This window comes from Metapseudomonas otitidis (assembly GCF_900111835.1).
In the GTDB taxonomy this organism is placed as follows: Bacteria; Pseudomonadota; Gammaproteobacteria; order Pseudomonadales; family Pseudomonadaceae; genus Metapseudomonas; species Metapseudomonas otitidis.
On sequence record NZ_FOJP01000001.1, the window covers coordinates 1 to 109,235 of the forward strand.

The 109,235-nt window shown below is 68.9% G+C and carries 107 protein-coding genes (1 of these 107 running past the window's edge); 51 read left to right on the plus strand and 56 right to left on the minus strand.

The annotated features are described in order from the left end of the window. Positions 1-184 (plus strand): hypothetical protein (locus BM198_RS30270; RefSeq protein ID WP_208610340.1); only part of this gene is annotated, 184 nt, incomplete at its 5' end. Positions 185-367: 183 nt separating this feature from the next. Here BM198_RS30270 and BM198_RS00005 read toward each other — a convergent pair. The 5 genes from BM198_RS00005 to BM198_RS00025 all read right to left on the minus strand — a co-directional run bounded on the left by BM198_RS00005 (position 368) and on the right by BM198_RS00025 (position 7,199). After that, the gene (locus BM198_RS00005) at positions 368-1,399 is read right to left on the minus strand and encodes a DUF5924 family protein (protein ID WP_074966902.1); all 1,032 of its coding nucleotides are present in this window, start codon (positions 1,397-1,399) and stop codon (positions 368-370) included. A 78-nt stretch (positions 1,400-1,477) separates the two neighbouring features. Beyond that, positions 1,478-2,851 (minus strand): M16 family metallopeptidase, encoded by a 1,374-nt coding sequence (locus tag BM198_RS00010; protein WP_074966904.1) that lies wholly within the window; start codon positions 2,849-2,851, stop codon positions 1,478-1,480. A gap of 69 nt (positions 2,852-2,920) precedes the next feature. After that, positions 2,921-4,504 (minus strand): methyl-accepting chemotaxis protein, encoded by a 1,584-nt coding sequence (locus tag BM198_RS00015; protein WP_074966906.1) that lies wholly within the window; start codon positions 4,502-4,504, stop codon positions 2,921-2,923. Continuing rightward, positions 4,501-6,732 (minus strand): putative bifunctional diguanylate cyclase/phosphodiesterase, encoded by a 2,232-nt coding sequence (locus BM198_RS00020; RefSeq protein WP_139233533.1) that lies wholly within the window; start codon positions 6,730-6,732, stop codon positions 4,501-4,503. The genes BM198_RS00015 and BM198_RS00020 overlap by 4 nt, the downstream gene beginning before the upstream one ends. A 152-nt stretch (positions 6,733-6,884) precedes the next feature. Beyond that, positions 6,885-7,199 (minus strand): hypothetical protein, encoded by a 315-nt coding sequence (locus BM198_RS00025; protein ID WP_074966910.1) that lies wholly within the window; start codon positions 7,197-7,199, stop codon positions 6,885-6,887. A 179-nt stretch (positions 7,200-7,378) separates the two neighbouring features. Between BM198_RS00025 and BM198_RS00030 the strand changes: the two genes are divergently transcribed. After that, on the plus strand, positions 7,379-8,290 hold the full coding sequence (locus BM198_RS00030; protein ID WP_074966912.1) for a bile acid:sodium symporter family protein: 912 nt from the start codon (positions 7,379-7,381) through the stop codon (positions 8,288-8,290). After that, complete coding sequence (locus tag BM198_RS00035) at positions 8,278-9,225, plus strand: SDR family oxidoreductase (protein ID WP_074966914.1); 948 nt, start codon at positions 8,278-8,280, stop codon at positions 9,223-9,225. The genes BM198_RS00030 and BM198_RS00035 overlap by 13 nt, the downstream gene beginning before the upstream one ends. An 11-nt stretch (positions 9,226-9,236) precedes the next feature. Here the strand turns inward: BM198_RS00035 and BM198_RS00040 are convergent, their stop codons facing one another. Together BM198_RS00040 and BM198_RS00045 are read right to left on the minus strand one after the other, a co-directional pair. Next, on the minus strand, positions 9,237-10,274 hold the full coding sequence (locus tag BM198_RS00040; RefSeq protein ID WP_074966916.1) for an AraC family transcriptional regulator: 1,038 nt from the start codon (positions 10,272-10,274) through the stop codon (positions 9,237-9,239). A 42-nt stretch (positions 10,275-10,316) separates the two neighbouring features. After that, a complete protein-coding gene (locus BM198_RS00045; protein ID WP_044401442.1) occupies positions 10,317-12,014 on the minus strand; it encodes a Na/Pi cotransporter family protein in 1,698 nt (565 codons plus the stop codon). A gap of 314 nt (positions 12,015-12,328) precedes the next feature. On the opposite strand from BM198_RS00045, the gene recC reads away from it, so the two are divergent. Genes recC through recD form a run of 3 tightly spaced genes read left to right on the plus strand, consistent with a single transcriptional unit; the run spans position 12,329 to position 20,975 of the window. After that, positions 12,329-15,577, plus strand: a complete 3,249-nt coding sequence (gene recC / locus BM198_RS00050) for an exodeoxyribonuclease V subunit gamma (RefSeq protein WP_074966918.1) — start codon at positions 12,329-12,331, stop codon at positions 15,575-15,577. After that, positions 15,574-19,113: an exodeoxyribonuclease V subunit beta gene (gene recB / locus BM198_RS00055; RefSeq protein ID WP_074966921.1), complete on the plus strand. Its 3,540-nt coding sequence runs from the start codon at positions 15,574-15,576 to the stop codon at positions 19,111-19,113. Before recC ends, recB begins: the two co-directional genes overlap by 4 nt. After that, positions 19,110-20,975, plus strand: a complete 1,866-nt coding sequence (gene recD / locus BM198_RS00060) for an exodeoxyribonuclease V subunit alpha (protein ID WP_139233534.1) — start codon at positions 19,110-19,112, stop codon at positions 20,973-20,975. Before recB ends, recD begins: the two co-directional genes overlap by 4 nt. A 125-nt stretch (positions 20,976-21,100) precedes the next feature. Here recD and BM198_RS00065 read toward each other — a convergent pair whose 3' ends face one another. The 5 genes from BM198_RS00065 to BM198_RS00085 all read right to left on the minus strand — a co-directional run bounded on the left by BM198_RS00065 (position 21,101) and on the right by BM198_RS00085 (position 26,159). Further along, positions 21,101-22,441 (minus strand): hemolysin family protein, encoded by a 1,341-nt coding sequence (locus BM198_RS00065; RefSeq protein ID WP_074966925.1) that lies wholly within the window; start codon positions 22,439-22,441, stop codon positions 21,101-21,103. Positions 22,442-22,553: 112 nt separating this feature from the next. Next, positions 22,554-23,858: a phosphate regulon sensor histidine kinase PhoR gene (gene phoR / locus BM198_RS00070; protein WP_044401457.1), complete on the minus strand. Its 1,305-nt coding sequence runs from the start codon at positions 23,856-23,858 to the stop codon at positions 22,554-22,556. Between the two features lie 27 nt (positions 23,859-23,885). Continuing rightward, positions 23,886-24,575: a phosphate regulon transcriptional regulator PhoB gene (gene phoB, locus BM198_RS00075; RefSeq protein WP_044401460.1), complete on the minus strand. Its 690-nt coding sequence runs from the start codon at positions 24,573-24,575 to the stop codon at positions 23,886-23,888. Between the two features lie 110 nt (positions 24,576-24,685). Next, complete coding sequence (ubiA, locus tag BM198_RS00080; protein WP_074966926.1) at positions 24,686-25,576, minus strand: 4-hydroxybenzoate octaprenyltransferase; 891 nt, start codon at positions 25,574-25,576, stop codon at positions 24,686-24,688. A 28-nt stretch (positions 25,577-25,604) separates the two neighbouring features. After that, a complete protein-coding gene (locus BM198_RS00085; RefSeq protein ID WP_074966928.1) occupies positions 25,605-26,159 on the minus strand; it encodes a chorismate--pyruvate lyase family protein in 555 nt (184 codons plus the stop codon). Positions 26,160-26,320: 161 nt separating this feature from the next. Between BM198_RS00085 and BM198_RS00090 the strand changes: the two genes are divergently transcribed. From BM198_RS00090 to BM198_RS00115, 6 genes are all read left to right on the plus strand, one after another. Then, on the plus strand, positions 26,321-26,488 hold the full coding sequence (locus BM198_RS00090) for a rubredoxin (RefSeq protein WP_044401468.1): 168 nt from the start codon (positions 26,321-26,323) through the stop codon (positions 26,486-26,488). Between the two features lie 169 nt (positions 26,489-26,657). Next, positions 26,658-26,825 (plus strand): rubredoxin, encoded by a 168-nt coding sequence (locus tag BM198_RS00095; protein ID WP_044401471.1) that lies wholly within the window; start codon positions 26,658-26,660, stop codon positions 26,823-26,825. Positions 26,826-26,891: 66 nt separating this feature from the next. Then, positions 26,892-28,040 carry an NAD(P)/FAD-dependent oxidoreductase gene (locus BM198_RS00100; protein WP_074966930.1) on the plus strand — a complete coding sequence of 383 codons (1,149 nt, stop codon included), beginning with the start codon at positions 26,892-26,894 and terminating at the stop codon, positions 28,038-28,040. Positions 28,041-28,228: 188 nt separating this feature from the next. Further along, positions 28,229-28,501, plus strand: coding sequence for an HU family DNA-binding protein (locus BM198_RS00105; protein ID WP_044401477.1), 273 nt, complete (start codon positions 28,229-28,231; stop codon positions 28,499-28,501). 127 nt (positions 28,502-28,628) lie between these two features. After that, a complete protein-coding gene (locus tag BM198_RS00110; protein ID WP_074966932.1) occupies positions 28,629-29,021 on the plus strand; it encodes a helicase in 393 nt (130 codons plus the stop codon). Positions 29,022-29,115: 94 nt separating this feature from the next. Beyond that, positions 29,116-29,847: a hypothetical protein gene (locus BM198_RS00115; RefSeq protein ID WP_074966934.1), complete on the plus strand. Its 732-nt coding sequence runs from the start codon at positions 29,116-29,118 to the stop codon at positions 29,845-29,847. A 61-nt stretch (positions 29,848-29,908) separates the two neighbouring features. Here the strand turns inward: BM198_RS00115 and BM198_RS00120 are convergent, their stop codons facing one another. The 6 genes from BM198_RS00120 to exbB form a co-directional block, all read right to left on the minus strand. Next, positions 29,909-31,309 carry an aminoacyl-tRNA deacylase and HDOD domain-containing protein gene (locus BM198_RS00120; protein WP_074966935.1) on the minus strand — a complete coding sequence of 467 codons (1,401 nt, stop codon included), beginning with the start codon at positions 31,307-31,309 and terminating at the stop codon, positions 29,909-29,911. Positions 31,310-31,399: 90 nt separating this feature from the next. Continuing rightward, positions 31,400-33,475, minus strand: a complete 2,076-nt coding sequence (recG, locus tag BM198_RS00125; protein ID WP_044401489.1) for an ATP-dependent DNA helicase RecG — start codon at positions 33,473-33,475, stop codon at positions 31,400-31,402. After that, the gene (locus tag BM198_RS00130; RefSeq protein WP_044401492.1) at positions 33,472-34,410 is read right to left on the minus strand and encodes a hydrogen peroxide-inducible genes activator; all 939 of its coding nucleotides are present in this window, start codon (positions 34,408-34,410) and stop codon (positions 33,472-33,474) included. The genes recG and BM198_RS00130 overlap by 4 nt, the downstream gene beginning before the upstream one ends. An 87-nt stretch (positions 34,411-34,497) precedes the next feature. After that, the gene (locus BM198_RS00135) at positions 34,498-35,244 is read right to left on the minus strand and encodes an energy transducer TonB (RefSeq protein ID WP_074966937.1); all 747 of its coding nucleotides are present in this window, start codon (positions 35,242-35,244) and stop codon (positions 34,498-34,500) included. Beyond that, a complete protein-coding gene (exbD, locus tag BM198_RS00140; protein WP_044400642.1) occupies positions 35,245-35,667 on the minus strand; it encodes a TonB system transport protein ExbD in 423 nt (140 codons plus the stop codon). Between the two features lie 3 nt (positions 35,668-35,670). After that, positions 35,671-36,816 carry a tonB-system energizer ExbB gene (gene exbB, locus BM198_RS00145; RefSeq protein WP_074966939.1) on the minus strand — a complete coding sequence of 382 codons (1,146 nt, stop codon included), beginning with the start codon at positions 36,814-36,816 and terminating at the stop codon, positions 35,671-35,673. A gap of 196 nt (positions 36,817-37,012) precedes the next feature. Between exbB and BM198_RS00150 the strand changes: the two genes are divergently transcribed. The 3 genes from BM198_RS00150 to BM198_RS00160 all read left to right on the plus strand — a co-directional run bounded on the left by BM198_RS00150 (position 37,013) and on the right by BM198_RS00160 (position 39,377). Further along, complete coding sequence (locus BM198_RS00150; RefSeq protein ID WP_074966941.1) at positions 37,013-37,870, plus strand: NAD-dependent epimerase/dehydratase family protein; 858 nt, start codon at positions 37,013-37,015, stop codon at positions 37,868-37,870. A 1-nt stretch (position 37,871) separates the two neighbouring features. Continuing rightward, entirely contained in the window at positions 37,872-38,672 is an 801-nt protein-coding gene (locus tag BM198_RS00155; RefSeq protein WP_074966943.1) for an AraC family transcriptional regulator, read from the plus strand. Between the two features lie 84 nt (positions 38,673-38,756). Then, positions 38,757-39,377, plus strand: a complete 621-nt coding sequence (locus tag BM198_RS00160; protein WP_044400653.1) for a LysE family translocator — start codon at positions 38,757-38,759, stop codon at positions 39,375-39,377. A 13-nt stretch (positions 39,378-39,390) separates the two neighbouring features. Here the strand turns inward: BM198_RS00160 and BM198_RS00165 are convergent, their stop codons facing one another. The 6 genes from BM198_RS00165 to BM198_RS00190 all read right to left on the minus strand — a co-directional run bounded on the left by BM198_RS00165 (position 39,391) and on the right by BM198_RS00190 (position 44,752). Further along, a complete protein-coding gene (locus BM198_RS00165) occupies positions 39,391-40,128 on the minus strand; it encodes a putative periplasmic lipoprotein (RefSeq protein WP_044400656.1) in 738 nt (245 codons plus the stop codon). Between the two features lie 61 nt (positions 40,129-40,189). Continuing rightward, the gene (locus tag BM198_RS00170; RefSeq protein ID WP_044400660.1) at positions 40,190-40,570 is read right to left on the minus strand and encodes a RidA family protein; all 381 of its coding nucleotides are present in this window, start codon (positions 40,568-40,570) and stop codon (positions 40,190-40,192) included. A 120-nt stretch (positions 40,571-40,690) separates the two neighbouring features. Continuing rightward, entirely contained in the window at positions 40,691-42,799 is a 2,109-nt protein-coding gene (gene spoT, locus BM198_RS00175) for a bifunctional GTP diphosphokinase/guanosine-3',5'-bis pyrophosphate 3'-pyrophosphohydrolase (RefSeq protein ID WP_044400662.1), read from the minus strand. A 61-nt stretch (positions 42,800-42,860) separates the two neighbouring features. After that, on the minus strand, positions 42,861-43,124 hold the full coding sequence (gene rpoZ / locus BM198_RS00180) for a DNA-directed RNA polymerase subunit omega (protein ID WP_044400664.1): 264 nt from the start codon (positions 43,122-43,124) through the stop codon (positions 42,861-42,863). 132 nt (positions 43,125-43,256) lie between these two features. Then, the gene (gene gmk, locus BM198_RS00185) at positions 43,257-43,877 is read right to left on the minus strand and encodes a guanylate kinase (protein WP_044400666.1); all 621 of its coding nucleotides are present in this window, start codon (positions 43,875-43,877) and stop codon (positions 43,257-43,259) included. Between the two features lie 11 nt (positions 43,878-43,888). Beyond that, complete coding sequence (locus BM198_RS00190; protein WP_074966945.1) at positions 43,889-44,752, minus strand: YicC/YloC family endoribonuclease; 864 nt, start codon at positions 44,750-44,752, stop codon at positions 43,889-43,891. 131 nt (positions 44,753-44,883) lie between these two features. On the opposite strand from BM198_RS00190, the gene rph reads away from it, so the two are divergent. Further along, complete coding sequence (gene rph / locus BM198_RS00195; RefSeq protein ID WP_074966947.1) at positions 44,884-45,603, plus strand: ribonuclease PH; 720 nt, start codon at positions 44,884-44,886, stop codon at positions 45,601-45,603. Positions 45,604-45,632: 29 nt separating this feature from the next. Beyond that, complete coding sequence (locus BM198_RS00200; protein WP_044400674.1) at positions 45,633-45,998, plus strand: DUF4870 domain-containing protein; 366 nt, start codon at positions 45,633-45,635, stop codon at positions 45,996-45,998. A gap of 54 nt (positions 45,999-46,052) precedes the next feature. Here the strand turns inward: BM198_RS00200 and BM198_RS00205 are convergent, their stop codons facing one another. Continuing rightward, positions 46,053-46,832 carry an exodeoxyribonuclease III gene (locus BM198_RS00205; RefSeq protein WP_044400676.1) on the minus strand — a complete coding sequence of 260 codons (780 nt, stop codon included), beginning with the start codon at positions 46,830-46,832 and terminating at the stop codon, positions 46,053-46,055. Between the two features lie 84 nt (positions 46,833-46,916). Between BM198_RS00205 and pyrE the strand changes: the two genes are divergently transcribed. Together pyrE and BM198_RS00215 are read left to right on the plus strand one after the other, a co-directional pair. Continuing rightward, positions 46,917-47,558, plus strand: a complete 642-nt coding sequence (gene pyrE / locus BM198_RS00210) for an orotate phosphoribosyltransferase (protein WP_044400679.1) — start codon at positions 46,917-46,919, stop codon at positions 47,556-47,558. A 26-nt stretch (positions 47,559-47,584) separates the two neighbouring features. Further along, a complete protein-coding gene (locus tag BM198_RS00215) occupies positions 47,585-48,169 on the plus strand; it encodes a DUF4124 domain-containing protein (RefSeq protein ID WP_044400682.1) in 585 nt (194 codons plus the stop codon). A 1-nt stretch (position 48,170) separates the two neighbouring features. On the opposite strand, the gene BM198_RS00220 is transcribed toward BM198_RS00215, so the two are convergent. The 5 genes from BM198_RS00220 to coaBC all read right to left on the minus strand — a co-directional run bounded on the left by BM198_RS00220 (position 48,171) and on the right by coaBC (position 53,981). After that, a complete protein-coding gene (locus tag BM198_RS00220) occupies positions 48,171-48,614 on the minus strand; it encodes an acyl-CoA thioesterase (protein ID WP_074966949.1) in 444 nt (147 codons plus the stop codon). A 109-nt stretch (positions 48,615-48,723) separates the two neighbouring features. Continuing rightward, positions 48,724-49,629 carry an acetylglutamate kinase gene (argB, locus tag BM198_RS00225; RefSeq protein WP_044400686.1) on the minus strand — a complete coding sequence of 302 codons (906 nt, stop codon included), beginning with the start codon at positions 49,627-49,629 and terminating at the stop codon, positions 48,724-48,726. Between the two features lie 15 nt (positions 49,630-49,644). Then, positions 49,645-51,039 (minus strand): phosphomannomutase/phosphoglucomutase, encoded by a 1,395-nt coding sequence (gene algC / locus BM198_RS30275; protein WP_201774858.1) that lies wholly within the window; start codon positions 51,037-51,039, stop codon positions 49,645-49,647. Positions 51,040-52,310: 1,271 nt separating this feature from the next. Then, positions 52,311-52,766, minus strand: coding sequence for a dUTP diphosphatase (gene dut / locus BM198_RS00235; protein WP_074966953.1), 456 nt, complete (start codon positions 52,764-52,766; stop codon positions 52,311-52,313). A 6-nt stretch (positions 52,767-52,772) separates the two neighbouring features. After that, positions 52,773-53,981, minus strand: coding sequence for a bifunctional phosphopantothenoylcysteine decarboxylase/phosphopantothenate--cysteine ligase CoaBC (coaBC, locus tag BM198_RS00240; protein ID WP_074966954.1), 1,209 nt, complete (start codon positions 53,979-53,981; stop codon positions 52,773-52,775). A gap of 141 nt (positions 53,982-54,122) precedes the next feature. Here coaBC and radC point away from each other — a divergent pair, with 141 nt between their 5' ends. Continuing rightward, positions 54,123-54,797: a RadC family protein gene (radC, locus tag BM198_RS00245; RefSeq protein ID WP_069559568.1), complete on the plus strand. Its 675-nt coding sequence runs from the start codon at positions 54,123-54,125 to the stop codon at positions 54,795-54,797. Here radC and BM198_RS00250 read toward each other — a convergent pair. Together BM198_RS00250 and BM198_RS00255 are read right to left on the minus strand one after the other, a co-directional pair. Beyond that, entirely contained in the window at positions 54,794-55,354 is a 561-nt protein-coding gene (locus BM198_RS00250) for a DUF2867 domain-containing protein (RefSeq protein ID WP_074966956.1), read from the minus strand. The two genes, radC and BM198_RS00250, sit on opposite strands and share 4 nt — an antisense overlap. Further along, positions 55,351-56,928 carry an ABC transporter substrate-binding protein gene (locus tag BM198_RS00255; protein WP_074966958.1) on the minus strand — a complete coding sequence of 526 codons (1,578 nt, stop codon included), beginning with the start codon at positions 56,926-56,928 and terminating at the stop codon, positions 55,351-55,353. The genes BM198_RS00250 and BM198_RS00255 overlap by 4 nt, the downstream gene beginning before the upstream one ends. A gap of 340 nt (positions 56,929-57,268) precedes the next feature. On the opposite strand from BM198_RS00255, the gene rpmB reads away from it, so the two are divergent. Together rpmB and rpmG are read left to right on the plus strand one after the other, a co-directional pair. After that, complete coding sequence (gene rpmB, locus BM198_RS00260) at positions 57,269-57,505, plus strand: 50S ribosomal protein L28 (protein ID WP_044400708.1); 237 nt, start codon at positions 57,269-57,271, stop codon at positions 57,503-57,505. Positions 57,506-57,515: 10 nt separating this feature from the next. Continuing rightward, positions 57,516-57,671 (plus strand): 50S ribosomal protein L33, encoded by a 156-nt coding sequence (gene rpmG / locus BM198_RS00265; RefSeq protein ID WP_012703270.1) that lies wholly within the window; start codon positions 57,516-57,518, stop codon positions 57,669-57,671. A 132-nt stretch (positions 57,672-57,803) separates the two neighbouring features. Here rpmG and BM198_RS00270 read toward each other — a convergent pair whose 3' ends face one another. After that, complete coding sequence (locus BM198_RS00270; protein WP_044400718.1) at positions 57,804-58,166, minus strand: cupin domain-containing protein; 363 nt, start codon at positions 58,164-58,166, stop codon at positions 57,804-57,806. A gap of 314 nt (positions 58,167-58,480) precedes the next feature. On the opposite strand from BM198_RS00270, the gene BM198_RS00275 reads away from it, so the two are divergent. Together BM198_RS00275 and BM198_RS00280 are read left to right on the plus strand one after the other, a co-directional pair. Further along, a complete protein-coding gene (locus BM198_RS00275; RefSeq protein WP_044400721.1) occupies positions 58,481-59,974 on the plus strand; it encodes an aldehyde dehydrogenase in 1,494 nt (497 codons plus the stop codon). A 178-nt stretch (positions 59,975-60,152) separates the two neighbouring features. Then, entirely contained in the window at positions 60,153-61,310 is a 1,158-nt protein-coding gene (locus BM198_RS00280; RefSeq protein WP_044400724.1) for an MFS transporter, read from the plus strand. A 3-nt stretch (positions 61,311-61,313) separates the two neighbouring features. Here BM198_RS00280 and BM198_RS00285 read toward each other — a convergent pair whose 3' ends face one another. Together BM198_RS00285 and dadR are read right to left on the minus strand one after the other, a co-directional pair. Further along, positions 61,314-62,645, minus strand: a complete 1,332-nt coding sequence (locus BM198_RS00285) for an NAD(P)/FAD-dependent oxidoreductase (RefSeq protein WP_074966960.1) — start codon at positions 62,643-62,645, stop codon at positions 61,314-61,316. Between the two features lie 114 nt (positions 62,646-62,759). Beyond that, complete coding sequence (gene dadR / locus BM198_RS00290; RefSeq protein WP_044400730.1) at positions 62,760-63,248, minus strand: transcriptional regulator DadR; 489 nt, start codon at positions 63,246-63,248, stop codon at positions 62,760-62,762. Positions 63,249-63,404: 156 nt separating this feature from the next. Here dadR and dadA point away from each other — a divergent pair, with 156 nt between their 5' ends. The 5 genes from dadA to BM198_RS00315 all read left to right on the plus strand — a co-directional run bounded on the left by dadA (position 63,405) and on the right by BM198_RS00315 (position 67,442). Continuing rightward, on the plus strand, positions 63,405-64,703 hold the full coding sequence (gene dadA / locus BM198_RS00295; protein WP_044400733.1) for a D-amino acid dehydrogenase: 1,299 nt from the start codon (positions 63,405-63,407) through the stop codon (positions 64,701-64,703). Continuing rightward, on the plus strand, positions 64,678-65,031 hold the full coding sequence (locus BM198_RS00300; protein WP_044400736.1) for a RidA family protein: 354 nt from the start codon (positions 64,678-64,680) through the stop codon (positions 65,029-65,031). The genes dadA and BM198_RS00300 overlap by 26 nt, the downstream gene beginning before the upstream one ends. 60 nt (positions 65,032-65,091) lie before the next feature. Continuing rightward, complete coding sequence (gene alr, locus BM198_RS00305; protein WP_074966962.1) at positions 65,092-66,159, plus strand: alanine racemase; 1,068 nt, start codon at positions 65,092-65,094, stop codon at positions 66,157-66,159. Between the two features lie 184 nt (positions 66,160-66,343). Continuing rightward, positions 66,344-66,892, plus strand: coding sequence for a cupin domain-containing protein (locus tag BM198_RS00310; protein WP_044400741.1), 549 nt, complete (start codon positions 66,344-66,346; stop codon positions 66,890-66,892). Between the two features lie 127 nt (positions 66,893-67,019). Next, positions 67,020-67,442, plus strand: a complete 423-nt coding sequence (locus BM198_RS00315) for a c-type cytochrome (RefSeq protein ID WP_044400744.1) — start codon at positions 67,020-67,022, stop codon at positions 67,440-67,442. Between the two features lie 110 nt (positions 67,443-67,552). Here the strand turns inward: BM198_RS00315 and BM198_RS00320 are convergent, their stop codons facing one another. Further along, positions 67,553-68,125 (minus strand): xanthine phosphoribosyltransferase, encoded by a 573-nt coding sequence (locus BM198_RS00320; protein WP_074966964.1) that lies wholly within the window; start codon positions 68,123-68,125, stop codon positions 67,553-67,555. A gap of 115 nt (positions 68,126-68,240) precedes the next feature. After that, positions 68,241-70,253, minus strand: a complete 2,013-nt coding sequence (rep, locus tag BM198_RS00325; RefSeq protein WP_044400749.1) for a DNA helicase Rep — start codon at positions 70,251-70,253, stop codon at positions 68,241-68,243. A gap of 281 nt (positions 70,254-70,534) precedes the next feature. Between rep and BM198_RS00330 the strand changes: the two genes are divergently transcribed. Beyond that, on the plus strand, positions 70,535-72,208 hold the full coding sequence (locus tag BM198_RS00330) for a putative bifunctional diguanylate cyclase/phosphodiesterase (protein WP_074966966.1): 1,674 nt from the start codon (positions 70,535-70,537) through the stop codon (positions 72,206-72,208). 3 nt (positions 72,209-72,211) lie between these two features. Here BM198_RS00330 and BM198_RS00335 read toward each other — a convergent pair whose 3' ends face one another. Continuing rightward, positions 72,212-73,603 (minus strand): NorM family multidrug efflux MATE transporter, encoded by a 1,392-nt coding sequence (locus BM198_RS00335; RefSeq protein ID WP_074966968.1) that lies wholly within the window; start codon positions 73,601-73,603, stop codon positions 72,212-72,214. A gap of 137 nt (positions 73,604-73,740) precedes the next feature. Here BM198_RS00335 and BM198_RS00340 point away from each other — a divergent pair, with 137 nt between their 5' ends. Together BM198_RS00340 and BM198_RS00345 are read left to right on the plus strand one after the other, a co-directional pair. After that, positions 73,741-74,658, plus strand: coding sequence for a LysR substrate-binding domain-containing protein (locus BM198_RS00340; protein ID WP_044400758.1), 918 nt, complete (start codon positions 73,741-73,743; stop codon positions 74,656-74,658). A gap of 161 nt (positions 74,659-74,819) precedes the next feature. After that, positions 74,820-76,796: a methyl-accepting chemotaxis protein gene (locus BM198_RS00345; protein WP_074966970.1), complete on the plus strand. Its 1,977-nt coding sequence runs from the start codon at positions 74,820-74,822 to the stop codon at positions 76,794-76,796. Positions 76,797-76,836: 40 nt separating this feature from the next. Here BM198_RS00345 and BM198_RS00350 read toward each other — a convergent pair whose 3' ends face one another. The 3 genes from BM198_RS00350 to BM198_RS00360 all read right to left on the minus strand — a co-directional run bounded on the left by BM198_RS00350 (position 76,837) and on the right by BM198_RS00360 (position 80,727). Next, positions 76,837-78,816: a BCCT family transporter gene (locus tag BM198_RS00350; protein WP_074966971.1), complete on the minus strand. Its 1,980-nt coding sequence runs from the start codon at positions 78,814-78,816 to the stop codon at positions 76,837-76,839. 113 nt (positions 78,817-78,929) lie between these two features. Beyond that, a complete protein-coding gene (locus BM198_RS00355; RefSeq protein ID WP_074966973.1) occupies positions 78,930-80,426 on the minus strand; it encodes a YifB family Mg chelatase-like AAA ATPase in 1,497 nt (498 codons plus the stop codon). Between the two features lie 37 nt (positions 80,427-80,463). Further along, entirely contained in the window at positions 80,464-80,727 is a 264-nt protein-coding gene (locus BM198_RS00360) for an accessory factor UbiK family protein (protein ID WP_044400771.1), read from the minus strand. Between the two features lie 410 nt (positions 80,728-81,137). Here BM198_RS00360 and glnK point away from each other — a divergent pair, with 410 nt between their 5' ends. From glnK to sutA, 4 genes are all read left to right on the plus strand, one after another. Further along, entirely contained in the window at positions 81,138-81,476 is a 339-nt protein-coding gene (gene glnK / locus BM198_RS00365) for a P-II family nitrogen regulator (RefSeq protein WP_003457590.1), read from the plus strand. Between the two features lie 34 nt (positions 81,477-81,510). Continuing rightward, the gene (locus BM198_RS00370; RefSeq protein ID WP_044400778.1) at positions 81,511-82,830 is read left to right on the plus strand and encodes an ammonium transporter; all 1,320 of its coding nucleotides are present in this window, start codon (positions 81,511-81,513) and stop codon (positions 82,828-82,830) included. Positions 82,831-82,947: 117 nt separating this feature from the next. After that, complete coding sequence (locus BM198_RS00375) at positions 82,948-83,373, plus strand: secondary thiamine-phosphate synthase enzyme YjbQ (protein WP_044400781.1); 426 nt, start codon at positions 82,948-82,950, stop codon at positions 83,371-83,373. Between the two features lie 75 nt (positions 83,374-83,448). Then, positions 83,449-83,769: a transcriptional regulator SutA gene (sutA, locus tag BM198_RS00380; protein ID WP_074966975.1), complete on the plus strand. Its 321-nt coding sequence runs from the start codon at positions 83,449-83,451 to the stop codon at positions 83,767-83,769. Between the two features lie 57 nt (positions 83,770-83,826). Here the strand turns inward: sutA and BM198_RS00385 are convergent, their stop codons facing one another. From BM198_RS00385 to lptM, 6 genes are read right to left on the minus strand one after another with little or no spacing between them, the layout of a single operon-like run. Continuing rightward, positions 83,827-84,531 (minus strand): HAD family hydrolase, encoded by a 705-nt coding sequence (locus BM198_RS00385; protein ID WP_074966977.1) that lies wholly within the window; start codon positions 84,529-84,531, stop codon positions 83,827-83,829. Beyond that, a complete protein-coding gene (xerC, locus tag BM198_RS00390) occupies positions 84,528-85,430 on the minus strand; it encodes a tyrosine recombinase XerC (RefSeq protein WP_044400790.1) in 903 nt (300 codons plus the stop codon). Before xerC ends, BM198_RS00385 begins: the two co-directional genes overlap by 4 nt. A gap of 22 nt (positions 85,431-85,452) precedes the next feature. Further along, on the minus strand, positions 85,453-86,154 hold the full coding sequence (locus tag BM198_RS00395; RefSeq protein ID WP_074966979.1) for a DUF484 family protein: 702 nt from the start codon (positions 86,152-86,154) through the stop codon (positions 85,453-85,455). A 13-nt stretch (positions 86,155-86,167) separates the two neighbouring features. Beyond that, positions 86,168-86,998: a diaminopimelate epimerase gene (dapF, locus tag BM198_RS00400; protein ID WP_044400797.1), complete on the minus strand. Its 831-nt coding sequence runs from the start codon at positions 86,996-86,998 to the stop codon at positions 86,168-86,170. 4 nt (positions 86,999-87,002) lie between these two features. Beyond that, the gene (lysA, locus tag BM198_RS00405) at positions 87,003-88,250 is read right to left on the minus strand and encodes a diaminopimelate decarboxylase (protein WP_044400800.1); all 1,248 of its coding nucleotides are present in this window, start codon (positions 88,248-88,250) and stop codon (positions 87,003-87,005) included. A 9-nt stretch (positions 88,251-88,259) separates the two neighbouring features. Continuing rightward, positions 88,260-88,385 carry an LPS translocon maturation chaperone LptM gene (lptM, locus tag BM198_RS00410; RefSeq protein WP_074966982.1) on the minus strand — a complete coding sequence of 42 codons (126 nt, stop codon included), beginning with the start codon at positions 88,383-88,385 and terminating at the stop codon, positions 88,260-88,262. Between the two features lie 150 nt (positions 88,386-88,535). Here lptM and BM198_RS00415 point away from each other — a divergent pair, with 150 nt between their 5' ends. The 4 genes from BM198_RS00415 (at position 88,536) to rnk (ending at position 90,684) form a co-directional block, all read left to right on the plus strand. Further along, the gene (locus BM198_RS00415) at positions 88,536-89,573 is read left to right on the plus strand and encodes an AraC family transcriptional regulator (protein WP_074966984.1); all 1,038 of its coding nucleotides are present in this window, start codon (positions 88,536-88,538) and stop codon (positions 89,571-89,573) included. A 39-nt stretch (positions 89,574-89,612) separates the two neighbouring features. Next, positions 89,613-89,945: an iron donor protein CyaY gene (gene cyaY / locus BM198_RS00420; protein ID WP_044400810.1), complete on the plus strand. Its 333-nt coding sequence runs from the start codon at positions 89,613-89,615 to the stop codon at positions 89,943-89,945. Beyond that, complete coding sequence (locus BM198_RS00425) at positions 89,926-90,129, plus strand: DUF1289 domain-containing protein (RefSeq protein WP_044400811.1); 204 nt, start codon at positions 89,926-89,928, stop codon at positions 90,127-90,129. The genes cyaY and BM198_RS00425 overlap by 20 nt, the downstream gene beginning before the upstream one ends. 147 nt (positions 90,130-90,276) lie before the next feature. Beyond that, complete coding sequence (gene rnk, locus BM198_RS00430; RefSeq protein WP_074966986.1) at positions 90,277-90,684, plus strand: nucleoside diphosphate kinase regulator; 408 nt, start codon at positions 90,277-90,279, stop codon at positions 90,682-90,684. Positions 90,685-90,702: 18 nt separating this feature from the next. Here the strand turns inward: rnk and BM198_RS00435 are convergent, their stop codons facing one another. The 4 genes from BM198_RS00435 to BM198_RS00450 form a co-directional block, all read right to left on the minus strand. Further along, positions 90,703-93,549 (minus strand): class I adenylate cyclase, encoded by a 2,847-nt coding sequence (locus BM198_RS00435; RefSeq protein ID WP_074966989.1) that lies wholly within the window; start codon positions 93,547-93,549, stop codon positions 90,703-90,705. A gap of 85 nt (positions 93,550-93,634) precedes the next feature. Continuing rightward, a complete protein-coding gene (locus BM198_RS00440) occupies positions 93,635-93,889 on the minus strand; it encodes a TIGR02647 family protein (protein ID WP_044400821.1) in 255 nt (84 codons plus the stop codon). 67 nt (positions 93,890-93,956) lie between these two features. Further along, positions 93,957-94,727, minus strand: coding sequence for a substrate-binding periplasmic protein (locus BM198_RS00445; protein ID WP_074966991.1), 771 nt, complete (start codon positions 94,725-94,727; stop codon positions 93,957-93,959). Between the two features lie 68 nt (positions 94,728-94,795). Continuing rightward, positions 94,796-95,071 carry a hypothetical protein gene (locus BM198_RS00450; RefSeq protein WP_044400827.1) on the minus strand — a complete coding sequence of 92 codons (276 nt, stop codon included), beginning with the start codon at positions 95,069-95,071 and terminating at the stop codon, positions 94,796-94,798. A gap of 144 nt (positions 95,072-95,215) precedes the next feature. Here BM198_RS00450 and BM198_RS00455 point away from each other — a divergent pair, with 144 nt between their 5' ends. Further along, the gene (locus BM198_RS00455; protein ID WP_074966993.1) at positions 95,216-95,881 is read left to right on the plus strand and encodes a glutathione S-transferase family protein; all 666 of its coding nucleotides are present in this window, start codon (positions 95,216-95,218) and stop codon (positions 95,879-95,881) included. Here the strand turns inward: BM198_RS00455 and BM198_RS00460 are convergent. Further along, on the minus strand, positions 95,859-96,455 hold the full coding sequence (locus BM198_RS00460) for a P-loop NTPase family protein (RefSeq protein WP_074966995.1): 597 nt from the start codon (positions 96,453-96,455) through the stop codon (positions 95,859-95,861). The two genes, BM198_RS00455 and BM198_RS00460, sit on opposite strands and share 23 nt — an antisense overlap. Positions 96,456-96,483: 28 nt before the next feature. After that, on the minus strand, positions 96,484-97,878 hold the full coding sequence (gene argH / locus BM198_RS00465) for an argininosuccinate lyase (protein ID WP_074966997.1): 1,395 nt from the start codon (positions 97,876-97,878) through the stop codon (positions 96,484-96,486). Between the two features lie 225 nt (positions 97,879-98,103). Between argH and BM198_RS00470 the strand changes: the two genes are divergently transcribed. The 6 genes from BM198_RS00470 to BM198_RS00495 all read left to right on the plus strand — a co-directional run bounded on the left by BM198_RS00470 (position 98,104) and on the right by BM198_RS00495 (position 104,141). Beyond that, a complete protein-coding gene (locus tag BM198_RS00470; protein ID WP_044400836.1) occupies positions 98,104-99,183 on the plus strand; it encodes a sensor histidine kinase in 1,080 nt (359 codons plus the stop codon). Beyond that, on the plus strand, positions 99,180-99,926 hold the full coding sequence (locus BM198_RS00475) for a LytR/AlgR family response regulator transcription factor (RefSeq protein WP_044400839.1): 747 nt from the start codon (positions 99,180-99,182) through the stop codon (positions 99,924-99,926). Before BM198_RS00470 ends, BM198_RS00475 begins: the two co-directional genes overlap by 4 nt. 91 nt (positions 99,927-100,017) lie before the next feature. Continuing rightward, the gene (hemC, locus tag BM198_RS00480; RefSeq protein ID WP_074967000.1) at positions 100,018-100,956 is read left to right on the plus strand and encodes a hydroxymethylbilane synthase; all 939 of its coding nucleotides are present in this window, start codon (positions 100,018-100,020) and stop codon (positions 100,954-100,956) included. Further along, on the plus strand, positions 100,953-101,723 hold the full coding sequence (locus tag BM198_RS00485) for a uroporphyrinogen-III synthase (protein ID WP_074967002.1): 771 nt from the start codon (positions 100,953-100,955) through the stop codon (positions 101,721-101,723). Before hemC ends, BM198_RS00485 begins: the two co-directional genes overlap by 4 nt. A gap of 16 nt (positions 101,724-101,739) precedes the next feature. Beyond that, entirely contained in the window at positions 101,740-102,912 is a 1,173-nt protein-coding gene (locus BM198_RS00490; RefSeq protein ID WP_074967004.1) for a uroporphyrinogen-III C-methyltransferase, read from the plus strand. Next, positions 102,909-104,141: a heme biosynthesis HemY N-terminal domain-containing protein gene (locus BM198_RS00495; protein WP_074967006.1), complete on the plus strand. Its 1,233-nt coding sequence runs from the start codon at positions 102,909-102,911 to the stop codon at positions 104,139-104,141. The genes BM198_RS00490 and BM198_RS00495 overlap by 4 nt, the downstream gene beginning before the upstream one ends. On the opposite strand, the gene BM198_RS00500 is transcribed toward BM198_RS00495, so the two are convergent. Further along, a complete protein-coding gene (locus tag BM198_RS00500; protein ID WP_074967008.1) occupies positions 104,129-105,214 on the minus strand; it encodes a PQQ-dependent sugar dehydrogenase in 1,086 nt (361 codons plus the stop codon). The two genes, BM198_RS00495 and BM198_RS00500, sit on opposite strands and share 13 nt — an antisense overlap. Before the next feature lie 104 nt (positions 105,215-105,318). Here BM198_RS00500 and BM198_RS00505 point away from each other — a divergent pair, with 104 nt between their 5' ends. Both BM198_RS00505 and BM198_RS00510 read left to right on the plus strand, forming a co-directional pair. Then, on the plus strand, positions 105,319-105,810 hold the full coding sequence (locus BM198_RS00505; protein ID WP_044400857.1) for a disulfide bond formation protein B: 492 nt from the start codon (positions 105,319-105,321) through the stop codon (positions 105,808-105,810). A 241-nt stretch (positions 105,811-106,051) separates the two neighbouring features. Next, complete coding sequence (locus BM198_RS00510; protein WP_074967010.1) at positions 106,052-106,516, plus strand: Rsd/AlgQ family anti-sigma factor; 465 nt, start codon at positions 106,052-106,054, stop codon at positions 106,514-106,516. Here BM198_RS00510 and BM198_RS00515 read toward each other — a convergent pair whose 3' ends face one another. Next, entirely contained in the window at positions 106,517-107,158 is a 642-nt protein-coding gene (locus tag BM198_RS00515) for an FKBP-type peptidyl-prolyl cis-trans isomerase (protein WP_074967012.1), read from the minus strand. Between the two features lie 128 nt (positions 107,159-107,286). On the opposite strand from BM198_RS00515, the gene BM198_RS29295 reads away from it, so the two are divergent. Beyond that, a complete protein-coding gene (locus tag BM198_RS29295; protein ID WP_083422287.1) occupies positions 107,287-108,240 on the plus strand; it encodes an AlgP family protein in 954 nt (317 codons plus the stop codon). Here the strand turns inward: BM198_RS29295 and BM198_RS00530 are convergent. Beyond that, on the minus strand, positions 108,237-108,695 hold the full coding sequence (locus BM198_RS00530; protein ID WP_074967015.1) for a TIGR02444 family protein: 459 nt from the start codon (positions 108,693-108,695) through the stop codon (positions 108,237-108,239). The genes BM198_RS29295 and BM198_RS00530 overlap by 4 nt on opposite strands. A gap of 50 nt (positions 108,696-108,745) precedes the next feature. Between BM198_RS00530 and BM198_RS00535 the strand changes: the two genes are divergently transcribed. After that, on the plus strand, positions 108,746-109,235 hold the beginning of the coding sequence (locus BM198_RS00535; protein WP_074967017.1) for an ATP-binding cassette domain-containing protein. The gene runs 1,427 nt beyond the window's last position; the window shows 490 of its 1,917 coding nt (coding positions 1-490); the start codon lies at positions 108,746-108,748; the stop codon falls past the right edge of the window.

A 109,235-nucleotide genomic window follows, 5' to 3' on the forward strand; every position in this document is an offset into this window, starting at 1 on the left:
GGTGCGGTACTTGCCGTTGGGCTGCAGGGTGGCGAGGTCAAAGGTGTGTTTGGCGATGTCGATGCCGATGACGCTGGGCATGGATTCTCCTCTCGATCCGTTCAGACGCGATCATCACTGCACCCGGCCCAACCTTGTGAATGCGAGCTCAAGGCTCTGGATACCGTTCGGGCTGTTCGAGTGAGTGTGGAGGGGCGGAGCACTATCTACGTTGCAGGCTCGCGGCCTAAGGGTGGGCACGGCTTCCTATCCCTCCCCCGATGATCAGTCGGGGACTATGCCCCTGGGGTGGGGCTGTAGTCGAGATACAAGGGTGGGCTTCAGCCCACCGCCACGGCATCCCACCGCCGCTGGGCCGTGGATCCGCTCAACGAGGCTTGGGCGGCAACGGGTCTTCGGTGACCTCGAAACGCAGGGTGCCGATCATCTGGCCGGCCTCGGTCACCACCCGCACCTGCCATTTGCCCACCGGGTTGGCGGGGAAGCGCTGCTTGTGGGTCCAGGCGCGGTAGCCGGCCTCGCGGCCGCCGTGGATGTCGAGGGCGATGCGGTCCACCTCGCGGCCCTCGAAGCGCCACACGTGGTATATGCGCTCGTTCAGCCCGCGCGGGGCGTTGATCGCGGTGTAGGCGTAGAGGCCGTCGGCCCGCAGCTTGGCGGCGGAGATCTGCTCCACGCCCTGTCCCGGGGTGCGCTGGTTCATCTCCGGCGTTACCGCCACCTCGGTCAGCCACAGGGTGGCCGGCGGCACCATCACCCGGCCCAGCCAGCCGGCGGCGCCCAGGGCCAGGGTCAGCCCCACCAGGGCCAGGCCCCGGCGCAGGCTGCGCACGCGCATGGCGCTGCACAGGCTGAGGAACGACAGCAGCACGGCGATGCCCAGGGCCCACTGGAAGCTCTGCGCCGTGGTCAGGTGCAGGATGATCGGCAGCGCCGTGAGCAGCACGGCGAACAGCGCCAGGGAGTGGTAGGCCAGGTACAGCCAGCGGCGCGGTGCCAGGGCGTTGTTGTAGACCGGGTCGGTGATGGAGAACAGCGCCGCCAGCCCCAGCACCCCGGTGAACAGGGCCTGGCCGCTGTTCCAGCTGGTGGTGATGAAGAAGAACGGCAGCACGAAGAAGAAGCTTTCCTGGTGGATCAGCTGGGTCAGGAAGCGCGTCAGCGCCGGCGGCAGCTCGATCTTCAACCAGCGCTCGATGGCCCGGCGGAACAGGTTCTCCGCCAGCAGCCAGACCCAGCTCACCAGCACCAGCACCGCCACCACCTTGGCCAGGCGCGCGCCGCGGTCCACCAGGATGAAACTGCCCACCCCCGAGCAGAACCCGTACAGCGCCACCAGGCGCGGGTGGCGCTGGATGAAGGCGATGAGGGCGAACAGGCGGTCTTTCCAGAACGTCATGGCAGGGCGGCGTGGCAGGCGGGGGGCGGAAGGATACTGCCGTCGGCTGCAGGCTGAGAAGCCGGGTCGACGGCCTGTTCAGCGCCGCAGGCGGCGGTGCAGCCACCAGCCGGCCAGGGCCAGCAGGGCGAGCAGCGCGGCCAGCAGCCAGGCCAGTTGCTCGTAGGTCAGCAGCGGTGCCTCGATGCGCAGGTAACCCGGCTCGGCGAACAGCGCGCGGACGGTGCTGTCGACCTGCTCCGGGGTGACCTCGGCGAAGGCCTTGGCGGTGCTCTCGAAGCGCCCGTCCTGGTAGGTCCCGAGGGCGCCCCAGTAGTAGTCCGCCAGGGCCACGTCGCCCTGGGAGGCCCAGGCCTGGCGGTCCACCGCCAGCCGGCGCAGGCGCTCGAAGCTGGTCCGGTCGACGCCGTGCTCGCGCAGGCGCCGGGTGGTGTCCTGCAGCACCTGCACCGCTTCGTCGAGGTCCTCGCGCTCCAGGTCGGCGTTGAGGCTGGTGAAGCTCTGCCCGCCATAGGCGCGGCGGTCGGTCCAGGGGCCGTAGGAGAGGCCGCTGCGGATGCGCAGCTGCTGGTACAGCTCCCAGTCCAGGTAGTCCTGCAGCAGCTCCAGGGTGGCGTAGTCGGCCCCGTCCTCCAGCGGCTCGGGGAAGATCCAGTGCAGGGTGGCGCCATTGCCCACCAGGCCCTTGCGCAGGGTCAGGCGTGGCGCGGCCTCGGTGCTGATGGTGGGCAGCGCCGGGTGCTCGCGCACCTCCACCGGCGGCAGTTCGCCGTAGCGGCGGTCGAGGTAGGCGGGCAGGCGCGGGTCGAGGTCGCCGACCACGATCAGGGACATGTTGTTGGCGCCGTACCAGGTGTCACGCACATCCTGCAGGCGTTCCAGGGTCAGCCCCTCCACCGAGGGGCGCTCGGCGCAGGCCAGGCCCAGCTCCACGGCGAGCTGCTCGTGGGCCTCGCGGCCCAGGGACTGGTGGTCCAGCAGGCGCTCCAGGTGCGAGTAGTGGCCGCCCCCCTCGCGCTGCACCACGCGCTTGGCGGCGGCGACGCGGCCTTCGTCCAGGGGCGTTTCGCGGAGGATCGCCAGCAGCAGGTCGAGGGCCTGGCGCTGGTTGCGCGCGGCCACTTCCAGCACGAAGGCGGTGTCGCTGTCGCTGGTGAAGGCGTTCCATTCGCCGCCCAGGGCCTGCATGCGCGCCTCCAGGTCGGCCTCGCCGTTGCCGGGCAGGCCACTGAAGAACAGGTGCTCCAGCAGGTGCGGCAGCTCTTTCTCGTCGCAGGCGAAGTCGTCGAAGCCGACCCCCACCACCAGGCGGATGGAGACGTGGCCCCGGTTCGGGGTGGGCTTGAGGATGACCTGCAGGCCGTTCTCCAGCAGGTAGCCCTCGACCTGGTCACGGTCGAAGGCGTGGGCCGGGGTGCCGAGCAGGAGCAGCAGGCAAAGCAGGTAGCGCATGGCGGGCGGGGACGGCGGCTGGCGGGAACGAAGCGCCGAGCATAGCGGATCGTCCGCCCCCGTGCCCGTCTACGACAGGCTGCGCCGCCCGCTCCAGAACTGCAGCGCCAGCTGCCGCAGGTTGACCGCCAGCCCCGCCACCTCGCCGGCGCTGTGGTGGCTGCACTGGCCGCTGGCGGCGTTCTGGTCGGCCGCCAGGCGGATGGCCTCCAGGCTGCGCTGGATCTCGTCGCCGGCGGCGCCCTGCTGCTCCACCGCGCTGGCGATCTGCAGGCTCATGTGGGTGATCGCCGCCACCTGCTGGTTGACCTGCTCCAGCGCCTGGCTGGCGCGCCGGGCCTGCTCCAGGCTGTCACCGGCACGTTCACCGCTGCGGCGCATGGCCTGCATGGCCTGTTCGCTGCAGCTCTGCAGGGCGCTGATCATGCGGTGGATCTCGGCGGTGGACTGCTGGGTGCGCCCGGCCAGGGCCCGCACTTCGTCCGCCACCACGGCGAAGCCACGCCCGGCCTCGCCGGCACGGGCCGACTCGATGGCGGCGTTGAGCGCCAGCAGGCTGGTCTGCTCGGCCACGCCCCGGATCACGTCGAGCACCTGGCCGATCTCGCCGCTGCGGGCCTGCAGGGTTTCCACCACCCAGCTGGCCTCGCGCACCTCGCGGTCCAGTTCGGCGATCCGCTCGCAGGTGGCCTGCACTTCCTCGCGGCCCAGGCGGGCGGCGTCGTCGGTGCGGTCGGCGGCGCTGGCGCTGTGCTGGGCGCTGCGCGCCACCTCCTGCACGCTGCTGGCCATCTGGCTCATGGCGCCGGCCACCTGGTCGGTCTCCTCCAGCTGGCGCTGGCTGCCGGCGCTGCCCCGGCTGACCGCCTCGGCCAGGCGCTCGGCGTGCTCGGCCAGCAGGTGGGAGGATTCGGCGATGCGCCCCACCAGGGCGCCGGCCTCGGTCTCCAGCATCTGCAGGCACAGCGCCAGGCGGCCGAATTCGTCGTGGCGCTGGCAGTACACCGCCTGGCTCAGGGGGTTGTCGGCGATGGCGCCGGCCCGCGCCAGCAGGGCGTCCAGCGGGCGCAGCTGCCAGCGCAGCCAGGCGCCGGCGGTGAGCACCGCCACCAGCAGCGAGGGCAGCGCGGCCCACTCGCCCTCGGGGGCCAGCACGGCGTGGGTCAGCAACCCGAGCACGCCACCCAGCAACGGGCCGCCCAGCAGGCGCAGGTGCAATGGCAGGGGCGGCGGGCGCAGCGGGCGCCCGCCGGACAGCTCGGCATAGAGCCGCTCGGCCCGGACCACCTGCTCACGGGTGGGGCGGGTGCGCACCGACTGGTACTCCACCACCTGGCCTTCGCGCACCACCGGGGTGACGAAGGCGCTGACCCAGTAGTGGTCGCCGTTCTTGCAGCGGTTCTTCACCAGGCCCATCCAGTTGCGGCCGGCCTTGAGGGTCTGCCACAGGTGCTCGAAGGCCGCCGGCGGCATGTCCGGGTGGCGCACCATGTTGTGGCTGTGGCCCAGCAGCTCCTCGCGGGTGAAGCCGCTGATGTCGATGAAGTCCTGGTTGACGTGGGTGATCACGCCCTTCAGGTCGGTGGTGGAGAGGATGTTGGCGTCGGCGGGGAAGTCCACCGCGCGTCCGGTGACGGGCAGGTTGCGCTTCATCGCTGGGCCCCCTCGAAGGCGCGGCTGGGCTGGCCGTGCAGGCAGGCGAGGCTGTCCTCGCCGTCCAGCAGGCGCTGCAGGTGGTCCGGGTCGCGCGGCTGGCTGAACCAGAAGCCCTGGGCGTAGCGGCAGTCCTCGTCGAGGAGGAAGTCCAGCTGGGCCGGGCTCTCCACGCCCTCGGCGATCACCTCCAGGCCGAGGCTGGCGCCCAGGCCGATGATGGCGCGGGAGATGGTGCGCAGCTCGGCGTCGTCGGGTACGCCGGCGATGAAGCTGCGGTCCACCTTGAGGATGTGCAGGGGGAAGCGCTTGAGGTAGCCGAGGGACGAGTAGCCGGTGCCGAAGTCGTCCAATGCCAGGCGCACGCCCTGGCAGGCCAGCTCGCGCAGGCAGGCGAGGGTGTCGGCGCCGTCCTGCATCAGCAGGCTCTCGGTGATCTCCAGCACCAGGCTGGCCGGGTCCAGCCCGGTCTCGGCGAGGATCGCCCGCAGCCGCTGGGCGAAGCCCGGCTGGTGCAGCTGGCGGCTGGAGAGGTTGACCGAGCAGCGCAGGTCGGCCTGGCCGGCCCGTTGCCAGGCGCGGGTCTGGCGGCAGGCCTCGCGCAGCACCCAGTCGCCCACGGCGATGATCTCGCCGGACTCCTCCAGGGCCGGGATGAAGCGCGCCGGGGACACCAGGGCATCGCCCTGGCGCCAGCGCAGCAGGGCCTCCACCGCCACCAGGCGCGGCTGGCCCTGGTCGACTTGGCAGATGGGCTGGTAGTGGAGGAAGAACTCCTGCCGCGCCAGGGCCTGGGCCAGGGCGCTTTCCAGCTCCAGGCGCTGCTTGGCGGCGGTCTGCAGGTCCTGGCTGAAGCGGGCGATCTGCGCCTTGCCGGATTCCTTGGCGCGGTACAGCGCCAGGTCCGCCGCCTGCAGCGCGTCGATGGTCTGGCCTTCGGCCTGCAGGGCGGTGAAGCCGATGCTGGCGCTGACCACCAGGGTGCGGTCGTCCAGGTGCAGGGGCTGGTGCAGGCTTTCCAGCATGCGCTTGGCCACCTGTTCGGCATCGCCCAGGTGGGCCAGGTCGTCCAGCAGCACGACGAACTCGTCGCCGCCGAAGCGCGCCAGGTGGTCGCCGGGGCGCAGGCAGCGCTTGAGGCGCTGGGCCACCTCCACCAGCACGCGGTCGCCCACGGCGTGGCCGAGGCTGTCGTTGATCAGCTTGAAGCGGTCCAGGTCGATGAACAGCAGCGCCGCCTGCCGTGCGCCGGGCTTGAGCTGGCGCTGCAGGGCCTGTTGCAGCAGTTCGTCCAGGCGCAGGCGGTTGGCCAGGCCGGTGAGCGGGTCGTGGCGGGCGGCATGGCTGAGCTGGTGCTCGGTGGCCTTGCGCTGGCTGATGTCGCTCTGGGAACCGGCCATGCGCTGCCCTTCGGCGACGCCGCGCACCTGCACCCAGAGGTAGCCGCCAGCCTGCTGGCGGATGCGGTACTCGTGGCTGAGCCAGGGCGCGTCGCCACGCAGGTGGGCGTCGATGGCCTGGCGCAGGGCCGGCAGGTCGTCGGGGTGGACGCGGGCGAACCAGGCGGCGCTGGTCTCGCCGAGGGCGTCCCGGGGCAGGCCGAGCATGCTCGCCCAGCGCTCGGAGACGTAGAGCCGGTCGTGGGCCAGGTCCCAGTCCCAGATGCCGTCGTGGGCGCCGCGCAGGGCGCGGGCGAAGCGCGCCTCGCTGTCCTCCAGGGCCTGGCGCTGGGCGGCGCTGTAGGTGTCCACCGCCAGGGAGATGTCGAAGAACACCACCTTCAGCAGGCTGCCCAGGGTGCGGGTGGCGTCGCTGTCGCCCAGCAGGCTTTCGACCATCTGCGCCAGGTACAGGCGGTAGGCACCCAGGTACCACTTCAGGTCCACGCCGACGTGCTGGTGCACCAGCCCCACGCGCAGCCGGTTGAGTACGTAGTCCGGGTCGTAGGGGCCGCTCCACAGGCGCTTGTAGTAGTCCAGCTGGCTGGCCTTGAGCCGGGCCAGGGTGGCCGGGTTGCGCAGGATGCTGGCCAGCGGCGGGAACGCCTCCAGGTGCGCGTAGAGGTGCTCGACGAAGGCCAGGTGGACGGCCTCCATGGCGTCGGCATGGCGGTTCAGGCGCTCCGCGTCCAGGGCCTGCCAGTCCAGGTAGCGGCAGCGCTGGTCGATCTCGCGGTTGCTCAGGCCGATGCGTGCGCGCAGGCCTTCCAGTTGTCCTTTCAGCTCCATAGCGTCTCCCATGGATCACGGGCAATAAAAAAGGCGCCACGGGAGGCCGTTCCAATTGGAACGGCCTCCCGTGGCGCCTTGTCTTGCAGGCCCTTCGTCCTGCCCGGCAAAGCCGGCCCCCGCTGCCTGCGGGGCCTTCGCAGCGCTGGGTTTTACACCAGCGGGGCGGGGTGCGACAACTCTTCCCGCGCCTCTTCCAGGCGCCGGCGCAAGTGCCCGAGTTCACGGGATTTGAAGGCATGGCGGGTGCGTTCGAGCACCGCGATGACCTCGTCCAGCAACAGGCGCAAACGGATCGCGTCGCTCAAGGACGCGTCATTGAGCCAGCGGCAAAGTGGTGCGCGGGAGCAGTCGGCAGCGTCCTCGACGACCTCGCAGACGATGCCCATGGCCGGCAGCATGTCGCGCAGCAGGCAGGCCAGCGCGGGGTCGTTGATGGCGACGAGCGGTGGTTCGGAGCGATCCATGGGCAGGAGCTTCAGGCTGATGGCAAAAGGCTACGCACTCTAGGCAGCGGCCCCTGGTCGAATATTGACCCGCGTCAGTCTGTCGCGATTCGCCATGACCGCTGGCCGGACCGGTCACTGCCGGTGGCCACGGGGGGCAGGTAGAGTGCCCGGCACAACGACAATGACAGGCGCCCTGCATGAACTACGACGCGAACCAGCAACTGGTGCTCGGCCTGGTGCTGGCGGTGATGATCTTCGGCGTGTCCCTGGAGCTGCGCACCGCCCATTTCCTCGCCGTGCTCCGGCAACCGCAGCCGGTGCTGGCGGGCATGCTCGGGCAGTGCCTGATCCTGCCCTGGGCGACCCTCGGGGTGACGCTGCTGGTGGACCTGCACCCGGGCCTGGAGCTGGGCCTGCTGCTGGTGGCCTGCTGCCCCGGTGGCAACCTGTCCAACGTGATGACCCACCTGGCGCGGGGCAACACCGCGCTGTCGATGAGCATGACCGCGCTGTCCAGCCTGCTGGCGCTGGTGCTGCTGCCGTTCAACTTCGCCCTCACCAGCAGCCTCAACCCCGAGGGCGCGGCCTACCTGGCCGGGCGCCTGGATGCCCTGGCGATGGACCGCGGCGGCCTGCTGGTGAGCGTGTTGCTGCTGCTCGGCCTGCCCCTGGCGCTGGGCATGCTGGTGGGCAACCTGTGGCCGCGCTGGGCGACCCGGGCGATGCCCTGGTTCAAGCGCTTCGCGCTGCTGGCCTTCGTGGTCTTCGTGGCCGGCGCGGTGGCCGGCAACTGGCGGCTGTTCGTCGACAACCTCGGGCTGGTGTTCCTCATCGTGGTGCTGCACAACGCCAGCGCCATCGTGCTCGGCTGGCTGATGGCCGTGCTGGCCCGCCAGCACGGCGCCAACCGCCGGGCCATGGTGATCGAGATCAGCATGCACAACTCCGGGCTGGCGCTGGGGCTGATCTTCGCCCAGTTCGGCGGTGAGCCGAACATGGCCCTGGTGGCGGCCTTCTGGGGCACCTGGCACCTGGTCAGCGGCCTGCTGCTGGTGGCGTACTGGCGCAACCGCCCGTTGCCCGAGGAGGTGCCGGCATGCGCGTCCTGATCACCGGCGGCGGCGGCTTCATCGGCCGGCAACTGGTGGAGGCCCTGGCCGCGCGCCACCCGGACTGGCCGCTGCTGGCCACCGACGTGCGCGAGTGGCCGGCACCCGAGGGCGTGGCCCGTGCCTGGCTCGACGTCAGCCAGGCCCGGGCGGTGCATGACTGCATCCGCGCCTGGCGCCCGGACGCCATCGTCCACCTGGCCTCGGTGGTGACGCCGCCGCCGGGCATGGACGAGGCCACCCTGCACGCCATCGACGTGGGCGGCACCCGCGCGGTGCTGGACGCCGCCATCGCGGCAGGCGTCGGGCAACTGGTGGTGACCAGCTCCGGCGCCGCCTACGGCTACCACCCCGACAACGCCGAGTGGATCGACGAGGACCAGCCCCTGCGCGGCCACGACGCCTTCGCCTACGCCCGCCACAAGCGCGAGGTGGAGCGGCTGCTGGCCGAGGCGCGCCGGGCGCACCCGCAGCTGCGCCAGCTGGTGCTGCGCCCCGGCACCATCCTCGGCCGGCAGGTGGACAACCAGATCACCGCGCTGTTCGAGAAGCCCAGCGTGCTCGGCGTGCGCGGGCACGACAGCCGCTTCGTGTTCATCTGGGACGAGGACGTGGTGGACATCCTCGTCCAGGGCCTGGAGCGCGGCAGCACAGGGCTCTACAACCTCGCCGGGGATGGCGCGCTGTCCCTGGCGGAGATCGCCGGGCTGTTGGGCAAGCCCTACCGGCCGCTGCCGGCGGGGCTGATCCGCCTGGTGCTGGGGCTGCTGCGGCCGCTGCGGCTGACCCGCTACGGGCCGGAGCAACTGGACTTCCTGCGCTATCGGCCGGTGCTGGACAACCGGCGGCTGAAGGCGGTGTTCGGCTACGTGCCGAGGTACAGCAGCCGCGAGGCGTTCCTGGCCTTTCTCGCTGCCCGGGGCGGGCGCCGTTAGCGCCGCCTCGGCTACGCCTGCGCTGCCTGGCGCCGGGCTTGGCGGTATTCGCCGGGGGTCATCCCGGTCCACTGGCGGAAGGCGCGGAAGAACACGCTGGGTTCGGAGTAGCCGAGCAGCAGGGCGATTTCGGCGATGGGCAGGTCGGCGTCCTGCAGGTGCCGCTCGGCCAGTTGCCGGCGGGTGTCGATCAACAGGTGCTGGTAGCTGCTGCCTTCTTCAGCGAGACGACGCTGCAGGGTGCGTTCGCTGAGGCCGAGGGCGCTGGCGAGGGCGGCGCGGTCGGGTTCGCCATGGGCCAGCTGGGCACCCAGCAGGGCCACCACCCGCGCCCGCAGGCCTTCGCTGGGCAGGCGCGCGAGCAGGGCTTCGGCGTGCTGGCGCAGCACCGCCTGCAAGGGCGGGTTGGCCTGCTTGAGCGGGGCCTGGCGCAGGCTCAAGGGCAGCACCAGGGCGTAGTCGGCGGCGTCGAAGACCAGGGGGCAGCCGAAGCAGGCCTGGTAGGGCGCCAGGTCGGCCGGGGCCGGGTGCTGGAAGGTGGCGCGCAGCAGGCGCAGGTCGTCCAGCAGCGGGCGCATCAGCCCCACCCAGAAGGCCATCAGCGCCAGCACCCGTGGGCGGGTGGCGGGCGCGTGGGGGTCGAGGGGGCGGTAGAGGGTCCAGAGCTCGTCGCCCCGGGCGTCCACCACCAGGGTGCCGCCCTCGCCCACCAGGCGCTGGTAGCGCAGTTCCGCTTCCAGGGCCTCGCCCAGGGTCGGGCTGCTCTGCAGCAGGTAGCCGAGCACGCTGAACTGCCCGGGGGCCAGGGCGCTGCCCAGGGCCAGGCCGGGTTCGGGGGCGTCGAGGTGACGGGCGATGCTGTGCCAGAGGGCTTCCTGCTGGGTGAAGGGGATGCGCGCGTCGGGGTCGTTGAGGTCGGCGTCGGCCAGGTCGCTGTCCTGCAATAGCGTGGCCCTGGGCAGGCCCAGGGCCACGGCGGCGTGCAGCACGGCCTGGGTCAGGCTGGCGCTGACCGAGGCGTGTCCGGAGGGGGTGGCAGGCGGGCTCATGGGCAGGATTCTGCCCAAGGCCGCGTCTGTCGGAAAGCGCTGTCAGCGGTGCGAGGTGATCTCCGGCGGGTAGGCCACTTCGACGTCGCGCTGCGGGTCGATGTCGTCTTCGTCCCGGGCGCTGAGCGGGGCCTCGGGGTTGTCCAGCACGGCGTAGGAGATGGCGCAGAACAGCGAGTTGAGGCGCTTCATGTCGCTGATCAGGCCCAGGTGCAGGGCGCTGGTCTCCATGCTTTCCACCACCTGCTGGTGCAGCCGCTCCAGGTGCGCATGGGACAGCCGCCGCACCAGCACGCGGAAGCGCTGCTTGGCGCGGCGCAGGCGCTTGGCGTTCTCCTGGTCGCCGTTGAGGAACACCGAGAGGCTCAGGCGCAGGTTGTCCACCAGTTGCTGGTGCAGGTCGCCGATGTCGGCCAGGCCGGCGTCGGAGAAGGAGCGCTGCTGGGCGGTCTTCTTGTGCTGCACGTCGCCGAGCATGCGCTCGATCAGGTCGCCGGCCTGCTCCAGGTTGATGGTCAGCTCGATGATCTCGGCCCAGCGCCGGCTGTCGCGCTCGCTGAGGTCTTCGCGGGGCATGCGCGCCAGGTAGAGCTTGATGGCGGTGTAGAGGGCGTCGATGTCGTCGTCCAGGCGGTGGATCTCGCGGCCCAGGCTGGGGTCGGCGCCGCGCATCAGCGCCAGCAGGTGGTTGAGCATCTGCTCGACGATGTCCCCCAGGCGCAGGGTCTCGCGCACGGCGTTGGCCAGGGCCAGGCTCGGCGTGTCCAGGGCGGTGGGGTCCAGGTGGCGCGGCCTCGCGACGTCGGTGGGCTGCTCGCGGTCAGGCAGCAGCCAGTCGCAGAAGCGCGCCATGTAGGGCGTCAGCGGCAGGAACAGCAGGCAGCGCACGCTGTTGTAGAGCACGTGGAAGGCGATCACCAGCTCGGCGGTGGAGAACGGCCAGGTGTCCAGCCAATTGGCCAGCGGGCCCACCAGCGGCAGCACCAGCAGGGTGCCGGCGAGCTTGAACAGCAGGCTGCCCAGGGCCACCCGGCGGCCGGCGGCGTTCTGCGAGGTGGCGCTGATCATCGCCAGGATGCCGCTGCCGACGTTGGCGCCGATCACCAGGCACAGCGCCACCTTGAGCGGGATCACCTTAGCCGCCGCCAGGGTGGCGCTGAGCAGCACCGCCGCCAGGCTGGAGTAGGTGATCATGGCGAACAGCGCGCCGGTGAGGGCGTCGAGCATCACGTCGCCGGTCAGCGAGGAGAACAGCACCTTCACCCCCTTGGCGGTGGTGATGGGCTCGGCAGCGGCGACGATCAGCTGCAGCGCGAGGATGATCAGCCCCAGGCCGATGGCCACCCGGCCCATCTGGCCGAGGCGGGTCTGCTTGCGCGAGAGGAACAGGATCACCCCGAAGAAGATCAGCAGCGGCGACAGCCACGACAGGTCGAAGGTCAGCACCCGTGCCATCAGCGCCGTGCCGACGTCGGCGCCGAGCATGATCGCCAGCCCCGAGGACAGCCCCATCAGCCCCTGGGCGACGAAGGACGTGACCAGCAGCGCCGTGGCGTTGCTGCTCTGCACCAGCGCGGTGACGCCGATGCCGGCGGCGAAGGCCAGCGGGGTGCGGCGCATGGCGTGGCCGAGCAGGCGCCGCAGGTCGCTGCCGTAGACCCGGAGGATGCCGGTCCGCACGATGTGGGTCCCCCAGACCAGCAGGGCCACGGCGGAAAGCAGGTTGAGCAAGGTGAGCATCGGACCCCTCCTTCAAGAAGCCGGTCGCGCGCCGCCCCAATTGCCGGGCGGAGATCGCGACACGTTCCCGGGGCCCTGGCTGCCGCCATTCCCTGGCAGGACCAGGCCCCCACAGACGAGGGCGCCGCGTGGCGGCGCCGTGACATCAGACTGTCACGCGATTGTCATGTTCCGAGGCGCATCGGGCCAGCCCCGCGCTGCGCGCATCCACCTCCCTGTAAGCCAGTTAAGTCGGCAATTCCTGTCCGCGCGCGGCGTCGCCCCCAATCGGGTCAACTGATACCCTGTGCGCTCCCGATCGACGCGGCCCGCCCATGCTCAACCTCTACCACGCCAACGACCTGGAAAGCCTCGGCGAGCTGGCCTGCGCCCTGCTCGCCCAGCCGCTGGCGGACCCGCTGGCCCCGGCCAAGGTGGTGGTGCCGAGCCAGGGCATGGGCCGCTGGCTGACCCTGCAACTGGCCCGCGCCCAGGGCATCGCCATGCAGCTCGACGTGCAGCTGCCGGCGCGCTTCGTCTGGGACCTCACCCGCCAGGTGCTGGGCGAACTGCCGCCGCAATCGGCCTTCAACCCCACCACCCTGACCTGGCGCCTCTACGACTGGCTCTGCGAGCCCGCGCACCTGGAGCAGGCGCCGCGCCTGGCGCAGTATCTGGAGGGCGGGGACGAGCGCCGTCGCCTGACCCTGGCCGCACGCATCGCCGACGTCTTCGACCAGTACCTGCTCTACCGCGACGACTGGCTGGCCGCCTGGGAGCGGGGCGAGCTGCTCGGGCTCGGCCCCGACGAAGCCTGGCAGGCGCTGCTCTGGCAGGCCCTCACCGTCGACGGCCACCCCCACCGCGCGCGCCTGCTGGGCGACCTGCTGGCGCGGCTGCACGACCCGGCGCCCCTGGGCGGGCTGCCCGAGCGCCTGGTGGTGTTCGGCATCAGCAGCCTGCCGCCGCACCACATGCGCGTGCTGGAAGGGCTGGCGCGGCACTGCGAGGTCATCCTCTTCGCCCTCAACCCCTGCCGCGAAGCCTGGGGCGACATCCGCGACATCCGTGAGCTGGCCGCCCTGCCGGAGCCGGGCATCGACGACTGGTATCTGGACGTCGGCCACCCGCTGCTGGCCAGCCTCGGCAAGCAGGGGCGCGACTTCTTCGACGCCCTGTTCACCCTCGGCGGGCAGGACTTCGGCATCTACGCCGAGGACGATGGCCTGGACGACAGCAGCCTGCTGCGTGCCATCCAGAACGACATCCTGCGGCTGCGCACCCGCCACGCCGACGAGCGCCTGGCGCTGCGCCCGGACGACCGCTCGCTGGAGGTGCACGTCTGCCACTCGCCGCTGCGGGAAGTGGAGGTGCTGCACGACCAGCTGCTGGCCCGCTTCGCCGCCGACCCCGGGCTGACCCCCGACCAGGTGGTGGTGCTGACCCCCGACATCGAGCGCTACGCCCCCTACATCGAAGCGGTGTTCGCCCCCCGCGAGGGCGTGCCGCGCATCCCCTACAGCCTGGCCGACCGCAGCCTGCGCGCCGAGCTGCCGCTGGTGGAGGCCTTCCTCGCCCTGCTGGAGCTGCCCCAGAGCCGCTTTGCCGCCGAGGAACTGCTGGCCTGGCTGGAGCTGCCGGCCCTGGCGGCCCGCGCCGGCATCGACGCCGATGACCTGCCGCTGATCCGCGACTGGCTGCGCGAAGCCGGCGTGCGCTGGGGCCGTGATGCCCGCCACCGGGTGCGCCTGGGCCTGCCCGAGGACGATGCCTTCAGTTGGCGCCAGGGCCTGGAACGCCTGGTGCTGGGCTTCGCTGCGCCGCCCCGGCTGGCCGGCGAGGCCCCGCCGCTGCTGGGGGACAGCTGGCCGCTGGATGCCCTCGAAGGCGCCCGCGCGCAACTGCTCGGCCGCCTGGCCGGCTTCATCCAGCGCCTTGGCGTGCTCGCCGACGACCTGGCCCGGCCGCGCCCGCTGGCGGACTGGGCCGAGACCCTGCAGGGGCTGATCGACCAGCTGTTCGACGAACGCGAGGCCGGCGAGACCCTGCTGCTGCTGTCCCAGGCCTGCGGCGAACTGCGCAAGCAGGGCGAGGCCGCGCTGATCACCCGCCCGGTGGAGCTGGCCCTGGTGCGCCAGCAACTGGTGGCCGCGCTGGATGCCGGCGGCGGCGCCTCGGGCTTCCTCACCGGCGCCGTGACCTTCTGCACCATGGTGCCCATGCGCAGCCTGCCGTTCCGCCTGGTGTGCCTGCTCGGCCTGGACGACGGCGCCTTCCCCCGGCGCACTCCCGCCGCCGGTTTCGACCTGATCACCCGCCGGCCGCGCCGGGGCGACCGCGCCCGGCGCCTGGACGACCGCTACCTGCTGCTGGAAACCCTGCAGTCGGCCCGCGACGGCCTGTACATCAGCTACGTCGGCCGCGACCCCCGGGACAACGCCGCGCTGCCGCCCTCGGTGCTGGTCAGCGAGCTGCTGGAGACCGTCGACCTCACCGCCCACACCGACGGCGCCCCCGCCAGCCAGCGGGTGCTGGTCAACCACCCGCTGCAGCCCTTCGCCCCCGGCAACTTCGCCGGCGGCGTCCACCGTGGCTACGCCGCCCCCTGGTTCCGCGCCGCCCAGCGCCTGGCCGGCGAACCGCAGCCGGCCGCCGCGCCCTTCGCCGAGCCGCTGCCGGCGTCCGACGCCGACTGGCTGACCCTGGAACCCTCGATGCTGGTGCAGTGCTTCCGCCACCCGGCGCGCTTCCTGCTGGAGCAGCGCCTCGGCCTGCACCTGGCCGAGCCTGAGGAAGCCCTCGCCAGCGACGAGCCCTTCGCCCTCGAAGGCCCCGCCTGGCGCGGCCTGCGCCAGCTCGCCCTGGACGCCGTCGAGCGCGGCTGGTCCGAGGCCGACGAGCGCCGCATCGCCCGTGCCGCCGGCTGGCTGCCCAGCGGCGAACTCGGCCACGCCCTGTGGGGCCAGCTGCGCGGCCCGGTGCGCGCCTTCGCCCCCCGGCTGTTCGACGCCCGCCCGGAGAGCGCGCCGCAGCCGCTGCTGGTGGACCTGGAACTGGCCGGTGTGCGCATCCACGGCTGGCTCGACGGGGTGACCGAAGACGGCCTGTTCGGCTGGCGCCTGAACCGCCTCGGCGAGTGGGAGCTGGCGCCCTTCTGGCTGCGCCACCTGCTGCTGAACATTGCCGCGCCCCCCGGCATCGCCCGGGAGAGCCGCCTGCTGTCGCCGGCCGGGGACTGGCAGGCCGGCCCCCTGGCCAACGCCCGGCAATTGCTGGAGCCCTGGCTGGTGGCTTACCGCGAGGCTCTCTGCACCCCGCTGCCGCTGATCACCAAGGCCAGCCACGGCTTCGCCCACGGCCTGCGCAAGCCCGGCCGCAAGGAACCCCTGGAAGCGGCGCGCAGCAAGGCCCGCCTGGCCTGGGAAGGCCTCGACTTCGGCCCCCGTGGCGAATCCCAGGACCCCTGGTACGCCCTCGCCTTCCGCGACCGCGACCCCCTGGACGCGCGCTTCGAAACCCTCGCCGAGACCCTGCTCGGCCCGGCCCTGGACGCCCTGGCCGATGACGGCGAGGAGGACGCATGAGCCTCGACCTGCTCGACTCCCCCTTCGACGGCCGCAGCCTGATCGAGGCCAGCGCCGGCACCGGCAAGACCTGGACCCTGACCGCGCTCTACGCCCGCCTGCTGCTGGAGCGCCAGCTCGGCGTCGGGCAGATCCTGGTGGTCACCTACACCACCGCCGCCACCGCCGAGCTGCGCGAGCGCATCCGCGCGCGCCTGGCGGCGCTGCTGGCCATGTACGAGGGCGGCCCCGCGCCGGACCCGGTGCTGGCCGGGCTGCATGCCCGCTACCCGGGCGAGGACGCCCACCGCCGCCTGCTGCTGGCGGTGCACGGTTTCGACGAGGCGGCCATCTTCACCATTCACGGCTTCTGCCAGCGCGCCCTGCAGGACGCGGCCTTCGAGGCCGGCGGGGACTTCGACAGCGAACTGGCGGCCGACGACCGCGACGTGCTGGACGCCCTGCTCGCCGACCTCTGGCGGGCCGAACTGGCCGCCGCCGAACCGGCCTGGGCGCGCTTCCTGGCGCAGAAGCGGCTGACCCCGGCCAGCCTGCGCCAGCGCCTGCGCGGGCACCTGGGCAAGCCCTACCTGCGCATCGAACCCCGCGACGCCGCCCCGGGCGACCTGGACCCGGCCTGCGACGCCTGGGAACACGCCCGCAGCCTGTGGCTGCGCGACGCCGCCAGCTGCCTGGCCGAGCTGGCAGCCTTCGACGGGCTCAACAAGCGCAGCTACGACGCGGCCAAGTTCGCCCTCTGGCACAGCGAGCTGGATGCCTACTTCGCCGACCCGGCGGCGCTCTTCGCCCCGCCGGCGGGGCTGGAGAAGCTCGCCCGCGAGGCGCTGGCCAAGGGCTGCAAGAAGGGTTTCGACCTGCCGGATTACCCGCTCTGCTCGGCCCTGCAAGGCCTGGTGGACGCGCTGGAGGCGGCCAAACCGGCCGGCGAGGCACGGCTGATCGCCCTGCAGGTGCGCCTGCTCGACACCCTCAACCGCGAGCTGCCCCAGCGCAAGGCGGCCCAGCGCCTGCTGGCCTTCGACGACCTGCTCAACCGCCTCGACGAGGCGCTGCAGGGCGAGGCCGGCGACGCCCTGGCCGCCGCCCTGCGCGAGCGCTACCCGGTGGCGCTGATCGACGAATTCCAGGACACCGACCCGGTGCAGTACGCCATCTTCCGCCGCGTCTACCCGGGCGGCGAAGCCGGGGGCGACCTGTGCTTCGTCGGTGACCCCAAGCAGGCCATCTATGCCTTCCGTGGCGCGGACCTGGCCACCTACCTCAAGGCCCGCGACGAGGCCGCCCGGCAGTACAGCCTGGCCACCAACCACCGCTCCGTGCCACGCCTGATCGCCGCGCTGAACCGGGTCTTCGACCGCCCCCGCCCGTTCGCCGAGCCGGGGCTGGACTACCCGCCGGTGGGCGCCAGCGACAAGCCGCGCCCGCAGCTGGTGCTGCCCGAGGGCGGTGCTCCCCTGGAGCTGGTATGGCTGGGGGACGAGCCCCTCGGCAAGGGCGAGGCCGGCCGCGCGGTGGCCATCGACACCGCCCGCCGCATCGCCGCCCTGCTGGCCGCCAGCGCCGCCGGCCAGGCCTACTTCGAGGCTGACGGCGTGCGCACCCCGCTGCGCGGCGGCGACTTCGCCGTGCTGGTGGCCAGCCACCGCCAGGCCGGCGACGTGGCCGCCGAGCTGGCCACCCGTGGCGTGCCCAGCGTGCGCCGTGGCCGCGACAGCGTCTGGCACAGCGAAGAGGCCGCCGAACTGGCCGCCGTGCTCGCCGCCTACGCCGAGCCGGGGCGCGAGGGCGTGCTGCGCTATGCCCTCTCCACCCGCCTGCTGGGCCGCGACGCCCAGGCCCTGGCCCGCTGCCAGGACGACGAGCACGCCTGGGACGAGGAACGCGAACGCGCCGAGCGCTACCACCAGCTATGGCAGCAGCACGGCTTCATGCGCGCCTTCCGCGCCTGGCTCGACGAGCAGGCGGTGGCCGAGCGGCTGATCGCCTTGCCCGACGGCGAACGGCGCCTGACCAACCTGCTGCACCTGGCCGAACTGCTGCAGGCCGAGAGCCTGCTGCGTCCCGGCCTGGAGCCGCTGCTGGCCTGGTTCATCGCCCAGTGCCAGGCCGAGAGCCACGGCGACGACGCCCTGCTGCGCCTGGAAAGCGATGCCGAGCGGGTGCAGATCGTCACCGTGCACACCTCCAAGGGCCTGGAATACCCGCTGGTGTTCTGCCCCTACCTGTGGGACGGCGCACTGCTGCGCCGCGACGAAGACATCACCTGCCACGCGGAGGACGGCACCCCGCTGCTGGACCTGGGCGGCCCCGAGCTGGAAGCCCACCGCGAGCGCGCCCGTCGCGAGCGCTTCGCCGAACGCCTGCGCCTGGCCTACGTGGCCCTCACCCGCCCCCGCGACCGCCTCTGGCTGCACTGGGGCCCGGTGGCGGTGCCCAAGCCGAAGAAGGACGGCGGCCTGCCCGATGACGGGCTGCACACCAGCGCCCTGGCCTGGCTGCTGCACGGGCGCACCCTGCCCGGCGACGCGCCCCTGGACGAACTGGCCGGCCACCTGGCGGCCCTGGAAGGCCCCGGCCTGCGCCTGGAGTTGGAGGCCCTGGCCGCCGACAGCGCGGGCGACATCGCCGTGGTGCCCCTGCGCGAGGCCGAGGCCAGCGCCCAGGGTGAGCACCGCGCCCCGCCGCCGACGGCCCTGGCGCAGCTGCAGCGCACCCTGCACAGCGCCTGGCGGGTCGGCAGCTTCTCCGGCCTGGCGGCCGGCATGCACATGGAGGCGCCGGACCGCGACGCCTTCTTCGTGCCGCCGGCCACCGACCCGGGCAGCGGCTTCCACGCCTTCCCGCGCGGCGCCCGGGCGGGCACCTGCCTGCACGCCATCCTCGAGGACTGGGTGCGCGGCGAGGGCGAGCTGGCCGCGCTGGTGGACACCCACCTCAAGGGCCACGGCCTGCCGCTGGAATGGGCCGAGACCGCGACCCTGCACCTGCGCCAGGTTCTGGACACCGACCTTGACGGCGCCGGCCTGACCCTGGCCGGGCTCGACCCGGCGCGGCGCCTGCCGGAACTGGGCTTCACCTTCCCGGTGCGCCAGCTCGACCTGCACGGCCTGCGCGCGGTGCTGGCGGACCCGGCCCACGGCCTGCCGGCGCCCATGCGTGCGGCGGCCGAGCGCCTGGAGTTCGACACCCTCAATGGCTTCATGAAGGGCTTCATCGACCTCACCTTCGAGCACCAGGGGCGCTGGTACATCGCCGACTACAAGTCCAACTGGCTGGGTCCCGACGCCAGCTACTACGGCGGCGAACGCCTGGAGCAGGCCATCGCCGCCGAGCACTACCACCTGCAGTACCTGATCTACCTGGTGGCGCTGCGGCGCTTCCTGCGCCAGCGCCTGGACGGCTTCGGCCCGGACGGGCTGGGCGGCGCCTACTACCTGTTCCTGCGCGGCATGCCCGACGCCGGGGTGTACTTCCACCGCCCGGACGACGCGCTGCTGGACGCGCTGGACCGGCTGTTCGAGGAGGGCCACCCGTGATGCCTGCCGACCTGCCCCTGGGGCCGCTGGAGCGCTTCTTCGCCGACAGCCTGCTGCACCTGGAGCCCGATGCGCCGCTGCCGGTGCTGGTGGCCGGGGTGCTCTGCTGCCAGGCCCTGGCGGCGGGGGACGTGTGCCTGCCCCTGGCGCGCCTGGCCGGCCAGCGGGTGTTCGACGAGGGCATCGAGGGCTTCGACCTGCCGCCCCTGGACACCTGGCGGGCACAGCTGGCGGCCTCGCCGCTGGTGGCCACGGCCGGCGGTTACGCGCCGCTCACCCTGGACGGCGACCGCCTCTACCTCAGCCGCTACCACGCCTACGAGGCGCGCCTGGCCGAGGCCCTGCTGGGGCTGGCCACGGCCCGCCCGCCGGTGGACGAGGCGCAGCTGGGCGAGTCCCTGGCGCGGTTGTTCGCCCGCAACACCCAGTCGCCGGACTGGCAGCGGCTGGCCGCTGCCCAGGCAGTGCGGCGCAACCTGGCGGTGATCTCCGGCGGCCCCGGCACCGGCAAGACCACCACCGTGGTGCGCCTGCTGGCGTCCCTGCTGGAGCAGCCCGGTGGCGAGCGCCTGGCCATCGGCCTGGCAGCCCCCACCGGCAAGGCGGCGGCACGCATGGCCGAGGCGATCCGCAACGCCAAGGCCGACCTGCCGGTGAGCGACGCGGTGAAGGCTCTGCTGCCGGAGGAGGCGCGCACCCTGCACCGCCTGCTCGGCAGCCACGGCGACAGCCCCCGGGTGCGCCACCACGCCGAGAACCCGTTGCCGCTGGACGTGCTGGTGGTGGACGAGGCCTCGATGGTGGACCTGGCGCTGATGGCCAAGCTGGTGGACGCGCTGCCCCCGGGGGCGCGGCTGATCCTGCTGGGGGACAAGGACCAGCTGGCGGCGGTGGAGGCCGGCGCGGTGTTCGCCGAACTCTGCGAGGGCCGGGGCCTGGACGCCACGGCGGCGGCCGAGCTGGAGCGCATCACCGGCCAGCCGGTGCCGGCGGAGACGCCCACCTCGCGCCTGGGGGATTCGGTGGTGCTGCTGACCCACAGCCACCGCTTCGCCGGGGACAGCGGCATCGGTGAGCTGGCACGGCGGATCAACGCCGGCGACGCCCGCGGCACCCTGGCGCTGCTGCGCGAGGGCCGCGCCGACCTGGCCTGGAACGCCGGGCCGTTGCAGGCCGCGCTGCTGGAGCGCCTGGATGCGGGCTATGCCCCCTTCATCAGTGCGGCGCGACGGGGCGACCCGACGGCCGCCTTCGCGGCCTTCGCCGAATTCCGCGCCCTCACCGCCCAGCGCGAGGGGCCCTGGGGCGTGGCCGGGATCAACGAGGCGCTGGAGGCGCGCATCAAGCGCCGCCTGGGCATCGCCAGCCGCGAGCGCTGGTATCCGGGGCGGGCGGTGATGGTGCGGCAGAACGACTACGCCCTGGGGCTGTTCAACGGCGACGTCGGCATCTGCCTGCCGACGCCCCATGGGCTGCGGGTGTTCTTCGAGGGCGAGGACGGCCACCGGCCCTTCTCCCCGGCCCGCCTGCCCAGCCACGACAGCGCCTTCGCCATGACGGTGCACAAGAGCCAGGGCTCGGAGTTCCGCGAGGTGCTGCTGGTGCTGCCGGAGCAGCCGAGCCCGCTGCTCAGCCGCTCGCTGTTCTACACCGGCATCACCCGCGCCCGGCAGCGGGTGGAGATCTGGGGCCTGCCCCAGCGCCTGGCCGAGGCGGTGAGCACCCGTGCCGAACGGGCGGCGGGCCTGGCCGAGCGCCTGGCCCGTGAGCCGCAGCCGGCGGCGCCTCCCGTGGCCGCGCCCGCTCCGGTGGCTCCGGTTGTACAGGTGCCGCCGGCCGGGGGGCAGTTGGATTTGTTCTAGGGTGTTGGAGCGTCTGAGCGGTGGGCTGAAGCCCACCCTACGCCCGCCTTGCGCACGGCCGAGTCACAGGCTGGGCGCGGGAACGAGAACGGGGCCCGTGGGCCCCGTTGTCATGACGCGGTGGATCAGTCGATCCGCAGGACCTTGGCGAGGACGATCTTCGGGCCCTTCATTTTCTTGACGATGATGCGCAGGCCTTCGGTCTCCAGCACTTCTTCCTCTTCGGGAACCCGGTTGAGGCTGTCGTAGATCAGCCCGGCCAGGGTGTCGGCCTCGACGTGGTCGAGGTCGATGCCGAGCAGGCGCTCGACCTTGAACAGCGGGGTGTCGCCGCGCACCAGCAGCTTGCCGGGCTGGTAGGCGAGCACGCCGCGCTCGGTCTTGCGGTGTTCGTCCTGGATGTCGCCGACCAGCACTTCGAGCACGTCTTCCATGGTCAGGAAGCCGACCACCTTGCCGTCGGCCTCTTCGACCAGGGCGAAGTGCGCGCCGCCCTGGCGGAACTGCTCCAGCAGGCGCGGCAGCGGCATGTGCTTGCTGACGCGTTCCACCGGGCGGGTGAGTTCGGCGAGGTCGAAGGACTCGGGCAGGCTGTCCAGGGCGGACAGGGCCAGGAGCAGGTCCTTGATGTGCAGGACGCCGATGAACTCGCCCTTGCGGTCGTCGTAGACCGGGTAGCGGCTGTACTTGTGGCGGCGGATGACGCCGAGGATGTCGGACAGCGGGGCGTCGTGCTCCAGGTAGATCAGGTCTTCCCGGGAGTTGGCCCAGTCCACCACTTCCAGCTCGCCCATCTCGACGGCGGAGGCGAGCACGCGCATGTCCTGGTCGCTGGGGTCGCGGGCGCGGCTGGAGTGCAGGATCAGCTTGAGCTCGTCACGGCTGTAGTGGTGCTCGTGGTGCGGGCCGGGCTCGCCCTGGCCGGCGATGCGCAGGATGGTGTTGGCGCTGGCGTTGAGCAGCCAGATGGCCGGGTACATGAGCCAGTAGAAGAGGTACAGCGGCACCGCGGTCCACAGCGACAGCAGCTCGGGCTTGCGGATGGCCCAGGACTTGGGCGCCAGCTCGCCGACCACGATGTGCAGGTAGGAAATGACGAAGAAGGCGGCGAAGAAGGAGATGCCGTGGAGCAGTTTCTCCGATTCCACGCCGACGGCGCTGAGCAGCGGGCCGAGCAGGTGGGCGAAGGCCGGCTCGCCGACCCAGCCGAGGCCGAGGGAGGCCAGGGTGATGCCCAGCTGGCAGGCGGAGAGGTAGGCGTCCAGCTGGTTGTGCACGGTGCGCAGGATGCCGCCGCGCCAGCCGTGCTGGTCGGCGATGGATTCCACACGGGTGGCGCGCAGCTTGACCATGGCGAACTCGGCGGCGACGAAGAAGCCGTTGAGCAGCACGAGGAAGAGGGCGAACAGGACGAGGCCGAAATCGGCGAAATAGCTGGAGAAGGTGGAGCTTGTGGAAGGGTCCATTAGGGGTCAGGGCTGGCGAATGATCGGCTAAGGGTGAAGGCTGGGCCTTGAGTTTGCAAGCGGGCGGAAGGCCCCGGGAGCATGGGGCCCAGGGGGCGCCGTGATGCCTGTCTCAGCGCTCGCCGGCCACCTGTGCGGGGGGGAAATGGCAGGTGAAGGTGCTGCCGTGGTTGAGCACGGAGCTGATGTCCAGGCGGGCGCGGTGGCGGATCAGCACGTGCTTGACGATGGCCAGGCCCAGGCCGGTGCCGCCGGTGTTGCTGGCGCGGCTGGAGTCGACCCGGTAGAAGCGCTCGGTCAGGCGCGGCAGGTGCTTGGCTTCGATGCCGATGCCGGAGTCCTGCACGGCCAGGTGCGCGCCCAGTTCGTCACCCCACCAGCGGATGCGGATGTCACCGCCGTCGGGGGTGTACTTCACGGCGTTGAACACCAGGTTGGAGAAGGCGCTGCGCAGTTCGGCCTCGCTGCCGCGCAGGCGCACGCCGGCGTCGGCCTCCAGTTCGATGCGGTGCTGGCGGCTGCCGGACAGGGCGAGGGCGTCGTGGCGGATGCTCTGCAGCAGGGCCTCGACCTCCACCGGCTGGTTGTCGGAGGGGTAGTCGGTGGCTTCCAGCTTGGCCAGCAGCAGCAGGTCGTTGAGCAGGTTCTGCATGCGCCCGGCCTGCTGGTGCATCTGTTGCAGGGCGCGGCCCCAGCGCGGGTTCACGTCGTCGACGTTGTCCAGCAGGGTCTCCAGGTAGCCGGCGATCACCGTCAGCGGGGTGCGCAGCTCGTGGGAGACGTTGGCGACGAAGTCCTTGCGCATCTGCTCCAGCTGGTGGAGCCGGGTGATGTCGCGCACCAGCATCAGGTGCTCGCGGTTGCCGTACTGGGTGATGTGGAACTGCAGGCGCAGGCGGTCGTTGACCGGTGAGGGCAGTTCGAGGGCCTCGCGGTAGTTCTCCTGCTCGAAGTACTCCTTGAAGCGCGGGTGGCGCACCAGGTTGGTGACCGGCTGGCCGCTGTCCTGGGGGGTCTTGAGGCCCAGCAGGTTTTCGGCGGCGCGGTTCCACCAGTCGAGGTTGCCTTCGCTGTCGAGCATCACCACGGCGTCCTTGAGGGCGGCGGTGGACTCCTGCACGCGGTCGATCACCGCCTGCAGGCGCCCGCGCACGCGCTGGTCGCGGCGTTGCAGGTGGTAGATGCTGTCGAACACTTCGCCCCACAGGCCGTAGCCGTCAGGCGGCGGCTCGTCGGGTTTGTGCTCCTTGAGCCATTTGTGCAGGCGCAGCAGCTGGCTGAGGGTCCAGCCGAGGTAGGCGCCCAGGCCGATGGCCAGGGCCCAGCCGTATTCACCGGAGATGAAGCCGGCGAGGAGGCAGGCACCGAGCAGGAGGATCAAACGGCGGATTACGGCACGGCGCCAGTCCTGGTTCAACGGTCGCGTCCTTGTACGGCGAGGGCTCTAGCCCTTGGTGGAGAAACGATAGCCGGTGCCGCGCACCGTCTGCACCAGGTTCTCGTAGGCGTCGCCCAGGGCCTTGCGCAGGCGGCGGATGTGCACGTCCACGGTGCGTTCCTCGACGTAGACGTTGCCGCCCCAGACCTGGTCCAGCAGCTGGCCGCGGGTGTAGGCGCGCTCCTGGTGGGTCATGAAGAACTGCAGCAGGCGGTATTCGGTGGGGCCCATCTCGGCCGGCTTGCCGTCGATGGTGACGCGGTGGCTGATGGGGTCCAGCAGCAGGCCGCCGATCTCGATGGGGGCTTCGCTGTCGGTGGGGCCGGCACGGCGCAGCACGGCCTTGAGGCGGGCCACCAGCTCGCGGGGCGAGAAGGGCTTGGTGATGTAGTCGTCGGCGCCGACTTCCAGGCCCTGGATCTTGTTGTCCTCCTCACCCTTGGCGGTGAGCATGATGATCGGGATGTCGCTGGTCAGGTCGTCGCGCTTCAGGCGCCGCGCCAGTTCGATGCCGGAGGTGCCGGGGAGCATCCAGTCCAGCAGGATCAGGTCGGGCTTGCGGTCGATGATGCTGGCGTGGGCCTGCTGGGTGTTCTCCGCCTCCAGGCACTCGTAGCCGGCCATTTCCAGGGCCACCGCGATCATTTCGCGGATCGGTGCTTCGTCGTCGACGATCAGGATGTTCTTGCCAACCATGTATCCGCCTCGGGTCGCTGGTTCTGAGGGTTTGCGCGCATTAGATAACGGAATTATTGCAGTGATATGACACGACCGTGGCGGAGACGACGGCCGTGCCTTGCCCGTGCTCAGCGCAGGGCGTAGTCGGCCACCACGCCGATGAAGATCGCCAGCCCCGCCCAGTGGTTGTGCAGGAAGGCCTTGAAGCAGGCCTGCGGGTCGCGGTCGCGGGTGCTGTGGAATTCCCAGGCGAAGCAGGCCAGGGCACCGAGCAGGCCGAGGTGGAAGTACAGGCCCAGTTCGAAGCGGCTGCCGGCCAGCAGCAGGCACAGCAGGGCGAGGCCCTGGAGGGTGGCGATGATCACCCGGTCGGCGTCGCCGAAGAGGATGGCGGTGGACTTGATGCCGATCTTCAGGTCGTCCTCGCGGTCGGTCATGGCGTAGTAGGTGTCGTAGGCCACGGTCCACAGCAGGTTGGCGATGTAGATCAGCCAGGCGGTGGCCGGCAGTTCGCCGGTGGCGGCGGTGAAGGACATGGGGATGCCCCAGGAGTAGGCGGCGCCCAGCACCACCTGGGGGTAGAAGGTGTAGCGCTTCATGAAGGGGTAGCAGGCGGCCAGGGCCACGGCGCCGAAGGACAGCCAGACGGTGGTGGCGTTGGTCAGCAGCACCAGGCCGAAGGCGATGGCCAGCAGCACGGCGAAGAACACCAGGGCTTCCTTCGGGCGGATGGCGCCGGTGGCCAGGGGGCGGGCGTGGGTGCGGGCGACGTGGCCGTCGAAGTTGCGGTCGGCATAGTCGTTGATGGCGCAGCCGGCGGCGCGCATGACGGCGACGCCGAGGACGAAGACCAGCACATTCTTCAGGCTGGGGTGGCCGTCGGCGGCGATCCACACGGCCCAGAGGGTGGGCCAGAGCAGCAGGTAGACGCCGATGGGACGGTCGAGCCGGGCGAGCTGGACGAAGTCCCAGGCACGCGGGTGCAGGCGGTTGAGCGATCGCAGGAACTGGATGTACATCGGGGGCCTCCGCTGGACGTGCGGCGGATTATACGGCCTCGATTCCGGCCTGCCGCCACAGCGTGGGGAGGAATATCTCGGCCACCAGCACGCCCAGCCCGTCGCGGCGGAAGCAGGAGCGGCGGCCCCAGAGGCGTTCCTCGCGCACGTCGGCCGGCAGCAGCGACGCCGGGTAGCGGGTGACTTCGATGGCGCCGCGGGTGAAGGCGCGGTCGCTGAACAGCAGCTCGCCGAGGGAGCGGCCGCCGAGGTCGGCCAGGGCCAGGCCGGAGCCTTCCAGGGCCTTGCGGGCGGCGACGCTGCGGGCGAAGACCCAGGGTTCGCCATGGCCGCGCAGGTACACCTCGCGCACCCAGCCCTGGCTGCCGTCGGGCACGCCGAGGGCCTGGCATTCGTCGCTGCGCAGGACCTGCCAGGCTTCGTGGAGCGGGGTGACGCTGAAGGCGCCCTGGGCCTGTGCGGTGAGGCGGCGGGTCAGCGAACCCTGGTCGAACAGCCAGTCGCGCACCTCGGCAGCGGGCGCGGGGTGCAGCTGCTGGGCGCTGAGCCAGCGGGGCGGGTGGACGAGGACGGCGTTCGACACGGTGGACCTGCGGGGGGCTTGGGCGGCGCGGGAGTGTAGCACGCAGCCCGGCGCGCTCCGGACGGGCCCGGTTGTCGCAGGGCGGTGGTCGGCGGGCGTCTTGGCGCTGCCCGGCGATTGGGTTAGGTTGCGCGCGCAACCGTGAGTTTCCCGAGGCAGATATGAAGAAATGGCAATGCGTGGTCTGCGGACTGATCTATGACGAAGCCCAGGGCTGGCCGGACGACGGCATCGCCCCCGGTACCCGCTGGGAAGACGTGCCGGCCGACTGGCTGTGCCCGGATTGCGGCGTGGGCAAGCTGGACTTCGAGATGATCGAGATCGGCTGATCCTCCCGGGCTCCCGCGTTCTGCGTGGGGCCCTGTTTCTCTCCCTCCCCGCTCCTGTCACCCCCTGGTCACGCCCCAACCTCCGTCGGGGCGCGCGGCTGCCTGCTTGGCGAGCGCGGGCGGTTTGGAGTAGGTTCGGCCGATCGTTCCCGCTGGGGTGGAGGTGCGTATGCGCAAGTGGCAATGCGTGGTGTGCGGCTTCATTTATGACGAGGCCCTGGGGCTGCCCGAGGAGGGCATCGCCCCCGGTACGCGCTGGGAGGACGTCCCGGCGGATTGGGTCTGCCCTGATTGCGGGGTGGGCAAGGTGGACTTCGAGATGATCGAGATCCGCTGAGTCCTGGTGGTTTTCTGAGCGACGGCCTGCGGGCCGTCGCGTCGTTTTTCGTCCTAGGAGTGAGTGATGAGTGCACCTGTGGTGATCGTCGGGACCGGCCTGGCCGGCTACAACCTGGCCAAGGAGTTTCGCAAGCTGGACGGCGAGACGCCGCTGTTGCTGATCAGTGCCGACGACGGCCGCTCCTATTCCAAGCCGATGCTGTCCACCGGCTTTGGCAAGAACAAGGACGCCGACGGCCTGGCGGTGGCCGAGGCCGGCGCCATGGCCGAGCAGCTGAAGGCGGAGATCCGCACCCACACCCGCATCACCGGCATCGACCCGGGGCACCGGCAGATCTGGATCGGCGAGGAAGCCGTGGCCTACCGCGACCTGGTGCTGGCCTGGGGGGCCGAGGTGATCCGCGTGCCGGTGGAGGGCGATGCGGGGGACGTGGTGTTCCCCATCAATGACCTGGAAGACTATGCGCGCTTCCGCGCAGCGGCCGCCGGCAAGCGCCGGGTGCTGATCCTCGGCGCCGGGCTGATCGGCTGCGAGTTCGCCAACGACCTGACCCTGGGCGGCTACGAGGTGGAGGTCGTCGCCCCCTGCGAGCAGGTCATGCCCGGCCTGCTCCATCCGGCGGCGGCCGGCGCCGTGCAGGCGGGGCTGGAAGCCATCGGCGCGCGCTTCCACCTGGGGCCGGTGCTGGCCAGCCTGAACCACGCCGGCGAGGCGCTGGAGGCGCACCTCTCCGACGGCACCCACCTCAGCTGCGACCTGGTGGTCTCCGCCGTGGGCCTGCGTCCGCGCACCGCCCTGGCAGCGGCAGCGGGCCTGGACGTGAACCGCGGCGTGGTGGTGGACCGCGAGCTGCGCACCTCCCACGCGAACATCTACGCGCTGGGGGATTGCGCGGAAGTGGACGGTATCAACCTGCTCTACGTGATGCCGCTGATGGCCAGCGCCCGGGCCCTGGCGCAGACCCTGGCCGGTACGCCGACGGCGGTCAGCTACGGGCCGATGCCGGTGACGGTGAAGACCCCGGCCTGCCCGCTGGTGGTCTCGCCGCCGCCCCGTGGCCTGGACGGCGAATGGACGGTGGAAGGGGCCGGGGCGGACATCAAGGCGCTCTGCCGCGATGCCTCCGGGCGCCTGCTGGGCTATGCGCTCACCGGTGCGGCGGTGCAGGAGAAGCTCGCGCTGAACCGTGAACTGCCGCCGGTCTTGGCATGAACGGCCGGCCTTCTGTCGGATCCGCCCTCGGCTTGTAGGTCAAAACTGTCGGACAACACTGGCGCGGGCCTTTGTGGCATGCCATCCTCCCCGAGGTCTGCCGCAGCGCAGAGCTGTTGCGGCGCCTTGGGCGCTGTTCTGGATGAACAGCACGGACACAAAAACAACAAACCGTCACAGAGGCATCTATGCGTAAACCGGAACTCGCCGCCGCCATCGCCGAGAAGGCCGATCTCACCAAGGATCAGGCCAATCGTGTTCTCAACGCCGTTCTCGAAGAAATCACCAACGCGCTGCACCGCAAGGACAGCGTGACCCTGGTCGGTTTCGGCACCTTCGTGCAGCGCCACCGTGGTGCTCGCACCGGCAAGAACCCGCAGACCGGTCAACCGGTCAAGATCAAGGCCAGCAACACCGTGGCCTTCAAGCCGGGCAAATCCCTCAGGGACTCGATCAACTAAGGACAGTGTTCCCGGGGCCCCCAGCCGGCCCCGGGAGCGTTTCAACCCATCTCCAGGCTGGGCTGTAGTCCCGCTCGCAAACCGCTACAATGCGCGCCCGTTCCCCTTCCGACCGAGGCGCTCGCCGATGAAATTCCGACTCCTGCTCTGGGTCCTGGGCCGCATGATGGCCAAGGCCAGCCGTGACAATGCCGCCTTCCGCGAGCAACTGGCCGGCAAGGACCTGGTGTTCCAGCTGCACACCCTCGATGGCAAGGTGGCCCGTCACTTCGTGGTCAAGGACCAGCGCGTCACCAGCAAGCGCGGCGTGGCGGCTTCGCCGGCCTTCGCCATCGGCTTCAAGGATGGCGCCTACGGGTTCGCCACCATGAACGCCAAGAACAAGCAGCTGGCCTTCATGCAGGGCATCCAGAACAAGGACATCCAGATCCAGGGCAACCCGGCGCTGGTGCTGTGGTTCCAGGGCCTGACCAAGCACCTGGTGCCGAAGAAGAAGCCTGTCGACAAGCAGGCGGCCTGAGCCCCTTCGCTGGTGAGCCTCCAGGCGTTTCGCTAGGCTGAACAGGCGCGTTCCGTGAGGCACGCGCCCGCGTCGTCCTGATGGAAGCCTGCCCATGCGAGTCCTGATCGCCCTGCCCCTGCTGCTCGCCAGCGCCGCTGCCTTCGCAGCCCCCACACCCCCTGCCCCCGCCCAGCTGGACCGTGCCTTCGAACTGGCCGGCGTGCGCCTGCTCTGCGAGCAGAGCGGCACGCTGTTGCAGCGGGGTGCCCCCGAGTCTTATCAGAAGCAGCTGGCCAGCGCCTTTGCCGCCGAGGCGGTGTGCGCCGACCTGGCGGCGGCCGTGGCCCCTCGGCTGGAGGCGGCGCAGCTGGCCGAGGTCGAGCAGGCGCTGGACAGCGAGCTGGCCCGGCGTTTCACCGCCGCCGAGCGCGAGGTAGACGACGGGCTGGTGGACTACCGCAAGCAACTGGCCGACAAGCCGCCCCGTGCCGACCGCGTGGAGCTGGTGCACCGCCTGGACCGCGCGGCCCGCACCACCGACCTGGCGGCCCTGCTGCGCTACGAGGTGGGCAAGACCCTGGCGCTGCTCAGCCTGCGCCAGCGGGGCGAGCGCATCAGCGAGCCGGCCCTGGCCCAGCAGACCGCCCAGCAGGCCGAGGGCATCCACGCCAGCAGCGCCCAGGCGGTGGAGTCCTTCATGCTCTATGCCTACCGGCAGATGCCCAGCGAGCAGGTCCAGGCCTATGCCGAACTCTACGAGCGGCCGGCCGTGAAGCGCCTGCTGGATGCGAGCCTGGAGGCACTGCCCGGGGTCTTCGCCAAGCGCCGGGCGCTGCTCAAGTAGCGGGCGGTTCCGCGTGCAACAAAAAGGGCCCCGAGGGGCCCTTTTTCGTGAAGCGCATGGCTCAGTGGTTGAACTGGGAGGCCAGCTCGCGCAGCGCGGCTTCGGCTTCGAGCACCTTGTTCACGGCGTCGTCGGCCTTCTCCCGGGACAGGCCCAGGCGCTCGAACAGCTCGTCCGGCAGGGCGATCTGCGGGCCCATGCCGATGCCCCGCTGGCGCAGCAGGCCGACGGCCAGGGTGACCAGGTTGGGGTAGGCGTGGTTGGCGCCGTCGTAGTTCGGGTCGTGCTGGAAGCGCAGGGCGGCGGAGAGCTCCTCGGGCATGTCCCAGAAGCGCATCAGCCAGCTGCCGATCTGCTCGCGGGTGATGCCCAGCAGGTGCTGCTCGATGTAGCTGTGGGGTAGGTGCGGGTTTACTTCCAGGTGCCGGCAGATCAGCGAGAAGTGCGGCGGGAAGACGTGGGCCAGGACCAGGTAGCCGAAGTTGTGCAGCAGGCCGCCGAGGTAGGTGAGGCCGGCCTCCGGGCGCTGGGCGCGGGGGATGGCGCGGGTCAGGCCTTCGATCACGGCGGCGGTGTAGACCGCCTGCTGCCAGTAGGGCGTGGCCTGCTGGGGCTGGTCCTTGGGCAGGCTCAGGGTCTTGCCCAGGGCCAGGCCGAGGGCCAGGTTGATCACCAGATCGAAGCCCAGCACGCGGACGATGGCGTCCTCCACCGAGCGGATCTTGCCCGGCGCGGCGTAGTACGGCGAGGCGGCCCAGCTCACCACCTGGGCGGCCAGGGCCGGGTCGGTCTCCACCACGCCGGTGATGTCGTCGACGGTGGCATTGGGGTCGACCCGCAGCTTGATGATCTTCTGCGCGGTTTCCGGCAGCGGCGGGATCTCGATGGTTTCCTCGAGGCGCTGCTGGATGCGTCGGGCGGTGAAGGCCTGGACGGCCTGGCTGATCTCGGCACGGTCGTCGTCCGGGCGGTCGAGGTTCAGGCGGATGCCATCCAGCGGCTCGCCGAAGCGGGCGGCGCTGGCCTTGCTGAGCAACTGGCGGTACTGCTCGGTGGGGATCTCCAGCACCAGGCCGGTGTGCCCGGAGTCGATCAGCAGCGAGGGCTCCTGCAGCAGGCGCTCGTCGTACAGGCACGGCGAGCTGGTCAGCGGCGGCAGGGCCGGCAGAGTGTTCAGGTCGTGCTTGCCGAGCATGCGCTCGAAGCGCTCGGGCTTGATGGTGACCAGCTTGCGGCCGGTGAGCTCGGCGAGGCGGTTCAGGTCCAGCAGCTGGCTGCGCGGGTAGAGCACCAGCAGGGCGCCGACGGCATCCTCCAGCAGCACCGCCTGGACCCGGCGCTCGGCCGGCAGGTCGGGCGTGTCGGCGCGGACCTGGCTGGCGATGCCCAGCTTGTCCAGCAGTTGCAGGATCACGTCGGGTGCGTGGGGTTCCTGGTCCGGGGCGAATGCGACTTCGGTCATGGCGTTATCCGGCTTCAAAGCGACTGCCCGGAGTATAACGAGCAGCCATCAGGACTGATGGGTCAGGCGACCGGCGCACTGTGCGCTGGATCACACTTGCCCGTATTGCTGGCCGTGTCTCAGCCAGCGCTCCAACAACGGACTCACATGCTGCGGCCAGCGTTCCATCAGGGCCTGGGCGGCGTCGCGCACGGCCGGCAGCAGGTCGGCATCGCGCATCAGGTCGGCCACCTTGAACTGCAGCAGGCCGGTCTGGCGGGTGCCGAGCATCTCGCCGGGGCCGCGCAGTTCCAGGTCCTTCTCGGCGATGACGAAGCCGTCGCAGGTCTCGCGCATGATGCCCAGGCGCTCGCGGCCCAGCTGCGACAGCGGCGGGTGGTAGAGCAGCACGCAGTGGCTGGCGGCGCTGCCCCGGCCGACGCGCCCGCGCAGCTGGTGCAACTGGGCCAGGCCAAGGCGCTCGGGGTTCTCGATGATCATCAGGCTGGCGTTGGGCACGTCGACGCCCACCTCGATCACGGTGGTGGCCACCAGCAGCTGCAGTTCGCCGCGCTTGAAGGCGTCCATCACGGCGGCCTTCTCGGGGGCCTTCATGCGCCCGTGGATCAGGCCGACGCGCAGGTCGCCGAGGGCCAGGGAGAGTTCCTCGTAGGTGGTCTCGGCGGCCTGGCAGGTCAGCTCTTCGGACTCCTCGATCAGGGTGCAGACCCAGTAGGCCTGGCGCCCTTCATGGCAGGCGGCGCGTACGCGCTCGATGACTTCCTCGCGGCGGTTGTCGGCCACCAGCACGGTGTTCACCGGTGTCCGCCCGGGGGGCAGTTCGTCGAGGATGGAGGTGTCCAGGTCGGCGTAGGCGCTCATGGCCAGGGTCCGCGGGATGGGGGTGGCGGTCATGATCAGCTGGTGCGGGCTGAGGCGGCCGTCGATGCCCTTGCGGCGCAGGGCCAGGCGCTGCTGCACGCCGAAGCGGTGCTGTTCGTCGATGATCACCAGGGCCAGGCGGCGGTAGGTCACTTCGTCCTGGAACAGCGCGTGGGTGCCGACCACCATCGGGGCGCCGGCAGCGATGCGTTCGAGGGCGGCGGCACGGGCCTTGCCCTTGAGCTTGCCGGCGAGCCAGGCGACTTCGATACCCAGCGGCTCCAGCCATTTGCTGAAGTTGAGGTAGTGCTGCTCGGCGAGGATCTCGGTAGGGGCCATCAGCGCGACCTGGTAGCCGGCCTCCAGGGCCTGCAGGGCGGCCAGGGCGGCGACCACGGTCTTGCCGGCGCCGACGTCGCCCTGCACCAGGCGCAGCATGGGCTCGGGCTGGGCGAGGTCGTAGGCGATCTCGGCGGCGACGCGTTGCTGGGCACCGGTGGGCTGGAAGCCCAGGTTGGCCAGGTAGCGACGGGGCAGGTCCTTGGCCGGGGGCAACTGCGGTGCGGCCTGGGCCCGTTGCTGTTCGCGCAGGCGTTGCAGGGACAGCTGGTGGGTAAGCAGTTCCTCGAAGGCGAGACGGTGCTGGGCCCAGTGGCGGCCTTCGGCGAGCTCTTCGAGGTCGGCATCCGGCGGCGGCCTGTGCAGGTAGCGGATGGCTTCGTCCAGCGGGCCGAGGCGGTAGTCGCGGGCCAGTTCGTCCGGCAGCCAGTCGGGCAGGCTGTGGGGGCCGAGGCGTGCCAGGGCGAGCTGGCTGAGGTTGCGCAGGCGTTGCTGGGTCAGCCCTTCGGTGGTCGGGTAGATGGGCGTTAGGGTCTGCTCCACCGGCGGCGGCTCGTCGCCGTTCAGGGCGCGGTACTCGGGGTGGTAGATCTCCAGGCCGGAGGCACCGGGGCGGACCTCGCCGTAGCAGCGCAGCTGGGTGCCACGCTTGAGGCCGTCCCGCTGAGCATTGCTGAAGTGGTAGAAGCGCAGGCTCAGCGAGCCGCTGCCGTCATGCAGGCGCACCAGCAGGCTGCGGCGCTTGCCCATGACCACGTCGGCGCCGGTCACCTGGCCTTCGATCACGGCATCCTGGCCGGGGCGCAGGGCGCCGATGGGCACCACGCGGGTGCGGTCCTGGTAGCGCAGCGGCAGGTGGAAGAGGATGTCTTGGAGGTTCTCCAGGCCGACCCGGGCGAGCTTTTCGGCCAGCGCCTCGCCCACCCCCTTGAGCGCGGTGACCGGGACCTGTGCCAGTTCGGTCATGTGGCGCTGGGTTCGCCTTCAGCCTGGGGGCGGGCGACCGAGCAGAGGCGGATGGAGTCGGCCAGCACTTCGATGGCGCGGGGGCGCGGGAAGCTGGCGCGCCAGGCGATGGCCACGGTGCGGAACGGCACCGGCGGGGTCAGCGGGCGGACCTCGATGACGCCGGGGGCGTAGTGGTGGCTGTCGACGGCGGAGAACGGCAGGATCGAGACGCCCAGGCCGGAGGCGACCATGTGGCGGATGGTCTCCAGGGAGCTGGATTCCACGGTGGTGTGGCGGGCGGTTTCCTCGCTGCCCTTGCGCAGGGTCGGGCAGGCTTCCAGCACCTGGTCGCGGAAGCAGTGGCCCTCGCCGAGCAGCAGCAGGCTCTTGTCGTTGAGCAGCTCGCTGTCGATGGTCTTCTTCGCCGTCCAGGGGTGGTCGGCGGGCAGCAGCACGTAGAAGGGCTCGTCGTAGAGCGGCTTGGTCAGCACGTCGGCCTCGGCGAACGGCAGGGCGATGATGATCGCGTCCAGCTCGCCGGTGCGCAGCTTGTCGCGCAGGACGTGGGTGAAGTTCTCTTCGATGTACAGCGGCATCTGCGGGGCGACCCGGTGCAACTGGGGAATCAGGTGCGGGAACAGGTAGGGGCCGACGGTGTAGATGGCGCCGAGCTTGAGCGGGGCGGCCAGCTGGTTCTTGCCGGCCTGGGCCAGCTCGCGGATGCCCTGGGCCTGTTCGAGGACCTTCTGGGCCTGGGTGACGATGCCCTCACCGACCGGCGTCAGGCGCACGGCGCTCTTGCTGCGCTCGAAGATCAGTACGCCCAGTTCGTCCTCGAGCTTCTTCACCCCGACGGAGAGGGTCGGCTGGCTCACGTGGCAACGTTCGGCGGCACGCCCGAAATGCTGTTCCTGGGCGAGGGTGACGATGTAGCGCAGTTCGGTGAGGGTCATAGCGATTTTCCATTGAAGAGGCGCAAGCATAGCGGCTGCAGTCAATGGAACCAACCGCTGTGCCGCCCCGGGCGGGGCGGCGGTCGCTCAGCGGCGATCCTTGCGCAGGGAGTAGACGAAGGGGGCCGTCACTTCCCGCGCGCCGTTGACCAGGATCTCCGGCGGCGGCGGGGGCAGCGGCTGGGCGCGGCGGATCATTTCCAGGGTGGCGCGGTCCAGCGAGGCGCTGCCGGACTTGCCGGTGAGGGCGTAGGCCAGGACCTTGCCTTCGGCGTCCACCGTGAAGCTCAGGCGGTTGACCCCTTCGATGTTGCGACGGCGGGCGTCCTCGGGGTAGCGCTTGTACTTGGCCAGGTGCGCCAGCAGCTTGCTCTGCCAGGTTTCGCGGGCCTGGGTCATGGCGCTGGCCATGCTCTCCTGCTGGGCGGCGGGCTTGGCGTCGCTCGGCGGTGCCGGCGGCGTGGGCGCGGCCACCTGCTCCTTGGGCGACTCCTGCTCCTGGGGCTTCTGCTCGGGCTTGGGCTCCGGGGGCTTGGGCTTCGGCGGTTTCGGCTTGGGTTTGGGCTTCGGCGCGATGGCGATGGTCGGCTTGGGCGCTTCGGCCAGCTTCGGCAACGGCTCGGGCTCCGGCTCCACCTGGGGCGGTGGCGGCGGGGCGGGTGGCGGCGTGGGGGCCGGCAGCGGTTCGAGCTGCACCATCATGGCCGGCGGCGGCAGCTCGATGGGCTCGGCGCTGACCTTCCAGAACAGGGCCCAGCAGAACAGGGCGACGTGCAGGCCGAGCACCACCAGCAGGCTGATGGCCCAGGACAGGTTTCGCTTTGCCTGGCTCATCTAGTTCCCGACCGTCTCGAGTCCCACCAGGCCGATCTTCAGGTAGCCGGCGCCGCGCAGGGCGTCCATCACTTCCATCAGCCGGCCATAGTCCACCGCCTTGTCGCCACGGACGAAGATGGTCTTTTCCTTGTCGCCGCCGGTGCGCTGGTCGAGCACGGCAGCCAGTTGCGCCTGGTTCACCGGGTCGTTGTCCAGGAACAGGCTCTTGTCTTCCTTGATGCTCAGGTAGATGGGCTTGTCCGGGCGTGGCGCGGGCTTGGCGGTGGAGGCTGGCAGGTCGACCTTGATGTCCACCGTGGCCAGGGGCGCCGCGACCATGAAGATGATCAGCAGCACCAGCATGACGTCGATGAATGGGGTGACGTTGATCTCGTGGCTTTCCTGGAGATCGTCACCGCCTTCGTTCAGATGCAGTCCCATGGATCAGCCCACTTTGACCATGTGCGGGGCCGGCGCGCGGTCGGCCGGCGAGTGGTCCAGGTCACGGCTGACCAGCAGCAGGACCTGGGCGGAGGCGTCCGCGACCTGGGCCTTGTAGCCGGTGATGGAACGGGCGAAGACGTTGTAGATGACCACGGCGGGGATGGCCGCGACCAGGCCCATGGCGGTGGCCAGCAGGGCTTCGGCGATGCCGGGGGCGACCACGGCGAGGTTGGTGGTCTGGGATTTGGCGATGCCGATGAAGCTGTTCATGATGCCCCACACGGTGCCGAACAGGCCGACGAAGGGCGCGGTTGAGCCGATGGTGGCGAGTACGCCGGTGCCCATGCTCATCTTGCGGCCGCTGGCGGCGACGAGGCGCTCCAGGCGGAAGCTGACGCGTTCCTTGATGCCGTCCTTCTCGCGGGTGTTGGTCGAGAGCTTCAGCTCGTCGAGGGCGTCCTGCACCAGCACCTGGGACAGGTTGTTCGGGGCGGCGGCCTTGTCGGCGGCTTCCGGCAGGTTGCGCGCGGCCTTCAGGGCCACCAGTTCGCGGCGCAGGCGGCGCTTGGCACCGAGCAGCTCGATGCTCTTGGCCAGCCAGATGGTCCAGGTGAGGATCGAGGCGAGCACCAGGCCGATCATCACGCCTTTCACCACGATGTCGGCGTTCTGGTACATGCCCCAGGGCGACAGGTCGTGGGCCGGCAGGCCTTCTTCGACGGCTTCGGGCGCGGTACCGGCCAGGGCGGCGGCGAGGTCGTTGCCCAGGCTCAGGCCCTGGTCGATGGCGGCGAGGGTCTTGTCGATCTCTTCCGGGGCCACGCCCTGTGCCTGCAGGGTCTGGCGGGCGGTGTCGCGGATCTGCTCCGGGGTGGCCTGGGGGCCGAGGGCCTGGAGCGTGCTCAGCAGTTCGGCGTTGGCCGGTGCGGCGGGCGCGCTGGTGATCGGCTGTGCACCTTCGGTCGGCGCGGTAGCGCTCGGCGTTGCGGCCGGTTGGGCGCTGGCCGTGGGGGCGGCCGGGGCAGTGGGCTCTTCGGCGAAGGCTGCGCCGGCGGGCAGCAGGGCCAGGCCGAACAGGAGCGCCGCCAGGGGGCGGGCGCGACGGGAAAGCAGAGCGGGCTGGGCGTTGGGTGCAATAGGTTTCATGGCCGGACCTGAAGGTTAATTGCGGTTTCGCCCGCCGTTGAGGAGCCGTCGCGGACAAAGGTGGGGCATTATTGCAAGTAATTCTTGTTTGTAAAAGTGATAATGTAACCTCTCCGCCGCGATCCGGACGGACGCGTGCGAATTCGCATCACCCCGCCCCAGCCCTTATCCTCAGCACTTTTACGGAGACGCTCCCATGTCCGAATCCCCGCGTTTGCTCATTGCCGGCTGTGGCGATGTAGGCAGCCGACTGGCCCTGAGGATGTTGGCTGAAGGCTGGCGGGTCCACGGCCTGCGGCGAAATGTCTCGGCGCTGCCGGCGGGCGTGTTACCCATCGCGGGTGACCTGGAGCGCGCCGAGCGGCCGGTCGACTGGCCGACGGACGCGCTCGATGCGGTGGTGTTCTGCGTGGCGGCGAGCCGCCATGACGAGGAGGGCTACCGCGCCGCCTATGTCGAAGGCCTGCGCTACGTGCTGGCCTGGTTGCGCGAGAGCGGGCAGCAGCCCCGGCGCCTGCTGTTCGTCTCCAGCAGCGGCGTCTACGGGCAGCGCGATGGCGAGTGGATCGACGAAGACGCCCCCGCCGAGGCGGATGGCTATTCGGGTCGTGTCATGCGCGAGGCCGAGCAGCTGGCGCTGGACAGCGGCCTGCCGGCCACCCTGGTGCGCCTGACCGGGCTCTACGGGCCGGGCCGCGAGTGGCTGCTGAACCAGGTGCGCATGGGTTACCGGGTGGCGAGCGAGCCGCCGCTCTACGGCAACCGCATTCACGTGGACGATGCCGCTGGCCTGCTGGCCCACCTGCTGCGTGTTGAACAGGCCGGGACGCCGCTGGCGTCCTGCTACCTGGGCGTGGACGATGCGCCGGCACCGCTTGATGAGGTGGTGGCCTGGCTGCGCGAGCGCCTGGGGGTGACGCATTGGTCGGAGTCCTCCACCGTGCGCCGGGCCGGCAGCAAGCGCTGCAGCAATGCCCGGGCCCGGGCGTTGGGTTGGGAGCCGCAGTACCCCAGCTTCCGCGAGGGCTACGCGGCGATCCTCAAGGACGCCTGAGGTGGATGCCAACCGGCTGCTGGCCAAGGCCTGGCTGCCTGGGGTCGAGCTGTTCCATGCCGACTTCTCCGGCCAGCCCTTTGGGCGTCACAGCCACGATGCGTTCGCCATCGGTGCCATCCTGCATGGCGTAGGTGGATACCAGTGTCGGGGTGCGCGGCATGCCCTGCCCGCTGGCACCCTGTCGCTGATGAACCCGGAGGAGCCTCACACGGGACACGCCGAGTCGCCCCGGCTGGTGTACCGGATGCTCTACGTGGAAGAAGCCCGTCTGCCGACCCTGCTCGGGCGCAAGGCCCTGCCACGGGGGTTTGGCGCGCTCAACCCGGGCGATGACGGTGCCGTGGCCCAGGCCTTGGCACGCCTGGCCGGGGAGTTCGAGCGAGGCGACGCACTGGCGTTGGAAAGCGAGCTGCTGGAGCTGCTGGAGCTGGTGTTTGTGCGTCATGGGGGGCTGCGCCCCACGGGCAGCGGTGCGCGCGACGGCGGGGTGACCGGCCAGTTGCGCGATTACCTGGAGTCGCACTACCGCGAGGCAGTGAGCCTGGAGCACCTGGCCGGCCTGCTGCAGCGCCATCCACGCCACCTGATCGAGGCGTTCCGTCGTGCCTACGGAGTGCCGCCCCACACCTACCAGCTGCAGCGCCGGGTGCGCGAGGCGAAGCAGCGGCTGCTGGCAGGCGAACCCTTGGCGAGCCTGGCGCTGGAGCTGGGGTTCTACGACCAGGCGCACTTCTCCAGCACCTTCCGCCGTTTCACCGGGGTGACGCCCGGTCGCTTCCGCCGCGAGGCGCTGCGCTGACGGGCGCCCTGCCCGACCCGACTTTCTTCCAATACGCGAGCACCGGACCCTGGCGAGACTCCACCGCCTTGCCGTGGAGGTCATATGCTCGCTCTGTTCCTGTTGGTCGCCAGCACCCACTTCGCTGCCCTGCTGTCACCCGGTCCGGATTTCTTCCTGTTGTTGCGCGCGGGACTCACCCGTGGGCGCCTGCACGCTGCCGGCTGTGCCTGGGGCATCGCGTTGGCGAACCTGGCGAGCATGTTGCTGGTATTGCTGGCGCTGAGCCTGCTGCCTGCCGAGGGCGGCTGGGTGTGGCGCGCCCTGCAACTGCTGGGTGGGGGCTACTTCCTGTGGCTGGGCGCTCAGGCCTTGATGGCGCGGCGCCGGCTCGACCTGCCCGAAGCCAGCGCGGATGCGGGTCTTGGCTCCTGGCGAAGGGGCGTGCTGGAAGGGTTGCTGGCCAGCAGCGTCAATCCGAAGTTGCCGATCTTCTATGCCGGGCTGTTCGGGGTGCTGCGCTCGGCGCAGATGCCCGACTGGGGCCTGGCCCTGTGCATGGCCTGGATGACCCTGGTGGTGCTGGGCTGGGATCTGGGGCTGGTGCGCCTGGTGTCACACCGCCGCTGGCAGGCCTGGCTGCAACGGCGGGTGGTGGTGCTGGATCGGCTGTGTGGCGGGTTGCTGGCGTTGCTGGGGGGCTGGCTGGTGGTCGGGGCTTTCTAGCCGCTGCCGGGCTTTACTGGCGCTCCAGCACCCAGGCGCGCTTGCCGGGGTAGTACTCGGGCATCTCGTCGATCTGGGCGCGGTTTCCGGTCTCGAGGATTTCCAGGCGGTTGCCGTCGTGGACGAAGATCCAGGGCGCGCCCTGGTCGCCGAGTTGCAGCCACATGCTGTCGTTCTCGCCGCTCATGGCGGCGCAGTCGCCGGCCAGGCAGAGGGCGAAGCGGTCGGCGCCGGGCAGCCCTTCCAGCCGGCCGTCGGGGTGGAACAGTACCAGGCCGCCCTGCCCCGTGCCTTCGAGGATCTTCCAGGTGCCGCCGAGGTAGGTCTTGTAGAGGGCGTATTCGAAGCTGCTGCCTTCCGGTGCGCCGTCGGCGGCAGGTTCGGCCGGGCGTACGAAGTGCTGTTCGGGGAAGTTCTCGCTGGCTTCCTGGATCAGCTGGCGCCCCTTGAGGTTCAGGTGCTCGTGGTAGTCGTCGCCGTAGAAGTCCACCTGCCAGCGGCCCTTGCCCTGGGGGACCAGGCGGCCCTCGCCCAGTTCGAAGCCGTTGCTGTAGTTGGCGGTCCCGGCGTGGGTGTCGAGGCTCCACTCCAGGTTGGGGCCGTAGGCGAGCAGGGCCTCGCGCAACTTGCCTTCACGGGCGGCTTCGTCGATGGCGGTCTGGTTGATCCAGACGCCGCTGGGGTCGCTGGGCGTGCCGGCACAACCGGCCAGCAGGGCGGCGCAGATGAGGGGGATGAGGGCTTGGCGCATGGCGGGGTTCCTTCCTTTGGCCGGGTGCAGCGGGCAAGGTGCCCGCTGCGGGCCATCGGGTTTACTCGAGGACCAGGATGGCGTCCATCTCGACCTGAGAGCCACGGGGCAGCGCGGCCACGCCGATGGCGGCGCGGGCCGGATAGGGCTGCTCGAAATAGCGGCCCATCACTTCGTTGACCTTGGCGAAGTGGGACAGGTCGGTGAGGAAGATGTTGAGTTTGACGATGTCCTTGAAGGAGCCACCGGCGGCTTCGGCGACGGCCTTCAGGTTCTCGAACACCTGGACGGTCTGGGCTTCGAAGCCTTCCACCAGCTCCATGGTCTTGGGATCGAGGGGGATCTGCCCGGACATGTAGACGGTGTTGCCGGCCTTGATCGCCTGGGAGTAGGTGCCGATGGCGGCGGGAGCCTTGTCGCTGTTGATCACGGTCTTGCTCATGGAAACTCCTTGTACAGGTGAAAGCACCCCGGGCTGTGCCCGGATGGGCGCGGTTGGAGACGGGCCTGGCCATGGGCGGGTGTGCCCGGGCGGCCTCGCCTCCGTGGGTTCAGCGGGCCGTCAGGCGCGCACCCGGGTGATGCGGATCACCCCCTTGAGGGCGCGCAGTTTCTTGATGACCCGGGCCAGGTGCACGCGGTCGTGCACGCTGATCACCAGCTGGACGACGCTGATGCGGCCATCGCGCTCGTCCATGCCGATCTTCTCGATGTTGCCGTCGGCGGCGTTGACGCTGCTGGCCAGCAGGGCGATCAGGCCGCGCTGGTGCTCCAGCTCGACGCGCAGCTCGACGTTGAATTCGCCGGTGACGTCCTTGGCCCAGGAGAGTTGCACGCACTTCTCCGGGTTGTGGCGGATGTCGCCGATGTTCTTGCAGCTTTCCAGGTGCACCACCATGCCGCGGCCGGCGGAGAGGTGGCCGACGATGGGGTCGCCGGGGATCGGTGTGCAGCACTTGGCGTAGCTGAGGACCAGGCCTTCGGTGCCACGGATCGCCAGCGGGCCTTCGGGGCTGGGCAGCTGTTCGCCATCGCTGGCCAGCAGGCGGCGAGCCACGACGTAGGCCATGCGGTTGCCGAGGCCGATGTCTTCCAGCAGGTCTTCCAGCACTTCGAGGCGGTATTCGCCGAGGACGGCCTGGATGCGCTCGGGGGTGATCTTGTCGAGGCTGCTTTCGAAGCCGGCCAGCACCTTGTTCAGCAGGCGTTCGCCGAGGTTGATGGACTCGGAGCGGCGCTGCAGCTTGAGGGCGTGGCGGATGTGGGTGCGGGCCTTGCCGGTGACCACGAAGTTGAGCCAGGCCGGGTTGGGCCGTGCGCCGGGGGCGGTGACGATCTCCACCGTCTCGCCGCTCTGCAGCGGCTCGGACAGGGGCGCCAGGCGACGGTTGATGCGGCAGGCGATGCAGGTGTTGCCGACGTCGGTGTGGACCGCGTAGGCGAAGTCGACCGCGGTGGAGCCCTTGGGCAGCTCCATGATGCGGCCCTTGGGCGTGAAGACGTAGACCTCGTCGGGGAACAGGTCGATCTTCACGCTCTCGATGAATTCGAGGGAGTTGCCGGCACGTTGCTGCAGTTCCAGCACGCCCTTGACCCACTGGCGCGCGCGGGCGTGGGTGCCCTTGGGCTGGTCGTCCTCGGCGGACTTGTACAGCCAGTGGGCGGCGATGCCGTTGTTGGCCATCTCTTCCATTTCGCGGGTGCGGATCTGGATCTCGATGGGCACGCCGTGCATGCCGAACAGGGTGGTGTGCAGGGACTGGTAGCCATTGGCCTTGGGAATGGCGATGTAGTCCTTGAAGCGACCGGGCAGCGGTTTGTACAGGTTGTGCACGGCGCCGAGCACGCGGTAGCAGGTGTCCACCTTGTCGACGATGATGCGGAAGGCGTAGACGTCCATGATCTCGTTGAACGCCCGGCGCTTGCCGCGCATCTTCTTGTAGATGCTGTAAAGGTGCTTCTCGCGGCCGATCACCTCGCCTTCCATGCCTTCGCGGGCGAGGCAGTGGGTGAGGGATTCCTCGATCTTGGCGACGATTTCCTTGCGGTTGCCCCGGGCCCGGCGGACGGCGGCGCGGATGCGCTCGGAGCGCATGGGGTGCATGGCCTTGAAGCCGAGGTCCTCGAATTCCACACGCATGCTGTGCATGCCCAGCCGGTTGGCGATGGGGGCGTAGATTTCCAGGGTTTCCTTGGCGATGCGCCGGCGCTTTTCACCGGAGAGCACTTCTAGGGTGCGCATGTTGTGCAGGCGGTCGGCCAGCTTGACCAGGATCACGCGGATGTCGCGGGCCATGGCCATGGCCATCTTCTGGAAGTTCTCGGCCTGGGCCTCGGCCTTGGACTCGAAGTTCATCTGGGTCAGCTTGCTGACCCCGTCCACCAGCTCGGCCACGGTGTCGCCGAACTGGGCGGTGAGCGCCTCCTTGGCGATGCCGGTGTCCTCGATCACGTCGTGCAGCATGGCGGCCATCAGGCTCTGATGGTCCATGTGCATGTCGGCGAGGATGTTGGCGACGGCCAGGGGGTGGGTGACGTAGGCCTCGCCACTGCGGCGACGCTGCCCGTCATGGGCCTGCTCGGCGTAGTAGTACGCCCGGCGGACCAGGTTGACCTGGTCCGGGCCGAGATAGGTCGAGAGCCGTTCGGCGAAGGTTTCTATGCCAGGCAAGGCAGTTCTCCTTTCCGGCTATGGCCTCCCTGCGCCGTGCGACGTCGACCGGGCATGGGAATCAGAGCGCCTCGTTGGACTCGTCCTCGAAGGCAGCAAACAGCGGCTCTTCTTCCACGATGTCTTCCTGGGCGATGACTTCGTAATCAACCAGGCCGGCGGCGATCTCACGCAGGGCGACGACGGTGGGCTTGTCGTTTTCCCAGGCTACCTTCGGCTCCTTGCCGCCGGTGGCCAGCTGACGGGAACGCTTGGTCGCGAGCATGACCAGCTCGAAGCGGTTATCGACGTTTTCCAGGCAGTCTTCAACGGTAACGCGGGCCATGGTGTTCCTCGTAGCACAGAGTGGGGTGGCGATGGCTTTGCCCGGAACGGGCGGAGCGGACTGGATAGTCTAAAAAATCACCAGCATTAAGGGAAGCGCTGAATGTTCAGCGCTTCCCGGTGGTCATGTCGATCAGGCCAGCAGACGGGCGAGAAGCGCGCCGTGGGTGATCTGCTGGCTGGCCTGGGCGAGGCGCTGGCTGCGGAAGATCGCGCGCAGGTCCTCCAGGGCGACGGCGAAGTCGTCGTTGATCACCAGGTAGTCGTACTCGACGTAGTGGCTCATCTCGCTGACGGCTTCGCGCATGCGGCGCTCGATGATCTCGGCGCTGTCCTGGCCGCGGTTGTCCAGGCGCTGGCGCAGGGCTTCCTGGCTCGGCGGCAGGATGAAGATGGACTTGGCCTGGGGCATCAGGTGGCGAACCTGCTGGGCACCCTGCCAGTCGATCTCGAGGATCAGGTCGTGGCCTTCGGCGAGTGCCTGCAGCAGCCAGCGCTGGGAGGTGCCGTAGAGGTTGCCGAAGACTTCGGCGTGCTCGATGAAGTCGCCGTGCTCAAGCATGTGCACGAAGGCTTCGCGGCTGACGAAGTGGTAGTTCACGCCATCGACCTCGCCGGGGCGCATGCCGCGGGTGGTGTGGGAGACCGAGACGCGGATGCGCGGGTCGGTGTCCACCAGGGCCTTGACCAGGCTGGTCTTGCCGGCGCCGGAGGGGGCCGAGACGATGTACAGGGTGCCGGGGGTGACGGTCATGGATGGGTCTCTTACTCGATGTTCTGCACTTGTTCGCGCATCTGTTCGATCAACACCTTGAGGTTGACCGCTGCCTGGGTGGAGCGTGGGTCGAAGGCCTTGGAGCCGAGGGTGTTGGCTTCGCGGTTGAGTTCCTGCATGAGGAAGTCGAGGCGGCGGCCGGCGGCACCACCGGCCTTGAGCACGCGGCGCACTTCGGTGATGTGGGTGCCGAGGCGGTCCAGCTCCTCGGCCACGTCGCTCTTCTGCGCCAACAGCACGAGCTCCTGTTCCAGGCGCTGGGGGTCGAGCTCGGCCTTCATCTCGGCGAAACGGTCGAGGATCTTCTGCCGCTGCAGGCCGAGCATCTGCGGTACCAGTTCTCGCAGGGCGGCGACTTCCTCCTGCATGGCGTCGAGGCGCTCGTTGAGCAGGCGGGCCAGGTCGGCACCTTCACGGGCGCGGCCGGTCTTGAGTTCTTCCAGGGCCTTGCCGAAGGCCTCCAGGGCCGCGGCGTTCAAGGCCTGGGGATCGGCGGCGTCGGCCACCAGCACGCCGGGCCACGCGAGAATCTCCAGCGGGTTGAGCGGCGCCGGCTGGCTGACCAGGGCGGCCACGGCTTCGGCGGCGGCTACCACCTGGGCGGCCCGCTCGCTGTCGACCTGCAGGGGCTTGCCAGCCTCGGCTTCGGCGAAGCGCAGGGTGCATTCGACCTTGCCGCGGGACAGGCCCTGGCGCAGCGCTTCGCGAACGGCCCCCTCCAGGTCGCGGAATGCTTCTGGCAGGCGCAGGTGGGGTTCGAGGTAGCGGTGGTTGACCGAGCGCAGTTCCCAGCTCAGGGTGCCGTGGGTGCCGGCCTGCTCGACGCGGGCGAAGGCGGTCATGCTGTGCACCATGGGGAGTCCTCTCGGTGTGGGTAAGGGCGGCGATTGTAGCCGACTCCGTGGCCCCTCCCAACGCGGTGATGTCCCGGGGGCGGAGGCCCCTCTATAATGGCCGGGATTTTCCCTCCGACAGGTATTCCCAGATGAAACGTCCCAGTGGCCGCGCAGCTGACCAGCTGCGTTCGATCCGCATCACCCGCAACTACACCAAGCATGCCGAAGGCTCGGTGCTGGTCGAATTCGGGGATACCAAGGTGATCTGCACCGCCAGCGTCGAGGCCGGTGTGCCGCGCTTCCTCAAGGGCCAAGGCCAGGGTTGGCTGACTGCCGAGTACGGCATGCTGCCCCGCTCCACCGGTGAGCGTAACCAGCGCGAGGCGAGCCGTGGCAAGCAGGGTGGCCGTACCCTGGAGATCCAGCGCCTGATCGGCCGCTCCCTGCGTGCCGCGCTGGACATGAGCAAGCTGGGCGAGAACACCATCTACCTGGACTGCGACGTGATCCAGGCCGACGGCGGCACCCGCACGGCCTCCATCACCGGTGCCATGGTGGCCCTGGCGGATGCGCTGAAGGTACTGAAGAAGCGCGGTGCCCTGAAGGGCGAGCCGCTCAAGCAGATGATCGCTGCCGTCTCCGTCGGCGTTTACCAGGGTGAGCCGGTGCTGGACCTCGATTACCTGGAGGACTCAGCGGCCGAGACCGACCTTAACGTGGTCATGAACGACGGTGGTGGCTTCATCGAAATCCAGGGCACCGCCGAGGGCGAGCCCTTCCAGCCCGAGCAGCTCAATGCCATGCTGGCCCTCGCGCGCCAGGGCATGGACGAACTGTTCCGGATCCAGAAGGCCGCTCTGGCCGACTGACCCGGCCCATCACGACGAGGACGCACCCCATGAATGAGCCCACCCCCGTACAGCAACCGAACCAGGACGTCAGGCAGTGGGCGATGTTCTGCCATTTCGCTGCGTTCCTCGGTGCGGTCTTTCCCTTCGGCAACCTGCTGGGGCCGCTGATCCTCTGGCAGATGAAGAAGGACGTGGACCCCTTCATCGATGCCCAGGGCAAGGAGGCGCTGAACTTCCAGATCACCGTGAGCCTGGCGGGGCTGCTGTGCATCCTGCTGATGTTCGTGGTGATCGGCGTCTTCCTGCTGCCCCTGCTGGGCATTGCCGCGCTGGTGCTGACCATCATCGGTGGCATCAAGGCCAACGAGGGCAAGGACTATCGCTACCCCTTCGCCTGGCGGCCATTGAAGTAGCGCATGCACGAACGAAAAAGCCGGCGAATGCCGGCTTTTTTATGGGCGCTGCACTCAGATGCTCAGCAGCCAGTCGTAGTCGACGATCAGCGGAGCGTGCTGGGAGAAGCGCGGCTGGCGAGGCAGGCGGGCACTGCGCACGGTGCGGCGCATGCCGGGCGTGAGGATGTGGTAGTCGAAGCGCCAGCCGAGGTTGAGCATCTCGGCCTGCTCACTGTCCGGCCACCAGCTGTACTGGTCGCCTTCGCGGCTGACTTCGCGCAGGGCATCCACATAACCCATGTTGCCGAACACTTCGTCCATCCACGCGCGCTCGGGTGCCAGGAAGCCGGGGAGCTGCTGGCAGTCGCGCCAGTTCTTCACATCCAGCTTCTGGTGGGCGAGGTAGAGCGACGAGCAATAGATGTACTCGCGACGCTTGCGGCGCTGCTTGTTCAGGTAGTGCGCCAGGTCTTCCATGAACTTGAACTTGTGGTTCAGGTTCTCATCGCCACCCTGGCCCGAAGGCAACAGCAGGGAGGCGATGCTCACTTTGTCGAAATCCGCCTGCAGGTAGCGCCCATAACGATCGCAGGACTCGAAACCGAGTCCCCAGATCACTGCCTTGGGTTGCAAGCGCGAATAAAGCGCCACGCCGCCTTGGCTTGGCACTTCAGCATCGCTGGCATAGAGGAAATAGCCATCCAGTTGGAAGGCCGGGTCGTCCAGGTCATAGGCAGAGGCACGGGTGTCTTGCAGGCAGATCACGTCGGCATTCTGTGCTTGCAGCCAGCTGAGGAGTCCTCGCTCGGCTGCAGCATGAATACCATTCACGTTCACACTGATGATCCGCATAAATGGCCCCCAAAAACTCGTGCGTGTATGATACCCGAGCTCTTTCTATTTAGCTAAATCCGTGCCGTCCGGGGCTTTTTCACCATGCAGGCGTATCAGCGCGACTTCATTCGCTTTGCCATCGAACGCGGTGTACTGCGTTTTGGCGAATTCACCCTCAAGTCCGGGCGCACCAGCCCCTATTTCTTCAACGCCGGCCTGTTCAACAGCGGCCTCGCGCTGGCTCGCCTGGGGCGCTACTACGCGTCGGCGATCGTCGACAGCGGGCTCTCCTTCGACGTCCTGTTCGGCCCTGCCTACAAGGGCATCCCGCTGGCGGCTTCCACCGCCGTGGCGCTGGCCGAGCACCATGACCGCGACCTGCCCTGGTGCTTCAACCGCAAGGAAGCCAAGGACCACGGCGAGGGCGGCACCCTGGTGGGCGCACCGCTGGCCGGGCGTGTGCTGATCATCGACGACGTGATCACCGCCGGTACCGCGATCCGCGAGGTGATGCAGATCATCCAGGGCCAGCAGGCCCAGGCGGCGGGCGTGCTGATCGCCCTCAACCGCCAGGAGCGTGGCAAGGGCGAGCTGTCGGCGATCCAGGAAGTGGAGCGTGACTTCGGCATGCCGGTGGTGAGCATTGTGTCCCTGGAGCAGGTGCTGGAATATCTGGCCGGGGATGCTGAACTGAAGTCGTACCTGCCTGCGGTGGAGCGTTACCGCGCAGACTACGGAATCTGACTCTCCAGCGACCACAGGGTGTGCCGATGCTGAAGCCGGGTGCGATCCGACTTGCCTTGATCCTGGGTGCAATGGCACCGCTGGCCGCCCAGGCCGAGCTGTACCGCTACACCAATGAAAAGGGTGTCACCGTACTGGACCGCCTCGGCGTTCCGCCGCAGTTCATCGACAAGGGCTACGAGGTCCTCAACGACCAGGGCCGTGTGGTGAAGACCGTGCCGCCGGCGCCCACCCTCGAGGAACGCCAGCGCATGCAGGCCGACAAGGCCCGTGCCGGCTCCGATGCCCAGCTGCTGCGACTCTACACCAGCGTCGAGGACGTCGACCGCGCGCTCCAGCGCAAGCTCTCCGAGCTGGACGGGTTGATCACCGTGGCCAAGGGCAACCAGCAGTCCCTGCGTACCCAGCAGGCCAACCTGCAGGCCCAGGCCGCCGACAACGAGCGTGCCGGACGCCAGGTCCCCGAGGCGCTGGTGGCCCAGATCGACAACGTGCGCAGCGAGTACAAGCGCCTCGACGACGACATCGCCCGCTACCAGGACGAGCGCAAGAAAGCCCAGGCGACCTTCGCCGCCGACCGCGCCCGCCTCGCCGAGCTGTTGAACCGCTGAGTCACTCCTCGGCGGCGCAGCGCTCGAAGCCTCTCACCTTTTCCCTCAGCCAGGTGGGCAAGGGTCGGCTCGTCCGCGTCGTTGCATCGGCGTGCACGTAGACGATCTCCCCGCTGGTCAACGCCTCCTCGCCCCGCCAGATGCCCAGCGCAAACGTCAGGCTCGAACCGCCCAGCCGGCGTGTCCGGATGCCCAGGGTAAGCGCATCGTCGAAGCGGGCCGGTGACAGGTACTCCAGCAGGGTACGCACGGCGAAGAAGTCCCCGCCGTCGGCGATCAGGTCCTGTGGATAACGCACACCCAGCGCGCGGAAGTACTCGGTGATGGCGACATCGGCGTAGGTCAGGTAGTGGCCGTTGAAGACGATCCCCTGGGGATCGACCTCGGCCCAGCGTACGCGCAGCGGGTGAAGGAAGGTGAAGGCGTTCCGGTCGGGTGCGGGCATGGCACGGCTCCTGATGAGGGTGTGCCGAGCATTCCCGTCGGGGTGGAGGGATGCAAGCCGGATCGGGGAAATGAATAAGCCAGATCGCTCCGGCTTATTCGGGTGGTGCTCAGGCGCGGCGGCGGTTGCTGATCAGGGTGCCGACGCCACTGTCGGTGAAGATCTCCAGCAGCACGGCGTTGGGCACGCGCCCGTCGATGATGTGCGCGCTGGTGACGCCACCCTGCACCGCGTCGAGGGCGCAGCGGATCTTCGGCAGCATGCCGCCGTAGATGGTGCCGTCGGCGATCAGCTCGTTGACCTGCTCGGTGGTCAGGCCGGTGAGCACCTTGCCTTCCTTGTCCATCAGGCCGGCGATGTTGGTCAGCAGCATCAGCTTCTCGGCCTTGAGGGCCTCGGCCACCTTGCCCGCCACCAGGTCGGCGTTGATGTTGTAGGACTCGCCGTCCTGGCCGACGCCGATGGGGGCGATGACCGGGATGAAGTTGCCCTTCACCAGCATGTTCAGCAGCTCGGTGTTCACGCTGGTCACTTCTCCCACATGACCGATGTCGATGATCTCCGGCTGGGTCATCTCCGGGGTCTTGCGGGAGACGGTGAGCTTCTTCGCACGGATCAGCTCCGCGTCCTTGCCGGTCAGGCCGATGGCGCTGCCGCCATGGCGGTTGATCAGATTGACGATGTCCTTGTTCACCTGGCCGCCGAGCACCATCTCCACCACGTCCATGGTCTGCGCGTCGGTGACGCGCATGCCGTCGATGAAGTGGCTCTCGATGGACAGGCGCTTGAGCAGGTCGCCGATCTGCGGGCCGCCGCCATGCACGACCACCGGGTTGATGCCCACGGCCTTCATCAGGACCATGTCGCGGGCGAACCCGGCTTTCAGCTCGTCGCTTTCCATGGCGTTGCCGCCGTACTTCACGACCAGGGTCTTGCCGACGAAGCGGCGGATGTAGGGCAGTGCTTCGGACAGGACCTGGGCGACTTGGGATGCGGCGTCACGGCTGAGGGTCATGCGGGGCTCCGTGGATCAGAACGGCAGGTTGATATCGGGGGCGACGGCGTAGAGCTGGGCGCGGAACACTTCCTTGATGCGCTCCAGTTCCGCCTCGGAGTCGGCCTCGAAGCGCAGCACCAGCACCGGCGTGGTGTTGGAGGCGCGCACCAGGCCCCAGCCCTTGGGATAGTCGACGCGCACGCCGTCCAGGGTGGTGAGGTTGGCATCGCCCCAGGTGCCGTCGCGCTGCAGGCGCTCGATCAGGCGGAACTTGCTCTCGTCGGTGACGGTGATGTTGATCTCCGGGGTGGAGATGTCCTTCGGGAAGGCGGTGAACACGTGTTCGGCATCACGCTTGTCCTGGCTGAGGATCTCCAGCAGGCGGGCGGCGCTGTAAATGCCGTCGTCGAAGCCGTACCAGCGCTCCTTGAAGAAGATGTGGCCGCTCATCTCGCCGGCCAGCAGCGCGCCGGTTTCCTTCATCTTCTTCTTGATCAGCGAGTGGCCGGTCTTCCACATCACCGGACGGCCGCCGTAGCCGCTGATGAGGGAGGTCAGGCGGCGGGTGCACTTGACGTCGAAGATGATGTCGGCGCCCGGGTTGCGGGACACCACGTCCTTGGCGAACAGCATCAGCAGGCGGTCGGGGTAGATGATGGTGCCTTCGTTGGTCACCACGCCCACCCGGTCGCCGTCGCCGTCGAAGGCCAGGCCCAGGTCGGCGTTCTCTTCCTTCACCTTGGCGATCAGGTCTTCCAGGTTCTCCGGCTTACCCGGGTCCGGGTGGTGGTTCGGGAAGGTGCCGTCGACGTCGCAGTACAGCGGGATCACGCTGCAGCCCAGGGCCTCGATCAGCTTGGGTGCGATGACGCCGGCCACGCCGTTGCCGCAGTCCACCACCACGCGCATGGGCTTGGCCATGGCGATGTCATCGCGGATCTGCTGGAAGTAGCGGTCGAGGATCTCGACCTGCTGGACGCTGCCCACGCCGGTGGCCAGGTCGTTGTTCTTGATGCGGGTGTGCAGAGCGGTGATCTGCTCGTTGGCCAGGGTCTCGCCGGCGACGACGATCTTGAAGCCGTTGTAGTCCGGCGGGTTGTGGCTGCCGGTGAGCATCACACCGGACTTGCCGTCCAGCACGTTGGCGGCGAAGTACAGCACCGGGGTCGGCACCATGCCGATGTCGGTGACATGGCAGCCGCAGTCCATCAGGCCTTGGATCAGCGCCTGCACCAGCTCGGGGCCGGAGAGACGGCCGTCGCGGCCGACCGAGACGTTCGGCTCACCACGGGCGAGGCTTTCGGAGCCGATGGCACGGCCTACCCAGTAGGCGGTTTCGGCGGTCAGGGTATCGCCGACCACGCCGCGGATGTCGTAGGCGCGGAAAATGCTGGCGGGCAGGTTGGGGGCGGCTTGCGGGGTGCTCATGGCAGGGGTTTGCTCCAATCCCAGGAGGTCCTGGTCTTCGTCGAGAATGTCGATATCGAGGATGTCGGTATCTTGGAAAAGCGGGTTGGCCAGCTCCAGGGGTTCGATCACCTTGGCCGGTGCGGCAGCCGGGGCTGCTGCAGGGCTGGCCTTGCGCTCGTCGCCGACGCTGGGCGCCACCGGTTCCGGTTTGCGCCGCAACTGCCGGGCCAGTGACTGGGCCAGCGCATCCAGCGCCGGCAGCCGCAGGCTGTTGGGTTTGACGCTTTTGCCGCTGGAGAGTTCTTGCACCAGTTGGCTGAGCTGGGTGACGTCTTCCCTCAGCTTGCGCTGCAGGCCGCCATGCACCAGGTACAGGCCGGCCAGGGCGCCCACCAGGGACAGCAGGGCGGCGAGTCCGAGCAGCGGCACCGGCATGCCCGAGCTGCCCAGCTGGCTGCTGGGCGTGAAGGTCAGTTTCCAGTTGGGGTTGCCACTGGCCACGGCGATGGGCGTGCCGTCGGCGGCACTGCCGCGCTGGGCCAGGGTCTGGGCGGGGGCGTTGCCGAACTGCTGGGTGAACTGCAGCTGGCCGGTGCCATCCGGCAGCGGGGCCAGGGCGCTCAGCAGGCGCTCCAGGTCCACCACCAGCAACAGCGTGCCCTGGATCGGGGCGTTGTCGGCCAGGCGGATCGGCGCGGCGCTGTAGACCAGCCAGCGCTGGCCGACCTTGTAGGCCTCGGGTGCGGGCTTCTGCCCGCTTTCGGCGCGGCGCAGCATGTCCAGGGCGGCGAAGTTCATCGGCGCTGCGCGCTGGCTGTTCTGCTGGGCCTGACCGGGCAGGTTGAGGTGGGCATCCACCACGGCATTCCAGTAGCCCAGGCCGCGCTCGGCGACCTGCACGCGGGACGGGTCGCCGCTGTTGAGGGCGTCCGCCAGCGCCGGATTACGGGCGGCGGCGGTGGTGTCGGCAACCAGCTGGCCGAGGGCCTGGCGCAACGAGGCGCCCTGGCTGTCCGCCCAGGCCTGCGCCAGTTGGGCGCGCTGGGCTTTTTCGCCGCTGTCCACCAGGGTGAGCCAGAGCAGCGCACTGCCCGCGGCCACGCCGACGGCGGAGGCGATCAGCCCTGGCATCAGGTCGGTGAGCAGACCGCTGCCGGCCTTGGCGCCCTTGGCGGGCTCCCTGGCGTCGGTGGGGCTGGCCAGCATGCCGGTGTCGGTGTCCTTGGCATTGCGCTTGAAGAGTTTCACTGAAGGTCTCCCCCGCGATTCATCCTGAGGTCAATGCGGAATCAGCGGCTGCCCGAATGGCCGAAGCCGCCGGCGCCGCGCTCGCTCTGGCCGAACTCGTCGACGAGTTCGAAATGCGCTTGCACGACAGGCACCAAGACTAGCTGGGCCAGGCGTTCGCCGACGGCCAGGGTGAAGGCGCTCTGGCCACGGTTCCAGCAGGACACCATCAGCTCGCCCTGGTAGTCGGAGTCGATCAGGCCCACCAGGTTGCCGAGCACGATGCCGTGCTTATGGCCCAGCCCGGAGCGCGGCAGGATCAACGCGGCCAGGCCCGGGTCGGCGATGTGGATCGAGAGGCCGGTGGGAATCAGCACGGTCTGGCCGGGCTCCAGCGTCAGGTCTTCCTTGAGCATGGCGCGCAGGTCGAGGCCGGCGGAACCGGGGGTGGCGTACTGGGGCAGCGGGAATTCGCTGCCGAGGCGGGGGTCGAGGATCTTGGCTTGCAGTGCGTGCATGGAGTCTCAGGCCTGGTTGAGGCGGTCGGCGATGAAGGCAACCAGCTGGCGGGCGATCTTGCCCTTGCTGGTCTGGGAGAAGCTGGTCTGGTGCAGCCCGCGATCGATGATGGTGATCGCGTTCTCCTCGCTGTTGAAGCCGATGCTGGGGTTGGCCACGTCATTGGCAACGATCAGGTCGAGGTTCTTGTCGCGCAGCTTGCGCGAGGCGTACTCCAGCAGGTTCTCGGTCTCGGCGGCGAAGCCGACGCTGAAGGGGCGATCGGGCCGGCCGGCCAGGGTCGCGAGGATATCGGGGTTGCGCACCAGCTGCAGCAGCAGGCCTTCGCCGCTGGTGGGGTCCTTTTTCATTTTGTGCGGTGCGACCACTTCGGGGCGGTAGTCCGCCACGGCTGCCGCAGCGATCAGCAGGTCGCAGGGCATGGCCGCTTCGCAGGCCGCGAGCATGTCGCGGGCGCTGACCACGTCGACCCGGTTGACCCGGTCGGGGGTCGGCAGGTGGACGGGGCCGGTGATCAGGGTGACCTTGGCGCCCGCCTCCACCGCCGCTTCGGCCAGGGCGAAGCCCATCTTCCCGGAGCTGTGGTTGGTGATGTAGCGGACCGGGTCGATATTCTCCTGGGTCGGACCGGCCGTGATCAGCACGTGGCGGCCGGTCAGCGCCTGGTGTTCGAACAGGTTGGCGGCCTGCTGGGCTAGGTCGTCGGCCTCCAGCATGCGGCCCGGGCCGACATCGCCGCAGGCCTGGCTGCCGGCTGCCGGGCCGAACAGGTGCAGGCCCCGCTGGGCCAGGCACTGGGCATTGGCCTGGGTGGCCGGGTCGCGCCACATGGCCTGGTTCATCGCCGGGGCCAGGGCGACCTTGGCGTCGGTGGCCAGCACCAGGGTGGTCAGCAGGTCGTTGGCCAGGCCCTGGGCCAGGCGCGCCATCAGGTCGGCAGTGGCCGGGGCGATCAGCACCAGGTCGGCCCAGCGGGCGAGCTCGATGTGGCCCATCGCGGCTTCGGCGGCCGGGTCCAGCAGGTCGAGGTGCACGGGGTGGCCGGACAGGGCCTGGAGGGTCAGCGGTGTGATGAACTCGCGGCCGCCCTGGGTCATCACCACCCGGACTTCCGCGCCCTGGTCGCGCAGGCGGCGGATCAGCTCCGCACTCTTGTAGGCGGCAATGCCGCCCCCCACGCCCAGGACGATGCGTTTCCGATAGAGCCGCTGCATAGGCCTGCCTTAGTAATAGAGGTGGAGTGGTGCGCTGCGGTGTCGGCGCCTCCCCAGGGCCGGATCACCGCGCAAAAAAGGTTGGCTAAGATAGCACAGCGCCCGCATGGGAACAGCGGCGCAGCCGACCAGGGAGGTGTCATGAGCATCCGTCATTGGCCCGCAGCGGAACGCCCGCGGGAGAAGCTACTCGAACAGGGCGCGGCGGCCCTTACCGACGCCGAACTCCTCGCCATTTTCCTGCGCACCGGGCTGCCGGGGCAGAGCGCCGTGGACCTCGCGCGCCAGCTCCTGGTCCAGTTCGGCGGGCTGCGCCCGCTGCTGGAGGCGGACCTGGCCACGTTTTGCCAGCGGCCGGGGCTCGGGCCGGCCAAGTTCGCCCAGTTGCAGGCTGTGCTGGAAATGGCCCGTCGGCACCTGGCCGAGGGATTGCGGCGGGATTCGGCACTGGAGAACCCCCGGGCGGTGCGGGATTACCTCAAGGCCCAGTTGCGGCACGAGCCCCACGAAGTGTTCGGCTGCCTGTTCCTCGATACCCGCCACCGGGTGCTGGCCTTCGAGGTGCTGTTCCGCGGCACCATCGACGGCGCCAGTGTCTACCCGCGCCAGGTGGTCAAGCGCGCCCTGGCACACAACGCTGCCGCGCTCATCCTCACCCACAACCACCCTTCCGGCATTGCCGAACCCAGCCAGGCCGACCGCGACCTGACGCATCGCCTGAAGGATGCGCTGGCGCTGGTGGATGTGCGGGTGCTGGACCACTTCGTGGTGGGCGATGGCGAGCCGCTGTCCCTGGCCGAGTACGGCTGGCTCTAGGCCGCGCTCGCGAGCTGGCGGCGAATGGCTGCCAGCATGCGCCGCCGGATCAGCCCGCTGGCGGGGCGGATGGCCAGCCAGTAGGGGGTGAACAGCAGGCGGCTGCGGCGATCCGGGCAGTGGACGCGCGTCTCCGTGTGCAGGCGAACACCCGCCGGGCGTGGTGAGCAGTGGAAGGTCATCACCAGCTTGGCGACGCCCGGTTCCTCATACCTCATGAAGGCCTGTGCGTCAGGGACCGCTTCCAGACCGAAATCCGTACGCCAGAAGCGCCCGATCAGGCCGTAGGCCATTGCCTGGTCGCCGTCGCGTTCCAGCAGTGTGAACTCATGCAGGCCGAAGGCCGGCCGGGCCTCCAGTGCGTTGCGCCAGCCCAGTCGGTTCGCCAGGCGCGCGGGGGCTTCGCGCAGGCGGAGCAGGATCCTGACCAGCGGATCGTCGTGGGTGGAGAGCTGGCTGGCAGCGTCCAGTGCCTGTGCAGCGGAGGTGTCCAGGTCGAGGTGATGACGCTCGACGAACTGGAAATCCGGCAGGTAGCGCTCGGCCAGCTCGTTCAAGGCGCCAGCTCCACCTTGGAGAAGTCCTGCCGGCCGAAGGGGTTGGCCTCATAGCCGCGCACGTTGGCACGCACCAGGGCGAATGCCGTGGGGTGGGCCAGGGGCAGCCACAGGGCCTGCTCGTGGATGATCGCCTGGGCTCGGGCGTAGAAATCGCTGCGCGCCGTGGTGTCCGGCGTGGCCTTGGCCTGGCTGATCAACTGGTCGAGGTCCGGGTTGCAGTAGCGGGCGAAGTTCAGGCCCGACTGCACCGAGGCGCAGGCGAATTGAGGCGTGAGGAAGTTGTCCGGGTCGCCGTTGTCGCCCGCCCAGCCCATGAACAGCAGGTCGTGCTCGCCGGCCTTGGCACGCCGGATCAGTTCGCCCCACTCGATGACGCGGATGTCGGCGCGGATGCCCACCTTGGCCAGGTCGGCCTGCAGCATCTGCGCACCCAGGTTCGGGTTGGGGTTGAGCACGCTGCCGGAGGGGCGTGTCCACAGGGTGGTGCTGAAACCGTCCGGCAACCCGGCTTCGGCCAGCAGTGCCTTGGCCTTGTCAGGGTCGTAGGCGTAGCCGGGCAGATCCTTGGCGTAGCCCCAGGTGGTGGGCGGGAACGGGCCGTCAGCCGGTGTGGCGGTGCCTTCGAACACGGCCTTTATATAGCTGGCCTTGTCGAAGGCGAGATTGATCGCCTGGCGCACCTTGGCCTGGTCCAGTGGCGGATGCTGGCTGTTCAGCGCGACGAAGGCGGTCATGAAGGCCGGGGTCTCCACGACCCGCAGGTTGCTGTCCTGGCGTGCCTGCCCCACATCCAGGGGCTTGGGCGACAGGGCGATCTGGCATTCGCCCCGGCGCAGCTTCTGCAGGCGCACATTGGCATCCGGGGTGATGGCGAACACCAGGTTGTCCACCGCCGGCTTGCCGGCGAAGTAGTCCGGGTTGGCGCTGTAGCGGATCGCCGCGTCCTTCTGGAAGCGCTTGAACACGAAGGGGCCGGTGCCGATGGGCTGGGCGTTGAGCTTCTCCGGCGTGCCGGCTTTCATCAGCTGGTCGGCGTACTCGGCGGAATAGATAGAAGCGAAGCCCATGCTGAGCATCGCCAGGAAGGTGGCATCGGGGTGAGTCAGGTTGAAGCGGACGGTGTGCGCGTCGACCTTCTCCACCGAGCGCACCAGGCCCGGCAGCTGCATGGACTGGGCGTGGGGGAAGCCGCTTTGCGCCACCTTGTGCCAGGGGTTGGCCGGGTCGAGCATGCGCTGGAAGCTGAACAGCACGTCGTCGGCATCCAGCTCGCGGCTCGGGGCGAAGTAGTCGGTGCGGTGGAAGCGCACCCCGGGGCGCAGATGGAAGCTGTAGCTGAGGCCGTCCTCGGACACCTCCCAGCGCTCGGCCAGGCCCGGCACCAGGCGGGCGGCCTGGGCATCGAATTCCACCAGGCGGTTCATCAGCACGTCGGCCGAGGCGTTGGTGGTGGTCAGGGCGTTGTACTGCACCACGTCGAACCCGTCCGGGCTGGCTTCGGTGCACACGCTCAGGTTGGCCGCCTGTGCCAGCAGCGGGGCGAACAGCAGGGGGAGCAGGGCAAGGCGCATGGCGGATTCCTCGGGATGCGTTGGCCAGGAGGCGAACGCTAGCCCAGCCAGCGCGGTGGGGCAATCGCAGTTGCCGACGAATGGTCGCCAGGGCGAGGCGCCCCGGCTCGCGGCGGAACGCACGCCATGGCCGAGCGGCAGGGTGTGGGTAAGTTGGTGGAGCCCTTGCTGCACTAGGGGTGTTCTGGTATAAAGCAGCGCTCTTTTCTGGGGCCCGGTCTTTCGCAATCACTGTGCGGCCGGTAAGACCCTGACGAGACGGGCGCTAAACACGCCCACAATTGAGAGTTCAAGCGGCCAACCCATGCCGGGTTGGGCATGAGGTTTAGAGGGCTGAGGCATGTCTAGAGTCTGTCAAGTAACCGGTAAGGGTCCGGCTACCGGGAACAACATTTCCCACGCAAACAACAAAACCCGTCGTCGTTTCCTGCCGAACCTGCAGCACCATCGCTTCTGGGTCGAGTCCGAGAAGCGCTTCGTGCGTCTGCGCGTTTCCGCCAAGGGCATGCGCATCATCGACAAGCGTGGCATTGACGTCGTTCTGTCCGAGCTGCGCGCTCGCGGCGAAAAGGTTTAAGGAGCAAATCATGCGTGAACTGATCCGTTTGGTGTCCAGCGCCGGTACCGGCCACTTCTACACCACCGACAAGAACAAGCGCACCACTCCCGACAAGATCGAGATCAAGAAGTACGATCCTGTCGTGCGTAAGCACGTGATCTACAAGGAAGCCAAGATCAAGTAATTGATCCGGCCCTTGCGAAAAGCCCGCCTCATAGCGGGCTTTTTCATGCCTGCGATTTGGTGTGCCAGGCGCAGGACATAAAAAAGCCCGCTTTCGCGGGCCAGGGGTGACAAGCATCGGATGTCGGCAGGCTTATTTGGCCTGCTCGAAGATGACGTAGACCTTGCGGCAGGCTTCCAGCACTTCCCAGGTGCCGGAGAAGCCGGCCGGGATCACGAAGCGGTCGCCTGCGCGCACGGTCTTGGCGCTGCCGGCGGCGTCGCGGATGACGGAGACGCCCTGGAGGATCTCGCAGTACTCATGCTCGGTGTAGTTCACCGTCCACTGGCCGACCGCGCCCTCCCAGATGCCGACGTTGAACTGCCCGCAGGGGCTGCCGTAGTGGTTGCGCACACTCTGTTCGGGGTCGCCCTTGAGGATCTTCTCGGGCGCGGGGCGGTAGTGCTCGGCGGTGGCGGGGCTGGTGGCGAAGTCGACGATGGATTCGATGTTCATGGCGATTCCGTAGCGGCGTTGTGGAGGTCGCGCAGGGCGGCCTGTTTCTTATTCTGCCCGGCAGGTGTTCGGAATCCCGCCATGCACGGTGGCGGGAAATGCGGAACGCGGGCGTACCGGTCCTGAGTCTATGTTTAATAAAATGAACATTACAAGGCCCCTGCTCCCGGCAGTGTCAAAAATATTGAAAATCCAGGGGCCTCTGGTTTAGGGTGTCGCACAGCTTTGGCCGCGTGTAGGCCTTGCAGAATTCTTGACAGTGTCGGTCCCTCCCCTGCCGGCACTTCCACTAATAAAAGTAAGAGGAACGCCCCATGACCACCCTCACTCGTGCCGACTGGGAACAGCGCGCCAAGTCCCTGCAGATCGAGACCCGCGCCTTCGTCCATGGCGAATACACCCCGGCTGCATCCGGTGCCACCTTCGAGTGCATCAGCCCTGTGGATGGTCGTGTGCTGGGCCTGGTCGCCAGCTGTGACCTGGCCGACGCCGAGGTGGCGGTCAAGGATGCTCGCGCCACTTTCGAATCCGGTGTCTGGTCGCGCCTCGCCCCGGTGAAGCGCAAGGAAGTGATGATCCGCTTCGCCGACCTGCTGGACGCCCATGCCGAAGAGCTGGCCCTGCTGGAAACCCTGGACATGGGCAAGCCGATCGGTGACTCGCTGAACATCGACGTGCCGTCAGCGTCCCGTGCCATCCGCTGGAGCGGCGAGGCCATCGACAAGATCTACGACGAAGTCGCCGCCACCCCGCACAACGAGCTGGGCCTGGTGACCCGCGAGCCGGTGGGCGTGGTCGCCGCCATCGTGCCGTGGAACTTCCCCCTGCTGATGACCTGCTGGAAGCTCGGCCCGGCGCTGGCTACCGGCAACTCCATCATCCTCAAGCCGTCCGAGAAGTCGCCGCTGACCGGCATCCGCATCGCCCAGCTGGCCATCGAGGCCGGCATCCCCGCGGGCGTGTTCAACGTGCTGCCGGGATTCGGCCACACCGTCGGCAAGGCCCTGGCCCTGCACATGGACGTCGACACCCTGGTGTTCACCGGCTCCACCAAGATCGCCAAGCAACTGATGATCTACGCCGGTGAATCCAACATGAAGCGCGTCTGGCTGGAAGCCGGCGGCAAGAGCCCGAACATCGTCTTCGCCGACGCCCCGGACCTCAAGGCTGCCGCCGAGTCCGCCGCCGCCGCCATCGCCTTCAACCAGGGCGAGGTCTGCACCGCCGGCTCGCGCCTGCTGGTGGAGAACTCCATCAAGGAGAAGTTCGTGCCCATGGTGGTCGAGGCCATCAAGGGCTGGAAGCCGGGCAACCCGCTGGACCCCGCCACCAACGTCGGCGCGCTGGTGGACACCACCCAGATGAACAACGTGCTGTCCTACATCCAGGCCGGCCATGACGACGGCGCCAAGCTGGTGGCCGGCGGCAAGCGCGTGATGGAAGAGACCGGCGGCACCTACGTCGAGCCGACCATCTTCGACGGCGTGACCAACGCCATGCGCATCGCCAAGGAAGAGATCTTCGGGCCGGTGCTGTCGGTGATCGGTTTCGACAACGAGGCCGAGGCCGTCGCCATCGCCAACGACACCATCTACGGCCTGGCGGCTGCGGTGTGGACCAGCAACCTGTCCCGCGCCCACCTGGTGGGCAAGGCCCTGCGGGCCGGCAGCGTGTGGATCAACCAGTACGACGGCGGCGACATGACCGCGCCGTTCGGTGGCTTCAAGCAGTCCGGCAACGGTCGCGACAAGTCCCTGCACGCGTTCGACAAGTACACCGAGCTGAAGGCCACCTGGATCAAGCTCTGAACAACGGCGGTCTGACCGCCTGACACGGCGCGGCCGGTTCCGGTCGCGCCAAGGTCCGCCCTCCTCTCGGGGAGGGCCGGCTCCGCGAGAGCCACACCTGCGGCCGGGTTTCCCTTCGGGAGCCCGGCCGTTTTTGCTTTTCCGCCAGCCAGTAGCCGTAAACGGGAGGAACACCGTCATGCGTTGGGGCACCTATTTCGCCGTGTGTGGCGCCGTCATCAGCATCGGCCTGGCGCTGGGCGTGACCATGCCACTGGTGTCGCTGCGCCTGGAGAGCTGGCACTACGGCTCGTTCGCCATCGGCGTCATGGCCGCCACCCCGGCGGTGGGCGTGCTCCTCGGCGCCTCCCTGGCCGGACGCCTGGCGGCGCGCTTCGGCACCGTCCCGCTGATGCAGCTGTGCCTGTTGCTGGGGGCAGCCTCGGTGGCGCTGCTGGCGCTGGTGCAGAGCTACCCGGTCTGGTTGCTGCTGCGGTTGTTCATCGGCGTGGCGCTGACCGTGGTGTTCATCCTCGGCGAGAGCTGGATCAACCAGCTGGCGGTGGAGCAGTGGCGTGGCCGCCTGGTGGCGCTGTACGGCACCGGCTATGCGCTGAGCCAGCTGTCCGGCCCCTTGCTGCTGACCCTGCTGGGCAGCGACACGGACCGCGGCTTCTGGACCGGCACCGGCCTGTTGATCGGCGGTTCGCTGCTCTTGCTCGGGCGGGGCGGCGCGCCCCAGGTCGACGAGCACGGCGCCTCCGGGCGTGGCCTCTGGGTCTTCTGCCAGCGCATGCCGACCATCGCCTGGGCGGTGGTGCTGTTCGCGGCCTTCGAAGCGATGATGCTCACCCTGTTGCCGGTCTACGGCCTGCGCCAGGGCTTCACCCAGGAGGTGGCCCTGCTGATGGCCAGCGTGGTGGTGGTGGGGGATGCGGCCTTGCAATTACCCATCGGCTGGATGGCGGACCGAGTACCCCGGCGTGCGCTGTTCCGGGCCTGCGGCCTGGCCCTGCTGCTGTCCAGCCTGAGCGTGCCGCTGGTGCTGCACACGGTGCTGATCTGGCCGGTGTGGGTGGTGTTCGGCGCCAGCGCCGGCGGGCTGTTCACCCTGGCGCTGATCCTGATCGGCGAGCGTTTCCGGGACGATGAGCTGGTGCGGGCCAATGCCCATGTCGCCCAGCTCTGGGGCATCGGCTGCCTGATCGGGCCGCTGGTGACCGGCGCCGCCAGCCAGTGGATCAGCGGCCATGCGTTGCCGCTGATGATGGCCGTGGGGGCAGCGGGGTTCGTCTGGCTGGCCTGGACCCGGGAGCCGATGGGCGAAGACGCCCCGGCCGGCTCCCCAGGCGCCTGAGGGTCAGCGCGCCAGGCTGTTGCCCAGCGTCTCGCGCAGGCGGTACCAGAGCATCCCCAGCGCCAGCAGCGGCGAGCGCAGCAGCTTGCCGCCGGGGAAGGTGATGTGGGGCACCTTGGCGAACACCTCGAAGCCGCTGCCCTGCTCGCCGCAGATGGCTTCCGCCAGCAGCTTGCCCGCCAGGTGGGTGGCGTTCACCCCGTGGCCCGAGTAGGCCTGGGCGAAGTAGACGTTCGGGTGTTCGGGCAGTCGGCCGATCTGCGGCAGGCGGTTGGCACCGATGCCGATCATGCCGCCCCACTGGTAGTCGATGCGCACGTCGGCCAGCTGGGGGAAGGTCGCCAGCATCTTCGGCTGCATGTAGGCAGCGATGTCTGCCGGATCACGCCCGGAATAGTGGCAGGCGCCGCCGAACAGCAGGCGGCGGTCGGCGGAAAGGCGGTAGTAGTCCAGGGCCACGCGCTGGTCGCAGACCGCCATGTTCTGCGGCAGCAGCTGCCGCGCCAGGTCTTCGGGCAGCGGCTCGGTGGCGATGATGTAGCTGCCGGCCGGGAGCACCTTGCCGCCCAGGGTCGGGTCGAGGTCGTTGATGTAGGCGTTGCAGCCCAGCACCAGGGTGGCGGCCTTCACCTGGCCGCTGGCGGTGTGCACCGTCACCTCGGGGCCGTGGTCGATGCGCGTGGCTGCGGAGTGTTCGAATATCCGCACGCCCAGGGAGGTGGCCGCCGCCGCCTCGCCCAGGGCGAGGTTGAGCGGGTGCAGGTGGCCCGAGCCCATGTCGATGAGCCCGCCGGCATAGCGGTCGGACCCCACCACGCTGCGCATGTCACCGGGTTGCACCAGCTTCATCTCGTGGCGATAGCCGAGCCCGCGCAGCTCCTCCATGTCCTCGGCGAAGCCGGCGAAGTCACGGGCCGTGTTGGCCAGGTCGCAGTAACCCCAGGTGAGGTCGCAGTCGATGGCGAACTCGTCCACCCGCTGGCGCACCAGTTCCACGGCCTCCAGGCCCATCAGCTTGAGGGCACGCACGCCTTCGGCGCCGATCACCGGCGCGAAGTGGTCGACGTCATGGCCGACGCCCCGGATCAGTTGGCCGCCGTTGCGCCCGCTGGCGCCCCAGCCCACCTGGCGGGCCTCCAGCAGGACCACCGAAATGCCGCGGCGGGCCAGTTCGATGGCGGTGTTGAGGCCGGAGAATCCCCCGCCGACGATGCACACGTCGGCCCGGACCTCGCCCTGCAGGGACGGGTAGGCCAGTTGGCGGTTGGCGGTGGCGGCGTAGTAGGAGGGGGCGTGGCGGTCGCTGTGGACCGGTTGGCGAACGCGGGCGTTCATGGGCGCAATCCTGATTCTTGTGTTTGAAAAAAGCGACGCAGGATAGGCAGGCCCCTCTCCATGCGCCAAGGGGACTTCGGGAAAAATCCCTGTGCCCCCGGGGCAAGGATCGGCTCAGTCGGGAATGGGCAGGCTGAGGGTTTCCTTCACCTCTTCCATCACGATGTAGGACTTGGATTCGCGGACGTGGGGCAGCTTGAGGAGGATGTCTCCCAGCAGCTTGCGGTAGGAGGCCATCTCGTTGATGCGGGCCTTCACCAGGTAGTCGAAGTCGCCGGACACCAGGTGGCATTCGAGCACGTGGGGCAGCTTGAGCACGGCGCGGCGGAACTCCTCGAAGGTGTCGCCGGACTTGTAGTCCAGGCTGATCTCGACGAACACCAGCAGGCTGGCCTTGAGGTGCTGCGGGTTCAGGCGGGCGTTGTAGCCCATGATGATCCCCTCGCGCTCCAGGCGGCGGACGCGTTCGGTGCAGGGCGTGGTCGACAGCCCCACCCGCTCGCCCAGTTCGGTGAAGGAGATGCGACCGTCCTCCTGGAGGATGCGTAAAATATTCCGGTCTATCTTGTCCAGCTCACGACGCGATTGATGCTGGGTTCTCATGGTGGATGCCCCTCCGCAAAAGCCGATATTGCCAAGAATTATCGCCAAATATAGCTGGCTATATAGTGAATATCACTGGTCACGCCTTCTTATACTGCCGACATCTACGCTCAAAATAACAAACGCGCCGGCAAGGCCGTCGCGGTGGAGGCAGACATGCGAGTAATGGTGCTGGGCAGCGGCGTGATTGGTACCGCGAGTGCCTACTATCTGGCCCGGGAAGGCTTCGAGGTGGTGGTGGTGGACCGTCAGCCGGCCGTTGCCATGGAAACCTCCTTCGCCAACGCAGGCCAGGTCTCGCCTGGCTACGCATCCCCCTGGGCCGCCCCCGGCGTGCCGCTCAAGGCCATCAAGTGGCTGATGCAGCGCCACGCGCCCCTGGCCATCAAGGCCACCGGCAGCCTGGACCAGTACCTGTGGATGGCGCAGATGCTGCGCAACTGTACCGCGTCCCGCTATGCGGTGAACAAGGAGCGCATGGTGCGCCTGTCCGAGTACAGCCGCGACTGCCTCGACGAGCTGCGCGCCGAAACCGGCATCGCGTATGAAGGCCGCCAGCTCGGCACCACCCAGCTGTTCCGCACCCAGGCCCAGGTCGACGCCGCCGCCAAGGACATCGCCGTCCTCGAGCGTTCCGGCGTGCCCTACGAGATCCTCGACCGCGACGGCATCGCCCGCGTCGAGCCGGCCCTGGCCAGCGTCAAGCACAAGCTCGCCGGCGCCCTGCGCCTGCCCAACGACCAGACCGGCGACTGCCAGATGTTCACCACCCGCCTGGCCGAGATGGCCGTGCAGCTGGGGGTCGAGTTCCGCTTCGGCCAGGACATCCAGCGCCTGGACTTCGCCGGCGACCGCATCAACGGCGTGTGGATCGACGGCAAGCTGGAAACCGCCGACCGCTACGTGCTCGCCCTCGGCAGCTACAGCCCGCAACTGCTCAAGCCGCTGGGCATCAAGGCCCCGGTGTACCCGCTCAAGGGCTACTCGCTGACCGTGCCGATCACCAACGGTGCCATGGCCCCGACCTCGACCATCCTGGACGAGACCTACAAGGTCGCCATCACCCGCTTCGACGACCGCATCCGCGTCGGCGGCATGGCGGAGATCGCCGGCTTCGACCTGTCGCTGAACCCGCGCCGTCGCGAGACCCTGGAGATGATCACCACCGACCTCTACCCGGAAGGTGGCGACGTGGCCAAGGCCGAGTTCTGGACCGGCCTGCGTCCGGCGACCCCGGACGGCACCCCCATCGTCGGGGCCACGCCTTACCGCAACCTGTTCCTCAATACCGGACACGGTACCCTTGGCTGGACCATGGCCTGCGGTTCCGGCCGCCTGCTGGCGGACCTGATGGCGCGCAAGCGTCCGCAGATCAGCGCCGAAGGCCTGGACATCTTCCGCTACGGCAATTCCAAGGAGACCTCGAGCAATGCCAATCCAGCGACTGCACACTGAAACCCGCTACAGCGAAATCGTCATCCACAACGGCACGGTCTACCTGGCCGGCCAGCTTGACGAGAAGCTCAGTGCCGGGATCGGCCAGCAGACCCGCGAGACCCTCGCCAGCATCGACAAGCTGCTGGCCGAGGCCGGTACCGACAAGAGCCACCTGCTCTCGGTGACCATCTACCTCAAGGACATGGCGGCCGACTACGCCGCCATGAACGCGATCTGGGACGCCTGGCTGCCGAAGGGCGCCGCCCCGGCCCGCGCCTGTGTCGAGGCCCGGATGTATTCCCCCGAGGTGCTGGTGGAGATGACCGTCGTCGCCGCCCTGCCCTGACCCCTTCCTCAGCCCGGCGCCCGAGCCGGGTTTTTTCCATAACCAGAAGAAGTGCCCGCCATGCGTCCCGCCCGTGCCCTCATCGACCTCGAAGCGCTACGCCACAACTACCGCCTCGCCCGTGAAGCCTCCGGTGCTCGCGCACTGGCGGTGGTCAAGGCCGATGCCTACGGACATGGCGCCGTTCGCTGTGCTCGTGCTTTGGAGGCCGAGGCCGACGGGTTCGCCGTGGCGTGCATCGAAGAAGCGCTGGCCCTGCGTGAAGCGGGCATCCGCGCGCCGATCCTGCTGCTCGAAGGCTTCTTCGAGGCCGACGAGCTGCCGCTGATCGAACAGCATGATTTCTGGTGCGTCCTGCATGCTCCCTGGCAGCTGGAGGCTTTGGAGCGAGCGACCCTCGCCCGGCCGCTGACCTTCTGGCTGAAGATGGATTCCGGGATGCACCGGGTGGGCTTCCACCCCGCCGAGTTCCGCGACGCCCACCAGCGCCTGCTGGCCAGTGGCAAGGCGGCCAAGGTGGTGCTGATGAGCCACTTCGCCCGTGCCGACGAGCTGGACAGCGACAGCTGCGCCCAGCAGGTCGCCGTGTTCCAGCAGGCCCGCGCCGGTATCGAGGCGGAAGTCAGCCTGCGCAACTCGCCGGCCCTGCTGGGCTGGCCCCAGGTTCCCAGTGACTGGGTGCGCCCCGGCATCATGCTCTACGGCGCCACCCCCTTCGAGCAGGCGCATCCACTGGCCGACCGCCTCAAACCGGTGATGACCCTGGAGTCCAAGGTCATCAGCGTGCGTGAACTCCCGGCCGGGCAACCGGTGGGCTATGGCGCGCGCTTCGTCACCGAACGGCCGACCCGGGTCGGCGTGGTGGCCATGGGGTATGCCGATGGCTATCCGCGCCACGCGCCCACCGGCACGCCGGTGGCCATCGACGGCCAGCCCTCGCGGCTGATCGGCCGGGTCTCCATGGACATGCTCACCGTCGACCTCACCGACCTGCCCCAGGCCGGCCTCGGCAGCCGCGTCGAACTGTGGGGCAACCAGGTATCCGCCGCCGAGGTGGCGATGCACGCCGGGACCATCCCCTACCAGATCTTCTGCAACCTGCGCCGGGTCCCCCTGAGCGAGCGCTAAGCCTCGCCCGGCGGGGCCTGCGGACCATCGGTTGCTTGCCAACTTCCTGATTTTCCTGGGATTTCCCAGGGGGTTCGTTTTTTTGCGCAGTATTGACGGCCGAAGTGTTGTAAATACTGAACGCTAGCCGCATGATTGCGCGCACCAAGCCCCCCTAACAAGAATCCAGAGGAGGATCCCAGCATTGGACGTCGGTGTTCGACTGCAAGCTATCCGCAAGCTCAAAGGCCTTTCCCAGCGTGAACTCGCCAAACGTGCAGGCGTTACCAACAGCACGATTTCCATGATCGAGAAGAACAGCGTCAGCCCCTCCATCAGTTCGCTGAAGAAGGTGCTCGGGGGCATCCCCATGTCGCTGGTGGAGTTCTTTTCCCTCGACCTGGAACAGGACAACCAGACCCAGGTGGTCTATCGGGCCTCCGAACTCACCGACATCTGCAGTGGCGCCATCACCATGAAGCTGGTGGGCAAGGCCCATCCCAGCCGCGCCATCGCCTTCCTCGACGAGACCTACCCGCCGGGCACCGACACCGGTGACGAGATGTACGCCCACGAGGGCGAAGAGGCCGGCATGCTGGTCGAAGGGCGTCTCGAACTGACCGTCGGCAACGACGTGTACATCCTCGAACCGGGCGACAGCTACTACTTCGAAAGCAGCCGTCCGCACCGCTTCCGCAATCCGTTCGACCTGCCGGCTCGCCTGATCAGCGCGACCACTCCGGCAAACTTCTGAAAGACCGCTGCCGCCGATATCCCTGCGACGCGTTGGGTTGTTTCGGCCAGACGGCCATGACGTTATACTTGCGCCCGCTCGCGAAACCGTGGCCGCGGGCGTATCTAGCCACGATGAGGGTGAAAGGGTGAACCTGATAAATAAGATGCTGGCAGCGCATGTTGCCGTATTGGCCCTGTGGGCAGTTAGCGCCCAGGCCGCGACCGACGACGCCATCGCCGAGCGCATCAAGCCGGTGGGCGAGGTCTGCGTGCAGGGTCAGGAATGCAAGGGTGTCGGCGCCGTGGCAGCGGCTGCAGGCGGCGGCGCACGTACGCCGGACGACATCATCGCCAAGCACTGTGGCGCCTGCCACACCGCTGGCGTGCTGGGTGCACCGAAGATCGGTGACACCGCAGCCTGGAAAGAGCGCGCAGACCATCAGGGCGGCCTCGACGGCATCCTGGCCAAGGCCATCACCGGCATCAACGCCATGCCGCCGAAGGGCACCTGCGCCGACTGCACAGACGACGAGCTGAAAGCCACCATCAAGAAGATGTCCGGCCTGTAAGCGTCGCGAAGCATCGAAAAAGCCGCCCGAGGGCGGCTTTTTTGTGCCTGCGCGGTGCGACTCGTTGTCGCAGCGCCGCCGGGCCCGAGGTGTTCGGGCCCGGCAACGGGTCAGTCGATGAAGCTGACCTGGCCGTCCGCGAGGGAGGCCACACGAGCCAGCGACTCGATGCGGTAACCCTCTTCCTCCAGCAGGCGGCGCCCGTCCTGGAAGGACTTCTCGATGACGATGCCGAGGCCGGCGATGCTCGCGCCCGCCTGGCCGATCAGGTCGATCAGCGCCTTGGCTGCGTGGCCGTTGGCGAGGAAGTCATCGATCACCAGCACATGGTCGGCGGCCGTCAGGTGCTTGGCGGAGATGGCGATGGTGCTCTCGGTCTGCTTGGTGAAGGAGAACACCTTGGAGATCAGCAGGTCGTTCTTCAGCGTCAGCGACTGGAACTTGCGCGCGAAGATCACCGGCACGCCCAGCTCGAGGCCGGCCATCACGGCCGGGGCGATGCCCGAAGCCTCGATGGTGACGATCTTGGTGATGCCCTGGCCGCGGAAGCGCTCGGCGAACTCATGGCCGATGAACTGCATGAGCCTGGGGTCGATCTGGTGGTTGAGGAAGGCGTCGACCTTGAGCACCTGGTCGGAAAGCACGATGCCTTCGGAAAGGATCTTTTCTTTGAGAATGTCCACGGGAGGGGCTTCCTGCGAAGCGGCTGTCGCTGATGAAGCGGCGCATTCTACCTTGGCCAGGGGCCATCGCGCGATGCCCTTCTGGCCGTTCGGTCAGACTTCTCCGCAGGCCCGGTCAGGGCTTCTTAAGCATCGCCCGGATGTCCGCCAGCGCCGTGTTGCCACGCACCGCCTTCACCTCGGTCGGCGTGTCGTCCATGCCTTCCCACTCCAGGTCTTCCGGCGGCAGCTCGTCGAGGAAGCGGCTGGGTGAGCAGTCGATGATCTCGCCGTACTGCTTGCGCTTGGCGGCGAAGGTCATCGCCAGGTTCTGCCGGGCGCGGGTGATGCCCACGTAGGCCAGGCGGCGCTCTTCCTCGATGGTGTCGGCCTCGATGCTGGAGCGGTGCGGGAGGATGTCCTCCTCCACGCCCATGATGAACACGTAGGGGAATTCCAGGCCCTTGGAGGCATGCAGGGTCATCATCTGCACCCCTTCGGCGCCCTCTTCCTCCTCCTGCTGGCGTTCGAGCATGTCGCGTAGCACCAGCTTGGCGATGGCCTCCTCGATGGTCATGCCGCCTTCCTCGTCGCGCTCGAGGGTGTTCTTCAGCGCATCCACGAGGAACCACACGTTGCCCATGCGGAAGTCGGCGACCTTGTCGCTGGAGGCGTTCTGGCGGATCCAGTTCTCGTAGTCGATGTCCATCACCATGCTGCGCAGGGCGGCGATCGGGTCGCTCTCGGCGCATTGTTGGCGGACCTTGTCCATGAAGCGCTTGAAGCGCTGCAGGCGCTCGGTGTAGCGGCTGTCCAGGTGCTCGGCCAGGCCGATCTCGTCGGCGGCGGCGTACATCGAGATCTTCCGCTCGGTGGCGTAGTTGCCGAGCTTCTCCAAGGTGGTGGAGCCGATCTCCCGGCGCGGCACGTTGATCACCCGCAGGAAGGCGTTGTCGTCGTCCGGGTTCACCAGCAGGCGGAAGTAGGACATCAGGTCCTTCACTTCCTGGCGCCCGAAGAAGCTGGTACCGCCCGAGAGCCGGTAGGGAATCTGGTGGTGCTGCAGCTTCAGCTCCATCAGCTTGGCCTGGTGGTTGCCCCGGTAGAGGATGGCGAAGTCGCTGTAGGGCCGCTGGGTGCGCAGGTGCAGGGTGAGGATCTCCATGGCGATGCGCTCGGCCTCGGCGTCTTCGTTGCGGCAGCGGATCACCCGGATCGGGTCGCCCACGCCCATCTCGCTCCACAGCTGCTTCTCGAACACGTGAGGGTTGTTGGCGATCAGCACGTTGGCGCACTTGAGGATGCGGCTGGTGGAGCGGTAGTTCTGCTCCAGCATCACCACCTTGAGGGAGGGGAAGTCCTCCTTCAGCTGCATCAGGTTCTCCGGCCGCGCGCCGCGCCAGGCGTAGATCGACTGGTCGTCGTCGCCCACCACGGTGAACTGCGCGCGGTGCTGCACCAGCAGCTTCACCAGCAGGTACTGGCTGGCGTTGGTGTCCTGGTACTCGTCCACCAGCATGTAGCGCACCCGGTACTGCCACTTTTCGAGGATGTCCGGGTTGTCCTGGAAGAGCTTCACCGGCAGCAGGATCAGGTCGTCAAAGTCCACCGCGTTGTAGGCCTTCAGCGTGCGCTGGTAGTGCAGGTAGACGATGGCCGCGGTCTGTTCCTTGGGGTTGCGCGCGTTGGCCAGGGCCTCCTCGGGCAGCACCAGGTCGTTCTTCCAGTTGCCGATGCAGTTCTTGATCTCGTCGACGCCGTCGTCGCCCGAGTACTCCTTCTGCATGATGTCCGACAGCAGCGCCTTGATGTCCGTCTCGTCGAAGATCGAGAACCCCGGCTTGTAGCCCAGCCGCGCGTGTTCCTTGCGGATGATGTTCAGGCCCAGGTTGTGGAAGGTGGACACCGTCAGCCCACGGCCTTCGGCACCGCGCAGCAGGCTGCTGACGCGCTCCTTCATCTCGCGGGCGGCCTTGTTGGTGAAGGTCACGGCGACGATGTGCTGGGCGCGGATGCCGCACTGCTGGACGAGGTAGGCGATCTTGCGGGTGATCACGCTGGTCTTGCCGGAACCGGCACCGGCGAGCACCAGGAGCGGGCCGCCGACGTAGTTCACGGCTTCCTGCTGCCGGGGGTTGAGTCGGGACATGCGGGCTGTACGGGGGAAGGGAATGGCCGCGCATTCTACCAAACCCCGCCGGGCATGCCGAAGTCCGTTCCACAGTGTGATCCAGCCCCCCTTTGGGGCAGGTTGCGACTTGGCTATTTCCACACTTCCAGTACGATTGTTCCGGCACCTGGGTCTGAGAGGCGATCTCATTCGAGCCCGGTGAGCCAACAACGTGCCGGTAGTGCACGAATAAAACGACGTCGACTACGACGCGAACAGGCGCCTGGCGCCACTGCTTCTTGTGACCTGGGGAGGTCCGATTGTCTGCGCTCGCGAAGCCCCTGCACCTGTTGCTGCTGGCGGACACGCCTGGCTGGGCGGAAGGGGTTCGCCCGCTGTTCGAGGCCCTCGGGCCCGATTACCTCCTGATCACCGCCCCCACCTGGGAAGCCGCCTCGAGCCTGTTCGACGACGGCACCGAAGGCGTCCTCTTCTGCACCGCCGAGCTGTTGCCCATGCCCGGCCGCTGCCACCTGCCCACCGTGCTGCTGCTGGAGCAGGACCCGGGCGAGCTGCCCGCCGGCGTCCAAGACTGGCTGCCGCGCGAGCGCCTCGACCTGGACCTGCTGCGCCGCTGCCTGCGCTACCTCGGCGAACGCCAGCGGATGCAGGGAACCCTGCAGGGCCTGGCCGAGCAGGACCCGCTCACCGGCATCGCCAACCGCCAGGGCTTCCAGACCCTCCTGGCCGCGCGGCTGGTGGAATACGGCGGCAACGGCCTGACCCTCGGCCACCTCGACCTGGACAACTTCCGCCACGCCAACGATGCCCTCGGCTACCAGGCCGGCGACCGGCTGATCCTGCAGGTGGTGGCGCGGCTCAAGGCCGAGCTGTCCCCCGGTGACCAGGTCGCCCGCCTGGGCAGCGACGAATTCGCCCTGCTGCTGGACACCCGCCGCGACCCGCAACGCGCCGAGCGCCTGGCCTCGCGCCTGATGGAGGCCCTCGGCGAGCCCTTCTGGGTCGATGGCGAGAGCCTGCTGATCGGCTGCAGCCTGGGCCTGGCCCATGCCCGCCCGGACGAAGGCGCCGACCCGCTGATGTGGCACGCCCACATCGCCATGCAGCAGGCCAAGGGCGCCCAGGGCTGCACCTTCCACCTCTTCGACGCGCACCTCAACCGGGGCGCCCGCAGCCTTGCCGACCTGGAAGGCGAGCTGCGCCGGGCCCTGCGCCGGGACGAACTGGAGCTGCACTACCAGCCGCGCCTGTGCCTGAAGACCGGCCGCATCGTCGGCCTCGAAGCCCTGGTGCGCTGGCGCCACGCCGAGCGCGGCCTGCTGGCGCCCAGCGAGTTCGTGCCCCTGGCCGAGCAGAGCGGGCTGATCGTGCCGCTGGGCTACTGGGTCATCGCCCGGGCCCTGCGCGACATGCAGTGGCTGCGCGGGCGCGGCCTGCCGGCCTTGCACATGGCGGTGAACCTGTCGTTCCGCCAGTTCCAGGACAGCCAGCTGCTGCCCACCCTCACCCGCCTCATCGACGAGCGCGGCGTGGACGCCCGCTGGCTGGAGTTCGAACTGACCGAGACTGCCGTCATGCGCCGCAGCGAGCAGGTGCTCACCACCATGCAGGCACTGGGCAAGGTGGGCGTGCGCTTCTCCCTGGACGACTTCGGCACCGGCTTCTCCTCCTTCGTCCACCTCAACAGCCTGCCCATCACCCTGCTGAAGATCGACAAGAGCTTCGTCGGCGGGATGCAGGCGCGCCCGGAGAACCAGCAACTGGTGCGGGCCATGATCAACCTGGCGCACAACCTCAAGCTCGAAGTGGTGGCCGAAGGCGTGGAGAACACCGACCAGCTCGCCCTGCTGCGGCAGTTCGGTTGCGACCAGGTGCAGGGCTACTGGATCAGCAAGCCCCTGCCGCTGGTGGAGCTGGCGCGCTTCCTGGTGTTCGGCGTGCGCCAGCCGGCCCTCGGCCAGCCCGAGGGCTGAGCCTCAGGCCGCCACCGAAGCCCGGGCGGCAACCGCCGGCTCGACGCGCAACAGGCGGCGGGTCTTGAACTCGAAGCCTAGGGTCAGCCCCAGCGCCGCGCAGGCCAGGCCCGAGGCCAGCCCCCACCACACGCCCTGCGGGCCCCAGCCGAAGTGGAAGGCCAGCAGCCAGGCCGCCGGGGCGCCCACCAGCCAGTAGCAGCCGAGGCCGACCAGGAAGGTGGTCTTGGCATCCTTCAGCCCCCGGATGGCGCCCATGGCGATGGTCTGGATGCCGTCGAACAGCTCGAACCAGGCGGCGATCGCCAGCAGGCCCACGGCCATCTGCACCACCGCTTCGAACTCGGCGTTGCCACGCTCCAGGAACAGCCCTACCACCCACTCCGGCGCCAGCCAGAACAGCGCGGCGAAGCTCAGCATGCAACCGGCGCCCAGGCCGATGCCCAGCCGCCCGGCGCGGCGTGCGTCCTCCAGGCGGCCGGCGCCGAAGTGCTGGCCGATGCGGAAGGTCACCGCATAGGAGATACCCACCGGCACCATGAAGGCCACGTACACCGACATGATCGCCACCTGGTGCGCGGCCAGCGCCTGGCTGCCCAGGGCTCCCATGCACAGCGCGGCGAAGGCGAACAGGCCGGACTCCACCGCATAGGTGCCGCCGATGGGCAGGCCCAGGCGCAGCAGCTCGCGCAGGTCGTCCAGGCGCGGCTGCAGCAGGCCGTGGCGCAGCGAGTAGGCGGCATAAGCCGGGTGACGCGTCACGTGCCAGGCCAGCAGCAGCGCCATGGCGGTCATCACCAGCGCGGTGATCAGGCCGATGCCCGCCAGGCCCAGCCGGGGCAGGCCGAACCAGCCGTGGATCAGCACATAGTTGAGGGCGAAGTTGGCCAGCGCCCCGCCGATGCTGATGGCCATCACCGGGCCGGGCCGGCCGATGGCGCTGGTGAAGCCGCGCAGGGCCATGAAGGTCATGTAGCCGGGCAGCGCGAACACCAGGGTGGAGAGGAACTGCATGGCGCCTTCGATGTTGTGCGCCTCCTGGCCGAACACCCGCAGCAGCGGCGCCAGGTTCCACAGCAGCAGCCCGGCCGCCAGGGCCAGGCCCCAGCCCAGCCACATACCGGCCTGGGTCAGCCGCGCAGCGCCGGCCACGTCCCCGGCGCCGTGGCGGATCGCCACCAGGTTGCCCACGGCGGCGATCACCCCCACGCAGAAGATCGAGACGAAGGAATAGCTCGCCGCCCCCAGGCCGCCGGCAGCCAGTTCGGCAGGGCCCAGCAGGCCCATCATCACCGTGTCGGTGAACACCATCAGCACGTTGGCCAGTTGCGCAGCGATCAGCGGGCCGGCAAGGCGGAGGATGGCCAGGAGTTCCGGCCGGAGGGATGCAGGCATGAGTAATGATCACCACGGAGGGGAGAGACGCCAGGCGGGCGGCCCTGATGCGGCGAATTCTCCCAGGCCTTGAAGCCCCGCCACAAAAGGAAAAAAATGATCCCTTCCATGACTCTGACTCATGCAAGAGTGCCGCCATGTCCCGCCGCCTGCCCCCGCTCTATGCCCTGCGTGCCTTCGAGGCAGCGGCGCGCAACGCCTCCTTCACCCGCGCGGCCGAGGAACTGGCCATCACCCAAAGCGCGGTGAGCCGGCACATCCGCACCCTGGAAGAGCACTTCGCCTGCCGCCTGTTCGAGCGCCGGGGTCGCCACCTGCAACTGACCGAGGCCGCGCGGGTCATCCTCCCCGGCCTGCGCGAGGGCTTCGACGCCCTGGAGCGCGCCTGTTCCATCCTGCGGGTGGACGACGGCAACCTCTGCCTCAAGGCCCCCTCCACCCTCACCATGCGCTGGTTGCTGGCGCGGCTGTCGCGCTTCCGCCACCTCAGCCCGGAGAACGAGGTGCAGCTCACCAGCGCCTGGATGGACGTGGACAAGGTGGACTTCCAGCACGAGCCGTTCGACTGCGCGGTGCTGCTCTCCGACGGGCACTTCACCCAGGACTGGGAAGTGACGCGGCTGTTCCCGGAGTGGCTGATCCCGGTCTGCGAGCCCGCCCAGGCCCGGCAGCCCTGGACGGTGCAGCAGCTGCGCCAGGCCGAGCTGCTGCACCCCACGCCGGACCGCCGCGACTGGCGGCGCTGGCTGCAGCGCATGGGGCTGGAGGAGCAGGTCTCGCTGAAGGGCGGCCAGGTGTTCGACACCCTGGAGCTGGGCATCGTCGCCGCCACCCGGGGCTATGGGGTGTCCATCGGCGACCTGGTGATGATCGCCGAGGACGCCACCAGCGGCCGCATCGGCCTGCCCTGGCCGGCTGCGGTGGCCAGCGGCGAGAGCTATTACCTGGTCTGGCCACGCGGTCGCCGGGATCAGGAGCGCCTGCAGCGGCTGCGGGATTTCCTCCTCGCCGAGGTGGCCGCCATGGACCTGCCGGCCGTGGAATTGCTGGACTGAGCGGCCGTTCGTCGGCCTGACGGCAACATCGGAAAGAACAGCTCGCAGCGAAGCACAGCCGTCCTATACCTCAGTAGGGCACTCAAGTATTCTCGCCGCCCCGCGAAGGGGGCAGAGACCTCCTCGCGTGTCGCCTTGCCCTATTTCCGGAGATTCCCCCCATGAACCAGCCCAGGTCACGCATTGCCTGGCAGCTCGCCGCCGCCCTCGCCCTGATCCTCGTGTTGTTGATCAGCGGCAGCACCCTCTTCGCCCTGCGCTCGCTGGACAAGGCCAACCTGGCCACCCGCGAGGAGCACCTGGCCAGCGAGGCCCGCCTGCTGGCCGACCAGCTCACCACCTTCCATGGCAGCCTGCGCGAGAGCACCCAGCGCCTGGCCAGCCTGTTCGAGCAGCGCTTCGCCCAGGGCCTCACCCTGCACAGCGGCGAGCGCGTACCGGTGGCGGCCCTGACCCCGCCGGCGCTGTACCTCAACGGCCAGGTGCTGAACAACGACTTCACCCTGGTGGACGAATTCCGCCAGCTCACCGCTGGCGTCGCCACGGTGTTCGTCCGCGATGGCGCCGACTTCGTGCGCATCACCACCTCGCTGAACAAGCAGGACGGCACCCGCGCCATCGGCACCGTGCTCGACCACGCCCACCCGGCCTACCAGCGCCTGCTGGCCGGGCAGAACTACGTGGGCCGGGCCCTGCTGTTCGACCGCTACTACATGACCCAGTACACCCCGGTGCGCGACGACACCGGTGCGGTGATCGCCGTGCTCTTCGTCGGCTTCGACTACACCGACGCGCAGAACGCCCAGTTCAGGAACCTGGAGCGCTTCCGCATCGGCCGCACCGGCTCCCTGGCATTGCTGGACGAAACCGGCAAATGGCTGGTGGCCCCCGCCGGCGTGCGCCGCCCGGAAGCCATCGGCGATGCCCTCAAGAGCCTGCAGGCCAACCCCGGCAAGGGGCTGTTCTGGAGCGATGGCACCGAGGATTTCTTCAGCATCGCCGTGCCCTTCGCCGACGGGCCCTGGCAGGTGGTGGCGAGCATGCCCGAGGAGGAGATCGGCGAGGTCACCTGGCGGGTCGGCAGCCAGCTGGCCCTCGGCAGCCTGCTGGCGATGGTGCTGGCGGTGGCTGCGGTGATCGGCCTGCTGCGCCTGCGCCTCAAGCCCCTGGGCGACCTGGTGGACCAGGCCCGCGCCCTGGGCGCCGGCAACCTCGGGGTGCGCCTGGACGTGTCCAGCCGTGACGAGATCGGCGAGCTGGCCGGCAGTTTCAACCAGATGGGCGAGGCGCTGTCGACCATGGTGGCGCACATCCGCAGTTCCGCTCAGCAGGTGAGCAGCCGCTCCCAGGTGCTCTCGGGCCTGGCCAGCGGCGCCCACGAGGGCATGGAGCAGCAGTCCGGCGAGATCAGCAGCATGGCCGGCGCAGTAGAGGAGTTCAGCGCCACCTCGCTGAACATCGCTGACAACATGCGTGCCACCGAGCGCCTGGCCAGCGACAACGCCCAGCAGACGCGCATTGGCCAGGTGGCGATGGACGAGGCGTCCACGGCCCTGGAACAGATCGCCAACGCGCTCAACGGCACCGCCGAGGTGATCAACACCCTGGGCCAGCGCTCCCAGGAGATCGGCGGCATCGTCGGCGTCATCACCGCCATCGCCGACCAGACCAACCTGCTGGCCCTCAACGCCGCCATCGAGGCCGCCCGGGCCGGCGAGCAGGGCCGTGGCTTCGCCGTGGTGGCCGACGAGGTGCGCAGCCTGGCCGGCCGCACCCGCGAGGCGACCACCGAGATCTCCAGCATGATCGGCAGCATCCAGCAGGAGACCGCCAGCGCCATCAGCACCATGGAGCACGGCAAGGCGCTGATGCAGGAAGGCCTGGCGCGCAACGCCAAGGTGGCCGATGCGTTGGCACGGATCGCCCAGCAGAGCGCCGCCGCCGGCGAGCAGGTCACTGCCATCACCACCGCCACCCAGGAGCAGAGCAGCACCGCGACCCTGCTCAGCAGCAACCTGCAGAGCATCGCCCTGGCCAACAGCGAGCAGCGTGAGGTGGTGGGGAACCTGGCGCAGACGGCCCGGGAGCTGGACCGCCTGGCCGAGGAGCTGCGCCAGGAAGTGGGCCGCTTCCGCTGACCCACCGGGGCCCGGCCAGGCCGGGCCCTGCCGCGGGTGCTCAGCGCACCACGTGGAGGAAGTGCAGGTGCTTCTCGTACTGATCGAGCAGGTCGCCGATCACTTCCTCCCGGCTCCAGCCCATCACGTCATAGTCCTGGCCGCCCTCACGCAGGTACACCTCGGCGCGGAAGTACTTGCGGGCGTCGCCGTTCTCCTCACCCCCTTCGCGGGACACGAAGCGCGGCAGCAGCAGCGAGCGCGGACGCACCTCGTAGCTGAAGTCCACCTCCTCGCCATGGCCGACGTTGAGCTTGCAGCGGCCGTCCTCGCCGTTCAGCACTTCCACCGCGTAGCCCTGCTTGCGCAGCTCATCGGCCACCTCCAGGCAGGCCGGGCGCACCACTTCGTCGATGAAGCGGGTGACGTGGCTGCGCCGGGGGAACATGAGGATGTTGCGCAGCCGCCGCTGCCAGCCACCCAGTTGCTGCTGCGCCGGGCGCGAGAGGGCCAGCGCCTGGTAGCGGATGCCGCGCTTGGTGGCGTCCAGCCGCAGGGCCTTGAGCAGGCCCCAGGTGGCGGCCAGCAGCACCACCGAGAAAGGCAGCGCGCTGGCGATGGTGGCGGTCTGCAGGGCCTTGAGGCCGTCGGCCAGCAGCAGGGCCATGGCCACCACACCCATCAGGGTCGACCAGAACAGGCGCTGCCACAGCGGCGTCACCGGCTGCCCGCCGGAGGCCAGCATGTCCACCACCAGGGCGCCGGAGTCCGCCGAGGTGACGAAGAACACCACCACCATCAGGATCGCCACCAGCGAAAGCACGGAGGAGAACGGGAACTGTTCGAGGAAGGCGAACAGCGCCAGGGAGCTGTCCTGGGCCACCGTTTCCACCAGGCTGTGCACACCCTGCTGCAACACCATGTGGATGGCGGTGTCGCCGAAAACGGTCATCCACAGCAGGGTGAAACCGGCCGGTACGAACAGCACGCCGCAGACGAACTGGCGGATGGTGCGGCCCCGCGAGATGCGCGCGATGAACAGGCCGACGAAGGGCGACCAGGACAGCCACCAGCCCCAGTAGAGCAGGGTCCAGCCGCCGATCCAGTCGGTGGGCTCGTAGGCGTAGAGATTGAAGGTCTTGCTGACGATCTCCGACAGGTAGCCACCGGTGTTCTGCACGAAGGCCTTGAGCAGGAACACGGTGGGGCCGAGCACCAGCACCAGGCCCAGCAGGATCACCGCGAGGATCAGGTTGAATTCGGAGAGGAGCTTGATGCCCCGGTCCAGCCCGCTGGCCACCGAGAGGGTGGCCAAGGCACAGGTGGCGGCGATCAGGCCCAGTTGCACAGGGACCGTGACGGGCAGGCCGAACAGGTGGTTCAGGCCGCTGTTGATCTGCAGCACGCCGTAGCCCAGGGAGGTGGCGACGCCGAACACGGTGCCGAGGATGGCGAAGATGTCCACCGCGTGGCCGATGGGGCCGTAGATGCGATCGCCGATCAGCGGGTAGAGCGCCGAGCGCAGGGTCAGTGGCAGGTCGTGGCGGAAGCAGAAGAAGGCCAGGATCAGCGCGACGATGGCGTAGATCGACCAGGCGTGCAGGCCCCAGTGGAAGAAGGTCAGCTTCATCGCCTCCTTCGCGGCGGCCACGGTGCTGGGGTCTCCCACGGGTGGGTTGGCGTAGTGCATCAGCGGTTCGGCGACGCCGAAGAACATCAGCCCGATGCCCATGCCGGCGGAGAACAGCATGGCGAACCAGGTGCTGTTGCGGTAGGTGGGCTGGCTGTGGTCCGGCCCCAGCTTGATGTCGCCGAAGCGGCTGACGGCGAGGAAGACCACGGTGATGAGAATCAGCGCGACGGTGAGGACGTAGAACCAGCTGGCGTTGACGATGATCCAGTTCTGCAACTGGCTGAACAGGTCCTGGGCCTGTTCACGGGCCAGGGTGCTGTAGAGCACCAGGGCGAGGATGAGGGCGGCGGAGCCGAAGAATACGGGGGGATTGAGGGTGGATGGGGAAGAAGACGTACGTGCCTCCATTGAGCTAGCTCTCCTTTCGATCGGATGGCCGCCAAGGGCGGAAGGCGGCGAATACTAGCACAATCGATAGTCGGGCTCTCTTGAAAGTTCCCCATCAATAGCTTTAAGCGGTGTCATGACTGGATCGCTGGCCGGTATTGCAGGGCCTCGGCCAGGTGGTGGCGCTGGATGTCGGGCGCGTCCGCCAGGTCGGCGAGGGTGCGGGCCACCTTGATCAGCCGGTGCGCGGCACGCAGGGACAACCCGAGGCGCTCGCAGGCCTGCTCCAGCCAATGTTGGTCGTCGGGCGTCAGCGGACAGTGCTGGTGCAGCCGGGACAGGTCGAGGAAGGCGTTGGCGCAGCCCTGGCGAGCCAGTTGCCGACGCCGGGCTCGGCCGACTTCCCCGGCGGCGGTGGCACTGTCGAGCCCACCGCTGACGGGCGCGCCCAGGTGTGTGGCTTCGCGGGCGACCGTCAGGTGCAGGTCGATGCGGTCCAGCAGCGGGCCGGAGAGCCGGGCCCGGTAGCGCTGGATCTGCTCCGGCGTGCAGCGGCAGCGGTGGGTGTCGTCGCCCAGGTAGCCACAGGGGCAGGGGTTCATGGCCGCCACCAGCTGGAAGCGCGCCGGGAAGCGCACCCGGTCGTTGGCCCGGGCGATGATGATCTCGCCGCTTTCCAGGGGCTCTCGGAGGACCTCCAGCACCTTGCGGTCGAACTCCGGCAGTTCGTCGAGGAACAGCACGCCCTGGTGCGCCAGGGTGATCTCGCCAGGTTTCGGACGACTGCCCCCACCCACCAGGGCCGGGCCGGACGCGCTGTGGTGCGGCTGCCTGAAGGGACGCTGGGGCCAGCACGCCAGCGGCGATTGGCTGGCCACCGAATGGATGGCGGCCACTTCCAGGGCCTCGTGTTCCTCCAGCGGTGGCAGCAGGCCCGGCAGGCGGCTGGCCAGCAGCGTCTTGCCGGTGCCGGGCGGGCCGGACAGCAGCAGGTTGTGGGCTCCGGCTGCTGCCACCAGCAGTGCGCGCTTGGCCGCCAGTTGGCCCTGGACGTCGGCGAGATCGGGATAGGGCGCGGCCTGCAGCGGCAGGCCCTGGCTCTGGAAGGGTGCCAGCGGCGACTGGCCGTTGAGGTGGGCGGCCAGCTCCAGCAGGTGGCCCACGGCGAACACCCTCAGGCCGCTGGCCAGGCTGGCCTCCTCGGCGTTCTCCCGGGGCACCACCAGCGCCCGTCCGGCAGCGCGAGCCGCCAGCGCAGCGGGCAACACACCCTGCACCGGACGCAGGGCACCGGACAGGGCCAGCTCGCCGAGGCACTCCAGCTGCTCCAGGGCTGCGGCGGGCACCTGGCCGCTGGCCGCGAGGATGCCGAGGGCGACGGCCAGGTCGAAGCGTCCGCCTTCCTTGGGAAGATCGGCCGGTGCAAGGCTGAGGGTGATGCGCCGCAGGGGGAATTCGAAACCGCTGGTGAGCAGGGCGCTGCGGACGCGGTCCTTGCTCTCCTTCACGGCGGTTTCCGGGAGGCCGACCAGGGCCAGGGACGGCAGGCCGTTGGCCAGGTGCGCCTCCACCGTGACGGCGGGGGCTTCCACGCCGACCTGGGCGCGGCTGTGGACGAGGGCCAGGGACATGGATCGCTCCTTGATCGGTCCGCCCGGCCGGAGTGGCTTACTCCGTGGGCGGCGGGTTCAGCTGGGCTTCCAGCTCCGCGACCTTCGCCTCCAGGGCTTCCAGGCGCGCGCGGGTTCGGGCGAGCACCACCATCTGGCTGTCGAATTCCTCGCGGCTGACCAGGTCCAGCTTGCTGAAGGCGCTCTGCATCAGGGCCTTGAACTGGGCCTCGAATTCGGCGCGGGGCAGCGGGGTGTCGCCATTGAACAGGCGGGAGGCGTGGGAGCCGAGGGCATCGAGCAGGGCTTTGGGCGGCAGCATGGTGGGCATCCGTTGACAGGGCGGGCCGGAGTTTACCACGGGGTCCCGGCCGAGTCGGGCGACAGGCCGACGCACGATTTCCGAGCAATGGCTGAAGTGCGCGTGCACCTTTTCCGTGCATCGTTTTGGGGCAGTGCCGCCCGGCGCCACGGCCAAGGGCCACTATCTGCTTGAAAAACGGGGCTTTTGGGCGAGCTGGCAAGCTTTCTGCTTTAGCGCTGGTGAAGGGTGCACCGATGCAGTACCGGTGCGTCAGGCGAGGCGGGGGAGTGTTTCGCCAGGAGCGGTTGGTTGGCGTCGAAGCGGGCCGGGCCAGGGCGGTTCGACGCGTTACAAAGCCAGGCACTGCGCTTAGACTTGAGCCGGGTTCGTTTTCCTGGGGCAAGTCCACCAAATACGGGAGAAGTTTCATGAAGCTAGTCACTGCCATCATCAAGCCGTTCAAACTCGATGACGTGCGCGAGTCGCTGTCCGAGATCGGCGTGCAGGGCATCACCGTTACCGAGGTCAAGGGCTTCGGGCGCCAGAAAGGCCACACCGAGCTGTACCGTGGCGCCGAGTACGTCGTCGACTTCCTGCCCAAGGTGAAGATCGACGTCGCCATCGCCGATGACCAGCTCGACCGTGTCATCGAGGCCATCACCAAGGCGGCCAACACCGGGAAGATCGGTGACGGCAAGATCTTCGTCGTGAATCTGGAACAGGCCATCCGCATCCGTACCGGCGAAACCGGCACCGACGCGATCTAAGCCTCCGAACCCCAACGCCCCAGGAGAAAACCACATGACTCTGCGTAAAGCCGCAGGGCTAGGAGCCCTTTTGTCCCTCGTTACCCCCGGCCTGGCCATGGCCGCCGACGAGGTCGTGCTGAACAGTGGCGACACCGCATGGATGATCGTCGCCACGGCACTGGTGCTGTTCATGACCATTCCCGGCCTGGCGCTGTTCTACGGCGGCATGGTCCGCTCCAAGAACGTCCTCTCGGTGATGATGCAATGCTTCGCCATCACCGGCCTGATCAGCGTGCTCTGGGTCGTCTACGGCTACAGCCTGGCCTTCGACACCACCGGCATGGAGCAGGGCGTCGTCAACTTCAATTCCTTCATCGGCGGCCTGTCCAAGGCCTTCCTCAGCGGCCTGAACACCAGCAGCCTGGTGTACGCCGTGCCGGAAAGCGTGTTCATCACCTTCCAGATGACCTTCGCCATCATCACCCCGGCCCTGATCGTCGGTGCCTTCGCCGAGCGCATGAAGTTCTCCGCGATGCTGATCTTCATGGCCGTGTGGTTCACCCTGGTCTACGCGCCGATTGCCCACATGGTGTGGAGCGGCAACGGCGGCTTGATGTGGGACTGGGGCGTGCTGGACTTCGCCGGTGGCACCGTGGTGCACATCAACGCCGGTATCGCCGGCCTGGTGGCCTGCATCGTGCTGGGCAAGCGCAAGGGCTACCCGACCACCCCGATGGCCCCGCACAACCTGGGCTACACCCTGATCGGCGCCGCCATGCTGTGGGTGGGCTGGTTCGGCTTCAACGCCGGATCCGCCGTGGCTGCCAACGGCACTGCGGGCATGGCCCTGCTGGTCACCCAGATCGCTACCGCGGCTGCTGCCCTGGGCTGGATGTTCGCCGAGTGGCTGACCCACGGTAAGCCGAGTGCCCTGGGCATCGCCTCCGGTGTGGTCGCCGGCCTGGTCGCCGTGACCCCGGCCGCTGGCACCGTCGGCCCCATGGGTGCCCTGGTGATCGGCCTGGCTGCTGGCGTGATCTGCTTCTTCAGCGCCACCAGCCTCAAGCGCAAGCTGGGCTACGACGACTCCCTGGACGCCTTCGGCGTGCACGGCATCGGCGGCATCGTCGGCGCCCTGCTGACCGGCGTGTTCGCAGCACCGGCCCTGGGTGGCTTCGGCACCGTCGAGAACATCGCGGCCCAGCTGTTCATCCAGTTCAAGGGCGTGGCCTTCACGGTCGTCTATACCGCTGTGGTCACCTTCGTGATCCTCAAGGTGCTGGACCTGGTGATCGGCCTGCGGGTCAACGAAGAGGAAGAGACCGTCGGCCTCGACCTGGCGCAGCACAACGAGCGCGGCTACAACCTGTAAGCCCGCCGGCCCCTTCGGGGCGTGCGAACCGCTGCCAAGGGCGCCGAAAGGCGCCCTTTGCTTTTTCAGAGGCCGCGCTAGAATGCGCGCCGAGCGAAATCCGAGGGAGTGGCGCCCATGTGGCACCAGACGCTGATCACCTTGAAGCCGCGTGCGCGAGGCTTCCACCTGGTCACCGACGAGCTGCTGGCCGGATTGCCGGAACTGGGTCGCTGCCGTATCGGTCTGTTGCACCTGCTGCTGCAACACACATCGGCTTCACTGAGCGTCAACGAGAATGCCGACCCCTCCGTGAGGCGCGATTTCGAGCGGTTCTTCAACCGCCTCGTGCCCCAGGGCGAGGGTGGCTACGAACATGACTACGAAGGCCCGGACGACCTGCCGGCGCACTTCAAGTCGAGCCTGCTGGGCTGCCAGCTGACCTTGCCGGTGCGTGACGGGGCGCTCGCCCTGGGTACCTGGCAGGGGATCTACCTCGGCGAACACCGCGATCAGGGCGGTGCGCGTCGGGTGCTGGCGACCCTCTACGGCGAGGCATCGTGATTTTTTCCGGGCGCGTAGAAACCTGGCGCGACTGGGCTATAACTAACCTGCTCTTGCAAGACACGAGGTAGAAGAATGAGCGACGAAGAACTGGAACAAGACGAGCTCGAAGCGGGCGACGAGGACGAAGGCGAGGAGCTGGCTGCCGCCGAGGACAGTGGCGAAGACAGCGATGACGGCGAATCCCCCGCCCCTGCCGGCAAGGGCAAGAAAGCCGCTGCCGTCGAGGTCGAGGAGCTGCCCAGCGTCGAAGCCAAGCAGAAGGAGCGTGATGCGCTGGCCCGTGCCATGGAGGAATTCCTGGCCCGTGGCGGCAAGGTGCAGGAGGTGGAGCCCAACGTGGTCGCCGACCCGCCCAAGAAGCCGGACAGCAAGTACGGCAGCCGCCCCATCTGATTGAGTTGCCTGGAAGAGCCCGCTTGATGCGGGCTTTTTCATGCCTGCGATTCGGGATCAGGCGCCCCGGTGCCAGCGCTCCAGCAGTGTGGGTAGCTGATCCAGGGTACGAATCTCCGCGTCGGGGTGTTCGTCGCCGTCCCAGGGTTTGCCCTGGGGGTTGAACCACACCGCGCGCATGCCGGCATTGTGGGCGCCCTGGATGTCGTCGCTGGGGTGATCGCCGATGTGCACCGCCTGGGCGGCGGGGACGCCGGCCCGGCGCAGCGCTTCTTCGAAGGGGTGCGGGTCCGGCTTGCCGATGCCCAGTTCCTCGGCGCAGAGGGCGAACTGGAAGTAGTCTGCCAGGCCCAGGCGGCGGACGTCGGCGTTGCCGTTGGTGATCACCGCCAGCCGGTAGTGGTTGGCCAGGCGCTCCAGGGTCGGGTGCACCTCGGGGAACAGGTCGATGCGGTGCCGCGCGGCCAGGAACACCTGGAAGCCGGCCTCCGCCAGCTCCGCGGCCTCGGCCTGTGGATAACCGGCCTCTTCCAGGGCATGGAAGAGGATGCGCCGGCGCAGCTCGCTCAGGCGGTGCCTGAGCCCGGGGGTGGCGTCCACCAGGCGGGCGCGGATCGCCCACAGGTGCTCGATCGGCACGGGCCCCAGGCGCGGCGCCTCGTTGCCCAGCCATTCGCGCAGGGCGGCTTCGGCGCCCTGCATCACCACCGAGACGTCCCACAGGGTGTCGTCCAGGTCGAAGGTCACCAGTTGGATGCTCATTCCTCGTCCTTGGCTCCGTTGCGTCGTGCCCGGGGGTGGGCCTTGTCGTAGACCGCCGCCAGGTGTTGGAAGTCCAGGTGGGTGTAGATCTGCGTGGTGGAGATGTCGGCGTGGCCGAGCAGTTCCTGCACCGCCCGCAGGTCCTGGGAGGACTCCAGCATGTGGCTGGCGAAGGAGTGCCGCAGCATGTGCGGATGGACGTGCTGGCCCAGCTCGCGCACCCCGGCCACCCGCACCCGCTCGCGCACGGCGCGGGGGCCGATGCGCCGCCCCTGGCGGGTGACGAAGACGGCGCCGTCCACCGGGGACACGCTGGCGCGGTGGGGCAGCCAGCGCTCCAGGGCCTGGCGCGCCATGCGCCCGAGGGGCAGTTCGCGGATCTTGTTGCCCTTGCCGATCACCCGCACGCTGCCGTCGGCCAGGTCCAGGCGGTCCAGGTCCAGGCCCACCAGTTCCGACAGGCGCAGGCCGGAGGAATAGAACAGCTCGAGGATGGCCTGGTCGCGGCGGGCCATGAATTCGTCTTCCACCGCACCATCCAGCAACTGCTGGGTGCGGTCGGCATCCAGGGTTCGCGGCAGGCGTCGCTCGCCCTTGGGCGCACTGATGCCGCTGGCCGGGTCGTGTCGGCAGCGGCCCTCGCGGATCAGGTAGCGGTACAGGCCGCGTACGGCGGAGAGCAGGCGGGCGAGGCTGCGGGCAGACTGCCCCTGCTGGTGCAGGCGCGCCACCATGCTGCGCAGCGGGCGGGGTTGCAGCGTGGTCCAGTCATCGAGGCCGAAGCCTTCGGCCAGGGCCACGACCTTCTCCAGGTCGCGCCGGTAGCCTTCCAGCGTGTGCGGGGAAACCTGGCGCTCACTGCGCAGGTGTTCGAGGTAGCGCTCCAGATCGGCCTTCATCGGTCCTCCCGGCGCGCTGCGCTCAGCGCACCGAGCGCAGCGGAGTGGCGTGGCGCGGCAGCACCCGGGCCAGGACTTCGGCGATGTAGCTGAGGAACAGGGTGCCGAGGGAACTCTTGTAGTGCTGCGGGTCCGGGCTGCCGATGGCCAGCAGGCCGTGCTGGCCCTGGTGGTTGAGGGAGACGACGGCGGCCGAGCCGACCTTGGCGCCCTCTTCCGCGCCGAACAGGAACTCCAGCTCGTGGGCCCGCAGCACGCCGCAGATGGTCTTGCCCGCCACCAGCAGGCCACCGATGGCCTGGTGCGCTTCGGCGCTGGAGACGCTGCGGCCCACCGGCAGGGTGCTGTCGCTGAACAGGATCAGGCTGACGAAGGGCACCTGGAACTCATGGCGCAGGCTGTCCTCGATGGCACCGACCACTTCCTCCAGCGTATTGGCGTCCAGCAGGTCGAGCACCAGGCGGCGGGTCTTGTCGAACAGGCGGTCGTTGTCTCGGGCCACGTCCATCAGCTGGGACAGGCGGTGGCGCATCTCGATGTTGCGCTCGCGCAGCAGCTTCACCTGGCGCTCCACCAGCGAGACGGCCTCGCCAGGCTGGTGGGGGATGCGCAGTTCGGGGATCAGCTCCTCGTGGTCGACGAAGAACTCCGGGTGCTGGCGCAGGTAGGCCGCGACCGACTCGGAATCGAGGGCGCGCAGCGCGTCGGGGTGCTTCTCGCTCATGCTCTCGGCTCGTTCATAGGCGGACCTGGCCTTCGTACACGCGTACGGCCGGGCCGGTCATCATCACGGGCTGGCCGGGGCCGGCCCATTCGATGGTCAGCTTGCCGCCCGGCAGCTCCAGCTGCACGGGGGAGTCCATCCAGCCCTGGCGAATGGCCGCGACGGCCGCGGCACAGGCGCCGGTGCCACAGGCGCGGGTTTCCCCGGCACCGCGCTCCCAGACCCGCAGGCGGGCCTGGTGGCGATCCTGGACCTGCAGGAAGCCGACGTTGACCCGCTGCGGGAAGCGCGGGTGGTGTTCGAGTTTCGGGCCCAGCTCGTGGACCGGGGCGCGGTCCACATCCTCGACGCGCAGCACGGCATGGGGGTTGCCCATGGACACGGCGGCGAGCTGGACGGTCTGGCCGTCCACGTCGACCGGGTAGCTCAGGGCCTCGGCCTCGGCGACGAAGGGGATCTGCTGGGGCACGAGGCGCGGCGGGCCCATGTCGACCCGGACCTGGCCATCGGCGCGGACATCCAGCTCGATGATGCCGGCCTTGGTCTCGACGCGGATCTGCTTCTTCACGGTCAGGCGCTTGTCCAGCACGAAGCGGGCGAAGCAGCGGGCGCCGTTGCCGCACTGCTCCACCTCGGAGCCGTCGGAGTTGAAGATGCGGTAGCGGAAATCCACGTCCGGGTTGGTGGGGGCCTCGACGATCAGCAACTGGTCGAAGCCGATGCCGGTGTGGCGGTCGCCCCACTGCTTGGCGTGCTTGGGCTGGATGTGCGCGTGCTGGCTGACCAGGTCGAGCACCATGAAGTCGTTGCCCAGGCCGTGCATCTTGGTGAAACGCAGCAGCATGGACTTACTCCGGAAGCAGGCTTTCGCCGGCGTAGAGTTCCTCGAGGGTTTCGCGACGACGCACTTCGTAGGCCTGCTCCCCATCCACCATCACCTCGGCGGCACGGCCGCGGGTGTTGTAGTTGGAGCTCATGACGAAGCCGTAGGCACCGGCCGAGCGCACGGCCAGCAGGTCGCCCTCGGCCAGGGCCAGGTCGCGGTCCTTGGCGAGGAAGTCGCCGGTCTCGCAGATCGGGCCGACCAGGTCGTAGCGCTGGGCCTCGCCGTCGCGCGGCTGCACCGGCACCACGTCCATCCAGGCCTGGTACAGGGCCGGGCGGATCAGATCGTTCATGGCCGCGTCGATCACGGCGAAGTTCTTATGCTCGGTGTGCTTGAGGTATTCCACCTGGGTCAGCAGCACGCCGGCATTGGCGACGATGTAGCGGCCCGGCTCGAACACCAGCGCCAGGTCACGCCCGGCGATGCGCTCGCGCACGGCCTTGATGTAGTCGCCGGCAACGGGCGGCTGCTCGTCCTTGTAGCGCACGCCGAGGCCTCCGCCGAGGTCCAGGTGGCGGATGTGCACGCCCTGGGTGGCGAGGCGGTCAACCAGTGCCAGCAGGCGGTCGAGGGCGTCGAGGAAGGGCGGCAGGCTGGTCAGCTGGGAGCCGATGTGGCAGTCCACGCCGATCACGTCCAGGTTGGACAGCGAGGCGGCGCGCAGGTAGACGGCCTCCGCCTGTTCGATGGCGATGCCGAACTTGTTTTCCTTCAGGCCGGTGGAGATGTACGGGTGGGTGCCAGCGTCCACGTCGGGGTTCACCCGCAGGGAGATCGGCGCTTTCACGTCCATCTCGGCGGCGACCACCTGCAGGCGCTCCAGCTCGTCCACCGACTCCACGTTGAAGCAGTGCACGCCCACTTCCAGTGCGCGGCGCATGTCGTCGCGGCTCTTGCCGACGCCAGAGAAGACGATGCGGTCAGCCGAGCCACCGGCGGCCAGCACGCGCTCCAGCTCGCCGCTGGAGACGATGTCGAAGCCCGAGCCCAGGCGCGCCAGCAGGTTCAGCACCGCCAGGTTGGAGTTGGCCTTGACCGCGTAGCAGACCAGGTGCGGCACGCCCTGCAGGGCATCGGCATAGGAGCGGTACTGCGCCTCGATGTGCGCGCGGGAATAGACGTAGGTGGGGGTGCCGAAGCGCGAGGCGATGGCGGACAAGGCCACGCCTTCCGCGAACAGCTCACCGTCGCGGTAAGTGAAAGCGTCCATCTAGACCCCTCAGTGCGCGTGTTCGGAGGAGGACTTGGTGTCGTCAGGCAGGTACAGCGGGCCTTTCTGGCCACAGCCGCCCAGCAGGCAGGCAACAGCGAGGAGCGCAACGATGGGGGTGAGCAGCCGCTTCATGGCGAGATCCTTGAACAATGCGTAATTGGGTCGGGAGTATACCGACCACCCATCGCCTTGCCTATGCGCCGAAACACCCGCCGGGCGGGCGCTGCGCCTAGCCAAACGGGCTTTCGCGCCACTAGGATGGGCGGCAAAAACGGAGGCCGAATGGACCCCTCTTCCCCCCTTGCCGGCTCGGTTTCGGTTGCCTACCTCCAGGGCCTGGTGGACCACGTGGCGCGCCACGGCATCGAGCCGGCGGTCTTCCTTGCCGGCATCCAGCTGACCCCTTCCATCCTCGCCCAGCGCGAACAGCGCATCGCCGCCAGTGCCTATCTCGAACTCCTGGGCCAGGCCATGGCGCGGCTGGACGATCCACGCCTGGGACTGCACCTGGGCGAGGCGGTGCGCCCCGGTTACTACGGCGTGCTTGGCTACCTGCTGATGAGTTGCCCGACCCTTTCCGACGCCCTCCACCGCCAGGCGCGCTATGCCGCCCTGGTGGGCAACCTCGGCCAGGTGGAACTGGACGACGAGCCTCCGCGCGCCGACCAGGAACCCCTGGTGCGGCTGGCCTGGGAGCCGTCGCTGCCGCTGCTGCGCGACCAGGTGGCGGAGGAGTCCCTGGCCGGTTGGGTCACCTTCGGGCGCTGGATCAGCGGGCTCGACATCCCGCCCACCGAGGTGCGCTTCCAGCACCCCGCGCCTGCCGACGACGCCGAGCACCGTCGGGTATTCCGCTGCCCGGTGCTGTTCGGCCAACCCGACAACGCCCTGGTGTTCCCCCGCCGCCTGCTGGCCACGCCCCTGGGCCAGGCCGACTCACACGTCCGGCAGATGCTCGATGCCTACGCCGACCGCCTGCTGGGGGAATTGCGCCAGGGCCAGAGCGTGCTCGACCGGGCGCGCCTGGCACTGGCCGGGCGCCTGGCCGAGGACGGCGCCGACCTGGAACACCTGGCCGCCGACCTGGGTCTGAGCCCGCGCACCCTGCAGCGGCGCCTGCGTGACGCGGACCTGACCTTCAGCCAACTGGTGGACGAGACGCGGCAGCAACTGGTGCTGCATTATCTGCGCGATCCGGCCCTGGAGCTGGCCGACATCGCCTTCCTGGTCGGCTTCAGCGAGGCCGGCTCCCTGGCGCGGGCCTTCCGCCGCTGGACCGGGCAGAGCCCAGGCGAGTACCGTCGCCACCTCGGGCGCTGAAAGGTCGCCCACGTTTCCATTTTTCCTGAGGTACATCCGATGAGTTTGAGCGAAGCGCGTTTCCACGATCTGGTCGACGAAGTCCAGGAGGCCGTCGAGGACCTCTTCGATGGCAGCGACCTGGACGTGGACCTGGAGAACAGCGCGGGCGTCCTCACCATCCGTTTCGAGAACGGCAGCCAGGTCATCCTCAGCCGCCAGGAGCCCCTGCGCCAGCTGTGGGTAGCGGCTCGCTCCGGCGGCTTCCACTTCGACTACGACGCGGAGTCGCAACGCTGGATCTGCGACACCAGCGACGAGCCGCTGGGCGAACTGCTCGCCCGCGTGACCCGCGAGCAGGCGGGCGAAGACCTTGAGTTCGACGAGCTCTGAGCCGCCGCCCGAGCCCCGGCCCGCGTCACCCTGCGTGCGTCGTTGCTGCCTGGACGACGCCGATATCTGCATCGGATGCGGGCGCAGCCTGAGTGAGATTCTGCAGTGGGGCGAAGCCAGCGACGACCGCCGCCGGCAGATTTGCCGCGACGCCGCCCAGCGCCTCGCGGCGCGACGGCCATGACCGGATGGTCTTGCCAAGAGCCTCCGTGGTGACGTAGTGTCGGTCGGGCCGTCGCCATGGCGTACGGCCTGAACAGCATCTGGAAACCCCGCCTTCGGGCGGGGTTTTCGCTTTTTCGAGCCTAGGAACCGGAGTATCGGATTTGCCATGACCACTCAACCCTCGATCATCATCACCCGCCTCGACCTTCAGCGACTGGAGCGTCTGCTCGATGAACTGGAGGAGTTCGGCCCCGGCGCCGAGGCGCTGGAGCGGGAGCTCGCCCGCGCCCAGGTGGTGGGCCACGACGAGGTGCCGCCGGGCGTGGTGACCATGAATTCCCGCGTGCATTGCCGCGAGGATGCCAGTGGCAAGGACTACCACCTGACCCTGGTCTACCCCCAGGACGCCGGTGGCGAAGGCAAGGTGTCGGTGCTGGCGCCGGTGGGTAGTGCGCTGCTCGGCCTCTCCGTGGGGCAGGACATCGACTGGCCGGTGCCCGGCGGCAAGACCCTCAAGCTGACGCTCCTGGCTGTGGAGTACCAGCCCGAGGCCGCGGGCGAATACGACCGTTGAGCCCCTCCGGGCCTGGCTTCAGGCCAGGCCCAGCGCCCGATTCAGTTCCCGTTCCAGCTCCGCCTTGTAGCGCAGGTAGTGCACCGTCTGCGCATGCCCCTCGCCGAGGACCCGCGACAGGTCCAGGTCGGTGATGTAGCAGGGGTAGCGCTCGGCGGTGCTGCGCTGGGCGAGGATGTGGCGCGCTACGGCGGCGAACAGCTCGCCGCCGTATTCCAGTTCGGAAAACTCCCGGTGGTTGCAGTAGAGCGTGATGTGGACGCGGTTCGTGTCCAGCGGCTCGACGATCGCCTGCACGTCGTAGAACGGGTGGCTCACCGGTGACTGCGGCGCAACCCGCCGTTCCACCTGCTGCGCGCGCAAGGGCGGCGACGGCAGCACCTCGTAATAAAGAACCTCAAGACCGCTCTGCGGGGCCGGTTGGTCCAGCGGCAGCAGCGCGTTGCGCCGGTAGAGCACCGACTGCAGGAAGCGCTGCAGCGGCGTCAGCAGGCTTTGCGGATCGCGGAAAGGCAGGCGCTGGCGCCACACGGCGTTGTGCTCGTCGAGCACCGTGAGCTCCGCCATCTCGCCGTCCTGGCGGTAGAACACCTGGATGCAGCCCGGGCGCCCCAGCGGCAGGATCAGCGCCAGGTCCTCGTTCTCCAGGGCGTAGCGATCCAGCTGCAACGGGCTGTAGGCCGGCAGGTCCTCGCCCAGGTGTTCCAGCAGCGCCGGCATGTCCGGCAGCGCGGTGTGGGCCACCTGGCCCGGCAGCAGTTCCAGCACGTGGTACTGCTGCTGCACCTGCAGCAGGTAGCGGGTCACCTGGCCGTTGCCGAGCAGGGCGAGGGTGTCGAGGAACAGATCCTCCACCCGCTGGGCGATGGGTTGCGCGCGGTTGCGGCAGAAGCAGCGCACCCGCAGGTCCGGTGGCGCAGCGGGGTCCACGCTGTTGAGGAATTCGCGCAGGCAGTCCAGCGGGGCGTAGGGCCCGTCGTAGCGGGTCACCAGCAGCTCGTTCCAGCTATTCAGGGTCACCTGGTCGAGGGTCAGCACCAGGTTCTCCCGCGAGCCGGCGTAGCCGAGCGAATCGGTGCGCTCGGTGGTCATGTGCAGGTTCATCTGGCTGTGCTGCTTCAGCGGGTCGATGCCCACGTTCACCAGCAGCAGCACCTGGCGCGGCACGCTCGGCCGCAGCAGCGCGGCCTCGTCCACCATCGGCAGCGGCAGCGGGAAGCCCTGCTGCAGGCTGCTGACCAGGTTGGACAGCTCGTACTCGGTGAGGTCGCTGTCGCCCGGGTGCAGGGACAGGCGCGTTGAGGCGTCGATCACCCCGTTGCGGTGACACCAGGCCAGCAGTTCAACCAGTTCACGGGCCCGCTTGATCGGGGCGAAGTCGCGCCATTCGAGGGCGTTGAGGCTACCCGGGTAGAGCGCCCAGAGGGTCTCGCCTTCGCGCTCGGGGCTCGGGCTCTGGGCCAGGGTGAGGGTGTCCTCGGCCAGGTCCGGGGCGATGCCGGGGTTGATGAACTCCACCTTGCCCGCCTTGCGTTCGAAGGCGGCGTACAGGCGGCGGCCGAGCACGCCCAGGTCGCGGCTGTTGAGCGAGCTGATGGCGTGCTGGGCGCGGGCGAATTCGGAGAGGAAGCGGTAGCTGTAGGTCAGCTCGTTGACCAGCGCCCGGCGCTCGGTGCCCACCTGGCGCACCTTCCATTGGCTGCGGCTGTCGAGCAGCGCCAGTTGCCGGTCATCCCACCGCCACTCACGGGTCAGGCGCTCGAACAGCAGGCGCTGCCAGCTCTTGGCGCGGTTGCGGGGCGGGCGGCTGAGCTTCTTGTCGATCTTCAGGTAGAGGCAGCGGCGGATCAGCTCCAGGCGCTCGCGCTCGCCCCGGGCCAGCAGGTATTCCTCCAGCCGGCGGTAGATCACGATGTAGGGGTCGAGCTCGTCCAGGTCCAGGTGGTTGGCGTACACCGCCTGCTTGAAGCGCAGCGACAGGCACTGCACCTTCGGGTGCTCGCTAGCGTAGACCTCGGTCAGCAGCAGCTTGAGCACCGACTTGTAGGGCGACTCGATGCCCTTGAACAGCTGCCACATGCCGGCGCCGACGAACTCGCCCACGGGGATGTGCGACAGGTGCCCCAGGTCCAGCACTTCCTCGGCACGGATGAAGCGACGCGACAGCAGCTTGGCGGTGTAGTCGGCGTAGCGCCCTTCCTCGTACACCGGCACCAGCCACCACAGCGGCGTGCGTCCGCCGAGCCAGATGGCGGTGCGGTAGAACTCGTCCAGCAGCAGGTAGTGCTGGGTGGTGCCGCAATCGTCGGAGGTGAGGTGGGTCTCGCGGTCCCCCACCACGAAGCGCTGGGGGTCGATCAGGAAGAAGTGCGCCTCGGCGCCCAGGGTCGCGGCCCAGGCTTCAAGCAGGTCGCACTTGCGGCGCAGCTCGGCGATGGCCGGTGCCGGCAGCTCCGGGTCGTGGCAGACCCACAGGTCCATGTCGCTCTGCTCGGCCTGGGCCACGGTGCCCAGGCTGCCCATCAGGAACAGGCCCTGGATCGGTGTCGGCGCCGAACCGCGGCGGCCCTTGTAGGCGAACGAGCGGGTCAGGCGCTGGGCTTCGGCGAGCACGTCGTCGTCCGGCTCGTAGCCGCTGACCCCGGCAGGGGTCTGCCCCGAGACGTAGCCCGGCAACAGCGGGTGGTTGACGTGGAACAGCAGGGGCAGCAGGCGCAGCACCATCTGCTGGCGGCTGGAGAGACCGAGCAGGGCGCGTTCGAGCCGACCGGCGTTGACCTTCAGGAAGCGCGCGCGCAGCTGGGTCAGGACCTTGCGGTCGATGCCGTCGTCGATGTCGGGGCGGATTTCCTGGGTGCGGGTCATCGAAGCGTCTGCCGGAAGAATGCGCACAGCCTACCAGCCGGCGATGCCGGCGGGCAGGGGCGGTGCGGGGCGAGACGTCGCGGGGTCAGTTCGAAAGGGCGGGTGCGGTCGTGAGGATGGTCAGCAGGCCTTGTGCGTGTTCGGCTGCGTCCAGGCCGAGGCTGGTGAGGTAGCCGCCGTCGGGCTGGGTCAGCAGGCCCTTGTGGTGCAGGCGCAAGGCGGCCTCGATCAGGCTGGGGGCAGCGTTGTTGTGGACCTTGAGGCCTTCCTGGGTGTTGTCCAGGTTGAACAGGGTCAGCAGTTCCAGCTCGGCGATCAATTCGGGGGTGTACGACGTCATGTGGGGCTCCTGGTCGTCCTGTACCGGCCTTCGGACGGGCCGGCTCCCGGAGAGTGTAGATGCGGATTCAGCCGCCCACGCCCCACTGCGACAGAATCGCGCGGTAGCGGCCGTTGCCCTGGATGATCGCCATGCCCTCGTCGAAGCGCTGCAACAGGGCCGGCGCCCCCGGATGCTGGCGTGAGAAGGACAGATAAAGCTCGGGTTGGTGCAGGGTGGCGACGGCGGTGAACAACCCGCGCAGCTCGGGGTTGTCCCGTACCAGCGCCTCGGTGGTGCCGCGGTAGGCGGCCACGTAGTCGACGCGGTCGTGCTGCAGCATCAGGAAGCCGCTGATGTCCTTGCGCACCGTCACGCGCACCACGTCGGCCAGGCGGTCGAAGGTTTCGCCGTACTCGTAGCCCACCGTCACGGCGACCCGCCGACCGGCGAGCTGGCCGAGGTCGGTCACCGGCGTGGCGCGGTAGCTGGGGGCCCAGAGCAGGATGTCGTCGCGGAACAGCGGGTGCCGGGGCAGCAGGTAGTCACGCTCGATCTCGGCATTGGGCGCGGTGTTGAAGCAGGCGGCCAGGCGTCCGGACTGGGCCAGTTGCATGCAGCGTGCGTAGGGATAGGGCACTAGCTCCACGTCCTCGCCCACGGCGGCGAATGCCGCCCGCACGATGTCGGCGGACATGCCCTGGATGCGCCCGTCCCGCCAAGCGGTGTAGGGGTACCAGTCATCCTCGGCGCCCACTTGCAGCGGCTCCGCCTTTGCCACGTGGCCGCCAGCCACAAGCAACAGGAGCAGGCCCAGGCGAAGAAGGCCCCGGAACGGGCACGCCGAACGCTTGGCCATGCAGGGGCTCCTGTGGGGGATGAGGGCGTGATGCTAGCGGCGGCAGCCCGCGCAAGCCGTGGCCTGGATCAATCCTGTGCTTCCTCCGGCAGGTCCGGCAGGGCCCGCAATGCGCTTTCATACCAGGCCATGTCGAAAGGCTGGTCGGCCTCCAGGCGCTGGATGGCGCAGGCCAGCACCAGGGCCATCATCTGCAGGCATTCCTCGCGCTCGTAGCCCACCAGGGTCAGCTTGTTGAAGGTGGCCTTTGCTGCAGCGGGCTCGCCGGCCTCGATCTGGTTCTCCACGGCCTGGATCAGGGTTTCCTCGGCGAAGGCTTCTTCGCTGTCGTCGTGTTCGCTCATGGCGGGTTCCTGTTCGGTTCGGATGCGCAGTGTGCCACGGCGGCCGGCAGGTCGCCGCCGTCCATTCACCGGATCGATGCAACTGGCAGGCCACCCATGCCACGGCTATAACTGGCCGGTCCACGCACTGGCCCAGGAGGCCCCATGCTCAAGCTCCACGGATTCTGCGTCAGCAACTACTACAACATGGTCAAGCTGGCCCTGCTGGAAAAAGGCCTGCCCTTCGAGGAAGTGAAGGTTCACGCCAGCCAGGAGCCGGCCTTCCTCGCCTGCAGCCCACGCGGCAAGGTGCCGGTACTGGAGACCGAGCACGGTTTCATCAACGAGACCAGCGCCATCCTCGACTACCTGGAGGAACGCTTCCCCGAGCACCCGCTGCTGCCTGGCGACCTGTATGCCCGTGCGGTGGTCCACGCCCTGTGCCGGGAAATCGAGCTGTACATCGAGCTGCCGGCACGCACCTGCCACATGCAGGCGTTCTTCGGTGTGGCGGTGCCCGAGGCCATTCGCGAGAAGGCCCGTGCCGAACTGATCGCCGGTTTCGCGACGCTGGGGCGTCATGCTCGCTTCGCGCCCTTCGTGGCGGGCGAAACGCTGACCCTGGCGGACCTGTATTTCCTCTACAGCGTCGACCTCGCCTACGAGGTGGGCCGCAAGGTGATGGGCGTCGACTTCCTGGCCGAACTGCCCGCCGCCCGCGCGCTGCTTCAGCAACTGGCGCAGAACCCCCACGTGCAGCGCATCGCCGAGGACAAGGCGCAGGACATGCCGGCGTTCCTGGCAATGATCAAGGCGCGGACCCAGGGGTAACAAAGCTGGGCAGCTTGCCGAGGAGCGTGTGCAGGTCTGCCCTTGACCTGATACGGATGTAATGAATACCGGCGTTGGCGGGATCCTGCTGCTCGGCAAGGACCCGCTCCCGATAAAGGCCATGGCGTGTCCAGGACCACAGGATGATGGAGCGACTCGGGTCTAAGGAAATCACGTTGCGCAACCGTTCCCGGTTGCCGTTCCAGAGTGTCTTGCGCGTCAGTAGGCGGCCCAGGGTACGGGTGACGATCTGATACATCACCAGCGTCCGCGGCAAGTCGAGCCAGATCACCGTCTCGGCACGCGCAAGTATCAACGGCCGGGTGGCCGAGTAGCTGCCTTCCACTACCCAGCGTGGCTCGGCTAGCGCCTGTGTGACTCGCTCGCGAAACTCATCGCGTGGCAGTGGCTGCCAGCCTGGTTGGTGGAATATGGCGTCCTGCTCGATATGCGGCAGACCCAGACGCTGGCTGAGCAGCTTTGCCAGGTAGGTTTTGCCTGCGCCCGAGCCACCGACGATGGAGATGCGCTGGCCGAGCGAGCCCGGCCAGTTGGAGGGTGTTGCGGATTGCATGAGGCGTCCTTGCCGTCTTGGTTGTATCTCAGCGGCTGGCCAGCAGCTGGCGGCCACGGGCAACGGCGGCGCGGACCTGGTTCGGGGCGGTGCCGCCGATGTGGTCGCGGGCGTTGACCGAGCCTTCCAGGGTCAGTACGGCGAATACGTCGTCGCCGATCTGGTCGCTGAAACGGCGCAGTTCGTCGAGGCTCATTTCGGCCAGGTCCTTGCCGGACTTGACGCCGTACTTCACGGCATGGCCGACGATCTCGTGGCAGTCGCGGAAGGGCAGGCCCTTGCGCACCAGGTAGTCGGCCAGATCGGTGGCGGTGGAGAAGCCGCGACGGGCCGCTTCGCGCATGACCTCGCGCTTGGGCTTAATGGCCGGGACCATGTCGGCGAAGGCGCGGAGCGAGTCGCGCAGGGTGTCGGCGGCATCGAACAGCGGTTCCTTGTCCTCCTGGTTGTCCTTGTTGTAGGCCAGCGGCTGGCCCTTCATCAGGGTCAGCAGGCCAGCCAGGTGGCCGAACACTCGACCGGACTTGCCGCGCACCAGCTCGGGCACGTCGGGATTCTTCTTCTGCGGCATGATCGAGGAGCCGGTGCAGAAGCGATCAGGCAGGTCGATGAACTGGAACTGGGCGCTGGTCCAGAGCACCAGCTCTTCGGAGAAGCGCGACAGGTGCATCATCGCCAGGGAGGCGGCGGCGCAGAATTCGATGGCGAAGTCACGGTCGGAGACGCCGTCCAGGGAGTTGCCGGAGATGGCTTCGAAGCCCAGCAGGCGGCAGGTGACTTCGCGCTGGATCGGGTAGGTGGTGCCAGCCAGGGCGGCGCTGCCCAGGGGCATGCGGTTGACTCGCTTGCGGCAGTCCACCAGGCGCTCGTGGTCGCGGCTGAGCATCTCGAACCAGGCCAGCAGGTGGTGGCCGAAGGTGACCGGCTGGGCAGTCTGCAGGTGGGTGAAGCCGGGCATGATGGTGTCCGCCTCGGCTTCCGCCAGGCCCAGCAGGCCCTCTTGCAGGCGGGTCAGCTCGGCGAGGATCAGGTCGATCTCGTCACGCAGCCACAGGCGGATGTCGGTGGCCACCTGGTCGTTGCGCGAGCGGCCGGTGTGCAGCTTCTTGCCGGTGATGCCGATGCGGTCGGTCAGCCGGGCCTCGATGTTCATGTGCACGTCTTCCAGGTCGACGCGCCATTCGAAGGTGCCGGCCTCGATCTCGGCCTGGATTTCCTTCAGCCCCTGCTCGATGGCATCGCGCTCTTCGACGGTCAGCACGCCAGCCTCGGCCAGCATGGTGGCGTGGGCGATGGAGCCCATGATGTCGTGGCGGTAGAGGCGCTTGTCGAAGTCGACGGAGGCGGTGAAGCGGGCGACGAAGGCGTCGACGGGCTCGCTGAAGCGGCCGCCCCAGGACTGGTTGGTCTTGTCGGTGCTCATGACTGGGCTCGATAGCTGGCGGTGAAGGAAGGCCGAGGGCCGTGATGGGGGGCGATGATAGCAGCCTTGCCGGCAAAACCGGCGTGCCCCGATGGCACGGCCGACCGGCCGGGGAGTGTCGGGTGCTTCACAGATTTGCAGTCGTGTCGGCGTTTCGGTGATCGATTTCGCCCGGCGAGTGTGTGCCGGCTTGCTGGCCATGCGCCGCCCGGTAACACTGCCCGGATGCCACGATCCCCTGCCCAGGGCCGCACAGCCGCCCCCGATGACGACTTCTTCCTGCCGGAGCTCTGCCAGCCGGAGGCCCTGCTCGGCCTGGTGCTGCTGGCGGAGCTGCTGGTGCTGGTGCTGGTGCTCGCCGAACCGCTGGTGCCGGACTTCAACTGGATCCGCCTGGCGCTGACCTCGTTGTTCGTGCAGTGGATCGTCCTGCTGTCGGCGGCGTTGCTGTGCCGCCTGCGGCCATTCCTCGCCCGGCTGAGCCCGGCCACCGCCGGTATCGCCTGCTCGCTCCTCGTGGTGGGGCTGACCCTGGCCTGCACCGCCGTGGCGGACTACTACGAACTCGGTGGGCCGCTGCCAAGGGCTGGGGAGGTGAACCTCTACCTGCGCCACGGGCTCATCAGCCTGATCATGTCGACCCTGGTGCTGCGCTACTTCTACCTGCAGAGCCAGTGGCGGCGTCAGCAGCAGGCCGAACTGAAGGCGCGCATCGAATCCCTGCAGGCGCGCATCCGCCCGCACTTCCTCTTCAACAGCCTCAACAGCATCGCCAGCCTGGTCGCCATCGACCCGGTGAAGGCGGAACAGGCGGTGCTGGACCTCTCCGACCTGTTCCGTGCCAGCCTGGCCAAGCCCGGCACCCTGGTGCGCTGGAGCGATGAGCTGGAACTGGCCAGGCGCTATCTCTCGATCGAGCAATATCGTCTCGGAGAACGGCTACAGTTGGAGTGGCAGGTTGACGATGTGCCTGATGATTTGCCGATTCCGCAACTCACACTGCAGCCGCTGCTGGAAAATGCCCTGATCTATGGCATCCAGCCGCGGATCGAGGGTGGGCTGGTGCGGGTCGAAGCCGAGTACCAGGATGGGGTGTTCCTGCTCCGCGTGAGCAATCCCTTCGATGAAGGGGCGGAAAACCGGCCTTCGCGCGGAACCCATCAGGCACTGACCAACATTGATGCCCGACTCACGGCACTTTTCGGCCCCGGAGCCAGTCTCAGCGTGGAGCGCCGTGACGGTCGCCACTTCACCTGTCTACGCTATCCTTGTGCGAGACTCACGCAGGAAGCCCGAGCAATATGAATGTCCTGATCGTCGATGACGAACCACTTGCCCGAGAGCGCCTCAGCCGCCTGGTCGGAGAGCTCGATGGCTACCGAGTCCTGGAGCCCGCCGCCACCAATGGCGAGGAGGCTCTCACCCTGATCGACAGCCTGAAGCCGGATGTCGTGTTGCTCGACATCCGCATGCCCGGGCTCGATGGCCTGCAGGTCGCCGCGCGACTGTGCGAGAAAGAGGCACCGCCGGCCGTGATCTTCTGCACCGCCCATGACGAGTTCGCCCTGGATGCCTTCCAGGTCAGCGCCGTGGGCTACCTGGTCAAACCCGTCCGGCCCGAGGCCCTGGCCGATGCACTGAAGAAGGCCGAACGGCCCAATCGGGTGCAACTGGCTGCCCTCACCCGCCCGGCTGCGGAAAGTGGCGTGGGGCCGCGCTCCCACATCAGCGCGCGGACCCGCAAGGGCATCGAGCTGATCCCGCTGGACCAGGTGATCTACTTCATCGCCGACCACAAGTACGTGACCCTGCGCCACGAGCAGGGCGAGGTGCTGCTGGACGAGCCGCTCAAGGCGCTGGAGGACGAGTTCGGCGACCGCTTCGTGCGCATCCACCGCAACGCCCTGGTGGCCCGCGAGCGCATCGAGCGGCTCCAGCGCACCCCGCTCGGACACTTCCAGCTCTACCTCAAGGGGCTCAATGGTGACGCGCTCACCGTCAGCCGTCGCCATGTGGCGGGTGTGCGCAAGCTGATGCACAACCTCTGACCAACCGCCGCCGGCGCGCGAGCCTTGCCTCGCGCGCCGGTCGTGCGTGGCCTGTTATCATGCCGGGCAGTCTCGCTTCCGGAACTCCTACATGCCCCGCGAAATCCGCATTGCCACCCGCAAGAGTGCCCTGGCCCTGTGGCAGGCCGAATACGTCAAGTCCGCCCTGGAACAGGCCCATCCCGGCCTGCGCGTCAGCCTGGTGCCCATGGTCAGCCGGGGCGACAAGCTGCTCGACGCGCCGCTGGCGAAGATCGGTGGCAAGGGCCTGTTCGTGAAGGAGCTGGAAACCGCCCTGCTGGAGAACGAGGCTGACATCGCCGTGCACTCCATGAAGGACGTGCCGATGGACTTCCCCGAAGGCCTGGGCCTGTTCTGCATCTGCGAGCGCGAAGACCCCCGCGACGCCTTCGTCTCCAACCGTTTCGACAGCCTCGATGCCCTGCCCGCCGGCAGCATCGTCGGCACTTCCAGCCTGCGCCGCCAGGCCCAGCTGCTGGCCCGTCGCCCGGACCTGCGCATCCACTTCCTGCGCGGCAACGTCAACACCCGCCTGGCCAAGCTGGATGCCGGCGAGTACGACGCCATCATCCTCGCTGCCGCCGGCCTGATCCGCCTGGGCTTCGAGGACCGCATCCGCTCCTCCATCAGCGTCGACGACAGCCTGCCCGCTGGCGGCCAGGGTGCCGTGGGCATCGAGTGCCGCACCGCCGATGCCGAAGTGCACGCCCTGCTCGCCCCGCTGCACCACCGCGACACCGCCGTAAGGGTGAGCGCCGAGCGCGCCCTCAACAAGCGCCTCAACGGCGGTTGCCAGGTGCCCATCGCCTGCTACGCCGTGCTCGAGGGCGACCAGCTCTGGCTGCGTGGCCTGGTGGGCCAGCCCGATGGCGGCCAGCTGCTGCGTGCCGAGTCCCGCGCGCCGGCGGATGAGGCCGAGCAACTGGGCGTGCGCGTGGCCGAAGACCTGCTCGGCCAGGGCGCGGAAACCATCCTCAAGGCGGTCTATGGCGAGGCAGGCCATCCGTGACAGGCTGGCGCCTGCTGATCACCCGTCCTCGCGACGACAGTGAAGCCCTGGCCGCCCTGCTGGCCGACCGGGGTGTGCACAGCGCCTGCCTCCCGCTGCTGGAGATCGAGCCGCTGGACGAAGCCCCCGGGCAAAGCCAGTCCCTCCTCGAACTCGACCGTTACAACGCCATCGTCGTGGTCAGCAAGCCGGCCGCGCGCCTCGGGCTGGCCCGCATGGACCGCCATTGGCCGCAGCCGCCTGCCGGCCCGGTGTGGTTCAGCGTCGGCGCCGCCACCGGCCAGGTGCTGGCCGAGCGTGGGCTCGACGTGCACTGGCCAACCGACGGCGACGACAGCGAAGCCCTGCTGGCCCTGCCCCGTTTCACCGAGGTGCTCGCCGGCCCGGCGCCCCGTGTATTGATCATGCGTGGCGAGGGTGGCCGAGAATTCCTGGGCGAGCGTTTGCGCGGCCAAGGCGCCTCGGTGGACTATCTGGAACTCTACCGCCGCCGTTTGCCGGCCTACCCGGAAGGCGCCCTGCCGCGCCTCATCCAGGCGGAACGCCTGAACGGCCTGGTGGTCAGCAGTGGGCAGGGCCTCCAGCACTTGCTGGAGCTGGCGGCCGACGCCTGGCCGCACCTGGCCCGTCTACCCTTGTTCGTTCCCAGCCCCCGAGTGGCCCAGTCGGCCCGGGACGCCGGGGCGCTTGATGTTGTGGATTGCCGCGGTGCCAGCGCCGCGGCTCTTTTGGCGGCACTGGAGAACCAACCAGCCCCGGCCCCCTGATGCAAAGGATGGATACGTGAGCGAAGCAGACCTGGTGAAACCCGAGCAGCAATCCCCGGCTTCCGAGGCCGTCGTGCCCCCCACCGGCAAGCCCGCCGCGCGAGGCAACGGCCTTGCCCTTCTCGCCCTGCTCATCGGCGCCGCCGGTGCCGGTGTCGGCGGCTGGAGCCTCTGGCAACTGCACGCCATCGAGGCCCGTGACCAGCAGCAGCAAAGCCTGGTGCAGGACGCCCAGGGACGCGCCCAGAGCCTGGAACAGAGCGACAAGCGCCTGGCCGAGCGCATCGACCGCCTGCCGACCCCCGAGGAGCTGGACGAGCGTCGCCGCCTGCTGGCCAACCTGCAGAACGACCAGCAGCGCCTGAGCCAGCGGGTGGAAAGCGTCCTCGGCGCCAGCCGCAAGGACTGGCGCCTGGCCGAGGCCGAGCACCTGCTGCGCCTGGCCAGCCTGCGCCTCTCCGCCCTGCAGGACATCACCAGTGCCAAGGCCCTGGTGGAAGCCGCCGACGACATCCTCCGCGAGCAGGACGACCCGGCCGCCTTCGGCGCCCGCGAGCAGCTTTCCCGCAGCCTCGAAGCCCTGCGCACCACCCCGCAGCCGGACCGCACCGGCCTGTTCCTCCAGCTCGGCGCCCTGCGCGAGCAGGCGGCCAGCCTGCAGCCCCTGGCCCCGGCCTTCGAGGACAAGGGCGGCGTGCTCCGTAACATGGCCGCCGAAGGCGACGGCGGCAGCTGGTGGGGTGAGTGGCTGGAGAAGCTCTCCCACTACTTCCGCATCCAGTTCGATGCCGACCAGAACATCAAGCCGCTGCTCAGCGGCCAGGGCCTGTCCCAGGTCCGCCTGGCCCTCTCCCTGGCCCTGGAGCAGGCTCAGTGGGCGGCGCTGCACGGCCAGACCCAGGTCTACCAGCAGTCGCTGAAGCAGGCTCGGGACGTGCTGGACACCCAGTTCAACGACGAGAACCCCGAGAGCCGAGCCCTCATGGCCCGCCTTGGCGAGCTCGCCGAGCAGCCGGTCGAAGTCAGCACGCCGGACCTGGCCCCGGCCCTGGAGGCCGTCCAGGCCTACCTCGCCCGTGGCCAGCGCATCGCCGAGCCCAAGGGCCAGGCCAAGGCCCCGGCGCAGGCTGAGCCGGCCGCCGGCCAGGACCTCGAAGACACGCCGGCAGCGGAGGGCCAGGGCCAATGAGACGCATCGTCCTGATCCTTCTGCTGGTGGCCGCTGCGGTCGCCCTGGTGGGCGTCGCTGTGGTCCAGCACCCCGGCTACGTGTTGTTCGCCTACAAGGGCTTCCGCTATGAATCCAGCCTCTGGGCCTTCCTCGCCCTGGTGGCCGTGCTCGCGCTGCTGGTGTGGGGCGTGCGCCTGGTGCTGAGCCTGATCTTCGTCTCCGGCGGGGTGATCAACCCCTGGTCGCGACGCAATGCCCGGCGCCGCGTGCGCCTGGCCTCGGAGCAGGGGCTGCTCGACCTGGCTGAAGGCCGCTGGGCCCGTGCGCTGCGCCACCTGCGCCGCGCCGCCGAGGCGGACCCGCAACCGCTGATGTTCTACCTGGGCGCGGCCCGCGCGGCCAACCGCATCGGCCAGTACGAAGAGAGCGACCAACTGCTGGAGCGGGCCCTGGAGCGCCAGCCCCAGGCCGAACTGGCCATCGCCCTGGCCCATGCCGAGCTGCAGCAGGAGCGTGGCGACCTGAATGGCGCGCTCGACACCCTCAAGGCCATGCACGAGCACCACCCCAAGCACCACCAGGTGCTGCGTCAGCTGGTCCAGCTGCAGCGCCAGCGCGGCGACCTGGCGGCCCTGGTGGGGCTCGTTCCGGAGCTGCGCAAGAACAAGGCCCTGCCGGAGTCTGAGATCGCCCAGCTGGAACTGAATGCCTGGAGCGAGCGCCTGATGCATGCCGGGCAGGCCGGCTTGAACGAGGGCGAGAACGCCCTCAATCCCCTGATCCAGGCCTGGCAGCACCTGTCTGCCGCCCAGCGTGCCGAACCGCGCCTGGTGCTGGCCTTTGCCGAGCAGCTGCGCCACCTGGGCGCCGAGCCCGAAGCCGAGGAAGCCGTGCGCATCGCCCTCAAGCGCGGCTACGACCGCGAGCTGGTGCGCTTCTACGGCCGCCTGCGCGGGGCTGACCCGGCGCGCCAGCTGCAGACCGCCGAGGGCTTCCTCAAGGAGCAGCCGGGCGATCCGGTGCTGTTCCTCACCCTGGGCCGCCTGAGCCTGCAGAACAGCCTGTGGGGCAAGGCCCGCGACTACTTTGAGACGGGCCTGAGCTTCGGCCGCGAGCCGGAACTGTGTGGCGAGCTGGCACGCCTGCTGGCGCACATGGGCGAGCTGGAGCGCAGCAACCAGCTGTTCCAGGAGGGCCTGGCGGAGCGCCTGCCCCGCCTGCCGCAACCCGCCGATCAGCGCGCCTGATCGGCCTCGTAGCGAATGCGGTAGATCGCCCCGGCCTGGTCGTCGCTCACCAGCAGCGACCCGTCCGGGGCCACCAGCACATCGGCAGGCCGGCCCCAGGCCTGCTGCCCCTGCAGCCAGCCTTCGGCGAACACGCTCTGGCGTTTCAGGCTGCCGTCCCCATTCAGTTCCACGCGCTTGATGCGGTAGCCGATCTTCTGGCTGCGGTTCCATGAGCCGTGCTCGGCGATGAACAGGTTGTCTCGGTATGCCGCCGGGAACTGCGTGCCCGTGTAGAAGCGCAGGCCCAGCGGGGCCACATGGGGTCCGAGCCTGGCCACTGGCGGCACGAATTCGCTGCAGGCCCGCCCGCCGAATTGCGGGTCGGCCACCGTGCCGGCGTGGCAGTAGGGGAAACCGAAATGCGGGTTGGTGGTGCTGATCCGGTTGAGTTCGCAGTCCGGCACGTCGTCCCCCATCAGGTCGCGGCCGTTGTCGCTGAACCACAGTTCCCCGGTCTTCGGGTGCCAGTCGAAGCCGACGGTGTTGCGGATGCCCCGGGCCACCCGTTCCAGCCCGCTGCCGTCGGGGTTCATGCGGTGCAGGGCGGCGTACAGGTCCGGGTCGCGCTCGCAGACGTTGCAGGGCGCGCCCACCGGCACGTACAGCTTGCCGTCGGGGCCGAAGGCGATGAACTTCCAACCATGGTGGGTCTCCGTGGGGAAGTCCGGGCCGACCTGCTCGGGGCTGGGTGGCGCGTCCAGCCGCGACTCGATGTCGCGCAGGCGGAGGATGCGGCTGACCGCCGACACATAGAGGTCGCCCTGGTGGAAGGCGACGCCCACGGGCATCTGTAGGCCCTTGGCGATGATGCGTGCGCGACCGTTGCCCGGGTCCACCGCATAGACGTTGCCGGCGGCGTTGCTGCCAACGAACAGGGTGCCGTCCGCGCCCCAGGCCATTTCCCGGGCGTTGGGCACCTGGTCGCTGAGCACCTCGATGCGAAAACCCGGCGGCAGCCGGATCTGTTCCAGGGGCAGCCGGGCCTCGGCCAGCAGCGGGGCGAGCAGCAGGAGCGGGATCAACCGACGCATGGCGTTCTTCTCCGGATGGGTACCCGCTGCAGACTAGCCCGTCGTCTTGAAAGGCCAAGGCCCTTCCTCTACCGTAACGGCCTTTCATTTCCCTGGGAGCCGCCATGAGCCTGGCCAGCCCGCGTCCGCTTTTCTTCGCCGCCTTCCTCGCCTGCGTCGCCGTGATGGCCGGTGCCCTCTACCTGGAGCACGTGGAGGGGCTGGAGCCCTGCCCGCTGTGCATCGTCCAGCGCATCTTCATCATCCTGTTCGGCATCGCCTGCCTGGCGGCGGCGCTGCACAACCCGCAGGTCAAGGGCCGTCGCGTCTACTCGGTGCTGGCGCTGCTGTTCGCCGCCGGTGGTGCCGCCACCGCCGGGCGCCAGGTCTGGCTGCAGGGTGTTCCGGCCGACCAGCTGCCGGCCTGCCTGCCGAGCCTGGAGTTCATGATGGAGGCGCTGCCGTTCCAGGAGATCGTCAAGCTGATGCTCCATGGCACCGCCGATTGCGCCGAGGTCACCTGGACGCTGTTCGGCATGAGCATCCCCGAGTGGAGCCTGCTGGCCTTCGCCGGTTGCATCCTCTTCTCGCTGTACCAGCTGCTGCGCCGCGCCTGACTCCCCTTCCCGCCATGCCTGGCCCCAGCAGGCCAGATATGGCGCGGCCCGACGATCAAACGCCTGTATGAAATTTTCCCGCCGGGTGCCTTGAAGGCATTTCGGCAGCGGCATACTCTGGCCCGCACGTGACGTCGGAAAGCTGCCGCTTCCATGTCCCGTCTCCCTTCACATGCCCCGATCGACAAAAAACCGTCTCGGCGCAGACGACAGCATCAATGGTTAGGGACGCGAGGTCATCATGCTCGAGAGCTGCAAGAACGCCCAGGAACGCTGGGGTGGCGTACACCAGTTGATCGACCGCTGGTTGCAGGAACGCCAGGAACTCATCGGCGTCTTCACCCGCCTGGACCACAGCCCCGAGGTGCCATCGCCCGAGGCACTGCAAGGCTTCTGCGAAGTGCTGGTGGACTACGTCTCGGCCGGCCACTTCGAGGTCTACGAGCAACTGATGAATGAGGCGCGGGCCTTTGGAGATCAGCGCGGCCTGGAACTGGCCAAGCAGATCTACCCGCGCATCGAGGCCATCACCGAGGCCGCGCTCGGCTTCAACGACTGCTGCGACGGCAGCGAGAACCGCGAGATCTGCTTCAAGACCGAGCTGAAACGCCTGGGGCAACTGCTGCACGAGCGCTTCGACCTGGAGGACTGCCTCATCGAGGTGCTGCACACCGCCCACCAGGGCCAGGCGATCCAGCTCGCCTGATCACTTCGTTTCGAGCAGCTCCAGCTCGAACACCAGGGGCGCATGGGGTGGGATCACATCCCCGGCGCCCTCCGCTCCATAGGCCTTCTCCGAAGGAATCACCAGCCGCCAGCGTGCGCCCACCGGCATCTGCTGCAGGGCTTCCTGCCACCCCGCGATGACGCTGTCCAGGCGGAACCACTGCGGCGTGCTGCTCTCGTCGAACACGCTGCCATCGGCCAGCTGGCCGCGATAGGCCACCCGCACCTGGCCGTTGGCCGAAGGCTTCGGGCCGCTGCCGTGGCGCAGCTCGGTCACCAGGATGCCGCCGGGCAACTCCTTCACGCCGTACTTGCCCCGCTCCAGGGCCAGGAAATACTTCTCTGCCGTCTGCGCCCGCTTCGTACTCGAGCCCGCCTGCTCCAGGCTCGCTTCGTGGTGTTCCAGGAGCTTCTCCATGCGTGCCGGGTCCAGCTCGGGCTTCTCGCCCTTGTAGGTCCGCGAAAGCCCGCGCAGCAGCTCGTCCAGCGGCAGCCCCGGCGCCTCGGCGCGCAGACGCTCGCCGATCTTCGCGCCCATGCTGTAGGCAAGGTCCTTCTGGTCGTCCGCCGCATGCGCGGCACCCAGCAGCAGGCACAGGGGCAACAGGGCGAGACGGCGCATGGAAAACACTCCGGAAGGCAGGGGCTGCGATTATGCCAGCGCCGTGAACCGGTGCGCGGCAGGGAGCTAGCGACGCGTTGAATCGGGGTCTAGTATGGGCCGCACCATCGACCGCCCGGAGGCGCGCCATGTCGGCCAAGAAGAAGCCCGTTAGCACCCCGCTGCACCTGCTCCAGCAACTGTCCCACAGCCTGATCGAACACCTCGAGAACGCCTGCAGCCAGGCGTTGGTCGATGCCGAGAAACTGCTGACCAAACTGGAGAAGCAGCGCGGCAAGGCCCAGGAGAAACTCCACGGCGCCCGCACCAAGCTGCAGGACGCCGCCAAGGCCGGCAAGGCCAAGGCCCAGGCCAAGGCGAAGGACGCCATCGCCGAACTGGAGGAGCTGCTCGAAGCCCTCAAGGCCCGCCAGGCCGAGACCCGTGCCTACATCATCGAGCTCAAGCGTGATGCCCAGGAAAGCCTCAAGCTGGCCCAGGGTGTCGGCAAGGTGAAGGAAGCCGCCAACAAGGCCCTCGCCGCCCGTGAAGCCAAGGCCAAGCCGGCCACCAAGGCCGCTGCCAAACCTGCCGCCGCCAAACCGGCTGCCAAGCCCGCCGTGAGCAAGGCCGCGCCCGCCAAGGCCGCGAAGCCGGCTGCGGCCAAACCCGCCGCCAGCAAGGCCGCCGCGAAACCCGCTGCCAAGCCTGCCGCGAAGGCGCCGGCCAAGGCCGCGAGCAAACCGGCCGCCAAACCGGCCAGCAAGCCTGCCGCTGCCAAACCGGCTGCCAGCAAGGCCGCCCCGGCCAAGCCGGCTGCAGCAGCTGCCAAGCCTGCCGCCAAACCAGCGGCAGCCAAAGCACCGGCCGCCAAGGCCCCGGCCAAGGCAACCGCCGCGAAACCGGCTGCTGCCAAGCCCGCTGCGGCCAAGCCTGCTGCTGCGAAACCCGCCGCCAAGCCGGCCGCCAAACCCGCTGCCAAGCCCAAGGCTGTAGCCAAGGCTCCTGCCGCCAAGCCGGCCACGCCGGCTGCACCCGCCGCGGCTCCGGCTGCTCCTGCTGCGGCCCCCGAGTCCGCCGCTCCGGCGACGCCGTCCGCCTAAGGCGTCCGGCCTGCGGCGCGCAGTCGATCCAGCGCGTCGCAGGCCTTCCCGGCATCCCCCGCCAAGGCCTCCAGCCAACCGTCCTGCTCGTCCTGGCCTACCGGCCAATGCGCGGCAGCCTGCTCCAGGCGCGCCAGCAATGCCCGCTCCGCGTCCAGCTCCAGGTCCTTCAACCGCTGCCGCAGGGCCGCCCGTTCCCCATCCTGTTGCGCACCGTCTCGCCAGTCCTGGCGCAGGCGCCGCAGGGGCGTCACCACGTCTCGCTGCCAGGGTTCCGCCAGATTGCGCAGGGCGTCGCAGCGCTCGGGCGTGCAGGTGACGCCGCGCGCCTCCAGCCAACGGGCGGCCAGCAACAGGCAGACGTCCGCGCCCTCTTCCTGAAGCGCCAGGCAGGCCGCCTCGACGCCGGGCCGGGCGTAGAGTTGCAGGGCGAAATTCCATAGATCGGGGGGCATGGCGTGTACCGGGCGGTGGCGGAATGAAGCTGATAAACTCCGCCGCCATTATGATCCGACTCCAGAACCTCACTCTACAGCGTGGTCCCCAGCGCCTGCTCGAAGGCGCCGAACTGACCCTGCACACCGGCCAGAAGGTCGGCCTCATCGGCGCCAACGGTGCCGGCAAATCCAGCCTCTTCGCCCTGCTGCGCGGCGAGCTCGGCCCCGACGCCGGCGATTGCTTCGTGCCGGCCGACTGGCGCATCGCCCACATGCGCCAGGAGGTGGATACCCTCGACCGCCTGGCGGTGGACTACGTCCTCGACGGCGACGTGCACCTGCGCCGCGTACAGGCCGAACTGGCCGCCGCCGAGGCCGGCCATGACGGCACCGCCATCGCCCGCCTGCACATCGAGCTGGACAGCGCCGACGGCTACACTGCCGATGCCCGCGCCCGCAAGCTGCTGGCCGGCCTGGGCTTCACCGCCGAGCAGATGGACCGCCGCGTCGGCGACTTCTCCGGTGGCTGGCGGATGCGCCTGAACCTGGCCCAGGCGC

Excerpts from the sequence above, each read along its gene's own strand:
- BM198_RS00005 (WP_074966902.1), bottom strand. The coding sequence starts at position 1,399 with ATGACGTTCTGGAAAGACCGCCTGTTCGCCCTCATCGCCTTCATCCAG.
- BM198_RS00010 (WP_074966904.1), bottom strand. The coding sequence starts at position 2,851 with ATGCGCTACCTGCTTTGCCTGCTGCTCCTGCTCGGCACCCCGGCCCAC.
- BM198_RS00015 (WP_074966906.1), bottom strand. The coding sequence starts at position 4,504 with ATGAAGCGCAACCTGCCCGTCACCGGACGCGCGGTGGACTTCCCCGCC.
- BM198_RS00020 (WP_139233533.1), bottom strand. The coding sequence starts at position 6,732 with ATGGAGCTGAAAGGACAACTGGAAGGCCTGCGCGCACGCATCGGCCTG.
- BM198_RS00025 (WP_074966910.1), bottom strand. The coding sequence starts at position 7,199 with ATGGATCGCTCCGAACCACCGCTCGTCGCCATCAACGACCCCGCGCTG.
- BM198_RS00030 (WP_074966912.1), top strand. The coding sequence starts at position 7,379 with ATGAACTACGACGCGAACCAGCAACTGGTGCTCGGCCTGGTGCTGGCG.
- BM198_RS00035 (WP_074966914.1), top strand. The coding sequence starts at position 8,278 with ATGCGCGTCCTGATCACCGGCGGCGGCGGCTTCATCGGCCGGCAACTG.
- BM198_RS00040 (WP_074966916.1), bottom strand. The coding sequence starts at position 10,274 with ATGAGCCCGCCTGCCACCCCCTCCGGACACGCCTCGGTCAGCGCCAGC.
- BM198_RS00045 (WP_044401442.1), bottom strand. The coding sequence starts at position 12,014 with ATGCTCACCTTGCTCAACCTGCTTTCCGCCGTGGCCCTGCTGGTCTGG.
- recC (WP_074966918.1), top strand. The coding sequence starts at position 12,329 with ATGCTCAACCTCTACCACGCCAACGACCTGGAAAGCCTCGGCGAGCTG.
- recB (WP_074966921.1), top strand. The coding sequence starts at position 15,574 with ATGAGCCTCGACCTGCTCGACTCCCCCTTCGACGGCCGCAGCCTGATC.
- BM198_RS00065 (WP_074966925.1), bottom strand. The coding sequence starts at position 22,441 with ATGGACCCTTCCACAAGCTCCACCTTCTCCAGCTATTTCGCCGATTTC.
- phoB (WP_044401460.1), bottom strand. The coding sequence starts at position 24,575 with ATGGTTGGCAAGAACATCCTGATCGTCGACGACGAAGCACCGATCCGC.
- ubiA (WP_074966926.1), bottom strand. The coding sequence starts at position 25,576 with ATGTACATCCAGTTCCTGCGATCGCTCAACCGCCTGCACCCGCGTGCC.
- BM198_RS00090 (WP_044401468.1), top strand. The coding sequence starts at position 26,321 with ATGAAGAAATGGCAATGCGTGGTCTGCGGACTGATCTATGACGAAGCC.
- BM198_RS00095 (WP_044401471.1), top strand. The coding sequence starts at position 26,658 with ATGCGCAAGTGGCAATGCGTGGTGTGCGGCTTCATTTATGACGAGGCC.
- BM198_RS00100 (WP_074966930.1), top strand. The coding sequence starts at position 26,892 with ATGAGTGCACCTGTGGTGATCGTCGGGACCGGCCTGGCCGGCTACAAC.
- BM198_RS00105 (WP_044401477.1), top strand. The coding sequence starts at position 28,229 with ATGCGTAAACCGGAACTCGCCGCCGCCATCGCCGAGAAGGCCGATCTC.
- BM198_RS00110 (WP_074966932.1), top strand. The coding sequence starts at position 28,629 with ATGAAATTCCGACTCCTGCTCTGGGTCCTGGGCCGCATGATGGCCAAG.
- BM198_RS00115 (WP_074966934.1), top strand. The coding sequence starts at position 29,116 with ATGCGAGTCCTGATCGCCCTGCCCCTGCTGCTCGCCAGCGCCGCTGCC.
- BM198_RS00120 (WP_074966935.1), bottom strand. The coding sequence starts at position 31,309 with ATGACCGAAGTCGCATTCGCCCCGGACCAGGAACCCCACGCACCCGAC.
- recG (WP_044401489.1), bottom strand. The coding sequence starts at position 33,475 with ATGACCGAACTGGCACAGGTCCCGGTCACCGCGCTCAAGGGGGTGGGC.
- BM198_RS00130 (WP_044401492.1), bottom strand. The coding sequence starts at position 34,410 with ATGACCCTCACCGAACTGCGCTACATCGTCACCCTCGCCCAGGAACAG.
- BM198_RS00135 (WP_074966937.1), bottom strand. The coding sequence starts at position 35,244 with ATGAGCCAGGCAAAGCGAAACCTGTCCTGGGCCATCAGCCTGCTGGTG.
- exbD (WP_044400642.1), bottom strand. The coding sequence starts at position 35,667 with ATGGGACTGCATCTGAACGAAGGCGGTGACGATCTCCAGGAAAGCCAC.
- exbB (WP_074966939.1), bottom strand. The coding sequence starts at position 36,816 with ATGAAACCTATTGCACCCAACGCCCAGCCCGCTCTGCTTTCCCGTCGC.
- BM198_RS00150 (WP_074966941.1), top strand. The coding sequence starts at position 37,013 with ATGTCCGAATCCCCGCGTTTGCTCATTGCCGGCTGTGGCGATGTAGGC.
- BM198_RS00160 (WP_044400653.1), top strand. The coding sequence starts at position 38,757 with ATGCTCGCTCTGTTCCTGTTGGTCGCCAGCACCCACTTCGCTGCCCTG.
- BM198_RS00165 (WP_044400656.1), bottom strand. The coding sequence starts at position 40,128 with ATGCGCCAAGCCCTCATCCCCCTCATCTGCGCCGCCCTGCTGGCCGGT.
- BM198_RS00170 (WP_044400660.1), bottom strand. The coding sequence starts at position 40,570 with ATGAGCAAGACCGTGATCAACAGCGACAAGGCTCCCGCCGCCATCGGC.
- rpoZ (WP_044400664.1), bottom strand. The coding sequence starts at position 43,124 with ATGGCCCGCGTTACCGTTGAAGACTGCCTGGAAAACGTCGATAACCGC.
- gmk (WP_044400666.1), bottom strand. The coding sequence starts at position 43,877 with ATGACCGTCACCCCCGGCACCCTGTACATCGTCTCGGCCCCCTCCGGC.
- BM198_RS00190 (WP_074966945.1), bottom strand. The coding sequence starts at position 44,752 with ATGGTGCACAGCATGACCGCCTTCGCCCGCGTCGAGCAGGCCGGCACC.
- rph (WP_074966947.1), top strand. The coding sequence starts at position 44,884 with ATGAAACGTCCCAGTGGCCGCGCAGCTGACCAGCTGCGTTCGATCCGC.
- BM198_RS00200 (WP_044400674.1), top strand. The coding sequence starts at position 45,633 with ATGAATGAGCCCACCCCCGTACAGCAACCGAACCAGGACGTCAGGCAG.
- BM198_RS00205 (WP_044400676.1), bottom strand. The coding sequence starts at position 46,832 with ATGCGGATCATCAGTGTGAACGTGAATGGTATTCATGCTGCAGCCGAG.
- pyrE (WP_044400679.1), top strand. The coding sequence starts at position 46,917 with ATGCAGGCGTATCAGCGCGACTTCATTCGCTTTGCCATCGAACGCGGT.
- BM198_RS00215 (WP_044400682.1), top strand. The coding sequence starts at position 47,585 with ATGCTGAAGCCGGGTGCGATCCGACTTGCCTTGATCCTGGGTGCAATG.
- BM198_RS00220 (WP_074966949.1), bottom strand. The coding sequence starts at position 48,614 with ATGCCCGCACCCGACCGGAACGCCTTCACCTTCCTTCACCCGCTGCGC.
- argB (WP_044400686.1), bottom strand. The coding sequence starts at position 49,629 with ATGACCCTCAGCCGTGACGCCGCATCCCAAGTCGCCCAGGTCCTGTCC.
- algC (WP_201774858.1), bottom strand. The coding sequence starts at position 51,039 with ATGAGCACCCCGCAAGCCGCCCCCAACCTGCCCGCCAGCATTTTCCGC.
- dut (WP_074966953.1), bottom strand. The coding sequence starts at position 52,766 with ATGCACGCACTGCAAGCCAAGATCCTCGACCCCCGCCTCGGCAGCGAA.
- coaBC (WP_074966954.1), bottom strand. The coding sequence starts at position 53,981 with ATGCAGCGGCTCTATCGGAAACGCATCGTCCTGGGCGTGGGGGGCGGC.
- radC (WP_069559568.1), top strand. The coding sequence starts at position 54,123 with ATGAGCATCCGTCATTGGCCCGCAGCGGAACGCCCGCGGGAGAAGCTA.
- BM198_RS00255 (WP_074966958.1), bottom strand. The coding sequence starts at position 56,928 with ATGCGCCTTGCCCTGCTCCCCCTGCTGTTCGCCCCGCTGCTGGCACAG.
- rpmB (WP_044400708.1), top strand. The coding sequence starts at position 57,269 with ATGTCTAGAGTCTGTCAAGTAACCGGTAAGGGTCCGGCTACCGGGAAC.
- rpmG (WP_012703270.1), top strand. The coding sequence starts at position 57,516 with ATGCGTGAACTGATCCGTTTGGTGTCCAGCGCCGGTACCGGCCACTTC.
- BM198_RS00270 (WP_044400718.1), bottom strand. The coding sequence starts at position 58,166 with ATGAACATCGAATCCATCGTCGACTTCGCCACCAGCCCCGCCACCGCC.
- BM198_RS00275 (WP_044400721.1), top strand. The coding sequence starts at position 58,481 with ATGACCACCCTCACTCGTGCCGACTGGGAACAGCGCGCCAAGTCCCTG.
- BM198_RS00280 (WP_044400724.1), top strand. The coding sequence starts at position 60,153 with ATGCGTTGGGGCACCTATTTCGCCGTGTGTGGCGCCGTCATCAGCATC.
- BM198_RS00285 (WP_074966960.1), bottom strand. The coding sequence starts at position 62,645 with ATGAACGCCCGCGTTCGCCAACCGGTCCACAGCGACCGCCACGCCCCC.
- dadR (WP_044400730.1), bottom strand. The coding sequence starts at position 63,248 with ATGAGAACCCAGCATCAATCGCGTCGTGAGCTGGACAAGATAGACCGG.
- dadA (WP_044400733.1), top strand. The coding sequence starts at position 63,405 with ATGCGAGTAATGGTGCTGGGCAGCGGCGTGATTGGTACCGCGAGTGCC.
- BM198_RS00300 (WP_044400736.1), top strand. The coding sequence starts at position 64,678 with ATGCCAATCCAGCGACTGCACACTGAAACCCGCTACAGCGAAATCGTC.
- alr (WP_074966962.1), top strand. The coding sequence starts at position 65,092 with ATGCGTCCCGCCCGTGCCCTCATCGACCTCGAAGCGCTACGCCACAAC.
- rep (WP_044400749.1), bottom strand. The coding sequence starts at position 70,253 with ATGTCCCGACTCAACCCCCGGCAGCAGGAAGCCGTGAACTACGTCGGC.
- BM198_RS00335 (WP_074966968.1), bottom strand. The coding sequence starts at position 73,603 with ATGCCTGCATCCCTCCGGCCGGAACTCCTGGCCATCCTCCGCCTTGCC.
- BM198_RS00340 (WP_044400758.1), top strand. The coding sequence starts at position 73,741 with ATGTCCCGCCGCCTGCCCCCGCTCTATGCCCTGCGTGCCTTCGAGGCA.
- BM198_RS00345 (WP_074966970.1), top strand. The coding sequence starts at position 74,820 with ATGAACCAGCCCAGGTCACGCATTGCCTGGCAGCTCGCCGCCGCCCTC.
- BM198_RS00350 (WP_074966971.1), bottom strand. The coding sequence starts at position 78,816 with ATGGAGGCACGTACGTCTTCTTCCCCATCCACCCTCAATCCCCCCGTA.
- BM198_RS00355 (WP_074966973.1), bottom strand. The coding sequence starts at position 80,426 with ATGTCCCTGGCCCTCGTCCACAGCCGCGCCCAGGTCGGCGTGGAAGCC.
- BM198_RS00360 (WP_044400771.1), bottom strand. The coding sequence starts at position 80,727 with ATGCTGCCGCCCAAAGCCCTGCTCGATGCCCTCGGCTCCCACGCCTCC.
- glnK (WP_003457590.1), top strand. The coding sequence starts at position 81,138 with ATGAAGCTAGTCACTGCCATCATCAAGCCGTTCAAACTCGATGACGTG.
- BM198_RS00370 (WP_044400778.1), top strand. The coding sequence starts at position 81,511 with ATGACTCTGCGTAAAGCCGCAGGGCTAGGAGCCCTTTTGTCCCTCGTT.
- BM198_RS00375 (WP_044400781.1), top strand. The coding sequence starts at position 82,948 with ATGTGGCACCAGACGCTGATCACCTTGAAGCCGCGTGCGCGAGGCTTC.
- sutA (WP_074966975.1), top strand. The coding sequence starts at position 83,449 with ATGAGCGACGAAGAACTGGAACAAGACGAGCTCGAAGCGGGCGACGAG.
- BM198_RS00385 (WP_074966977.1), bottom strand. The coding sequence starts at position 84,531 with ATGAGCATCCAACTGGTGACCTTCGACCTGGACGACACCCTGTGGGAC.
- xerC (WP_044400790.1), bottom strand. The coding sequence starts at position 85,430 with ATGAAGGCCGATCTGGAGCGCTACCTCGAACACCTGCGCAGTGAGCGC.
- BM198_RS00395 (WP_074966979.1), bottom strand. The coding sequence starts at position 86,154 with ATGAGCGAGAAGCACCCCGACGCGCTGCGCGCCCTCGATTCCGAGTCG.
- dapF (WP_044400797.1), bottom strand. The coding sequence starts at position 86,998 with ATGCTGCTGCGTTTCACCAAGATGCACGGCCTGGGCAACGACTTCATG.
- lysA (WP_044400800.1), bottom strand. The coding sequence starts at position 88,250 with ATGGACGCTTTCACTTACCGCGACGGTGAGCTGTTCGCGGAAGGCGTG.
- lptM (WP_074966982.1), bottom strand. The coding sequence starts at position 88,385 with ATGAAGCGGCTGCTCACCCCCATCGTTGCGCTCCTCGCTGTTGCCTGC.
- BM198_RS00415 (WP_074966984.1), top strand. The coding sequence starts at position 88,536 with ATGGACCCCTCTTCCCCCCTTGCCGGCTCGGTTTCGGTTGCCTACCTC.
- cyaY (WP_044400810.1), top strand. The coding sequence starts at position 89,613 with ATGAGTTTGAGCGAAGCGCGTTTCCACGATCTGGTCGACGAAGTCCAG.
- rnk (WP_074966986.1), top strand. The coding sequence starts at position 90,277 with ATGACCACTCAACCCTCGATCATCATCACCCGCCTCGACCTTCAGCGA.
- BM198_RS00435 (WP_074966989.1), bottom strand. The coding sequence starts at position 93,549 with ATGACCCGCACCCAGGAAATCCGCCCCGACATCGACGACGGCATCGAC.
- BM198_RS00440 (WP_044400821.1), bottom strand. The coding sequence starts at position 93,889 with ATGACGTCGTACACCCCCGAATTGATCGCCGAGCTGGAACTGCTGACC.
- BM198_RS00445 (WP_074966991.1), bottom strand. The coding sequence starts at position 94,727 with ATGGCCAAGCGTTCGGCGTGCCCGTTCCGGGGCCTTCTTCGCCTGGGC.
- BM198_RS00450 (WP_044400827.1), bottom strand. The coding sequence starts at position 95,071 with ATGAGCGAACACGACGACAGCGAAGAAGCCTTCGCCGAGGAAACCCTG.
- BM198_RS00455 (WP_074966993.1), top strand. The coding sequence starts at position 95,216 with ATGCTCAAGCTCCACGGATTCTGCGTCAGCAACTACTACAACATGGTC.
- BM198_RS00460 (WP_074966995.1), bottom strand. The coding sequence starts at position 96,455 with ATGCAATCCGCAACACCCTCCAACTGGCCGGGCTCGCTCGGCCAGCGC.
- argH (WP_074966997.1), bottom strand. The coding sequence starts at position 97,878 with ATGAGCACCGACAAGACCAACCAGTCCTGGGGCGGCCGCTTCAGCGAG.
- BM198_RS00470 (WP_044400836.1), top strand. The coding sequence starts at position 98,104 with ATGCCACGATCCCCTGCCCAGGGCCGCACAGCCGCCCCCGATGACGAC.
- BM198_RS00475 (WP_044400839.1), top strand. The coding sequence starts at position 99,180 with ATGAATGTCCTGATCGTCGATGACGAACCACTTGCCCGAGAGCGCCTC.
- hemC (WP_074967000.1), top strand. The coding sequence starts at position 100,018 with ATGCCCCGCGAAATCCGCATTGCCACCCGCAAGAGTGCCCTGGCCCTG.
- BM198_RS00495 (WP_074967006.1), top strand. The coding sequence starts at position 102,909 with ATGAGACGCATCGTCCTGATCCTTCTGCTGGTGGCCGCTGCGGTCGCC.
- BM198_RS00500 (WP_074967008.1), bottom strand. The coding sequence starts at position 105,214 with ATGCGTCGGTTGATCCCGCTCCTGCTGCTCGCCCCGCTGCTGGCCGAG.
- BM198_RS00505 (WP_044400857.1), top strand. The coding sequence starts at position 105,319 with ATGAGCCTGGCCAGCCCGCGTCCGCTTTTCTTCGCCGCCTTCCTCGCC.
- BM198_RS00510 (WP_074967010.1), top strand. The coding sequence starts at position 106,052 with ATGCTCGAGAGCTGCAAGAACGCCCAGGAACGCTGGGGTGGCGTACAC.
- BM198_RS00515 (WP_074967012.1), bottom strand. The coding sequence starts at position 107,158 with ATGCGCCGTCTCGCCCTGTTGCCCCTGTGCCTGCTGCTGGGTGCCGCG.
- BM198_RS29295 (WP_083422287.1), top strand. The coding sequence starts at position 107,287 with ATGTCGGCCAAGAAGAAGCCCGTTAGCACCCCGCTGCACCTGCTCCAG.
- BM198_RS00530 (WP_074967015.1), bottom strand. The coding sequence starts at position 108,695 with ATGCCCCCCGATCTATGGAATTTCGCCCTGCAACTCTACGCCCGGCCC.